The following is a 115343-nucleotide window of genomic DNA, read 5'->3' as shown; positions in this document are numbered from 1 at the left end:
TATCTTACCAGTTGTCGCAGGAATCACAACGTTTATTCAGCAAAAGATGATGATGGCCGGAAATGCAAATCAAAATCCTCAAATGGCTATGATGCTTTGGGTTATGCCGATCATGATTGTCGTTTTTGCAATCAATTTTCCAGCCGCTTTATCTCTTTATTGGGTAGTGGGAAATCTATTTATGATTATTCAAACCTACTTCATTAAAGGGCCAGACTTAAAACAAGCGAATATTGAAGGGGTTAAAAAATGAACGAAATCACAATTACGGCCCAGACGATTGAAGCTGCTGTTCAAGAAGCATTAGATGCTTTAGAAGTAGAGCGAAATCAAACAAATGTAGAAATAATTGAACCAGGCAAAAAAGGATTTTTAGGAATCTTTAAGGGAAAACCCGCAGTTGTAAAAGTTACAAAAATAGTTGACCCTGTAGAGGAAGCGGTTCATTTTATTACAAATGTTAGCCGTGAAATGGGAATTTCGATTCATACGAACGTCAAAAAAACCTCGAGAAACTGCATAATTGAGATTAGTAGCGATTCAGCGGGAATGCTGATTGGAAAACATGGACAAACCCTCAATGCGCTCCAGCTTCTCACACAACTGGTAGCTAATCGATACAGTCAGCAATTTTTAAATGTTGTATTAAACCCAGAAGGCTACCGAGAAAAACGAAAAGAAATGGTCGAAAAACTGGCATTAAAAATAGCGAATCAGGCGATTAAAACGAATCGATCTGTTCAACTAGAACCAATGCCTTCGCATGAAAGAAAAATGATTCACCAAGTGTTAGCTAAAAATTCTTTAGTTGAGACACACTCTATCGGAAAAGAACCGAAAAGAAGTATTTTGGTTCAGCCCGTCGGAAAAAAGCACTAGCAAAATGCGCTAGTGCTTTTTTATGTTTACTTTTATCAAGCTAGCGTTCAAAAAATCAAGTTACATACGTTGTTATTCACATGTGGATAAGTTAAAATAGTACATACTGCCTGTTTTTCTTGCTGTGCATAACAGAAGAACGTTAGAGATGTTCCAAATCGGTGAATTGTGGTATTCTATTTATTTGGTTCATACAAATTACGGGCCTTAAAATAGATGTTTTTGTTCGTGTAAAATTGTTAACGATGATAGTATATAACATCGTTTAAAATAAAAGGTTTATAAAATGAAATGAGGTGAAGTTGGTGCTAGATTTTGATACAATTGCGGCCATTTCTACACCAATGGGAGAGGGAGCTATTGCCATCGTCCGCCTGAGTGGTGAAGAAGCCATTACGATTGCAGATCGTATCTTTAAAAGCGTTTCGAACAAACGATTAACAGACGTAGCTTCTCATACTATTCACTACGGTCATATCGTAGATCCCAAGACAGAGCAAGTCGTCGAAGAAGTGATGCTTTCCATTATGAAAGGTCCCAAGACATTTACTAGAGAAGACATTATTGAAATTAACTGTCACGGAGGAATTGTATCCGTTAATCGTGTGCTGCAGTTAGTTATTGCAAATGGTGCCCGTTTAGCTGAGCCGGGTGAGTTTACAAAACGAGCATTTTTAAATGGTCGAGTAGACTTGTCACAAGCAGAAGCTGTAATGGATTTAATTCGTGCCAAAACAGATAAAGCGATGAATATGGCGATTGGCCAAATGGAAGGGCGTTTGTCCAAGCTAGTACGTCATTTACGGCAGGAAATTCTCGAAACACTTGCCCATGTAGAAGTAAACATTGACTACCCAGAATATGACGATGTAGAGGAAATGACTCACCAAGTATTGATCGAAAAAGCTTCGAATGTACGCCAAGAAATTGATAAGCTTCTTCAAACCTCTCATCAAGGAAAAATTTTAAGAGAAGGATTAGCTACGGTTATTATTGGACGTCCTAATGTAGGGAAATCTTCTCTTCTAAATAGTTTAGTGCAAGATGCAAAGGCCATTGTCACAGACATTCCTGGAACGACGCGAGATGTAATCGAAGAGTACGTCAATGTGCGAGGAGTTCCTCTGCGATTAGTTGATACAGCTGGAATTCGTGAAACAGAAGATATTGTAGAACGAATTGGTGTGGAACGCTCCCGTCAGTATTTGAAAGAAGCAGATTTAATTTTGCTTGTGTTGAATTTTAATGAAGAACTAACGGACGAAGATAAAAAGCTATTTGAAGCTGTAAAAGGCATGGACGTTATCGTGATTGTGAATAAAACAGATCTTGAGCAAAAAATTACTCTAGAGGAAGTGCAGCAATTTGCTGGTGATCATCCAGTAGTGACGACTTCGCTCCTTCAAGAACAAGGAGTAGATCAGCTTGAAGAAGCAATCGCAGCTCTTTTCTTTGGAGGAACAATTGAATCTCAAGATTTAACATATTTATCTAATACGAGACATATTGCGCTTTTAACGCAAGCAAGAGGAGCTATCGATGAGGCCATCACAGGCATTGAAAGTGGTGTTCCAATCGATATCGTCCAAATTGATTTAACAAGAACGTGGGAACTATTAGGTGAAATTATTGGTGATGCTGTTCACGAAAGCTTAATTGATCAGTTGTTCTCTCAATTCTGTTTAGGAAAATAGATTATTAAAGGAGGCTACTATTATGCAATATGAAGGTGGACAATATGATGTTATTGTCATTGGAGCAGGTCATGCAGGTTGTGAAGCGGCACTTGCTTCTGCGCGTATGGGTGCTAAAACGTTAACGTTGACCATCAACTTAGACATGGTGGCATTTATGCCCTGCAACCCTTCTGTAGGCGGTCCTGCAAAAGGTATTGTCGTACGTGAAATTGATGCTCTTGGCGGAGAAATGGGTAGAAATATCGATAAAACTCATATTCAAATGAGAATGTTAAACACAGGAAAAGGTCCAGCTGTTCGAGCACTTAGAGCTCAAGCGGATAAATTTGCTTATCAGCATGAAATGAAAAAAACGTTAGAAAATGAAGAAAATCTAACGCTTATGCAAGGTATGGTAGAACAATTAATCGTAGAAGACGGTGTATGTACGGGCGTTGTCACTCAAACGGGAGCTGTATATAAAGCTAAAACAGTTGTTATTACGACAGGGACATTTTTACGCGGGGAAATTATTTTAGGTGAACTAAAATATTCAAGCGGTCCTAATAATCAACAACCGGCTATTAAGCTTTCTGAACACTTAGAGGAGTTAGGGCTGGACATGGTCCGTTTTAAAACAGGAACTCCACCTCGTGTTAATAGCTCAACTATTGATTACAGCAAAACGGAGATTCAGCCTGGGGATGATGTGCCTCGTGCTTTCTCATACGAAACAACACAGTACATTACAGATCAACTGCCTTGCTGGTTAACATATACAAGTGAACAAACTCATCAAATTATTGATGACAACCTTCACTTATCTCCTATGTATTCTGGGATGATCAAAGGTACTGGACCACGCTACTGTCCATCTATTGAAGATAAGGTTGTGCGCTTTAATGATAAACCGCGCCACCAAATTTTCTTAGAGCCAGAAGGACGAAATACGCAAGAAGTATATGTTCAAGGACTATCAACAAGCCTTCCTGAGCACGTACAGCGTCAAATGCTTGCGACAATTCCTGGTCTTGAAAAAGTCCAAATGATGCGTGCGGGCTATGCTATTGAATATGATGCAATTGTTCCGACTCAGTTATGGCCAACGCTTGAAACGAAGAAAATTAAAAATCTTTATACGGCTGGACAAATTAACGGAACATCTGGTTATGAAGAAGCTGCAGGCCAAGGTCTTCTTGCTGGAATTAACGCGGGAAGAAGAGCGCTGGAACAAGAAGAAGTCATCTTAGGACGTTCTGATGCTTACATCGGTGTATTGGTGGATGATTTAGTAACAAAAGGAACAAATGAACCGTATCGTCTGCTAACGTCTCGTGCAGAATATCGTTTATTGCTTCGTCATGATAACGCTGATTTACGCCTTACTGAAATTGGTCGTGAACTAGGATTAATCAGCGATGAGCGCTATGCAAAATTTGAACAGAAGAAAGCGGAAATCGAGCAAGAGAAGAAACGTCTTTTCTCCTTTATTATTAAGCCGAATGAAGCTGTTCAACAACTGATTAAAGAAGCTGGCGGCAGCGAATTAAAAGATGGCATTCGTGCGACAGATTTACTTCGCCGTCCTGAAATGACATATACTCATATTCATCAATTAGCACCAGCTGATGAGACGGTAGATCCTGAAGTAGCTGAACAAGTAGAAATTCAGGTGAAATACGAAGGATATATTCAGAAATCACTTCAGCAAGTTGAACGCTTGAAGAAGTTAGAAAACAAAAAGATTCCTGATTATATCGATTATGATGCAATTAACGGTTTAGCTACAGAAGCACGTCAAAAATTAAACCAAGTGCGTCCACTAACGGTAGCGCAAGCATCACGTATTTCTGGAGTCAACCCAGCTGATATTTCGATCTTGCTTGTTTATATTGAACAAGGGCGCATCGCTAAAGTATCAAATGATTAAAACTCTTAGGCGCGAAGAAAGGGAAACTCAATGAATATTCAACAGTTTCAACAGCTATTAGAGGAAAAGGGAATTTCTCTTTCTTCTAAACAGCTGAATCAATTTGAAAAGTATTATCAAGTTTTAGTGGAATGGAACGAAAAAATGAATTTAACTGCTATCACTGATCACGGTGAAGTGTATGAAAAGCATTTTTACGATTCTATTTCAGCTGCTTTTTTTCAAGACTTTACAGAAATTGAATCCATGTGTGATGTAGGTGCAGGAGCAGGATTTCCAAGTATTCCGATCAAAATTTGTTTCCCGCATTTGCATGTAACAATTGTTGATTCGTTACAAAAGCGTATTACGTTTTTAACGCATCTTGTAAATGAGCTTGAACTAGACAATGTCACACTATGTCATGATCGAGCTGAAACATTTGGTAAAAAAGAAACGATTCGCGAGTCATTCGATCTTGTAACGGCAAGAGCCGTGGCGCGTATCTCGGTTCTTAATGAATTTTGCTTACCGCTTGTTAAAGAACGAGGACGCTTTTTAGCAATGAAAGGTGCTTCTGCCCCTGAGGAATTAAAAAATGGAGAAAAATCATTCCAAGTATTAGGTGGAAAAGTGAAGTCGATTGAACATTTCCAATTGCCTTTGGAGCAAAGTGAACGTTACATTATTTTAATAGACAAAATCAAGAAAACGCCTAAAAAATATCCTAGAAAACCTGGTACCCCAGTTAAGCTTCCACTAGAGTAGGTATTAAATAGATAGAGAAGAGAATGTTTCATATGAAACATTTTCTTCTCTATATTTTCTGTTTAGAAAGCAGGATATGATTAAAAAACATCGAATTAGTTTAAGGCGGGATTTTCCTGAAGGTGGTGTGGGACTATGAAATCTGCTTTTTCACGTTTTTTTAATTTAAAAGAAAAAGATGAGGATATTCATGTAGAGATTGAAACTGTCCAAGATGAAAATGTCGAAAAAGTTTTAAGAGATGAAGTAAAACAAATTAGGGTTTCAAGTATTATTCCGAATCGTTATCAGCCGCGTACTGTGTTTAATGAAGCAAAAATTGAAGAGCTAGCTCTTACTATTCATACACACGGTATTATTCAACCTATTGTGGTTCGACCGACTGAGGGCGAAGAATACGAATTAATTGCTGGAGAACGCCGGTGGAGAGCTGTACAAAGCTTAGGATGGGATACGGTTCCTGCAATTGTGAAACATTTTAACGATACAGAAACGGCCTCTGTGGCTTTAATAGAAAACTTACAACGTGAAGAGCTAACGGCTGTCGAAGAAGCACTAGCCTACGCAAAGTTAATTGAGTTACATAATCTTACCCAAGAGGCATTAGCTCAACGTTTAGGAAAAGGCCAATCCACAATTGCAAACAAGCTTCGTTTGTTAAAGCTTCCTGCTGAAATACAAGAAGCAATCAAACAAAAATTGATTACAGAGCGACATGCAAGAGCGCTCATTCCCCTCAAAAATCAAGAAAAACAACTTCAAGTATTAGCTGAGATTATTGAAAAACAATTAAATGTAAAACAAACGGAAGATCGAGTAGTTAAATTGTTAGAAACGCAGGTTAAAAAGCCAAAAGCTAAAAGAAAAGCGTTTAGTAAAGATACGCGTATTGCAATGAATACAATTCGTCAATCCTTGACAATGGTTAGTGACAGCGGTATTTCATTAAACACGGAAGAAGAAGAGTTTGATGAATATTTTCAGTTTACTATTAAGATTCCGAAAAAATAAAGAAATAGCCCTCATCTTTTTTTGATGAGGCTTTTTTATCAAAGTTTTTCGTCAGAAAATTCAATGAATAATTAAACTGTCTGGACAAATGGGATGGAAATGAAAGTAGGTGACAACATGGGGAAAATTGTGGCAGTTGCGAATCAAAAAGGCGGAGTTGGAAAAACAACAACCGCTGTTAATTTAGGAGCTTGTTTAGCTGAACAAGGAAAAAAGGTTCTACTTGTAGACGGAGATCCACAGGGTAACGCTACGAGTGGAGTTGGCATAGATAAAGCAGATGTAGATGAATGTATTTACAATGTAGTAGTGGAAGATATGGAAGCCAAAAACGTTGTGCGTTCAACAGCCGTCGAAAATTTATCAATCATTCCCGCGACCATTCAATTAGCTGGTGCAGAAATTGAATTAGTGTCGACTATTTCACGTGAAGTTCGACTTAAGAGAGCTTTAGAAACGGTGAAAGATCACTTTGATTATGTTATTATTGATTGTCCCCCTTCTCTTGGTTTACTGACATTAAATGCTTTAACGGCAGCTGATTCTGTTTTAATACCTGTACAGTGTGAATATTATGCGCTTGAAGGATTAAGTCAACTGCTAAATACCGTTAGATTAGTCCAAAAACATTTGAATAATCAACTGCGTATCGAAGGTGTATTGTTGACTATGCTTGACGCACGCACAAATTTAGGACTGCAGGTAACAGCAGAAGTGAAGAAGTACTTTCAGGATCGCGTTTATCAAACGATTATTCCTCGAAATGTTCGTTTGAGCGAAGCACCTAGTCATGGTGAACCAATTATCTTATATGATGCAAGATCTAGAGGGGCCGCAGTTTATACGGAACTTGCAAAGGAAGTGATTTATAATGGCGAAAGGATTAGGGAAAGGAATTAATGCCTTATTTTCAGGCTTAGATGCACAGGCTGATGATTCAATTCAGGAAGTTGCTATTCACGAACTCAGACCCAACCCCTATCAACCACGTAAAACGTTTAATAAAGAAGCAATTAATGAGTTAAAGCAATCCATTTTACATCATGGCATCTTACAGCCTATTGTAGCTCGCAAAAGCATTAAAGGCTATGAAATCTTAGCGGGTGAAAGACGATTTAGAGCTGCTAAAGAAGCCGACCTTGCTACTGTTCCTGTCATTATAAAAGACTTTTCAGAAAAGCAAATGATGGAACTAGCTTTGTTGGAGAATTTACAGCGTGAAGATTTGACGCCAATTGAAGAAGCAACCGCTTATCAATTGCTTATGGATAAGCTCGATATGACACAGGAGCAACTTGCTACACGACTGGGAAAAAGCCGACCTCATATTGCTAACTATGTTCGCCTCTTGCAGTTGCCTGAGGAAATTCAAACCCTCATTTCTACTAATGAATTGTCTATGGGCCACGGGCGTACGCTAGTCGGTTTGAAAAATAAAGCTCTTCTACCTAAAGTCGTTGAAAAAATACGCAAGGAACAATTGAATGTTAGACAGCTAGAGGCTTATATTGCCCACTTAAATAAAGCCGTTCCACGTGAAACATCAAAAACTAAAAAAGATAAAGATTTATTTATAAAACAAAGTGAAACACAGCTTCGTGAGCGTTTTGGTACCTCTGTTCACATTACACAAAGCAAGAAAAAAGGAAAAATTGAAATCGAATTTTTCTCTAAAGAAGATTTAAACCGTCTTCTTGAATTATTTAACGATCTTTCTCAGAATAACAAATCTTCTGTATAAAAAAGGTTGTCCTAGTTTTAGGACAACCTTTTTTATTGTTTATAATGTCTTACAGGTTGGTAAACCGAAGAATTATTAAACTCTTTCTCTCGTTCGTTGTGCGCAGTCTCAATACTTTTCGCAATTAAATCGGCAATGCACATAACGAGGTGAAGCCTCGTATTTTGCAAGACGAAAAACTCCATAAATCCGCTCACGTTGACAACCCCTGTTATATGAATATCCCCGACTGGCGGCAATTCTTTATTAACTCCTGCTCCTGGTTTAACGGGTCCTATTCCAAGTGATGCAGAGCCTACGCTTTTCATACGACCTAAACAAGCATCAATTCCAATAATAAAAGGATTCGGGAAAAGCTTTTGAATATGTTTTAACGTTTCTTTCAAATTAACAGCATGAACAGGCTCTTCTAACGTTCCAAAAATGTGAAAAGATGAAACTTTTTTTTCATTCAGTTTCGTTCCGACTAATGGACCCAATGAGTCCCCAGTTGAACGGTCCGTTCCAATACATACAAAAACAATTGGTCTGTCTTTCTGTGCTGGAAGTAAAGATAGTAACTGTGTACTCAGCTTCTTTGTAGCAGATTCTTCATCATGAAATACGCGGGTTGAATGTTGTGTCTTCTCAAAGAAGGGAGATTTTAAATTCATAGGGTCCACTCCTTATACATAATAGTAACAGTATACGAAGATTTTGAAGATTCTATACATATATTTCATGGATTGGGGGAAAATCGATGTGGAGAGCAGGATGTAAATGGATATTCTTAATTATGGGAACCATGATAGGCGCTGGGTATGCTTCAGGGAGAGAGCTATGGCAGTTTTTTGGCGAAGAAAGCGGACTTGCTATTTTTCTATTTTCTATTATTTTTGCGATTTCTTGCAATGTGATTATGCAAATCAGCTATCGCTACCGAACCAATCAATTTTACCCAGTGCTAATTGAATTAATAGGAAAGAGATGGGCTGCAGCCTATGATGTTTTAATCGTTTTTTATTTGTTTACGACGACGGTGATTATGATCGCGGGCGGCGGGGCGACATTGGAAATGTGGCATGTTCCTTATTGGTGGGGAATTGGCGCTCTTAGTGCGTTTATCGTCTTTGTTTTTTCAAGAGGATTAAATGGGCTTCTTTCTATCAATTCTTTCGTTATGCCAATCTTAATGATTGGACTAGCTGGCGTCCTTCTTACATTTGTTTTACGTCATCCTGGAGTAACTGATTGGCATCTTCAGCATAATTGGCCTGCTGCGTTTACCTTTACGGCTTTAAATATTCTTCCTCTTGTCGCGGTATTATCTACAATTGGAAAGGAAATTAAAAGCAAAAAAGAGATTTATATTGCAAGTGTTGGCAGTGGCTTTTTATTAGGGGGGCTCTCCTTTATTTATAATGAATCGCTTATTCAAGTTTCAGGCCTTCTTTCTTCCTATGAAATTCCATTATTCGCTATTCTTAAAGACTTTCCTTATACGATGCTGTTTTTAATGAGCATTGTTTTGCTCATTGCAATTTATACAACAGCCGTATCGGGAATCTTAGGACTGACCGCGCGTTTTCATACTGAAAAGGTGCAATCTCTTTGGAAAATGGCAGCCTGCTGGCTACTTTTAATGATTCCCTTTACAAAGTTAGGTTTTTCTACTTTGATTGCCGTTTTGTATCCAATGTATGGAATCGTCAATTTATTTTTAGTAACAGCCGTTCTATTATATCCATTTCGAAATCGCTACAAAAGTTCGTAGAAACTTGCTACAATAGATTAAAACTTTCTCGTATGTAGAGTATGTTACGATAGGAGCTACACGTAGTATGAATTCGTTGACGTCAGTTTTTAAGAACGTATTTGAGCCGTTTTTTCAAGAAGAAACGTGGGCACACATTGGAGAAGGCTTCATAAAAATTCTGTTGATTCTGCTTATTTCCATGTTTTTAATTCGAATTGGAAAGCAAGCGTTAAATAAATTTGTAGAGGTTCGCACAAATAGCCCTCTGCGTATTTCTGAGCGACGAGAAGCTACCATGGTCCGTTTGCTTCAGAATGTTTTTTCTTATGTTATTTATTTCGTTGCCGGAGTTATGATTTTAGAAACATTATCGGTAGATGTTCGAGGATTGCTAGCGGGGGCTGGAATCGTAGGGCTCGCGGTAGGGTTTGGTGCTCAAAACTTAGTGAAAGACATCATCACGGGATTTTTTATTATCTTTGAAGATCAGTTCTCCGTTGGCGATTATGTTCGAGTAGGAACATTTGAGGGAACTGTAGAAGAAATTGGGTTGCGAACAACAAAGATTAAGAGTTGGACAGGCGAAATTAATATTTTGCCCAATGGCAGTATTGTGGAGGTCACTAATTTTTCGTTACATAACAGCGTAGCTTTTGTTGATGTAAGCATTTCTTATGAAGAAAACATACAAAAAGCAGAACAAGTGATTTTAGAGCTCTTAGAAGAATTGCCAAGCCGCTATGAAGATATGGTTAAAACGCCTGAATTGCTGGGGGTTCAAAATATCCATGCAACTGAAGTCACAATGAGGATTACAAGCGAAGTAAAACCAATGAGGCATTTCCATATTTCTCGTATGATTCGTAAAGAAGTGCGTACAAGGCTAAATGAACATGGCATTGAAGTTCCATTTCCTCGTATGGTTATGTATAATCGTACAGAAGAAGCACAGCATTCGTCGACGTTGAAAGGGAAATAAGGGGGAGAGAGCTGATGACGGAAAAAGAATTTGGTTTAAATGACGTTGTGGAAATGAAAAAACCTCATCCTTGCGGTACAAATGAATGGAAAATCATTCGAATGGGAATGGATATCCGCATTAAATGTGAAGGCTGCGGCCACAGCGTAATGATTCCACGACGTGATTTTGCACGTAAAATGAAAAAAATTCTTGTAAAGCATGAGGAATAACCTCATGCATTTTCTATGTTTATGCCTTATACTGTAAGGTGGGACAAAATGAAGTATCTTAACATGATGCGACTAAAGGTTCTTTATTAAACTTGTATTTCAAAAGTTGACTCACTATAATTGTGACAGGTTAACTTGTTTCGGATATATAAAGAGGAGTGAATAAATATATGGCTTTAACAGCTGGAATTGTTGGTCTTCCGAACGTTGGAAAATCAACATTATTTAATGCAATTACACAAGCGGGCGCAGAATCTGCGAACTATCCTTTCTGTACGATTGATCCTAACGTGGGTATTGTAGAAGTACCTGATCATCGTCTTCAAAAACTTACAGAGCTTGTAAAACCTAAAAAAACAATTCCAACAGCATTTGAATTCACAGATATCGCTGGAATCGTAAAAGGTGCTAGTAAAGGTGAAGGTCTTGGAAACAAATTCTTATCTCATATTCGAGAAGTAGATGCAATTTGTCACGTTGTACGTTGTTTTGAAGATGAAAACATCACGCACGTTTCAGGAAAAGTAGACCCTATTTCAGATATTGAAACAATTAATTTAGAATTAATTTTAGCGGATTTAGAAACGGTAGAGAAGCGTATCGGCCGTGTTCAAAAAATGGCTAAACAAAAAGATAAAGAAGCAATGTATGAATACGAAATTCTAGAGAAACTAAAGAATGCATTTGAAAGTGATCAGCCAGCTCGTGCTGTATCATTTACAGAAGAACAAATGAAGTTAGTAAAACAATTTCACTTGCTAACGATCAAACCTATTCTTTATGTAGCAAACGTTGCTGAAGATGAAGTAGCCGATGCATCTACTAACGAATATGTAGCAAAAGTGCGCGATTATGCGGCAAGTGAAGGTGCAGAAGTAATCGTTGTTTGCGCACGCATTGAATCTGAAATTGCTGAACTTGAAGGAGAAGAAAAAGCAATGTTCCTTGAAGAACTAGGCATTGAACAGTCAGGTCTAGATCAGCTTGTACGTGCAGCGTACGATTTACTTGGATTAGCTACGTACTTTACAGCTGGTGAGCAAGAAGTACGGGCGTGGACGTTTACACAAGGTATGAAAGCTCCTGAGTGTGCAGGTATTATTCATACAGATTTTGAACGCGGATTTATTCGTGCAGAAACGGTATCATATGAAGACTTATTAGCTGCCAAAACAATGGGAGCAGCTCGTGAAGCCGGAAAAGTACGTTTAGAAGGAAAAGAATACATCGTAAAAGACGGAGACGTTATGCATTTCCGCTTTAACGTATAAGATTAAAAGCCGAAAGAAAATATTTTCTTTCGGCTTTTGTCGTATGTGAAAATATTAGCGTATATTTACGAAACAGGCGGCAATGCGTATTGCTTTGCCTATGGTAGTGTGCTATAATTTTAATTCGTGAGTAATATTTTATTGCTCCTTGCCCGTTTCGGGCCGTTAGACCAAAAGGAGGTGACAGTGATGAGAAAGTATGAAGTAATGTACATCATCCGTCCAAGCATTGATGACGAAGCAAAGAAAGCATTAGTTGAGCGCTTCAACGGCGTATTAACTGATAATGGTGCTGAAATCGCAAATGTTAAAGAATGGGGTAAACGTCGTTTAGCATACGAAATCAATGATTTCCGTGACGGTTACTACATGATTCTTGACGTGGCGGCTACTTCAGAAGCAGTTTCTGAATTTGATCGTCTTGCGAAAATCAACGAAGACATTATCCGTCATATCGTTGTTAAACAAGAAGCATAATTAAACGTTTAAATAAATTGGGTTTTATTTCCTTAAGGAGTGGTTCTGATGATGAATCGCGTAATTCTCGTAGGACGCTTAACCAAAGATCCTGAATTACGTTATACCCCGAGTGGAGCAGCGGTTGCAACATTCACTTTAGCGGTAAACCGCACATTTACAAATCAGCAAGGTGAACGTGAAGCTGACTTCATCAACTGTGTTGTATGGCGTCGTCAGGCTGAAAATGCAGCCAATTTCCTTAAAAAAGGAAGTTTAGCTGGTGTTGATGGTCGACTACAATCTCGCAGTTACGAAGGACAAGACGGTCGTCGTGTATACGTAACGGAAGTTGTAGCGGAAAGTGTGCAATTTTTAGAGCCGAAAAGTGGCGGTGGGGATACGCAACGCAGTAACTTTGCTAACACTGGAGGATCTGGACAAGGCTCTCCATTTGGAGATAATCAGAACCGTAACTCAGGTAATCAAGGTTATACTCGCGTTGATGATGATCCATTTGCAAATAATGGCGAGACAATTGACATTTCTGATGACGATTTACCGTTTTAATTCGCAGTAGATTATCCGGAGTATAAAATTTTATAGAAACTTTTAAGCGGAAGGAGGCGTATCAAAATGGCAGGTGGACGTAAAGGTGGACGCAACAGACGTCGTAAAGTTTGTTTCTTCACAGCAAACGGCATCACTCACATCGATTACAAAGATGTAGATATGCTTAAAAAATTCGTTTCAGAGCGTGGTAAAATTTTACCTCGTCGTGTAACTGGAACAAGCGCTAAATACCAACGTAAATTAACGATCGCTATCAAACGCGCTCGTCAAATGGCATTATTACCATATGTTTCTGGTGAATAATGAACGGTATAAAAAGAGGCAGTAAGGATTCCCTTACTGCCTCTTTTTACATTACATAGGTACTCTTTTGCCAAATAGTTGCTTCTTACTAACTGAATCGATAAAATAAATAATAGTCTATATCAACGAGGTGAAGTTGTGAAAGGAATTCGATATATTACAGAAGGAGCAGCTCTTTTAGCGCTGTTTGTGGCGCTGATGTTAGCGTCTCTCTATATACCTCTTTTGGGAGTGATTTTGGCTTTCGTATTAGGTGTACCCTTTATCGTTTTTACTATGAGGCATGGGTTTGGAAAAGCTGTTCTCTTTTTTATCGTAGCTGTTTTATTGACTATTTTGTTTGGAACGTTAAAAGCATTGCCTATTACCTTTATATTTGGGATAGGAGGAACAATGATAGGTGTGCTTTATGCTAAAAAGCAGTCAAGATATATTACTTTATTAGGAGGTACCATTGCCTTCGCATTTGGATTTTTATTATGGTTTGTCTTAACTATCTCATTATTACATATAAATCTATCGGCAGATCAATGGGCCACTACGGTGAATGAGTCTATCGATCGAAGTATAAAGTTATCGGAAAGCTTAGGTCAGAGTGTAAGTCAGCAGCAAATTGAAAGAACAAAAGACTCTATTTCCATGTTAAAATATATAATTCCAACATTTTTAGTAGTCGTAAGTGCAGTGTTTTCACTAATTACTCAGGTTATAGCTGCACCCATATTAAAACGGTTAGGTCATGAAGTTGAAAAATTCCCCCCTATTCGTGCATTAAAATTACCTAAAAGTGTTCTTTGGTATTATTTAATCGCATTGATACTGACTTTTCCTATGTTTAATTTTGAACAAGGATCTTTCATGTATATTGTAATTTTAAATATGCTTGCATTGTTGCAAATGCTAGTCGTGTTACAAGGAATTTCTTTTATTTTCTATTTCTCATATCAAAAAGGGTATGCTAAAGCAATTCCAATTGTTGTAACAATTTTAGCATTAATTATTCCAATTATCCTTCAAATTGTGCGCATCTTAGGTATAATTGATTTAGGATTTAATTTAAGAAAACAATTAGACACAAAAAAGTAGATATTGTGGAACTTAAAAAAGTAGGAGCTGAAATGGATGCCTGTCTTTACAAAAAAGAACGTCATTCGCTATCCATTTTACTCATTGTATAGTATAGCTCTGATTTTAGTAGGTATCGTGACCTATCATAATTGGATCATAGGAATGATAGGCTTTATATTACTATTAGCCTGTCTTTTTCTATACATGAGAATGGAGCGAATGCTGTCCGATGAGTTTGAAACCTATATTTCAATGCTGTCTCATCGGCTGAAAAAAGTAGGCGAAGAGGCATTAATGGAAATGCCGATTGGGATTATGTTGTTTAATGATGAATATCAAATTGAATGGACCAATCCTTTTCTAGCATCTTGTCTGGGTGAAGACACACTAGTGGGAAGATCATTATACGATGTAGCCGAAAGCATTATTCCACTGATCAAACAAGAAGTGGAAACAGAAGTTGTCACATTGCATGATCGGAAATTCAAAGTGGTGATTAAACGAGACGAGCGCTTACTGTACTTCTTTGATATTACAGAGCAAATAGAAATCGAAAAATTGTATGAAGAAGAACGAACAAGTTTAGGAATTATCTTCTTAGATAATTATGATGAACTAACGCAAGGAATGGATGATCAAGTTAAAAGTAACTTGAATAGCCAAGTAACCTCAATGTTAAATAATTGGGCTCAAGAATACGGTATTTTTATTAAACGTACGTCTTCTGAAAAGTTTATTGCGATTATGAATGAACAAATCTTAATTCATTTAGAGCGAAGTAAATTTTCTATCTTAGACCAAGTTCGAGAAGAGACGTCTAAACAAAATATACCGCTTACATTGAGTATCGGTATTGGGGCTGGTGCGGCTGATTTACCCGAACTGGGTGCTTTGGCTCAATCTAGCTTGGATTTGGCCTTAGGTCGTGGTGGAGACCAAGTAGCGATTAAACAGCCGAATGGAAAAGTGAAATTCTTTGGGGGTAAGACAAACCCAATGGAAAAACGGACGCGCGTACGTGCAAGGGTTATTTCTCACGCGTTAAAAGAGCTCATTACAGAGAGTGGAAAAGTGATTATCATGGGTCATAAGTATCCGGATATGGATGCTGTAGGAGCTGCTATTGGGATACTAAAAGTAGCCCAAGTAAATCAGAAAGACGGTTTTATTGTATTAGATCCTGATCATATCGACACAGGTGTTCAGCGAATGCTGGAAGAGATTAAAAAGAAAGAAGGCCTGTGGGAACGATTTATTACGCCTGAAGAAGCCTTAAATCTTGTGAGTGATGATACTCTTTTAGTAGTAGTAGATACGCATAAGCCGTCCCTGGTTATTGAAGAAAGGTTATTAAATCGTATTGAAAATGTCGTGGTCATTGATCATCATAGACGAGGAGAAGACTTTATCGAAGATCCTCTTCTTGTCTATATGGAGCCATATGCTTCCTCGACAGCAGAACTCGTTACTGAGCTTCTTGAATACCAGCCAAAACGATTTAAAATTGATATGCTAGAAGCAACAGCACTTTTAGCCGGTATTATTGTCGATACAAAAAGCTTTACATTACGCACGGGATCTCGTACGTTTGATGCAGCGTCCTTTTTACGTTCTCAAGGCGCAGATACGGTTCTTGTTCAAAAGTTTTTAAAAGAAGATATCACGCAATATGTACAGCGAGCACGCTTTATTGAACATGCAGAGATTTATACAGCAGGTATTGCCATTTCACGAGCTGAACCAAACAAAATGTATGATCAAGTGTTAATTGCGCAAGCTGCAGATACGCTGCTTTCAATCAGCGGAGTGGTTGCTTCGTTTGTTATTTCTAAGCGACGGGATAATCTAATTGGCATTAGTGCTAGATCGCTGGGAGATATCAATGTACAAGTTATTATGGAAAGTCTCCAAGGCGGAGGCCACTTAACGAATGCTGCTACTCAGCTTCAAGACATTAGTTTGGATGAAGCTGAAGAACGGCTTAAACAAGCAATTGATGAGTACTTAGATGGAGGTAAAAAATCATGAAAGTAATTTTCTTAAAAGATGTAAAAGGAAAAGGCAAAAAAGGTGAAGTGAAAAATGTTTCAGACGGTTATGCACATAACTTCTTATTAAAAAATGGTTATGCTGTTGAAGCTACAGGCGGTAATGTGAAAGTATTAGAAGCACAAAAAAATAGAGAGCAAAAAGATGCAGCTGCAGAACTTCAAGCAAACAAAGAGTTAAAAGCAACTCTTGAAGAACTAACAGTTGAATTAACAGCAAAATCTGGTGAAGGTGGCCGTTTATTCGGTTCTATCACAAGCAAACAAATTGCTGAAGAATTAAAGAAAAAGCACAAAATTAAAGTAGATAAGCGTAAAATTGAATTAAATGATGCAATTCGCGCATTAGGCTACACAAATGTACCGGTTAAATTACACCCGGAAGTAACGGCTACGGTAAAGGTACACGTGACTGAACAAAAATAAACGTAAGATTGAGAAATAAGTAAATAATATAAAGGGTTGGCGCGGACTTGTATTTGTTCGCGCCAACATTTATGATGAAAGAAAATACTGAAAGAATATAAGAGGGGCATAGAAATATGAGTGATCTTTTTGCTGATCGTCTTCCGCCTCAGAATATTGAAGCAGAGCAAGCGCTATTAGGGGCCATTTTCTTAGAGCCTTCTTCTTTAACCTTAGCATCTGAACTGCTAATACCTGAAGATTTTTACCGGGCATCGCACCAGAAAATCTTTACATGTATGCTGAAACTTTCTGACCAAGGTGAACCGGTTGATTTGGTAACGGTAACGTCTGAATTAGCTGACCAAAAAATCCTAGAAGAAGTTGGCGGCGTATCGTATTTAAGTGATTTAGCTAACTCTGTTCCAACGGCTGCAAACGTAGAGTATTACGGTAAAATCGTAGAAGAAAAGTCGATTTTACGCCGTTTAATTCGTACTGCAACGCATATTGCTTCAGAAGGATATGCAAGGGAAGACGAAGTGGAAGTTTTATTAAATGAAGCGGAAAAAAACATTTTAGAAGTAGCACAGCGTAAAAACAGCGGTGTGTTTCAAAATATCAAAGATGTACTTGTACAAACGTACGATGATATCGAAGTTCTTCACAATCGAAAAGGTGACATTACAGGTATCCCAACCGGGTTTAGTGATTTAGATAGAATGACAGCAGGGTTCCAGCGAAATGATTTAATCATTGTAGCGGCTCGACCATCTGTAGGTAAAACGGCTTTTGCCTTAAATATTGCGCAAAACGTTGCAACGAAAACGGATGAGAACGTAGCCATCTTCAGTTTAGAGATGGGTGCTCAGCAGCTTGTTATGAGGATGCTGTGTGCGGAAGGAAATATTGATGCACAAAGGCTGCGTACAGGTTCGCTTACAGCTGATGACTGGGGAAAGCTCACTATGGCAATGGGATCTTTGTCCAATGCAGGGATTTATATTGATGATACACCGGGTATTCGTGTAGGTGAAATTCGTTCTAAGTGTCGTCGCTTGAAACAAGAAGGCGGGCTTGGGATGATTTTAATTGACTACTTACAGCTCATTCAAGGAAATGGACGAAGCGGAGAAAACCGACAGCAGGAAGTATCTGAAATTTCTCGTGCGTTAAAAGCTTTAGCTCGTGAATTAGAAGTTCCTGTTATCGCCTTATCACAGCTTTCCCGTGGAGTAGAGCAAAGACAAGATAAGCGACCAATGATGTCTGATATCCGTGAATCCGGAAGTATTGAGCAGGATGCCGATATCGTAGCTTTCTTATATCGTGAAGACTATTATGAAAAAGATACAGAAAATCAAAATATTATCGAGATTATTATAGCCAAGCAGCGTAACGGTCCAGTTGGAACCGTACAGCTTGCCTTTGTAAAAGAGTACAATAAATTCGTTAATCTCGAGCGGCGCTTTGATGACGCAGGAGTGCCGCCTGGTGCATAAAACCTCTCAATATGAGAGGTTTTATTTTATTGTTATCGCATTCGTTCCGCAAAATACGATATATTTGTAATAACTTTTGTTAAATCGTTCGGATTTAATTGACTTTAGCGTGATAAATTGATACACTTATCCATGGTTAAATTATGTCGTAGTGAGCTGTTGCTTACTAAGCGGAGGTGCTTAAGATATGTCTTCAGTCGTTGTAGTAGGAACACAATGGGGAGATGAAGGAAAAGGGAAGATTACAGACTTCCTATCAGAAAATGCAGAAGTGATTGCACGTTACCAAGGTGGGAACAATGCAGGTCATACAATTAAGTTTAATGGTGAAACTTATAAGTTACATTTAATTCCTTCAGGTATTTTTTATAATGACAAAACATGTGTAATTGGAAACGGTATGGTTGTCGATCCAAAAGCGCTTGTTCAAGAATTAAAATACTTACATGATCGCGGTGTAACAACAGAAAACTTACGTATTAGTAACCGAGCTCATGTGATTCTTCCGTATCATTTAAAATTAGATGAAGTTGAAGAAGAACGTAAAGGTGAAAATAAGATTGGTACAACGAAAAAAGGTATTGGACCAGCTTATATGGATAAAGCAGCACGTGTTGGTATTCGAATTGCCGATTTACTAGACCGTGAAGTATTTGAAGCAAAATTAACACAAAACTTAGCTGAAAAGAATCGCCTTCTTGAAAAAATGTATGAAGTAGAAGGCTTTACATTAGAAGAAATTTTAGATGAGTACTATGAGTATGGTCAACAAGTTGCAAAATATGTTGTTGACACATCAGTAGTATTAAATGATGCGTTAGACGAAGGACGTCGTGTACTATTTGAAGGCGCACAAGGTGTTATGTTAGATATCGACCAAGGAACATATCCATTTGTTACATCTTCAAACCCAGTAGCGGGTGGAGTAACAATTGGTTCTGGTGTAGGTCCATCTAAAATCAAACACGTTGTAGGTGTATCAAAAGCGTATACAACTCGTGTTGGTGACGGTCCTTTCCCAACTGAATTAACAAACGAAATCGGTGATCAAATCCGTGAAGTAGGACGTGAATATGGTACAACAACTGGTCGTCCTCGCCGTGTAGGTTGGTTCGACAGTGTAGTTGTACGCCATGCTCGTCGCGTTAGCGGAATCACAGATTTATCTTTAAACTCAATTGATGTATTAACGGGAATTGAGACATTAAAGATTTGTGTAGCTTACCGTTATAAAGGGGAAGTTATAGAAGAATTCCCTGCTAGCTTAAAAACACTTGCAGAATGCGAACCTGTATATGAAGAGCTTCCAGGTTGGACAGAAGATATTACGGGTGTGAAAACATTAGATGAGTTACCTGATAACGCTCGCCACTACTTAGAGCGAGTGTCTCAATTAACAGGTATTCCTTTATCTATTTTCTCTGTAGGTCCAGATCGCACACAAACAAATGTATTACGTGGTGTATATAGCTAAATAAAAAAGGTTAGCTCCTCGTGAGCTAACCTTTTTTATTTATAATTGGTGCTTTGTTAACAAGATTTTTAAAAAAAGCTCAATAATAAAAAGAAAGTTTTAAAAAAACTATTGCATTCATATGAAATATCATGTTATTATAATAAGCGTCGCTAAGAGATATAACATGAGCCATTAGCTCAGTTGGTAGAGCATCTGACTTTTAATCAGAGGGTCGAAGGTTCGAGTCCTTCATGGCTCACTTTTGTTACAACGTGGCCCGTTGGTCAAGCGGTTAAGACACCGCCCTTTCACGGCGGTAACACGGGTTCGAATCCCGTACGGGTCATTTTTAATATTTTTAATACATAGCATATAGACTGAGGTCCCGTGGTGTAGCGGTTAACATGCCTGCCTGTCACGCAGGAGATCGCGGGTTCGATTCCCGTCGGGACCGCCATTTTGGCTCGGTAGCTCAGTTGGTAGAGCAAAGGACTGAAAATCCTTGTGTCGGCGGTTCGATTCCGTCCCGAGCCATCAAAAAGCATGACTTTATTTAAAGTCATGCTTTTTTCTTTTATTTACATTTAAAAGAAAACGTTATTTGCTTTGTATCTCTTTTGTGGTAATATATTACTTTTGTATTTAGAGATGGTTGAAAATCATATATCTTCATGTATAGTAGAGGATGAACTTGTGACGTTTCAAGGGTTATCAAGTATAATAAAACTACGGTATTCAAACAGTATGAATACTATCTTTTATATTTTGCTTCAACTAATAAAGGAGAACGATGATCATGGATAAACGTATTTTAGTCGTAGATGACGAAAAGCCGATTGCAGATATTTTAAAATTTAATTTGCAAAAAGAAGGTTACGAAGTATTTTGTGCTTATGATGGCGTAGAAGCACTTGAAAAAGTGGAAGAAGTACAGCCTGAAATGATTTTATTAGATATTATGCTTCCTCAGAAAGATGGAATGGAAGTTTGCCGAGAAGTACGCAAAAAATATGATATGCCAATTATCATGTTAACAGCAAAAGACTCTGAAATTGACAAAGTTTTAGGTCTAGAATTAGGTGCAGATGATTATGTAACTAAGCCGTTTAGTACGCGTGAATTATTAGCACGTGTAAAAGCTAATTTGCGTAGACATCAGCAGGTAGCTGCTCCAACGGAAGAAAGCGAAACGAATGAAATTACAATTGGAGCACTTGTTATTCACCCAGATGCTTATATCGTGTCTAAGCGCGGAGAAACGATTGAACTGACTCACCGTGAATTTGAGCTGCTGCATTATTTAGCGAAGCACATTGGACAAGTCATGACGCGTGAACACTTGCTTCAAACTGTATGGGGTTATGACTATTTTGGTGATGTGCGTACGGTAGATGTAACAGTTCGAAGATTACGTGAAAAAATTGAAGATAATCCAAGCCATCCAATGTGGATTGTAACAAGACGTGGAGTAGGCTATTATTTACGCAGCCCAGAGCAGGAGTAATTTTAGATGAAGAAAGTAAGGCTCCTGCAATCTATTCATTTAAAGTTTGTATTGATTTATGTGCTGCTCATTTTAATTGCGATGCAAATTATTGGGGTCTATTTTGCACGACAATTAGAAAAAGAATTAGTTAACAACTTTCGAACGTCTCTTCAAGAGCGGACAGACTTGCTGACGTATAACATTGGACAAGAAATGGTGAAAAATCGTGATGATGATTCGCCCACTCTTGAGGAAGACTTAAAGACTATTTTACGAGATTTTGCTTCAAGACCCAATTTAGCTTCAAATGATATGAATGACATCTCTGAAGTAAGAGTCATTGACCAAAATAGAAGAATCATTGCTACATCGAACTCAAATCCTCAACAGATCATAGGTAAAAAGACTAATGATTTAGCGATTACAAATGCGTTGTTAGCAGGAACGAACTCTGATAATGTATTTGTTGATCAAAGCGGACAGCGAATCAGAGTTATGATACAGCCTATTCGTTTACAGGATAAAGTAGGTGCCAGTCAATCAAATTCAACTAATAAAAATGGAAAAGTTCAGTCTAGCGAAGAAATCTTAGGTGCTATTTACTTAACAGCTTCCATGGAGCCTGTTTACGATCAAATGAGTAATATCAATCAGATCTTTAAGGCAGGTACGGTGATTGCTCTTTTTATTACAGCTATTTTAGGCGTGTTTTTAGCTCAGACGATTACTCGTCCAATGTCTGAAATGAGAAAACAAGCACTTGAGATGGCCAAAGGGAATTTTACGAGAAAAGCTAAGGTATACGGGTATGATGAAATTGGTCAGCTAGCTCTCACATTCAACAACTTAACAAGAAAGCTTCAAGAAGCACAGGCAACTACAGAAGGGGAGCGCCGTAAGCTTAGTTCGGTATTAGCTCATATGACGGACGGCGTTATTGCTACGGATCGAAAGGGAAGAGTAATTTTAATTAATGATCCAGCTGCAGCTATGCTAAATGTTTCACGTGAAACGGTTTTGTCTGATCCAGTTGTTTCCCTATTAGATCTTGAAGAAACGCATACGTTTGAAAGCTTGCTCGCTAATCAAGAGTCATTAATTTTGGACTTTAGTACAAAATCAGATCCCTTTATTTTAAGAGCTACCATTTCCGCTATTCAAAAAGAGACCGGTTTTATTAACGGGATTATCATTGTCTTGCATGATATTACAGAGCAGGAGAAAATTGATCAAGATCGCCGAGAATTTGTAGCCAATGTTTCACATGAATTGCGTACGCCGTTAACAACGATGCGCAGTTATTTAGATGCGCTTGCAGAAGGAGCATGGCAAGATAAGGACTTAGCTCCAACATTTTTAAATGTAACGCAAACGGAAACAGAACGAATGATTCGTCTCGTTAACGACTTGCTTCAATTATCTAAGCTAGATAGCCAAGACTACCGATTTAGTCGTGACCCAATCAATTTTGTGAAGTTCTATCATTACATCATTGATCGCTTTGAAATGACAATTGAACAAGGTATTTCGTTCGTGCGCGACTTGCCAAATGAAGCAATCTATGCCGCTATCGATCAAGATAAAATTACACAAGTATTAGATAACATTATTTCTAATGCAATAAAATATTCACCTGAAGGCGGAACCATTACATTTTCAATTGCTCAGCATACGCATGAAATTGTTGTGAGCATTAAAGACCAAGGTATGGGAATTCCAAAATCAAATTTAGCTAAAATTTTCGAACGCTTCTATCGTGTAGATAAAGCACGAACGCGTAAATTAGGCGGAACAGGATTAGGGCTTGCTATTGCCAAGGAAATTATTGAAGCACATGATGGACGTATTTGGGCAGATAGTCAGGAAGGAAAAGGAACAACGATTTACTTTACTCTTCCGATTGAAAGTGAGAATGATGACGAATGGGAATGAGATATGAACATATCAAAACGGCCATCTTAGTTGTTCTCGTCGCTTCCAGTTTAATTATGACGTATCATATATGGACGTATCAGCCTTCTTATAAGGTCATTTCAAAAAATCAACATTTGCAGGAAGTTGAAGTGAGTTCAAAAAGTAAAATAGAAGATCATATTCTTCCAACAGAAGTTCTCTATCATCGAAACGATAATCACTACATGTCTCACGACGAAGATGATGTAAACAAATGGGTAAATGAAATGAAAAAGTGGAAATTTTCGAATGTGACGGACGTTTCGGATGCTATTTCTCCTGATGGATTTTTAAATTATGTCCATGGAAGTAATTCTATTGAAGTGTTGTATCCAGACGCGCTACCTTTGAAAACATTTCAACAGCTTTTTTCATTTTCTCAAACGTCTTTGCCTAATCAAACATTTGACCGTGTACTCATTAAAATTAAGCGTACACCTTCCTTTTTCGTAAGCGTGTATCTTGTGAATTATGAGCAAAAAAAGATTTATTCGGTTACAGTCAAGAATTTGGCCAAAGATGATATCAAAGAATTAGAAGATAAAATGAAACGTACGTATGCCCCGAGCTTTGTATATAAAGAAAACAAAAATCGGTATATCTTCCTTCCAGAAAACAATATCACGATGAATAGTGAAGTCTACTATACGAGCATGAGGCATTTAGATATTGAAAAATATAAAGAAGCGCTTTTTAACAACCCAGACTATGCACGGAAAGAAACGTCTACAAACCGAGATGTCTACACCGAAGGTACAAAAGTGATTAATGTTAATACGAAGACAGATGTGATGGAATATGTGAATCTTGTAAATTCTACGACCGAGGTAATGGAAGATTATAATTTAATAAATCGCAGCTTTAGCTTCGTTAATGACCACGGCGGCTGGACGGAATCTAATTACAGGTTCAACAGCTGGAATCGTATTACAAAAGAAATTAGCTATCGTTATTATAAAGATAACTATCCCGTGTACAGCAATCAGGGAATGACTGAAATATATCAGAGATGGGGAAATGCGGAGATTTTAAATTACCGTCGTCCTCTTTATCGTTTTGTAAGAGTACAGGATTCCAGTGTAGAAAAGCTGCAGTCATCTCAAAAAGTGATTCAATTAATTGAAAAACACCAAAACTTTGACCCGAATCTGTTAAAAGATATTTCAATAGGCTATCAGCTAGAAGAAGTCTCACAGCAGCCAAAAACCGGTGAAAAGACGGTTGAGTTTAATTCTAACTCTGTCAAACTCGTTCCTTCTTGGTTCTATTATTATAATAGCAAGTGGTATCGAATTGCACCGCCGACCGAAGGAGGCGATAACGATGGATTGGAATAGAACAAAAACCATCTTTATTTTCACTTTCTTGATTCTTAATATTTACTTAGGCTATCAGATTTTTAAAACTCATCAAGAAGATCAGTACTCTCTATTTGTAGAGTCGAGCGTTGAAGAACAATTAACGAGTGAAGGCATTGAATATAAACATTTACCTGTAGATGTGAAGGAAGCTTCGTCGTTAAATGCTAAAAGCAAACTGTTTAAAGATGAAGATTTAAAAAAGCTTAAAGAACAAAAAGCAACGCTGCTTGAGGAAAAAACAATTCGAAGCGCATTAGACAAACCTTTTTCAGTACCTGAAAAAAGTCCCGAAGCAAAGCTAAGTCAATTTCTAAAACGGTATGTGATCTCAGGTAAGGATTATGAGCTATGGAATGTTAACAAAGAGAAAAAAACAGTTACATTCTTTCAAAAATATAAGAAGCATAAAATCTTTGATAATGAAAATGGCATGATTGTTGCTCACTTAAATGACAAAGATGAAATTATTTCTTATGAACAAACGATGCTGGGTTCTGTGAAAACGTTGGATGATGAGCAGGATGTTTTAACGCCTTTAAAAGCATTGGAAAATTTGTTTTTGAAGGGTGAATTGAAAAAGAAAGATTCTGTAACAAAAGTAGAGTTTGGGTACTATACGTTTGATCTGCCGTTATTAAATTCTCAAGTTTTAGCACCAACTTGGCATGTTATTGTAAATGGAGACACGAGTTATTTTGTCAATGCCTTTGAAGGGCAGATTATTAAAAAAGGAAATAAATAAGTATTTGGAGTGAGATAAATGAGCCTGCATTTCAGCGTGCTAGCGAGTGGGAGCACAGGAAATGCGATTTTAGTAAGTGATGGAGAACATTCCTTACTAGTTGATGCAGGGCTGAGCGGAAAACAAATGGAAGCTCTATTTCAACAAGTAAATCGCAATATCCCGGATTTATCAGGAATTTTAGTGACTCATGAACATAGTGACCATATTAAAGGACTAGGTGTTCTGGCACGTAAATATAAGCTCCCTATTTTCGCAAATGAAAAAACGTGGAACGCAATGGGTGGCTTGATCGGCAACATTGATACGGAACAGAAGTTTCACTTTGAAATTGGCCAAACGAAATCGTTTGGCCAATTGGAAGTGGAGTCTTTTGGCGTTTCGCATGATGCTGCAGAGCCTATGTTTTATGTCTTTCATCAAGGATCTAAAAAATTAACCCTTATTACGGATACCGGCTATGTAAGTGACCGCATGAAAGGTACGATTAAAAATAGCGATATGTACGTATTTGAAAGCAATCATGATGTTGAAATGCTGAGAATGGGGCGCTACCCTTGGAGCATTAAAAGACGAATTCTAAGCGACGTGGGACATGTATCAAATGAAGACGCGGCTCTTGCAATGGCAGATGTGATTGGAGATCAAACCAAACGCATTTACTTAGCGCATTTGAGTCAAGACAATAACATGAAGGAAATTGCCCGCATGTCTGTTGCGCAAGTGTTACAACAAAAAGACATCAATGTAGAGGACAATATTCTCCTATGTGATACAGACCCAAAAAGACCAACTGATATTGTTTATGTATAGTCTCTAGAAAGGAAGCGAAAAATAACTTCATTTAGTACGTGAATGCAGACATTCACGATGATAAATGAAGGGTTCGGTGATAGTGTGGAACATTATGATGAAGGCCAAGAGCCAAATAGTCGGCCGCCTAAACGCCGCAGAGGATATTTCGCTTCTGCTCTGATTGGAGCAATTATAGGTGCACTTATTGTACTGCTTCTTATGCCAGCCTTGGTGAGGAACGGGATTTTGCCAGATGGATGGATGACGGATGAAAATAGAGATGAACAAACGGGATCTACCATCCAAAAATCAGTATCTCTTGACGTCACTACGGCCGTCACAAAAGCTGTTTCTGAAGCCAATGCAGCAGTTGTAGGAGTTGTAAACATTCAGAACTCTGAAAGCTTTTGGAATGATGAACGAACTGATGCCGGAACGGGCTCAGGTGTTATTTACAAAAAGCAAGGCAACAAAGCTTATATTGTGACAAACTATCATGTCATTAAAGGCGCTAACGAAATTGAAGTGAGCTTCAGTAACGGTACAAGGGTATCGGCTAAAATTCTTGGCAGCGATGATTTAATGGACTTAGCAGTTCTTGAAATTGACGCAGGCCACGTGACAAAAGTGGCTACCTTCGGAAATTCTGATAAGCTTAAAGCTGGTGAACCAGTGATTGCTATCGGAAACCCGTTAGGCCTTCAATTTTCTGGCTCCGTTACACAAGGAGTTGTCTCAGGGGTTAACCGTGTCATTCCTCAAGATTTGAATGGCGATGGAAACCCTGATTGGCAATCAGAAGTTATTCAAACAGATGCCGCCATTAACCCTGGTAATAGCGGGGGTGCTCTTGTTAATATTGATGGTGAATTAATCGGTATTAATTCCATGAAAATTGCCCAAGAAGCAGTAGAAGGCATTGGTCTTGCCATTCCAATCAACATGGCTAGGCCCATTATTAATGACTTAGAACGATATGGTGAAGTCAGACGTCCGTATCTTGGAGTTAGTACACTATCATTAAGTGAGGTATCAGGGTATCATTTAAAAGAAACCCTTAAGTTACCGCATGATGTAGTAAACGGAGTTGCTGTTCTAAAAGTCGAGCCAGGTTCGCCAGCCGCTAAAGCCGGATTAAAGGAATATGATGTAATTGTTGAGTTAGATCACAGCAAAGTAAGGGACATTGCGACACTTCGCAAACACCTCTACATTGAAAAAGAAATTGGCGATAAAATGAACGTAACGTTCTATCGCGATGGCAAAAAGAAATCCACAGAAGTAAAATTAACGCGTCAAATGAAGTGAAAGAAAAGTTATCCACAGGGGATAAACTCCTGTGGTTTTTTAATGAAAAGAATAGAGAAAGGAAGATAAATACATGAAGATATATTGCTGTTTAGAACATACAGAACTAGCGCTGGATGTAATGGTAGATGAGATTGAGCTAGCGCCGGTTTTTGAAAAAATAGAAAATTCCACTGACAAAAAAAGCTGTGAATATTGTGACAATGAAGCTGTATATGTAGTAGGGAACTAATATTCTTATACAAAATGTGGATATAGCATGTGGATATGTGGATAATATCTGTGGATAAGAGATAGAAGAGAGGAGAATAGCCTGTGAATATCTCTATTATAACCATTGGGAAGCTAAAAGAAAAATACTTAAAACAAGGCATTCAAGAATATTTAAAGCGTTTATCAAGCTATGCAAAAGTAGAAATTATTGAGCTTGCAGATGAAAAAGCGCCAGAAAACTTAAGTGAATCTGAAATGGAACAGGTGAAACAAAAAGAAGGAGAGCGCATCTTAGCGAAAATCTCAGACGATACTCACGTAATCGCATTAGCTATTAACGGAAAACAAAAATCTTCCGAGGAACTCGCAAAAGAAATTGATTCATTAGCTACCTACGGAAAAAGCAAAATAGCGTTTGTCATTGGCGGGTCGCTTGGTTTAAGCAGCGAAGTAATGAAACGCTCAAACGCAGCCCTTTCTTTTTCAAAGATGACGTTTCCTCATCAGCTTATGCGCCTAGTATTAGTAGAACAGATTTACCGAGCTTTTCGTATTATTCGAAATGAACCTTATCATAAATAGAACGTGTGGATATTTTTTTATTAAAAGTTGAGGCAGAAGGAAATGTAAAACCTTCTGCCTCAGCTTTTATCATATGTGGATAAATAGCACACGTCTATAAAAAAGAACAAGAGATTCTTCTCTCCGATAAAATGTTAGAACAATTGAGTTTAAGCAAACGAGATCTTATTTAAGAAACAGAAAAACCTTCGTCTTCTTTCACTCCAGCTCTGTCTTTAAACTCATCAAGCAACGCACGCACTTCGTCAGTTGTTTCCGTGCTCATGAGTAGATTTCTTAATTCACTTGCACCGCGGAATCCGCGAACGTAAATTTTGAAAAAGCGTCGAAGCGGTTTGAAAGGGCGCGGCTCTAATTCTTCAGAATACTTATCATGAAGATCTAGCTGCAGGCGAAGAAGTTCTAATAGCTCTTCGCTTGTGTGCTCTTTCTTTTCTTTTTCAAACGCAAACGGATTATGGAAAATTCCGCGTCCAATCATGATTCCATCAACGCCGTACTTTTCAGCAAGTTCAAGACCTTTCTGGCGGTCAGGAATATCACCGTTAATTGTTAGTAGCGTATGAGGCGCAACTTCGTCACGAAGCTTCTTAATCTCCGGAATTAACTCCCAGTGCGCGTCAACATCGCTCATTTCTTTTTTCGTACGAAGGTGAATAGAAAGGTTCACGATATCCTGTTCTAAAATGTGCTTCAGCCAGTCGTACCACTCATCAACTTGCGTATAGCCAAGACGAGTCTTTACGCTTACTGGAAGCCCTCCAGCTTTGGCTGCCTGGATAATCTCAGCCGCAGTATCTGGACGGCGAATCAGACCAGAACCTTTTCCGTTTCCTGCAACGTTCTGTACAGGACAGCCCATATTAATATCAATTCCGCGAAAGCCCATTTCGGCCATGCCGATACTCATTTGACGGAAGTATTCAGGCTTGTCTCCCCAAATATGCGCAACGATTGGCTGTTCATCTTCTGTAAACGTCAATCGTCCTTTTACGCTATCTTTTCCTTTCGGGTGGCAGTAGCTTTCCGTATTCGTAAACTCTGTAAAAAATACGTCAGGTCGTGCTGCTTCGGTCACAACATGGCGAAAAACGACATCCGTCACAGCTTCCATCGGTGCCAAAATAAAAAACGGACGCGGCAACTCATGCCAAAAATTATCTTTCATCTTATATCTAAACCCTTTCTTTTAGGGAAAACATATTCCCAAAATTAAAAAGTGTAATTTCTTTTATCAGGTTGAATGCCAGTATAAACTTCAACCAATATATACTTTAATGGTATGGAACGAAAAGTGCAAGGGAACGAGTGGTTTTGTTTTGCTGGAAATACTTATTGAAACAAATTTTATATCTAGTATTAGTGGGGTATAAGCAATTAAAAGCGAGCCTGAAGGCATGTACCGGATACCTGCGAATAAATATCCTAAAGCATTTGGTTTGTGTTTAGGCACTTTCTCTAAGGATATTATAAAGTATTCACCATAATTATGATTACGATAAACGATTTTATAAATAACTTTTACTATATAATATATAAAAAACCACGTCTGTCACTGTACAACAGACGTGGCTTCATTACGTATTAATGCTTTTTGTAAGGAGCGCCGTCCTTAGAAGGTAGTCCAGAAATGTATCCTACACCACCTGTTTCTTGAATGCCAATGCTTTCTTTCATTGCATTAGCTAGCTCTTCTTTATCAACAGCGGTAATATTTTTGTCGCTGATGTCCTCGCCCGGGTGCTGATAGTTGCTTAGTACGTAGCGAGAGTTTTTAATGTTTTCTACTGCACGAAGTCCTGTTGCTTCTGCTCCCACTGGAACTGAAAGAATGCGCGATAGTTTTTTGGTTTTTACATTGTAAGCCCATACGAAGTTGTTTGTGTGCAGTGAGCTGTCTTCTCCGATAAAGAGTGTATTTAAGTCATTTGAATACGTAAGGTTATCAGGGTTGGCAATTTTATTTGGATCCGCTGTATTACCGTATGCATCTGCTTTTTCTAGGTCTTGTCCAATCAGTAGCCCTTCCATGCTTGCAGGAACGTAGCGACTGTTAATCTTGCCTTTTGCTTGGTCTTTTTGATGCGATCCTAAGTTCAGCTGGTAGGTCACACCAGACTCTAATCTTGGAAGCTGGATATCATCTTGGACAGCACCAGATTCTTTTAGCATGGCACTATTTTGGTAAGAAATAGCCATATACGCTTTTTTATCTTTTTTGTTAACCGTTAGTCCTTCCATCTTGTTGAATTCAGATGTTGCACCTAAAATTGCACCGTATCGGCGTGATTCTAAAAAGGCAGCTGCTTTTTCCATGCCAGGCTTTACTTTTAAATATTCAACTTTTTTACTTGCGGCGGTTTTGACTGCTTTAAATCCTTTTGTAGGCTGTTCAGCTGTTTCAAAAATATCACTAAATTTTGTGCCTTTGTCGATTATTGTTTTCACTTCACTGTCTGTTGCATGGCCAAGCTTAATCCAATGAAGTTCGCCTTTACCTCCATTGTTCGTACTCGTTTGTTTGAATTTTGCTGCATAAAGCGTTCCTGCTGAGAAGTCTTTCTCCTTATCTGCTACATACATAAACATCATGGTATTAGATCCATCATCGCCAAAAAGAGCGGTTTTATTATCTGGAAGTACCTGCATCATTTCGTGTGAAAAACGACCTGTGCTGTAATGTTTTACGACGGACGCATTGCCGCTTTCATCCACTGAAATTTCTGGAATCCAGCCATAGTAGTAAGGATTTGCTTTTGACGTGTCACTGAAATAAAGCTTAGCGAAGTTCGTGACGTCTTTATAAGAGCTAGATGAAGGGTCTTCAAAAGCACGTGCATCAGGCTCGTATTCTTCTGAACCAAGGTGAGTACCCCAATCTGTTGTAGAGCCATTACACGGCGTCCATAAACCATTCACATTAGAAAAATCAATTTTTTTAGCATGGTTGACGGTTAGTTTTCCTGTTTTATCATCTCGGTCAACTTGTGTAAGCGTCATTGAAGCAGGAAGACCGGAAATCACTTTTCCAGCATTATTAACGGATTCATATTCATAATGTGAAATAATATAAGACTTACCGTTGATGGTGATAAAGCTGTTTGAATCCGGTGCGTCTGATACGTACGGTGAGGGCTTATCAGGAACGCTTCGGTCAATAATTGGATCCCCGTTTGCATCGATCGGTGTACCTGCGGCGATTAATTCCCCTTTATTATCGACAATTTTATCTTTTGAAAGAAAGAGTTGATTATAGTTAAGCGGCGTTTCTTCAACGCTTCCATCTTTATACGTTACTTTTACAGATGCCTCTGTATACGTTTTAATCATATTTTCAATCGTAGTAGGTGCTTTCATTGGCTGAAACTCGACGCTTTTGATTTGTTTTGGATGTTGAACTGGATGATGCTCTGCTGCAAAAGCAGAAGCGGCGCTAGAAGCTAAAAGAGTGAGAGATAGTCCAAGAGATACTCGTTTTTTCATGGTTGATAACCTCCAAATTGTATTCATACACTTATTAAATCATTTGATTGTTGAGGAAATATAAAGAGAAGCGCTGGATTTGTTGAGCTGTCGTTAAGAACGTTGAACATTTACATGACAAGTTTAACTAGAAGTTATTCAGCTATCTTTCAGAATTTGTTCAGATAGCATTCAGCTGGGCTTCACAGTGAATTCATGTTCTGCTCTTACAATAAACACATAGCTAAAGGCGACAGGAAGCGCTTTGGCTCGTACAGCAAAAGTGAAAGGTATTTTAGCAGAAAAAAACGTTACTCCAATAGCGCTATTTTGATAAATGACCGCTGCTAAAAACTTTAGCTTGTGCTGTAAATACATTGGAAATTAGGCGGAGGTATAATCATGATTGGAAAAGTATTAGCAGGAAAAGCAGTAGTAGCAAAAGCGGTGGGAGGTGCCACAATTGGAACAGCTATCGCTCTTGGTTCAATGACAAGCGCATTTGCTTCAGACGGCCAGCACATTACTTCAACAAAAGCGTCGGCTCATACCGAAGCGGCAACATATACGCAAGCTCAAGCAAAAGCAATTGCCTTAAAGAACTGCGGAGGAACGGTTCAATCAGTTTCTTTTGAAAATAACGCCTATACGTTTTTAATTCACGGACAAGATAATCAAGACCATCACGTGAAAGTAAATGCACACAGCGGAAAAGTGGTAAAGGTTGAAAAACTATCTTTTTCTCGAAGTGAGGCACAAGCAGTAGCGTTGAAAAACTGTGGAGGAACGGTTAAGTCGGTAGGCTTCAACGATGGAGTATATACGTTCTTAATTCACGGAAAAGATAGCCGTGATCACCACGTAAAAGTGAATGCACAAAGTGGAAAAGTGATTCAAATTCAAAGCGCTGCATTTACAAAAGCACAGATTCAAACGATTGCATTAAAAAATTGCAGCGGAACGATTCAATCAAGTTCATATGCAAATGATGTATACACATTTTTGATCCACGGAAAAGACAACAAAGATCACCATGTGAAAGTAAACGCTGAAACTGGAAAAGTAATTAAAGTCGAAGCGGTAAAGTTTACACAAGAACAAGCTAAACAAGCTGCTCTTCAACAGCACAAAGGAACGGTTCAATCTGTTTCGTTCAGTGAACAAGCATACACGTTTGTGATCAAAGGAACAGACAATGTAAAACATACTGTAAAAATAAGCCCTCAAACAGGAAAAGTGTGCTGATTTGATAAAAAAGACGATTGCTTTACAGCAATCGTCTTTTTTTACGTTAAGGGCAATACAATTTCAAAAGCAGTTCCTACATTTAATTTGCTTTTTACACGTATTTTTCCCCTGTGCAGCTCTATAATAGATGCGCTGATGGCTAAACCTAAACCTGCTCCTCCGTATGCTCGAGAGCGTGAAGCATCAGCTTTGTAAAATCGCTCAAATAAATGAGCAAGGTGTTCTGGAGGAATGCCGTGACCGTTATCTTGTATTGTTAATGAAAGTTCTTTCTCATTTGCTTTTCCTATCACTTGAATAACTCCTGTAGTTGGATTTGTATGCTGTACTGCGTTGGAAAATAAGTTTAAAACAACTTGTTTAAATTGATCTTTGTTAATGTCTGATGGTAAAGGGCTTGGGAAGTCGAATAAAATTTTTCTGTTCCCGGCCAATAGCATTAATTGAGGTTTCATATCTAAAATCAATTCATCTACAAAACAGCACTCTTTTTGAAACGTCGGAAGTTGATCAAGCTGAGCAAGAAGCAGAAGATCCTGAATCAGTTTGCGCAGTCTTTTGGACTCCCCATACATGCTTTTTAATGCGTCGTTTAATTGGTCTGGATTACTGCTAGCCCCTCTTAGTAAAACTTCTAAAAAGCCATGAATGGATGTAAGCGGCGTTCGCAGTTCATGAGAAGCATCCGCCACAAAGCGCCGCATTTGTTCTTTGGCATCTGTTTCAGCTTTAAATGCTTCTTCAAGACGCTCAAGCATTTCGTTAATAGAAAGAGAAAGGCGATCCATTTCGATTTGTCCTTGATTAACAGGCAAGCGGTCATGTAAGCTTCCTGCATTAATATGCTCCACTTTTTTAGTAATAGTAAACAAAGGGATTAACGTCTGTTTTAAAACAGAAGAAAAAACAAAAAAAGCAATGGTCATTGCAGTAAGTGAAAGCATTAAAAAGATTATCATTTGTCTGATCAACAGGTCTCTTAGTGATTCTGTTGGAGTATTGATTTGAATAACTCCCTGGATTTCTCCGTCAAAGACAATTGGTTTTAAAACAATGACTTGCTCTTGATGACCATCGATTTTCTTTATGAGGCTCATCGTGTTGTCCGGCTGTTTGATGTTTTTCATTACTTGTTTATATGTAGATGCAGAAAGCTTAGGAAAGTAAGAATGATGTGGATCCTTAGCCAGCCGTAAAAATGTGCTTTTTTGATTGATAAAGGTAATATTAACACCCGGGAAATAAACCATGGGTCTTGATCTTTTTACATTCTGGCTTGTTTCAATATCATGTTTCCAGACATCATCGGGAATCAAGTGAATTTGGTCTTCGATGCTTTTAATTTTATTCGTGTAAATAAATTGCTTCATGAACACGTATTGAAACAAGCCTATCAGTATCAGTAAACTCAAAATAACAAGCAAACTTCTGAATAAGAGCTGAAGGCGAAGAGAGTTCAGATGAAAGAACCGTTTGTGCTTCATGAAATATCAATCCGGTATCCTACACCGCGAAGCGTTCGAATGACGGTTCGGCTATGGTCCTGTAATTTTTCTCTCAGTGATCGAATGTATACTTCTACAATGTTTTCTTCTCCTCCAAAATCATATCCCCACACTCGATCTAAAATGGTGGATTTACTTAGTACGAGACCGTGATTAATAACCAAGAATTTTAAGAGTGCATATTCAGTAGGGGATAAATCAAGTATGTGATTAAGGTATTTAATTTCTTTGCGGCGGTCATCAATTTTAAATGGACCGATTGATACTTCGTCTAATAAGTTGGGAAATTGATTGCGGATTCTAGCTTGAATGCGCGCAAGAAGTTCTTCAAAACTGAAAGGTTTGACCATATAATCATCTGCTCCAATAGTCAGCCCTTTTACTCGATCGTCTACTTGATCTTTTGCTGTTAGCATAATGACAGCTATATTCCCCATTTTCTTCAACAAGCGGCATACTTCAAATCCATCCATTCCTGGAAGCATAACATCTACAATAGCGATATGGGGCTTGAATTCTTTGGCTACATTAATTCCTTCAATTCCGTCTTGGGTAGCTTTAATATCAAATCCTTCATTCGTTAAACCCAAAGATAAAAACTGTAAAATAGTTGGTTCGTCATCTATAAGCAAGACTTTAATTCCTTTTAGTTGTTCCATCATGTTGAAAACTCCTTTGCTCCTCTACTTTCTATTATGCTTTTTTATCTGAAACAGCACTGAATAATAGCTGAAAGCAAGCTGAAAAATAGTAGCTATTCTTATATCTTCAGCTAACTTTAAGCTTCTATTCGTCTTATTCTCAGAAATCTTTTGCATAATGAACGGCGTACTAGATAAAACGCCATAAATTAGACGGAAAGTCTAATGGTGAAAAAGGAGGAAATTCAAGGATGATTAAATGGGCAAAAGTATTGTCTACATCTGCTTTAGGAACTGCAATTGCATTTAGCTCTATTACAACGAGTCACGCTGCAGAAATGAAGACAGCTAAAGCAGAAGCAACTGAACATGTGAGTATCTCGCAAGCTCAGGCAAAAGGTATTGCTCTACAAGATTGCAAAGGGACAGTTACGTCTACGGAATTTAAGCAGGAATCAAGTGTGTATGTAATTACAATTGTAACGAATAACCTGGAGCAAAGAATTGTAGAAGTAAGTGCGAGCACTGGAAAAGTAGTAAAGAAGCAAGAAGTGAAGTTATGGACACAAAATCAAGTGAAAGAATCTGTTTCTAAGCAGTATAAAGGCGCTATTCAATCTATTACCTTTAACAAAGAAACGCGTGAATATACGTTAACTGTAGTAGATGGCAAAGTAGAATATACGTTAACTGTAGATGGTCTAACGGGAAAAGTCATTCATGAGAATAAAAAAGAGCTGCAGCTAATGTCAGAGCAAAAAATAAAAGAAGCAATTGTTAAACAATATAGTGGTTACGTATATAGTCTAGAATTTAAAGAATCCGCTAGTCAGTATGTCGCAGTGATTCTTAAAAATAGCACTCAATATACAGTAACGTTAGATGCTTTCACAGGAAAAGTAGTTAATACTTCTCAGCAAGAAGTGAAGGTATTAACGAGACAAGATGCAAAAGATCTTGCATTGGCTACATATGCAGGTAAGGTGAAAATGGTAGAATATGATCAAAATGCAGCGATTTTCACAGTGAAAATAATCAAAGATAATACGGAATACACGGTTACAATCGATGCGGTTTCGGGTGAAATCACAAATGTAAAACAAGATAAGCTTCAACTGTTAACGGAGAACGCTGTAAAAGATCTTGCTTTAAAACATCAAGAAGGAAAAGTAGAGCATATTGAGCTTATAACAGAAAACTCAATAACTGTATACGTAGTAACCTTAGTTAGCGGAAGCAAGCAGCAGACGCTTAAGTTCGATGCTTATACGGGACAAGAGTGCTCATAATTTTTTATCTTAAAACATAAAACATACATTTCATTTTTCATTCATATCAAGCAGAGGGTGCTTCAAGGCATCCTCTGCTTTTCTATTTATAACTAGAAACGGGGCTGTTTATCTATGTTAAGATAAATGTAGATTATTGTTGTAAAATGGATAGAACTAGAATGAAATAAATTAAATAGATAGGGTGTACACATGAGAAAAGAAGTACAAGTTATAGCCAAAGAAACTTTTATTAAAAAAGTGAACAAGGGTTATCCACTCATTGAAAAAGATGCGCTTGTTGATGGTCATAAACTGCAAGAAGAAGGGGTTATTATTAACTTAGTTACTCCCAAGAATCAATTTTTAGCCAAAGGCTATTATGGAAAACAAAACAAAGGCTACGGATGGATTCTTACGAAGAAGAAAAGTGAGCAAATTGACGCGGCGTTTTTTGCTAGAAAAATTCAGCAAGCTATTTCATCTCGTCATGACTTTTATGCGTCTGAAGACACAACTGCTTTTCGCATATTTAATAGTGAAGGTGACGGAATCGGCGGCTTGATTATTGATTATTATGACGGATATTACGTCATGAGTTGGTATAGTGAAGGAATTTATCAATTTAAAGAATACGTCATTGAAGCCTTAAAGTCTGCGCCTAACTTTAAAGGGCTGTACCAGAAAAAACGTTTTAACGTAAAGGGGCAGTATATTGAAGAAGATGATTTTGTAGCAGGGGATAAAGGTGAATTCCCTTTAATTGTAAAAGAAAATGGTATTCGTTTTGCCGTTTACTTAAATGACGGAGCGATGGTGGGAGTCTTTTTAGATCAGCGAGACGTCCGTAAAACGATTCGAGATAAATATGCAAAAGGAAAGACCGTGCTAAATATGTTTTCGTATACAGGCGCATTTTCAGTGGCGGCCGCTCTTGGAGGAGCTGCGAAAACAACAAGTGTCGATTTAGCCAACCGCAGCTTGGCAAAAACAATTGAGCAATTTAGTGTAAATGGAATTGATCACGAAGCACAGGACATTATCGTAGAAGATGTTTTCAAGTATTTTAAATATGCGGTCAAGAAGAACATGACCTTCGATCTTGTGGTGCTAGATCCGCCAAGCTTTGCTAAGTCGAAAAAGCATACGTTTAGCGCGGCAAAAGACTACAAAGATTTATTAAAAGAAGCCATTGCGCTTACAAAGCCAAACGGTGTCATTGTAGCATCTACGAATGCAAGCAATTTTGATATGAAAAAATTCCATTCGTTTATTGAAAAAGCTTTTAATGAAAAAGGGGAACGGTACAAAATGATGGAGCAGTTCGCTCTTCCATCTGATTTTAAAACAATAAAAGAATTTAAGTCAGGTAATTATTTAAAAGTCGTGTTTATTCAAAAAATAAATCGCTAAATGCAAGGCTGCATGATGAACTCATGCAGTTTATTTATTTTTGATAAAATAACGATTACAAGCTATTTGAAGGGGACAAAATGAAGGTAGGAGATAAATATTGTCAATATATATGATAAAATAATAAAGGAATTATGCTCAATACTTCACAATTTTACAATATCATCCTTACGAAACGTATTTTTACAATTATTTTATTTTAAATGGGATAAGTATTGGGTACGAAGTAGAAAGAGCATACTACTACTATTATTAAAAAACATGAAAGGAGAAAGATTATGGCTGAAATAACAAAAAAGCCTGCCGGCGAAGTGAAATTTATTCCTTTATTAATTTGTCTGGCAATCGGACTTGTTTTATGGTTTATTACACCTCCGTCCGGACTTGATGTGAAGGCTTGGCACTTATTCGCTATTTTTGTGGCTACTATCGTAGGGCTTATCATTAAACCATTGCCATTAGGCAGTGTAGCTATTTTATCTTTAACCATTATTGTATTAACTAATACATTAACACTTGAACAATCGCTCAGCGGTTTTCAAAATACGACGATTTGGTTAATCGTTATTGCATTCTTTATTTCTAGAGGTTTTATTAAGACTGGTCTAGGAACAAGGGTTGCCTATATCTTCGTTCGTTTGTTCGGTAAAAAGACGTTGGGATTATCGTATTCTCTTATCGTAAGTGACTTGCTTTTATCACCTGCAATGCCGTCTAATACAGCACGAGCTGGAGGAATTATTCTTCCAATCATTCGTTCTTTATCCGAAACATATGGATCGAGAACTGGAGACGGTACGGAGCGCAGAGTCGGTGCTTTCTTAACAAAAGTATCGTTTCAAGGAGATATGATCACATCCGCTATGTTTGTAACAGCAATGGCGGCCAATCCTCTTGCTGTTAAAATGACGGAACAAATTACAGGAAAGACTATTTCATGGGTTGGCTGGGCAGCGGCTGCAATTGTACCTGGAATTATTAGTTTAATTGTTATTCCGCTTGTTATTTATAAGCTGTATCCGCCAGAATTAAAAGAAACACCGGAAGCATCTGAAATTGCAGTAAAAAAATTAAATGAGATGGGTCCGCTAAAGAAAGAAGAATGGTACATGATTGGCGTATTTTTACTCCTTCTTGTGCTGTGGATTTTTGGCGCTAATTTAAATATTAATGCAACAACAACTGCTTTTATTGGTCTATGTACGCTGCTTTTAACGCAAGTACTAAGCTGGTCGGACATCAAAAAAGAACAGGGAGCATGGGATACATTAGTTTGGTTTGCTGTGTTGGTTATGATGGCAACCTTCTTAAATGATCTAGGCATGATTCCTTGGTTCAGTGATCTGATGAAAGGCACTGTTAGTCATATGTCTTGGATGACGGCGTTGATTGTACTAGCTGTTGCGTATTTTTATTCTCACTACTTTTTTGCGAGTAATACGGCTCACGTCAGCGCTATGTACGCAGCATTTTTATCTGTCATCGTGGCCGCTGGTGCGCCTCCGTTACTGTCAGCATTAATTTTAGCGTTCTTTAGCAATTTATTTGGCTGTTTAACTCACTACGGCAGTGGACCGGCACCGGTGTTCTTCGGTAGTGGATATGTAACGCAGCAAAAATGGTGGTCGCTCGGCTTTTTAATTTCAATTATTCATATTATCATTTGGATTGGAATTGGCGGCTTGTGGTGGAAACTGCTCGGTCTATGGTAAAAAAAACAGTGGCGCAGGCCACTGTTTTTTTTATGCTTCAGCCCAAACGGATACAGAGCCGCCATTTACAGGAAACTGTCCGTAGCCATCTTCTTCAATCACAACTTGATCTTCTCGGTTGTTTGTGAAGTCGATCCACGTTTGTCCACTTCGGTGTTCGCCGACGAACATTCTCTTTTCGCCATCTTCGCCGTTTGACATCACCACAGCGCATCCAGACTTCTCAAATTCCTCTACACCATGCCTTACCCATCCAATGGTATTCGGGTGATCAAAATAATCGTCTTGCTGACCGTATGCTTTGTCATAGCGTACATGCAAGAGAGCGGAAATATCTTTTTCTTTTCCCTCAATAGGGTGCTCTCCGCCTATCCCAAAATAGTCTCCGTAAAACACACAAGGATAGCCGTCTTCACGAAGTAAAATTAGAGCGTAAGCACTTTGTTTGAACCAATCTTCTACCCAAGATTCTAAAGATTCATTTGGCTGAGAGTCATGGTTATCTACAAATGTGACAACATTCAAAGGGTGAGTCTTGACTAATGTATCATTAAAAATTGTGGTTAAATCAAAATCTCTTCCTTGCTGAGAGGCTTCATGCAGTTTATAGTGCAGCGATACGTCAAACAAATCAATTTGATAATCAATCACGTCTAGGAATTCCTGACAGGCTGTTAACTCTGGATTCCAAAACTCTCCCACAAAATAAAATGGCTTTTCTTGAGAAGAGGACAATTCGTGGGCAAACTCTTTAATAAAATCGTGGTTAATATGTTTAATGGCGTCTAATCGATAACCGTCGCACTGCAGGGTGTCTGCTAACCATTTTCCCCATTTGATCATTTCTTCTCGAACTTCAGGGTGATCGTAATCAATATTCGCAAACATTAAATAATCGTAGTTGCCAAACTCTTGATCGACATTTTCGTTCCAGCTTTTGTTTTCCCCGGCAATACGAAAAACGCCTTCTTTTCCATTTTTATCATCGTAATCAGTGCCGTTAAAATGATTAAAGTTCCATTTGAAAGAAGAATATTGATCGCCGCGCCCTTCAAATGTAAACTTTGTCCACCCTTCAATTTCAAAAGGTTCAGAAATTTCTTCTGTTCGGTTCATGGGATCCACTTCAATGACGTGGAACGTTTCTTTTTCATCTGCTGCAGCTTTATGATTCATCACAATATCCACATAGACATTAATTCCGTGATTATGACAGGCATCAATCGCATCATGCAGCTCTTGCTTGGTTCCATACTTTGTACGAACGGTCCCTTTTTGATCAAATTCGCCAAGATCGTATAAGTCGTAAACGCCGTAGCCATTATCCTCTGATGAAACACCTTTTGTAACAGGGGGAATCCACACGGAATCAATTCCTTGTTCTTTTAGTTGAGGAGCGAGCTCTTTGAGGCGTTGCCAATGCTCGCCATCAGCTGGCACATGCCATTCGAAAAATTGCATAATTGTATGATTCCGTTCCAAGTTAAATCATCCTCCTTTTAAATAAAAAGATATAATCGCTCACGGATAGTTCTTTAGAATCAAATGAGGAATTGATTATATTTTTTCTTTTAACGTTCCTGTTATCCCTATTCTTTAAACCTTTTTCAACATATGAAGCTTAAGAAAATCTTAAAATTTTTTCTTCTTTTTTCTTAAAAAATGCAGTTTACAGTAAAACCCATAGACGAAATGACCCATGACATACTTTTGAAAGGAGAGTGAGAAATCAATGGACGAATATGCGATTCTAGTTGTAAACGAGGAGCGGTTTGAACGTTTTAAAAGTGGGGATACCTCGAGGTAAACCAAAGACTCTAGACTTGGTTTAGCTATTGCTAAGTCAATTATTGATTTGCACGGAGGAAAACTGAATATTGAAATTGACGGAGATTTATTTAAAGTAACGATTACTCTTTAATGTGAGTGAATATAAACAGCATATCTAGTAAAAAAAGAGAAGCAACCTCATTATGCTGGTTGCTTCTCTTTTTTTAGCGTTCGTAATTTTATTCCGCAACCGCAAAGTGTACTGTGCTTTAGTACTTTTATTTCTCTATCACACTGATTACATCTTATTTTTTGTCCAATCATTTCTTCATCCCTTCCTCTTTTTACAAGAATTTAAATAAGTATCCATAAAATATGGATACTTATTTAGTGATAAAATGTTAAACTAATTGATAATAAATGAAAATCTAAAATGAGAAAAATACCTTTATTTTCTCATTTGTAAAACTGATCTCTTTATTTTACTTGCTGCGGAACAGATAATCCTAAACCGTCTGCAACGCGTGTTCCATACTCTGGATCCGCTTTGTAGAAGTGCTGAATTTGACGCAGTTTAATCTCTTCTTTTTCTACAGGCTTCATAGCTTCAACGATGTTTGCAACTAGTCGTGTACGCTCGTCTTCGCTTAGAAGGCGGTATAAGTCACCTGCTTGCGTGTAATGGTCGTTATGATCATATGCAACACTATCGGCAACGCCTGAAACAGGGTATGCCGCTTGTTTGTTTTCATGAGATTCTGTCGGACCACCAAAGCTGTTTGGCTCGTAGTAAACAGAACGGCCGCCGTTATCGTCAAAGCGCATTTGACCATCACGCTGATAGTTATTTACTTCATTGCGCGGACGGTTAATCGGTAGCGCTTGGTGGTTAGCACCCACGCGGTAGCGATGTGCATCGCTGTATGCGAATAGTCGACCTTGCAGCATTTTATCAGGTGATACGTCAATTCCTGGTACAAGCGTTCCAGGTGAGAATGTAGCTTGCTCCACTTCGGCAAAATAATTTTCTGGATTGCGGTCCAAGACCATGCGACCTACTTCAATTAACGGGTAGTCTTTTTGTGACCAAACCTTTGTTACGTCAAACGGATCAAAGCGATACGTATCAGCGTCTTCTAATGGCATAATCTGAACGTACAGCTTCCATGAAGGGAAATCGCCTTTTTCAATGGCATTAAATAAATCTTCAGTATGATAATCTGGATTTTCACCAGCTAGCTTTGCAGCTACGTCTGGAGACAGATTTTTTACGCCTTGCTCTGTTTTAAAGTGATATTTTACCCAAACGCCATCTCCTTCGGCATTAACCCATTTAAATGTGTGGCTGCCAAATCCATGCATATGGCGTAAAGTTGCCGGGATACCGCGGTCAGACATTAAAATAGAAACTTGATGCAAAGATTCAGGAGATAAAGACCAGAAATCCCAAACGGCCGTCGGGTTTTTTAAATGTGTGCGTGGATCGCGTTTTTGTGTATGAATAAAGTCAGGAAATTTAATCGCATCTCGGATGAAAAATACAGGTGTATTATTTCCGACTAAGTCGTAGTTTCCTTCTTCTGTATAAAATTTAACAGCAAACCCGCGAGGGTCGCGAACGGTATCTGCTGAGCCATTTTCACCAGCTACTGTTGAAAAGCGAACAAATAGAGGCGTTCGTTTTCCTACTTCAGAAAGGAAAGCTGCTTTTGTATAGGCTGAAACATCATTTGTCACTTCAAAATAGCCGTGGGCACCGGCGCCTTTTGCGTGTACGACGCGTTCGGGAACACGCTCTCGGTTAAAATGGGCTAATTTCTCTAAAAGGTGAACATCTTGAATTAAAGTAGGTCCGCGTGAACCAGCGGTCATTGAATTTTGATTATCTCCAACCGGAGCTCCCCAACTAGTCGTTAGGTTATTCTTGTTTGTTGTCATCTTAGAACCACCTCTTATTTGAATTTTATTATGTTAGAAATAATAATAACATTTTTAAATAAAAAATCAATACTAAATTATAATTATTATAATTTGAAATGTTGATTTTGAGATGTAGCCAATGGGGTATATAGCATATGAAGTGTACGAACTATTTTAAAAATTTTCTGTATAGTATATTTAGTTTAATAATAAAAATGCCTGGTGTGCAATTATTTTGACCGGCTATTACCATATCAAAAACACGCTTGCTTATATAAGCAAGCGTGTTCGTTTTATATATTTTGTGTTAAGTTTGCTTTCGCTGCCAGCTCAGCCTGAGGCGTGCGCCAAAGCTGTGTCCATTTTTGAATCGCGGCTATCATAATAATGAGGCCGAGTATAAGCATGATGATTGAAAGAGTCGCATTTAATATGCTGTAACCTGCCGCAGCTTCATTTAAATACACATTCTTAACCATCCAATAACCCGCGTAGTTAACCGTCACGTAAAGGTAGGCTAATGGAATAAGGCAAGTAAGCATATAGGAACGTTTATCTGCAATTCTAAGAATGACGGTTGCTCCAATAATTAAACCAATAGAGGCCATTAACTGATTCGATACGCCGAACAGCGCCCAAACGGAGCCAATATCTCCTGAGAACAATAAGTACCCCCACATAAAACAGGCTAGGGCGCTTGCAAAAATGGACCCGGGAAGCCAGTCTACTCGCTTCAAAGGCTTATAAAATTCACCGAAAAAGTCTTGAATTAAATAGCGGGAAACGCGTGTGCCAGCGTCGATAGCAGTTAAAATAAACACTGCTTCAAACATAATGACGAACTGGAAAAAATAAGAAGACAGGTGGCTGAACCAAGGAATTTCCGTGAAGATATACGTCATGCCTACAGCCAGTGTAACAGCGCCGCCTGTACGGCCTTCCAAGTTTAGACCAATCTCTTGGCTAAGCTGAGGAAGAGCTGTCACGTTCATACCGAGCGTTTTAAACACTTCAGGTGTAGAGTTGATTGCAAAGTAGTCTCCAGGATGTAAAGCTGTTGCGGCAATTAATGCCATAATTCCTACCAAGCATTCGACTAACATCGCCCCGAAGCCTACAACTTTAATGTCACTCCAGCGGTCAAGCATCTTAGGGGTTGTCCCTGAACCAACAAATGCATGGAAGCCGGAAATAGCACCGCAGGCGATCGTAATGGAAATGAACGGCCACACAGGTCCTGCTAAAATAGGGCCGCCTCCGTGAATAAATTCAGTAACTGCAGGAAATGGAATTGCTGGATTTACGAAAAACACGCCTACAATCAGCGCGATAAAGACACCAATTTTCATAAAGCTGCTTAAATAATCTCGAGGTGCTAAAAGCAGCCAAACGGGCAAGGCCGCTGCGAAAAATGCATAAACGGGAAGAATAATTGAAAGTGTTTTAATATCTAGCGTTAAAAAATCTCCTAAAGCTGTTCCTTGAATATAAGGACCGCTAAATACGGCGATTAAAATTAAAATGAAGCCGACGGTAGAAGCCGCTTTTAAATTACCGGTTTTTTTGTGGTAAATACCTACCCCCATTGCAATCGGAATCGTAATTCCAACAGCGAATGTACCCCAAGGATTTTTCTCAAGTGCGTGTAACACGACCATAGATAAACCGGCCATTGTGATGGTAATGATAAAAAGCATAGCTAAACCTGTACAAAAACCAGCGACGGGTCCTAGCTCTTTTTTAGCCACTTCTGAAAGCGACTGGCCTTTTTGGCGCATAGATGCAAATAACACAACTGCATCGTGAACGGCTCCTCCGATTACAGCTCCGATTAAAAGCCAGAGCAGTCCGGGCAAATAGCCAAACTGAGCTGCTAAGATAGGTCCAACAAGCGGACCAGCAGCTGCAATAGCTGCAAAGTGATGACCAAATGTTACCCATCGGTTGGTTGGCACATAATCTTTTCCATCTTCAAGCTCATGTGCTGGCGTTTTTTGCGCATCGTTTAGTTTCAAGACCTTAACAGCCATGAATGTTCCATAAAGCCGATACGCAATCATTAAAATACAGATAGATCCAATAACAATGGTAACCGCATTCATTACAAATCCCCCTATCCCTTAGTTGTCTGATGTTTGTACTACTACACAACGTTATGTAATTGTGTGTTCCCCTTACAACTTTCATTATAAAAGAAGAAAGCGCTTTTATCACCAGTTTTTCCCTTAATTATTTAAAAAATTAGAAAGTTCAAATTCCCTTTGAAAAACTATAAGACTTTTCGCATAATCTCTGCTATAATTTTTAAAAAAATTAGTACGCATTTAGGTGTTTTTAGTTAGGGAGATGAAAAGAGTGAACCATCGTCAAGAGTTACAAAATAGCAAGCGTATTGTAGTCAAAGTAGGGACATCTACGTTGACCTATGATAATGGAGATATTAACTTAGCACGCATTGAAAAACTAGCGCGTGTTTTATCTGATTTAATGAATGCAGGAAAAGAAGTTGTGCTTGTTACATCAGGTGCTGTTCAAGTAGGAGTAAAAAAACTAAAGTTAAAAGAAAAGCCAACTTCTATTCGAGACAAACAAGCAGCGGCCTCTGTCGGGCAATGTGAGCTTATGCATATCTATAGTAAATTCTTTGGTGAGTACAGCCACATCGTTGGTCAAGTACTGTTAACGAAAGATGTAATCGAAGATGAACATGTGCGCAATAACGTTGTGAACACGTTTGAAAAATTAATTGAAGACAAAGTAATTCCTATTGTGAATGAAAACGATACAGTTGCAATCGATGAGATTGAAAACATCGTACGTTTTGGAGATAACGATAATTTATCCGCCATTGTTTCAGTTTTGATTCACGCAGATTTACTTGTTATTTTATCTGATATTGACGGTTTCTTTGATTCAGATCCCACAAAAAACCTTAACTCTAAATTAATGAAAGTAATAGATGGGATCACACCGGAGCTTGAGAATTTTGCTGGAGATAGTGGAACTGACGTTGGAACAGGCGGAATGGTCACAAAGCTTACCGCTGCTAAAACAGCTACAAGTGCAGGCGTGAGCTTAATCCTAGCAAATGGTAAAGAACCAAGTATTTTGCGAGATATTATTGAAGGCCAAGAAATTGGAACGTTATTCTTAAAACAAGCTGAAGGAGTAATGAAATGAGTGAATTGCAGCTTAAAGGAAAGCAGGGAAAAGAAGCCTCTTATTTCTTAGGAAATGTAACGAGCGAACAAAAACAGCAGGCACTTTATAAAATGGCGGCTGCTTTATTGAGTCAGCAAGAAGCGATTTTAAAAGCAAATAAATTAGACGTAGAAAAAGCCGTTCAAAAAGGCACGTCAAAAGCTATGTTGGATCGCCTATCTTTAAATGAAGAGCGGATTCACGGAATGGCAGACGGCCTGCGCCAAGTAGCTGCGCTTTCCGATCCAGTAGGAGAAGTGCTGTCTATGGCGAAGCGACCAAATGGCTTACAAATTGGGCAGCAGCGTGTACCTATTGGTGTCATAGGAATTATTTATGAAGCGCGTCCAAACGTTACGTGTGATGCAGCAGGCTTATGCTTAAAAGCAGGAAATGCAGTTATTTTGCGCGGAGGCAGCGAGGCGTTTTATTCGAATCAAGCGATTGTTTCTGTATTATCTCAAGCTGCGGCAAGTGCAGGATTGCCTGAGCATAGCGTACAGCTTATTGAAGATACGTCGAGAGAAACAGCACTGGAGTTAATGAAATTAAATGAATATATCGATGTATTAATTCCTCGAGGCGGTGCTGGTTTAATTGAAGCGGTGGTAAAAAATGCAACGGTTCCCGTTATTGAGACAGGAACTGGGAACTGCCACATTTATGTTGATGAAGCATATGACGGTGACATGGCGGCCAATATCGTCATTAATGCAAAAACATCTCGTCCAGCGGTGTGTAACTCAGCCGAAAAGCTGATTATTCATGAACGAGCGGCTCATGAATTTTTGCCGATTATTGTTCAAGCGCTACGAGAGAAAGATGTAGAAGTACGCGGTGATGAACGTGCGCTAACAATCGTTCCAGATCTTGTTCCAGCAGGGGATGAGGATTGGAAGAAAGAATACTTGGATTTCATCATGGCGGTTAAAATCGTAGATGATATCGATGAAGCGATTTCCCATATTAATGTTCATAGTTCACATCACTCTGAAGCGATTGTAACAACAAATTATGCTCATGCTCAGCGTTTTTTACAGCGCGTTAATTCAGCCGCTGTTTATGTGAATGCTTCAACGAGGTTTACGGACGGAGAAGAGTTTGGTTTCGGGGCAGAAATCGGAATCAGTACACAAAAGCTTCATGCGCGTGGACCGATGGGATTAAAGGAATTAACAACGCTAAAATATATTATTTACGGAGATGGACAAATTCGATAAAAAAGAAGCCTGAGGCATATGCCCAGGCTTCTCTTATTTCCATATATGTTCAATTTCTTCAAGTGACTTTCCTTTTGTTTCCGGAACCCACTTCCATATAAACAAAAATGAAGCAATACACATAATCATAAAGAATAAAAATGTGAAAGATCCTCCAGCTTTGTTCCAAAGGATAGGGAAAAACTGAGATACAAACCAATTAGCTATCCACAAGAAAAACGTAGAAATAGACATTGCATAGCCTCTCGCGTGATTAGGAAAAATTTCCGAAATCACAACCCATACAACCGGTCCCATAGAAATATTAAAAAGAAATAAATAAAAAACAATAAGTAAACTAGTAGTCAACCCTTCAGTACCCTGAGAATGAAATCCAAAGGAAACGAGAAGCTGCGTAACGGCCATACCAGCTGTGCCAATAAGCAATAAAGCTTTGCGGCCAATCCGGTCGATAAGCCACATGGAACAAAGAACGCCTAAAAAGGCAGCTACACCAATCATAGACGTAACAAGGAGCGATAAATCTCCTCTAGCTCCAGCTGCTTCAAAAACTTGTGGGGCGTAATAAATAATGGCATTAATTCCGACAAGCTGTTGAAAGGCTGCAAGTAGAATACCAATAAGCAGCGCTTTTCGAAGACCAGCCTCTTTAAAAAGCGAAAGAGAAGCCGGTTGATTTTCTTTTAACGATTGCTCAATATGATACAGCTCTTGGTGTGCAATCTGTGTACCATTGATTTTAATTAAAATGTCCATAGCTTCTAAAGTGCGGTTTGCTTTTACCAGCCACCTCGGACTTTCAGGAACAGTAGAAAGGATAAGAAGAAATAAAAGAGCTGGAATGCCAGAAGCGCCGATAATGTAGCGCCATCCCGTGGAATTCTGCCAAGCGTCTTCCCCAATAGATAAAATGTAGTCATTTACAAAATAGACAGAAACAATCCCAACAGCAACAGCAAATTGATAAAGAGAGCCTAAGCGGCCGCGCATGTGCCGAGGGGCTATTTCAGAAATATAGGTAATCGAAAGAACAGAAGCCATACCAATGCCTAGTCCTCCAATAATTCGAGAAATAATCACAAAAGAGATGGAGGAAGATAGCGCTTGCATAATTGCGGACACGATAAATAAAGAAGCTGCTAAAAGTAAGATGCTTTTTCTACCGAATCGATCACTCAGTTTCCCTGAAGCAAGTACCCCAACGGCACCACCGAGCAGCAGACTAGATACAACAAAACCTACCATCGTTGGACTAAGATTAAAATGTACTTCCATCAACCCAATAGCTCCTGAAATGACGGCTGTGTCATAGCCGTAAAGTAACCCTCCAAAAGCAGCTGCACATGAAATGAAAATCACGAAAAATAGATTTCCTTTTTGCTCCTTATACTCGTCAGAAGTTACTTTTACTATCCCCATATAAATTCCTCCTTTGAATCACGGTCATTATTTTAATAAAAAAACGTTATACGTAAAACGTTTTCATAAAAGATGTTTTTATGTTAAACTAAAAATTGTAAATAATCAAACTATTTTTTAACTTTTATATGAATTATGTACGTTTTGTTATCAATCAATAGGGAAGAAAAAATAGGGGGGAAGAGAAATATGGCATTTATGCAATGTGATTTTTTTTCAGAAGTATTGCAAATAAGTACTTCAATGAACGTTTTGATACCGCAGCAAACAAAATGTCAAATTGGTTTAAAAACCAATACAAGAAGTGAGAAACACCCTACGCTCTATTTATTACACGGTCTTTCTGATGATCATACGATATGGATGAGAAGGACTTCGGTTGAACGCTACGCATCAGAATTAGGACTTGCAGTTGTAATGCCAAATGTAGATCGTAGCTTTTATAGAGATATGGCTTATGGAAAAAAGTATTGGACGTTTGTAACAGAAGAACTTCCTCAATTGGCTAGATCATTCTTTCCATTATCGGAAAAAAGAGAAGATAATTTTGTAGCTGGCCTTTCTATGGGAGGGTACGGCGCTTTAAAATGGGCGTTTCGCAAACCACATCAATTTTCTGCAGCTGCCAGTTTATCAGGAGTGATGGACGTTGAAGGGCTTGGAGGGCGAGGAGAAGTTCAGTTCTTAGATTATCCTTTGATTTTTGGCATGCCGCCTGTTATTAGACCTGAAGATGATCTTTTCTGGCTGCTTGAAAATCGCCGGCGCTATGGAGAAGTGACTCCGCGTATTTATCAATGCTGTGGAACGGAAGATTTTTTATATCAGGAAAATAAACGTTTTTCCGAGCGATGTAAGCAAGAGCCTATTTGTTTTACATATGAAGAAGGAAAAGGAAGTCACGACTGGGCATATTGGGATCAAAAAATTCAAGATGTGTTAAAGTGGCTGTTTAGTGAAAAGTAGGGAAGGTAGTTTTCGGTGGTTCCGGCTTCTAGTAGTATAATAAAGAAAAATGTTTACTTGGTCGATAGACTAAAAGAAAATAGGAGTCGGTACGAATGGGGAGAAAAAAAGTCACGATTACAGAAGTAGCAAAAGAAGCGGGAGTTTCATTAGCTACGGTATCAAGAATCTTCAATAATAAAGACGGTAAAATTAAAATCAGTGAAAAAACTAAACAAAAAGTACTAAAAGCAGCAGCTCATTTAGGGTATCAGACGAATCCATTTGCGGCAGCTCTGCGGGCCCAAAAAACAGGGATTATCGGGATATTAATTAGAGATTTAAAAGATCCGTTTCTAATTGAACTATTAAAAAAGGTACAGCAACAAGTCCAAAGTCGAGGGATGGATGTTCTTATTGGACACACGGATTACGAAGAAACAACGGCTGAGCGTCAATTAAATGTTATGATGAACCATTGGTTTGATGGGGTCATTTTATTAGACTATGTAGCTGCTCAGCATCCGTTTGTAGACGTATTAAAACAATATCAAACGCCTTACGTTTCTCTTACAGGAGACGCCTCTTCTGCACTTTGGCCGATTGTACATGTAGATGATGCGGTGGGAATGCAATTAGCTGTTGCTCACTTAACGGACCTTGGTCATAAGAATATAGGGTTCGTTGGAAAAGCTGTAAGCGGAGTCGAACACCGTCTGTCTCTTTTTTATCAGTATGTACCGTCAGCAAACGCAAAGTTTGTGAAAGAAGATATGAATAACTCAGATGAACTATATCAGTTTATAAATAAGCTAGCTCATCATCCAGAGCCTCCAACTGCGCTTATTTGTGCTACGGATTACATTGCTCTGAAAGTGATACACTGTGCGTGGCAAAATGGGCTTCACGTTCCAGCAGATTTGTCTGTTATAGGGTTTGATGATATTACAGAAGCTAGTGAAGCGCATCCTCCACTAACAACTATCCGTCAACCGATGGAAAAAATGGCTGAAAAAGCAGTAAACCTCTTACTTCAGCAAATTCAGGATCAGCAAGAAATAGATCAGATGCAGTATAAAATGGCACCTGTATTAGTAGAGCGCGAGACCACAAAACGTATGAATTGATAAGGAATGTATATACTATTCCTGAAAGTGTGAGACAAAAAGTCCACACTTTTTTGCATTAACCATTGCGTCCACTTCCCTCTTTCTTATACACTGTATGCTGTAGGGGAAAAAACCAAGCTTTAATATGTTTGGAGCGATTTGATGACACAACAAAAATTAGATAAATATGAAATTATGGACGTTAGCTTACTAGCAGGTAAAATTATGTTAGAAAGCGGAGCAGAAACGTATCGAGTAGAAGACACAATGATGCGGATTGCAGCGTCTTACGGTATAAAAAAATCCCACAGCTATGTGACGCCAACAGGGATTATGTTTTCACTTGAAACGAAAGAACCGACGAAAACGAAGTTAATTCGTATTTCGGAACGAACGACAGATTTAAAAAAAGTAACCATGGTAAATAGCGTCTCAAGAACAATCAGTCAAGGACACATCTCCTTGGAGGAAGCGTATGAAATGCTACAAGAAATTGAAGCAACGAACGTAGCTTTTCCACTATGGGTTCAACTTGCAGCTGCATCCATTTCTAGCGGATGCTTTTTAATCATGTTTCAAGGTTTATGGTCGGACTTTATTCCAGCTATGTTTTCAGGAGGTCTCGGATTTTTAACCGTGGTGTATTTCCACCGTCTTATTCCGATTCGCTTTTTTGCTGAGTTTACCGCTTCGTTAGTTATTGGACTTTTATCAGCTCTTTTAGTTGCTTCAGGACTAGGCACGCAAATTGATAAAATTATTATTGGATCCGTTATGCCTCTCGTTCCTGGCTTATCCATTACCAATGCAGTGCGAGATTTAATGGCAGGACATTTACTGTCTGGATTATCAAAAGGAGCAGAAGCGTTTCTGACGGCATTCGCTATCGGTGCAGGTATTGCCATTGTATTTACGCTTCTATAGAAGGGAGGCATCATATGCATATCGTAGAGCAGATAATTACAAGTTTTATTGCTTCAGCAGCATTTGGGATCATTTTTAATGTTCCACGTGAATCATTATTAAAAAGTGGCTTTGTCGGAATGATTGGCTGGCTCATTTACTATTTGCTAACGTTCTATGGCGTAGATGAAATTCCAAGCACAGTTGCATCGGCCTTCTTTATTGCTATTATTAGTCAAATTTACGCAAAAATTTACCGAACGCCGATCATTATTTTCACCGTAGCAGGTATTATTCCGCTAGTTCCAGGAGGAACAGCATACGATGCCATGCGTAACTTTGTAGAAAATAACTATAATGAAGCGATTAGTCTTGCAGCGAAAGCTTTTATGATTTCAGGTTCAATTGCCATTGGTATTGTGTTTTCTGAAGTCATCAACCAAATCATTCGTCAATCTAAATTAAATGCCAAAGCAAAATATCGACCGTAGAGAAGCAAGCTCAAATCAGAGCGTGCTTTTTTTATGAAAAAAATAAAGAGATCCTTCACTTTTTTGTCACAAGAAAGTCACGTTTTAGTCTAAAAACGTTCAAAAAATGTACGTGCACAGCTAAAAAAATAGACTATACTATGTAGATAGAAAGAGAGATATTACATATGTATGTGAAACATTGAGCATATATCTCGAATTATTATGCTCAATGTTTCACAATGTAAGTAAAAGATGCTCAGAAATAAGCAAAGTATCTATGGAAATGATGAATGTTCTTATATATGAGAGGAGAAAGAAGATGGATACAGTTATACTATCACGTATTCAATTTGCATCAACGACGCTGTTTCATTTTATCTTTGTACCGCTATCTATCGGTCTTGTCTTTTTAGTAGCGATCATGGAAACGATGTACGTAGTAAAAAAAGATGAACAGTATAAAAAAATGGCAAAGTTTTGGGGGCACTTATTCCTGATTAACTTTGCTGTCGGAGTCGTAACAGGTATTTTACAAGAATTTCAGTTTGGCATGAACTGGTCAGAGTACTCACGGTTTGTAGGAGATGTATTCGGTGCGCCGCTTGCTATTGAAGCACTGCTCGCGTTTTTTATGGAGTCCACTTTCCTCGGACTGTGGATTTTCGGGTGGGATCGTTTGCCTAAATGGCTGCACTGTCTATGTATTTGGCTTGTTAGTCTAGGTACTATTTTTTCAGCGTTCTTTATTTTAACGGCTAATTCTTTTATGCAGCATCCGGTTGGAATGGAGCTGAATAATGGACGTTTAGAAATGAATGACTTCTTTAAATTGTTAACAAACGGTCAGCTGTGGGTTGAATTCCCTCATACCATTTTAGGTTCGTTTGCAACAGGCGCCTTTTTTATCACGGGTGTCAGTGCCATTATGCTCTTGAAGAAAAAACATGTGGCTTTTGCCAAAAAATCATTTCAAGTTGCCATTATTGTAGGGTTAGTTTCAGGTGTAGGAATTGCGTTATCTGGTCATGAACAGGCTGGATACTTAGTTAAAACACAGCCGATGAAAATGGCCGCAAGTGAAGGATTATGGGAAAACAGCGGGAGTCCAGGCGCTTGGACGGTAACAGCAAATATTCACCCCGATGAAAAGAAAAATACGAGTGAAATCAAAATACCTTATTTATTAAGCTTCTTATCATACGGGAAATTTTCAGGTTCCGTTCCTGGGATGAACCAGCTGCAGGAGCAGTACACGGCGAAATATGGAGCAGGAAATTATATTCCACCCGTTCGGACAACATTTTGGAGTTTCCGCATTATGGCTGGTCTAGGTGGGGTATTATGTGCATTAGGTATTTGGGGCACGTACTTGCTTTCTCGTAAAAAACTTCAAGAAAGCAAACTATTTTTACGTATTATGACGATTGCCATTGCCTTTCCGTTCCTTGGAAGCTCAGCAGGTTGGATTATGACAGAGATTGGCCGTCAGCCTTGGGTTGTATTTGGCTATATGAAAACGGAAGATGCCGTGTCTCCTGGTGTAACAGCAGGTGAATTGCTGTTTTCTATTATCTCGTTTTCGTTCTTTTATTTAATTTTAGCTGTGATTATGGTGTTCTTGTTCGTTAAAGAAATTAAAAAAGGTCCAGATCACGATCACGAAGCACATACAAAAGTAGTATCAACTGATCCGTTTACAAAGGAGGGATACAATGTTTTCTCTTAATGAATTCTGGTATTTACTAGTATCCATTCTGTTTGTTGGTTTTATCTTTTTAGAAGGCTTTGATTTTGGGATTGGCATGGTGTCTCGTTTTTTAGGAAGAAACGACTTAGAGCGACGAGCTTTTATTAATACAATTGGTCCTTTTTGGGATGCAAATGAAGTTTGGCTAATTTCAGCAATCGGTGCTATGTTTGCCGCTTTTCCAAACTGGTATGCAACGCTATTAAGCGGGTCATATGTTCTTTTTGTTCTTCTTTTGCTTTCGCTTATTGGCCGCGGTGTAGCATTTGAATTTCGAGGGAAAGTTGAAAAACAAGCGTGGAAAAATGCATGGGATTGGGTTATCTTCTTTGGAAGTCTTTTTCCACCGCTCATTTTTGGTATCTTATTTTCAGCGCTAATGAAAGGACTGCCTGTTGAGCGCAACATGCAAATGAATGCCGGCTTTTCCGATATTGTTAATCTATATACCATCACAGGCGGCGTTACGTTAACAATGCTTTGCTTATGGCACGGACTTATTTTTGCGACGATCCGTACGATGGACGATATTAGAGATCGTTCACGGAAAGTCGCTATGAAGCTTTTGCCTATAAATGCCTTATTACTTCTTATCTTTTCAGGCATGACGTTTTTTGAAACAGATTTATTCAGTAATCATAGCCGCTTGATGCTATATACATTTTTCATCGGTATTTTCGTGTATTTACTAGCAGGATTTTTCCTTACACGTAAAAAAGACGGATGGGCATTTGCTATGTCTGGCTTAATTTTGATTTTATCAATTTCCTCTATATTTGCAGGATTGTTTCCAAACGTTTTGGTTAGTTCAATCAATGAAAGCTATAGTTTAACGATTCATAATGCAGCATCAGGGAATTATTCCTTAAAGATTATGTCTTACGCTGCTATTGCGTTACTGCCTTTTGTGTTAGGTTATCAAATTTGGAGCTACTACGTTTTCAGAAAGCGTGTAGATCATAAGGAGCATATGGAGTATTAATGGGTAGAAATTTAATGGTTTACAACGGAATAAAAATGGTTCTTGCCATGTTAATAGGGCTTATTACTATTCAAAGTGTAGCCATTATTTTTCAAGCTAAGTGGCTCGCCGAAGTAATTACCGCTCTTTTTCATGGTGAAAGTTTAACTTCGCAGACAAAAGCAATCGGATTGTTTTTGTCTGCCTTTATGGTTCGTCAGATCATAGGTTTTATAGTGAAAAAAACGTCATATCAATTTGGAGTCAAAACGACTCAGGAACTGCGTTTGATAGTCATGAAAAGCATTTTTGCATTAGGACCGCGTTTTACCAAAGATGAAGGAACAGGAAACTTGGTGACGCTCATCACCACAGGCCTACAGAAGCTTCGCGCTTATCTCGAGCTGTTTTTGCCTAAACTGGCCGCCATTAGCGTTACACCTTGGCTAGTGCTTGCTTTCGTTTGGTATCATGATCGGCTTTCAGGCATTATTTTACTTGTGACCATGCCAATTTTAATTTTATTTATGATTTTGCTCGGACTGGCTGCACAAAAAAAAATAGATAGCCAATGGGAGACATATCACGTGTTGTCGAACCACTTTGTAGATTCGCTTCGAGGGTTAGAAACTTTAACATTTCTCGGGAAAAGTAAGGAGCATGCTGAAACGATTGAAAGAGTCAGTGACCGTTATCGAAAAGCGACAATGGGAACGCTCCGAATTGCTTTTTTATCTACGTTTGCTTTAGATTTCTTTACGATGTTATCTGTAGCCATCGTAGCTGTTATGCTTGGTTTGCGGCTGGTGAATGGTTCGATGACATTAGAGCCTGCACTTATGATTTTATTGCTGGCGCCTGAATACTTCCTGCCGATACGAGAAGTCGGAAATGATTACCATGCAACATTAGACGGAAAAGAATCCGGAGATGCATTACTTAAGATTGTGAAGCAGGCTGAAAAAACGCCGACTAAAAAAGAAGATGTTCCTAGTTGGACTGAAAGCAGTGAACTTCAATTAAGGCATATCACCGTCAAATATGACGAAGAGCATCCACCTTCCCTTGAAGATGTGTCACTGCATGTTAAAGGAATGAAGAAAATTGGAATCATCGGAAAAAGCGGCGCTGGAAAATCGACGCTTATTGATATACTAAGCGGCTTTGTGCAATCTACAGAAGGCTCTGCTGAAGTAAACGGCGTGCCAATTGATTTACGCTCAGATGCTTGGCAAAAGCAGATTACGTATATCCCTCAGCATCCATTTATTTTTAATGGAACAGTAAAAGAAAATATTGAATTTTATCAAGATAGAGGCGGCTCATATGATTATGAAGATGCTTTAACGAAAGCAGGGCTTTTATCTATGATTCAACAGATGTCTGAGAAGGAAAATGAAATGATCGGAGATGGAGGACGGCAGCTTAGCGGCGGCCAAGCTCAAAGAATTGCTCTAGCAAGGGCATTTCTAAGCGACCGCCCTATTATTATGCTTGATGAACCAACGGCACAAGTCGATATTGAAACGGAATATGAATTAAAGCAAGATATTTTAACGATGTTCCAAGAGAAGTTATTTATTTTAGCTACACACCGTCTGCATTGGATGAAAGACATGGATCTCATTGTTGTAATAGAGGACGGAAAAGTTGCAGAAATCGGTAATCATCAAGAACTGATTCGAAAAAAAGGAGCTTACTATCAATTTTTACATGAAGAGGAGGAGATATGATGAAATATAAAAGTTGGATATGGCCCTACTTTAAAACATATAAATATCGTATCTTTTCTATTTTATTACTAAGCATGTTAACGATTGGTTCTGCTTGCGCGTTAATGTTCACGTCAGGTTATTTGATTTCAGCTTCTTCCTTACGGCCAGAAACGATTTTATTGGTGTATGTTCCAATTGTACTTGTGCGTACATTTGGTTTAAGCCGAGCCGCTTTCCGTTATGCGGAGCGTCTTGTCAGTCACGATTTTATTCTTCGTATTTTAGCTAAAATGCGTACACGTCTTTATCATTTGATTGAACCGTTAATTGCTACATCTCGCTATCAAACAGGAGATGTTTTAGGAGTTCTCGCGGAAGATATTGAAAGTTTACAAGACTTATTCTTGCGTACCATTCTTCCAACAATTTCAGCTGTTATTTTATACGTTATTTCGATTGTAGCTTTAGGATTCTTTAGCCTAAAGTTTGCATGTTTGATTGCCATCTATTTAATTTTATTAGTAGTAGTGATGCCGCTTTTTTCCCTTTGGCATATGAAGGCAGCCAATCAGCGATATAAATCAAGCAAAGCACAGTTATATGCCAAGGTCACAGACGGCTTTTTAGGAGTGGCTGATTGGGTGTTAAGCGGTCAGCAGCAGTCATTTTTTCATTCGTATAACAAAACAGAAAATGAGTTAGACGGCATGGATCGTAAGCTTAAACTATGGACGTATTATCGAGAATTGTTTGGACAACTTGTTGTAGCAGGTTTAATTGTCACAATGATTTGGTTTGGGGCTTCTCTTTTTGCAGATAAAGAGCTTGCAGGTGTGTTTATTGCTGCTTTTATTTTAGTAGTATTTCCTTTATCTGAAGCGCTGCTGCCAGTATCTAATGCAGTAGAAAAGATTCCTCAGTTTGAAGAATCATTAAATAGAGTACAGGCAATGGAAAAGAACTGGGAAGATGTGAACGAAAAGAAAAAACATACTCTTTCTCTACCTTATAAAGGTTCATGGAATTCGGTTAGATTAAAAGTTGAGCATGTAAGCTTTCGCTATAGTAATGAGGAGGAGTCAGTAATTCATGATCTTTCATTTCAAGTCGAGCAAGGGAAAAAAATTGCGATTCTTGGCAAGAGTGGAGCTGGAAAATCGACTCTATTAAAGTTGCTGCAAGGCTCCTTAGTACCTACAGAAGGTACAGTTCAGCTAAACGGTCAGTCTGTTGCTGAAGTTCGTGAAGATGTACCAAAACTCATCTCTGTATTAAATCAAAATCCTTATTTATTTAATACAAGCGTAGCCAACAATTTATTACTAGCTAATGAAGAGGCCACAAAAGAAGAAGTAATTGAGGCCATGAAGCAAGTGAATATGCACTCCCTTGTGGAAGGTTTGCACCAAGGATATCAAACGCCGATGCTCGAAACAGGTCAGCGCTTCTCGGGAGGAGAACGTCAGCGGATTGCGTTAGCACGTGTTCTGCTTCAGCATACGCCAATTGTTATGCTAGATGAGCCAACTGCAGGGTTGGATGCTATCACTGAAAAGCGTCTGTTATCCACTATCTTTGAAACTCTTCAAGACAAAACCCTAATTTGGGTTACGCATAATTTAGTTGGGATGGAAAAAATGGATGAAATCTTATTTTTCCAAGATGGTAAGATAGCCATTCGAGGAACGCATGACGAATTACTTGCGACGAACAGTCACTATCAAAAGCTATATGAATTGGATCATCCGGCAAAAAGCCTTTAGCAGAAGCTAAAGGCTTTTTATTATTTGATAATAAAGTGAAATTCGACAAACACGAGTAAAATATGTGTCGAATGAAAGAAAGAAAGCAGTTTGGATTCAAAGAAAAGAGTATGCGTTTAGCATTTTTGAAAAAGTGGTAAAACAAGGTAGTGTTTGTTTCTTCCTGTATAACATCGGTTTATTTTAGGGAAAATATATACACATTATGCGAACGAGAGAAGGAAGATACAATGGAACCTATGCTTATACATATCACGCTCGTAGTGGGACTAGGAGTTCTATCTCAGTGGCTGGCTTGGAGATTTAAGTTACCAGCAATTGTCGTGATGTCAATTATCGGACTACTAACAGGCCCTATTTTAGGTTTAATTGATCCTAAAGCACAATTTGCTCAGCTTTTTGATCCTTTTGTATCGATTGCTGTAGCTGTTATTTTATTTGAAGGCAGCTTGAATTTAGACATGAGAGAGGTAAGGGGAATCGAAAAGCCCGTGTTTCGCATTGTGACGCTCGGAGCCATGCTAGCTTGGATTTTAGGCTCTTTAGCTGCTCATTATATAGCGGATTTATCATGGGCGGTGGCAATTGTTATCGGAGGGCTTTTTATTGTGACGGGTCCAACCGTGATTTTACCTCTTTTACGACAAGCTAAATTAAAACCAAAACCAGCAGCGATTTTAAAATGGGAAGGTATTATTGTTGATCCATTTGGTGCACTGCTGGCCGTTTTTTCGTTTGAAATTGTTCAATTTTTAGTGCTGAGAGAAGTGAGTGGAAAAACAATTCTCTTTTTCTTTGCAGCCTCTATTATTGCTGTTTTAATAGGGTGGCTTCTTGGCCGCGGAATAGGATGGATGTTTCAAAAGGGTCATATTCCAGAGTATTTAAAATCTCCGGTCGTATTTATTGTCGTTATTGCCTGCTTTACGGTAGCTGATGAAATTAAGCATGAAACAGGTCTTCTAGCAGTAACAGCGATGGGGATTACGCTTGCTAATATGCATATTTCATCTATTAGTGATATGCGACATTTTAAAGAAAACATTTCGGTTCTATTGACTTCTACTATTTTTATCATGTTAACGGCTGGACTGACGATGAAGACCATTACTGAAATTTTTCATTGGAATATTATTTTGTTTGTTTTACTTATGCTGTTTATTGTCAGACCTGTCTCCATCTTTTTATCAACGGTAGGGACAGATTTATCTATAAAAGAAAAAATACTGATTGGCTGGATTGCCCCGCGCGGAATTGTAGCGTTAACGGTCTCGAGCTACTTTGCGAAAGTACTAATTGATGAAGGATTTAAAGATGCTTCCATCCTAACAACTCTGACATTTGCTTTAGTGTTTGCTACGGTTTGTGCACACGGTTTTTCCCTTTCATGGCTAGCTAAGAAGCTTGATTTATCAATTGGAGAAGAACCTGGTATTTTGCTTGTAGGAAGCAATGATTTTACGGTTGCCTTTGCTTCCAAGTTAAAACAGCTGGGCTATCCAGTATTAGTTGCTGATTCTTCGTGGGAGCGTTTAAGAGTTGCGCGCAGAGCGGAAGTAGGTATGTATCACGGAGAAGTTCTAGCTGAGCAAACGGAATATCATCTAGATTTAACTCCTTATGAATACGTGATTGCTGCAACTGAGTTAGATGCATATAATGCGCTTGTTTGTACTGCTTTTCTTCAAGATATGGGGCGGAACAATGTTTTTCAATTGAGCATTCGTGACCGAGAAGATTCAAGAGAAGACGTCGATGAAATTATGCACACAGTAAGAGGACGCATGCTCTTTAAGAAAGGAATTACGTGGGAGTTTCTGCATCATAAAATGGAGCACGGATATACGATTTACAATACAAAAATTACGGATGAATATACGTATGAAACATATCTTGAGGAGAAAAGCGATGATTCTCTTTTACTAGCAGTGAGCAAGCAAGGAAAGGCATTGAGTTTTTTTGCTCATGATCAAGAAATAAACGTTAATGCGGGTGATACGGTATTAAGCCTTCAGCCATTAAAAAGATAAAAAAACAGGCCTTCAATGGCCTGTTTTTTATGCTTGTTTTTGTTTAAAATGAATGACGAACAGATAAGCAGCAGCTGCTGCAAAATAGATGGTAACGGCTGGTGCGGTGAAGACATGCCCAGCTACAAAAGCAATTCCAAGAGCTAATACAATTGCTGTACTATACATCATAAAGCTTTCATCCAGAAGCTGTGATGGGTCTTTAAATAATCGAACCAACACGGTTAAACCAACTACTAGAAGTGGAAGAACCCATAGTAAAAATCCGATGATACCTAAAGAGAAAAACAAATCATAAAAATCCATTTCAATCATCTTTGGCGGAAGCTGCTTGGTATAGTCACCAGAAAAGCCCATACCTATCATTTTTCGTGCAATAGGTGCTTTTGCATACTCTTCCTTATGATGAGCTAAAAATTGCTCACGGCTGCTTAGAATCAGATTTTGAATATCTTTGTCATCTAAATTTGATTCCTTTTGTTTTTTCTTTTTAGCAGGCTTTTCTTTTTCTTTCTTTTCCGGCTTTTCTTTCTCTGTTTTCTCTTTTTTAGCTTCTAACATATCGATGTGCGTATATGTGTTTTTATAAGCTGGAGAAATCGGAGTAGTTGCTCCGGTTACAATTAAAAGCAGAATTGAGATTACTAAGTTGGCTTTAATTAAGCTGCGTTTATTCGTAAATAATTTTGCAAATAAGACAACTGTTGCTACAACTAAAGAAAGAATAACGGCACCTAAGCCTACTTTCGTTCCAAGCATGATGGATGAAACGGCTAATAAGATAAAAGGAATCCAGTAATAAGCTTTTGAAAACGAACGTACTTTATCTAAAGCTAAAAGCAGTGTCAGAGGAAGCAAAATAGCAATGGTTGCCCCTAGCTCATTCGCTGCATAAAACCAGCCTTTGAATCCGATTTTATTATACTGATAACTCTCTAGTGCTGTACCTGTTAGCATTGTACCGATAAAAACAATACTGATGATGAGTGAAGCAGTCAATAAGTTTTTGCTCAGTATTCTTTTTACATCCACAGACGATCGATAATGTGAAAACATCACAATCATTCCAAGTAAGGTAACGTTCATATAAACAACCTTATTGAAAAATTTAATTTCTTGCCCAATATAATAAGGATCTTTCCATTGATGATTTAAGTAGATATTGAGTCCAAGAAAGAGTGCAAAAGCAATAAGGTAGATAATCGAATATCTAGCCCATTTTGACTGTTTGGCAAACACTAAAAGTAGGACACCTGCAAAAATCATATATAGAAAGCGAATAACAACCCCAATTGAGAGACCACTATCCATGTTCAAAACCATGTACGTCGTTAGCATATCAATAATTGGCTGAATTGAAATAAAACCAACGAACAGAAAAAATAACCAGTATGTGTTCTTCATATAGTACTCTCCTGTTTTACGTGAATTAACGTTTTCTTTTAACTAAAAGCATAACACCTTCTACTCTGCATAATAGCGTCGACATTAAGTATACTAAACCACCTGCAATACAGACAATACCAAATCGTAAGATAACATGTAATGAATTCAAAAATGCGATGTCCTTTAAGAAGAACATGACGATAGCAACAGGTACGGAAGCTAAAAGAATTTTTCCTGTTTCTTTCACTAGATATCCGTAATGGAAGTGATTGATTTGTTTTGCCAGCATAACGAATACGATGGCCGTGTAGAAAAAGGCAACCACTGACATGGAAAGTGCTAATCCTTGGTATCCCATAAATTTAGTGAAAATCATGTTAAAGATGATATTTAACACAATAGATAATAAGCCTGCTCTCATAATAAGATAACCTTTTTGAAGAGAATAAAATCCTTTTGCAAGAACAGCTTGCAGCGAATAGAAAAACACCGAACCTAGGTAATAATAAGATACATCCGTTGTTTTTAACGTTGAATGTGCGTCAAATGCACCGCGCTGATAAGCAATCATTACAATGTCTTTCATATAAAAGATCATAATAACAATCGTCGGAATTAGCAGCATCAGCATAAACGTAATCCCTTTTTCAATTCCTGATTTAAAGCGTTCTTCATCTTTTTCAGAAATGGCTCTTGCAATCAGCGGATAAATAATGGTTGCGACCGTAACCCCGAATATTGCCTGGGGAATACTTACAAGTCTGAAGGCGTAATTTAAGTATGAAATAACACCTTCACCAAAGGAGCCAGCAAAGAAGAAGTTTACAGTTAAATTAATTTGACCGACCATAATGGTCACACCAACAGGGATGAATACTTTATAAAAAGCCACCACTTCATCACGGTCAATTTTTTGCTTCCATAACAGCAGATGCTGCGGTTTAAAATAGACAACTTTAATTAAGAAAGAAGCAATTGTTCCTATAAAATAGCCAAGAGCAATTGCATAGCCGCCCATAATTGAATGTAATAGGATTGTACTTAAAATCGTAAATAGTACGACAACCGTTTGAGAAAACACGGAGAAAGAATATTGACTTCGTGCATCAAATACACCTTCGTATACGGCATTCACTCCAACTAGTGAAAGAGATAAGAAGTACATAACGCCCGTATAAATTCCTAGTTCAATTGCTGCTTTGGAAAAATTAGAATACGAAGCGGGAAAGTAAAAGAAAGCGGCAATTGATCCGAGAACCGAAATAATGAAACAAATAAGAAAGGTTGATTTAACAATATTAGTCAAATGAACCTTTCCTTTATTTTCTTTTTCATAACGTAAATAACTAGGAATAAACGCATCCTTCATCCCCGTTAACATAAATAAAATAAAAGCGTTTGGAATGATCATTGCTGCGTTGTATGAATCGACGATATAACTTGTACCGAAATAGTTAGCAATAACTAAATCACGAATCATACTAGAAAATTTCAAAAATAATGTTGATATGAGCAGTAAAATGCTCGCGAATTTTAAGTTTTTCATGCGAAACTCCTACCTTTTCAAGTTATCTCATCAACTATTAGCAATAAAGAAGCATCCGACAATTAGAAGAATACAGCCGATAACTTGTTTTGTTGTAACTTTTTCTTTAATTAGAAAGTAACCGAATGTTAATGTCCAAATATACGTAATAGACGTGAGCGGAAATACAATAGAATAAGGTAACAGCGTTAAAACATACACGTTAAGCAGAGCTGCCGTCCCGTAAAAAAGGCCGCCACCCACAAAGCAAATAAGCGCTAGCTTTATCTTTTTTTCATTTAAATACGTAGAAATATACTTGAAAAAGACAGCTCCAACTGAACCTAAAAGGGTCATAATAATTAAAAGCGGGATACTATTCATCTTGGCCACCTACTAAAATTACACCTACGATAATAATAAGAGTACCGACCAGCTTCATAGGGCTAATGGTTTCATTTAATAGAAAGAAACCAAGAGCAATGCTGATTACGTATCCTAGGCTTAAAAATGGATGAAGTAAGGAAACTCTTTCAAATTTAAAAGCGGCAATCATAAAAACCGCTCCTAATCCATAAAGAAAAAAACCAATAATTAAATTTAAGTTAAATGAAGCTTCGGACAACTTCCAAAAAAGTTGTCCAACAGCTGTAAACAGGGAAGCCACGATAATGAGTGTGATTCCTAGCTTTTTGTTGTAATTGCTCTCCATCAGGAGGTCACATCCCTTTCTTTCTGATCAAATCGGACAAAAGGAAGACCAATAAAGAAGAAAGACACAAATACGCTTGCTAATAAATATCGAAAATCTTGAGCCGGCAATGCCGCAAGAACAGAAAGCGTGTTAAGAGCCCAAGGAATGACGATAATAAGTGACGTAATTCCTCTTCGAATCACTAGCATTAATGAAAATAATAAAATGACACAGTGATAAAAAGCTGGTTTCCATAAGAATGTAAAAACAGGGTGCTTAAAAATAGCTAAGTAAGCATTGGCAGTATGCGTAATAAACGGCTCGATTACTTTATTTTTAAGACCTAAATCATTCCCGTAATAAATGTTGGTTACATACGTATCTGTGTAGCCATCTTTAAAAGGATTGATTTGCCATACTAAAGCCGTTTGTTTGAGAAAGCCTTCCGTTGCTAGATAAGGATTTTTGATGACAATGCTAGCATAATTCTTAAAATAAAGACCTAGATCATTAAAAATAAACTCGCGGTCGTAGTATTTCCAAGTGAATTTAATAGGATCGCTTTTATATGGATTGTACTTTTCTTTCCACAATTCAATAGGAAGCACTTTATTAAAATATTCGCGCTCTTCTCTTGACATCTCCCCATCATTTGAAATGATGTTTGCGATTTGTTGAGTTGGGATAGACAAAGCTTCATTTGGATCCGAAGGCTGTACATCAAGCCAAGTGAACACAGGGCCTGTAACAATCTTTTGTAAAATAAAGACGACTAAGAAAATCGTGACAAGAGGTTTCCAATTTTTTCTGAATAAGACGATCATTAAAAGGAAAGTCAAAACAAATACAGGAAAACCATTATGTCTAAAGAAAGCTACTCCAAATGCGGAAAGTAAAAGTAAGAAAAAGCCTGCTTTACTTTTAATCCAAGCACCTTCTGATAAATAGATTTTTGCAATATTCACCGTAAAAAACAGCAGAAAAGCACTGTATAAAATATCTTTCCAAATAATAATTGAAAAGATTAAAAAGCTTGGAATAATGACAATAATAGCTGTTAAAAGTCCAATCATAACAGGGTGTGCTTTGCGTTTAATGAAAAAGTCAAACGTATAGGCGTATATGCTTACTACAACAACAATTTGCGTGAATGCTACAATTCCTGGGTTATCCCATATTTTTGTCAGCAGCATAATCAGCCACGTAATCATAATAGGATGCCAATCGTTAAATTCTCCGTTATGTGCCTGTCTCCACTGTGCTAATGAATCGGGAGTCATGGCCGCTGGGAAAAAGGCGAACCAGTAATATAGACTAACAGCTAAAATAAGAATCGTAACAATTCCTAGGTAACGCTTTGGGTGTGCAAATTTATAGTGAAAATCGTTTATCTGTTTGATAGCGCTGAGTACAGCGGCCGTCAGCAGCATTGCCAATAAAGTACGGCTGATGGCATACAAAACGAGTGAAAAAATAGTTGAGCTCGTCATATGTAAGTTATCTAAAAGCGAAAACTGTACGATAAACGAAAAAACAATCAGCAATAGCCATTCTAGCGGTTTAAATGAAGCATAAGCTCTATTTTTATAAATAAAAATAGAGCTTATGATGGTAAATACAAGTGCAGCAAAAAGGGAAAGATATTGAACACCGTCTGGATTACCAATACTTAAACCGATAAGAATAATTAAAGCTGTTACTGTAAGCAGCAAAATACTTTTTTTATTCTTCATCATTGTTATTCTCCTACTTGTTCAATCTGTTCAATTTTTTTATTTAGTTCTAATTCATATTGCTTGCGATTTAATGAAGCGATTGTATCTAGAATTAATCCACAGACGAAAGATAAAACACCTAACACCATCAATCCAGTTGCTAAGATAGATGAAGGTACTTTAGTAATAAAGCCTGTATCAAAAAATTCATAAAGTACCGGAGCACCAACAGCTAATCCTGCGACAATAAATAACACTGTCCAAATGGAGAAGAACTGAAGCGGCTTGTACTCTTTAAATAACGTAAAAATCATTCGTAACACTTTAAATCCATCAGAGAACGTATTAAGTTTCGATTCGCTGCCTTCAGGTCGATCGCGATAATCGATCGCGATTTCTTTTAGGCGGAAGCGTTTATCTAACGCGTGAAGACTCATTTCTGTTTCAATTTCAAATCCCGGGCTCATCACAGGTATTGATTTTACAAATAATTTATCGTATGCACGATAACCTGTCATGATATCTTTAATGTTGCTTTTGTAAAGGCCGTTAATTAAAGAACGTACTAAGTTGTTACCAAAATTATGGAAAGCACGTTTGTTTTCTTCGAGATACGTTCCGTTTGATAAACGATCTCCAATGACCATGTTAGCTTCTCGATTTCTAATAGGCTCAATTAATTGATGAACAAATTCTGCAGGATACGTATCATCCCCATCTACCATGACATAACAATCTGCATCAATTTCTTGAAACATCGAACGTACAACGTTTCCTTTTCCTTGCTTGAATTCTTTTTTGACGATTGCCCCGTGTTCAAGTGCAATTTCACTTGTGCGATCTTTTGAATTGTTATCGTACACATAAATATCTGCACTAGGCAGTTCGCGTTTGAAATCGTCAATTACTTTTCCAATTGTTACTTCCTCGTTATAACAAGGAATTAAAACTGCGACTTTCATTTTTCCACCTCATCAAAAAAAATTGTTGGGAGTTGTTCAGCAATTACATCTACTGTGTAGCGGTTTGCTGTTTGTAACGCCTGTTGAGACATTTGCTGTTTCACATCTTCAGGAAGATTAATAAAAGCCTGTAGCTGTGAAGCTAGTTCGTCTACATTTTTAGGCTCAAAGAATAGACCATTCTTTCCGTCTATAATGTAATCTTTTAGACCACCAATCTGACTCCCAATTACGGGTGCTCCGCAAGCCATAGCTTCGAGGCCGACTAAGCCCAAACTTTCTCCTTTTCTTACGGTCGGAAACACGAATGCTTCAATCGCATTATATACGTAAGCAAGAGAGGACTGAGGAAGGAGAGGGAAATGGATGACTTTTTCCTCTAGGCCCAGAGTCTTGATCATTTCCTTAAATGCAGCTTCGTCTTTTCCGCTTCCAACATATAGGTATTTGTAAGAAGTGGGCATTTGTTGTTCAGCTTTTGCAATTGCTTGCAGGTAGTATTCCCATCCTTTACCCACATCAATGCGGCTTACACATCCAAGATAACGGATAGTAGAGTCCAAGTTTAGTTCTTGATAAGCTTTGCTTTTATCTGCATAAGGGTGAAACAGATCTTTATTCACTCCTCCGCTTGGAAAAATATAGATTGGATTATGAACCTTATATTTCTCTTCAACGAGCCCTTTATAATAAGGAGAAGGAGTAATAATTTTAGTGGAATGTTGCAATAAGTCATTTACTCTAGGCTGATACTTTTCCTGTGAAGGTACTTCAGGTACAACGTCTGAACCATGCACGTTTGTCACAATCTTCACATTCTTCTTTAGCTTTTTAAGAATCAGCAGCGGAAGAGCATTATGAGATGCATAATGTACGTAAAGGTAGTCGTAGTTTTTTGTCAAGCCCGTCAAGACAACATTAGCATAATGAGAAGCATAGCTAAAAAGCTTGCTTAATTTGCTTGTCTTTTTTTGCATGACAATTTTATCAACTTGAATACCATGTTGAACTAAAATTTTTTCAGTGTTTTGAACAAATACACCATAGCTTGGGAATTGTTCCGAAGGATACATATTTGAAATCAACAAAATTTTCATGATTGTTTCACACCTATTTTTCTTTATTAGTTTATGATAATGACAACGGGTGTTCATTTAAATAGAGCTTACATGTATCATCTTACTATTAAGTTGAGCGATTTCATCGATAAACATGCAAAAATGGGTTGCATATCGCCAACATCACAATATTATAGCACACCTACTTTTTAAAATGCGAAAGTTTATCGGACACTTCTAAAACGATAGATAAAGCAGTAAAGAAGATGATTTTCACATCATCATAATCACACGAAAAAAAGCGAACGCTATTCGTTCGCTTTATGTCACTTATTTCACTTCAACGCTTACCCCAAAATGGTCGGAAACAACGGGATAATGTATGCCGTTAAAAACCACAGTTGATGACTGAATATCCTGCGCATGACTCGATAGAATTAGATCAAGGCGCAGTGCCCGTTCATTATCATCCCATCCAGCAATGTTACCTTTAACTGTAATACCGCTGTCTTTTTTGTTCGATAGAGTATACGTATCATAGAGGCCTTGGCTCAACAGGTAGTCGTAACCTTCATTTCGTCTATGAGCGTCATTATTAAAGTCTCCGAGTAGGAAAAATGGGTTATCTTTGTGTACATGAGCTAGCAGCGTATCAACTTGCTGCTTGAACGGCTCTTCCTCGTCATCCCACCAGCCAAGATGACAAGAATAAAACGTAAGGAGTTCTTTTTCATATTCGATTGTTGCTCCAACAATTCTTCTCGTTTTCCAATAGTCAATATTTGACGTTTGGGAAACAAAAAATGAATGCTCCTCAATAATCGGGTGTTTCGTTAAAATGGCAATTCCTTCTTCATACACTTCATAGCCTATATGAGATAAATCCCATACCAATTGATAGTCTTCACCTTGCTTACCCAGCTCTTTTGCTAAAAGCCAAGCGTAATTATCGCTACGAATGTAGTCATATACATAAGGTGCGTCTACTTTTTGGCTTACTTCCTGTAAAGCAATGACATCATATTTTTCTTTTTTAATTACTTCAGCTAGACAAGATAACTTGTCTAGCTGATTTTCCTCTTGCCAAGAGTGGCAATTTAACGTTAATAGCTTCATTATGTTAAGCTCCTAACAAATCTTGAATGTCGGATTTCAAAACATCCGCTTTAGGTCCATAAATAGCTTGTACCCCTTTATCTTTCAAGATTAAACCAAGGGCTCCATTTTGTTTCCACTCACTTTCTCCTGCAACGGCATGTATATCTTTTACCGTTACACGTAAGCGAGTCATACAAGCATCAACGTCTTCAATATTGTTTTCTCCGCCAAGCAGTCCAATAATGACTGGGGCAAGCGAATCATTTTTCACCTGCTTGCTGCTTGTTGCAGTTGTTTCTTCATCGATATAGTTTCCGTTACGTCCCGGCGTTGGGAAGTTAAAACGTTTGATTAAGAAGTTTGCCACTCCAAAATTTAAGCCAAAGAATACAAGGCAGGCGATGACAAAGTTCATTAAGTCAGCCCATAGTCCGGCTTTGATAATCATTGGTGTACGTGTTAATAGTTCAATTACACCAAATGAGTGTACTCGAACATGAACAATATCAACAATGGCAAAAGCCAGTCCCGTCATAATGGCGTATACGACGTATAGAAGAGGTGCCGCGAACATGAACATAAATTCAATCGGTTCTGTTACGCCTGTTAAGAAAACAGCTAGTCCAGCTGAAAAGAACATTGAACGATATTTCGAACGTTTGTCAGGATCTACGTTACGATACATTGCTAAAGCGATTCCAATTAATGACGCACAAGATAAAATCATCTGTCCTACTTTAAATCGTGCAGGTGTAACGTCATGTAAGAGCTGTTTGTAGCTGTCCATATCTCCTGCAGCGCGGAAATTATTTAAATCTGCAATCCAAGCGAGCCATAAAGGGTCTTGACCAGCAACAGTGGAACCTGCTCCAGAACCCGTTAAAATTTTGTACGTACCACCTAGCTCCGTGTAGTTCATAGGAACTGTCAGCATATGATGAAGACCAAATGGAAGAAGCAGGCGCTCTAATGCTCCGAAAATAAATGGTGCTAGAATAGGAGCTGTGTCTCTAGATGTTGCAATCCACTGTCCGAAGCTGTTTAATGAACCTTGGATAAACGGCCATACAATGGATAAAAGCAGTGCCGTTACAACTGAACCACCGATGACCACAAATGGTACGAAGCGCTTACCGTTAAAAAACGAAAGGGCTTCAGGCAATTTATCATAGTTGTAATATTTATTGAATAAATTCGCGCCTAAAAACCCAGCGATAATTCCTACGAACACTCCCATGTTAAGAGCGGGAGATCCTAAAATAGATGTGAAGTAGTCTTTTACAACTAATTCTTGTCCAAACAGTGATTGAACCGTTGCTTTTGAATCTGAGAGCATTTCTGCTTTAACTCCGAAAATGGCTCCTGTAATTCGATTAATAAGAATGAATGCAATGAGTGCAGCAAATGCACCGCCAGCACGTTCTTTTGCCCAAGATCCCCCGATGGCAACAGCGAACAAGATGTGAAGATTTGTAATGATACCCCAACCTATATCTTCCATCACGCGTGCAATTGTTTGTACAGCAGTGATGTCTCCCCCAGTCATTGCAACTAGCTTTCCAAGTGAAATCATAATACCAGCTGCGGGCATAACCGCTACTACTACTAATAAAGCCTTACCAAATTTCTGCCAAAAATCAAATGAAAAGAACTTTTTCATAGTTTTTCCCCTTCCCCTATGTATGGGTTTTCATTTTATTTTTTTGATAAACTATATTTCCAAGATAGTGCAACCGTTTGCATAACCCTATTGTAATAAAAGGGCTTTCATAATGCAAGACTGTAATTTCTCTTTTTTTGAAAAATTTATTCATGAATCATAAATGATGAAAAAATTTTTATGATAAAGTGAACAATATCAACGGTATTTTAACATGATGGAATGTAATAAAAGCATTCAAATAATGGCATAAAGACAAGTACAGAGGAGGATAATATGAAAAAAGAAGAGCTACAAGCGATTATTTTTGATTTAGACGGTGTTATTGCAGATACGGTACATTTATATTATAAAGCAAATAAAAAAGTAGCAGATCAACTTAACGTTTCATTTTCTGAAGAACTGAATCAGCAGCTGCAGGGAATCAGCCGAGTGAAAACTGTAGAGCTCATTGCTGCACAAGGCAACGTACGTCTCACAGTGGAAAAAAAAGAACAGCTTGCTGATGAAAAGAATAAGCATTATCAAGCATTAATAAAGGAAATGACAAAGAATGACTTACTTCCAGGAATACAATTGTTGTTAGAGGATTGTAAAAAACAAGGTATTAAAACGGCGATTGCTTCTTCTAGTTCAAATGCAAATACTGTAGTGGATGCGTTAGGAATACGTCCTTTTTTTGATTGCATTGTGGATGTGAGAAAAATAAAGAAGGGAAAACCACATCCAGAAATATTTTTGACAGCTGCCGATCAATTAAAAGTAACACCCTATGCATGTGTGGCCATAGAAGATGGAGAGGCGGGCATAAAAGCTATTAATCAAACAGATATGGTTTCTATCGGCGTTGGTAAGCATCTGAAGGAAGAGGATATGAATTTTCACGTATATTCAACAGCTGATTTGCATTTAAAGACGATCAAAGAGGTTTTCGAAAAAGCAAGAAAAGGAACAGATTATAACAGAGCGTATACAAAAAATTAGTAAATCTTTTACATGCAAGTAGCAAAGCGCAAAAAAACATATGCTAGAATAAAATAAGAGAGCAAAGATACATAGGAAGGGGTACATCATGATTAAATGTATTGCGATCGATATGGATGGAACTTTAGTAAATAGTGAACAAGTTGTAAGTAAAGAAAATGCCCAAGCGATTAAGACAGCTCAAAAGGCAGGGGTGGAAGTTGTTATTGCTACGGGACGTTCTTATGAAGAGGCCCGTTATGTTTTAGAAGAAGCAGGACTTCATACATATTTAATTTGTGCAAACGGAGCAGAGCTTCGGAATCCACAAGGGGAAAAACAATATTCAGTAGGCATGACGATGGAATCTATTCGCGAAGTAGAAAATATTTTTAAGAAGTTTCAGTTGTACTTTGAAGTCTATACAAGTGAAGGTACGTATTCAAATGACTATGAAAAAGCTTTGTCGGTATTAATGGATATTTATTTAAGCGCTAGCTTAAAAGATAATTATGAAAAATCGTTAGAAGCGGCAAAAGAGCGTTTCAATAGCGGCAGAGTAAAGCTTATTGAAGAGTATGAAGCGTTGTTTCAAGATCCAAACAAGGACATTTATAAGCTGCTTGCTTTCTCTTTTGACGAAGAAAAGTTAGAACAGGCAAAAATAGAACTTGTGAAGTTAGATTCGATTGCAGTCAGTGCATCTGGTAAAGAAAATATTGAAATAAATGATGAAAATGCTCAAAAAGGAATTGCAGTTACATCATTTGTTCAAGAGCGCCATATTTCTTTAGAAGAAACGATGGCCATTGGAGACAATTATAACGACGTATCGATGTTTCAGCGAGTTGGACGTGCTGTAGCGATGGGGAATGCCCCTCAAGAAATTAAAGAATTTGCCCATATCGTAACAGGAACAAATGACGAGCACGGCGTAGCTCAAGCTATTTTAAATGCGCTTGAAACAGTTAAACAATAAGCAAACTAAAAAGCATGCCTTTAGGCATGCTTTTTAGTTTGTTACTTTCTCCTTGTTACGACGGTATGCACCGTGGTTTGTTGGTCCAACATATTGATTTAAAGCAAACGAATGACGAATTGCTTCTGTAATAAATTCTTTTGCTGTATAAATAGCTTGTTTGACGTCACTGCCTTTTGCCAATTCAGCGGCAATCGCAGCTGAGTATGTGCATCCAGCACCGTGCGTAAATGTCGTTTCAATACGTTCAGACTCTAAGATCTCAAACGTCTTTCCATCATAAAGCAAATCGATTGCTTTTTCATGCGCCAATTTACTTCCGCCTTTAATCAATACATATTCGGCACCAAGGTCAAAAATTTTGACGGCTGCTTCTTTCATTTTATCCACCGTTTTGATAGGACCAAGTCCGCTTAATTGACTAGCTTCAAATAAGTTAGGCGTTACGACTGTTGCTTTTGGAACTAGTACATCACGCAAGCTGACAGTTGTTTCGGGGTGAAGCGCTTCGTCCTCTCCCTTACATACCATCACAGGATCTACTACGACATTTTTTAAACCATATTCTTCAATTGTTTTTGCGGCTAGCTCAATAATTTCCACTGAGCCAAGCATACCTGTTTTTAGAGCTTGTACGCCTACGCCTTTTACAATTGTTTTCAACTGCTGTTCAACAGTTGAAACTTCTTGTGGAAATACGTTATGAGACCAGCTGTTATCGGGATCCATTGTTACAATTGTTGTTAAAGCTGTCATTCCGTAAACACCTAGTTCTTGGAATGTTTTTAAATCTGCTTGAATGCCAGCTCCGCCGCTGCTGTCAGAACCCGCAATGGTTAATGCTTTATTCATTGTCATAAAAAATCCTCCCGTATTTTAAGTTCATAGAGAAAATAGAGTAAAACTTCCACCGGTCGGTTTTTAGCTGCCCAATGTGTTTTAGATAAATTTCTTCCATTCACTTTTTCTTTTATTTTATCGCTTTTAATGTAGATATTCAATTTCTAAAAACTGTATGAATCCTAAGTGTATACTTTTGTCTTAGCCTCTTTTAACTTATGGCACAAGCACTCTTTCTTTTCATGAATAAAATAAAGAGAAACTTAAGAAAGGGTGATTCACATAAAAAAACATTCTAATCATGACAGTTATAAAGACGATTCGTATTCTTTCAATAAATCACAACCTCGCAAAAAAAACCACAAAGATTATTATATGAATTCAAATTTAACAAACAATCACTTCCGAACTGTTAAGGCAGGCACTTTAAATGTTTGTATAATTGTATTACCAGGAGCTAAAGTTGGTAGAAACTCCACAGATAATCAGTCTATAGTTCCCAATCGTGTAAAAAGAGACATAGCGGCTGCTAATAAAATATGGAAACAATATGAGAAAAACCGATTAATCCAAGGTGTTACATTTACTATTACACGTTCAGTTGTTTTTTTGGAAAACATCAGTGGCATTGTTAGTAATGCGGAAAATTTTCCAATTGGAGGGTCTAGTCATCTTACAATGGTACAAGCAATGCTTAAAACTGGCCGAAAAGTTTGTCAAAATGCTGATGTGTATGTATTTTACATGAATGGAAATAGATTTGGGCCTGTTAATTTTGATTATTCATCTACTCTCGCTGTAACTTATAATTCTTTTCCGCTTATTATTATGACAAATGCAAGTACAGATGAGTATCTTCTCGCACATGAATTGGGTCATTTTATGTTTATTACGAATCGTTTTAACGAGACGGATGATCCAGAACCTTTTCATGAACTAGATGGAAATCATAATAGAACGCCTAGTAACCTTATGTTTCCTACTCCTGAATTCTGGCCAATAGTACCGGAGATTACCAGTGAACAGATACACAAAGCTTTAAATAGTCGTGTTTTTTATAGCTAATTGTTGTTCATGCAAAATAAAAACGCCCTTAACAGCGGGTTAAGGACGTTTTTCACTATTTATTAGATAGAAGCTAATTCTTTTTCAAGAGCTACGTCTACTGACACATAATCATAACCTAAATCATGTGCAACTGCTTCGTACGTAATGGCTCCGTTTGCAACGTTCACTCCTAATTTTAACGCTTCGTTTTGAGCGATTGCTTTGTGAACACCTTTAGAAGCAATTTGAAGTGCGTAAGGTACGGTTACGTTTGTTAAAGCAATTGTTGATGTGCGAGGAACTGCTCCCGGCATGTTTGCAACTGCATAGTGTACAACCCCGTGCTTTTCATAAGTCGGCTGATCGTGTGTTGTAATGTGGTCGATTGTTTCAACGATACCACCTTGGTCGATTGCTACGTCAACAATAACAGAACCTGGCTTCATTGTTTTTACCATTTCTTCTGTTACTAGTTTTGGAGCTTTTGCACCTGGGATTAATACTGCGCCAATCACTAAATCTGACTCTGCTACTGCATCCGCAATATTGTAAGGATTTGACACTAGCGTATTGATTTGGTTGCCAAAGATATCGTCTAATTGACGTAGGCGTTCAGGACTTAAATCAATAATTGTTACATCAGCACCGAGACCGATTGCGATTTTTGCAGCATTTGTACCAACACCGCCGCCTCCGATAATCGTTACTTTTCCGCGGCTAACTCCAGGAACACCCGCTAATAAAATTCCTTTTCCACCATTTGATTTTTGAAGGAATTGAGCACCGATTTGAGCAGCCATACGTCCTGCTACTTCACTCATAGGTGTTAATAGAGGCAATGTACGATTTACTGCTACTGTTTCATAAGCAATGGCTGTTACGCCGCTATCTTTTAATGCTTTTGCTAGTGCTGGTTCAGCTGCTAAGTGAAGGTATGTGAATAAGATAAGACCTGGTCTAAAATAGCCGTATTCACTTGCTAGTGGTTCTTTTACTTTCATAACCATTTCAGCTTGTGCCCAAACGTCAGCTGCTGTCTCAACAATTTCAGCTCCAGCTTTTACATAATCTTCGTTTGTGAAGTTACTTCCAATACCCGCTTCATTTTCAATTAATACACGATGACCTGTACCAACAAATGATGCTACGCCTGCTGGTGTAATCGCTACTCGGTTTTCGTTGTTTTTGATTTCTTTTGGTACGCCAATAATCATGATTAATTTCCCCCTTGGTCGTTTGTGTACCTTTAGTATAAAGAAAGTTTTATGAAATTTCTTTGTCTAGAAAGAAGAATTGAAGAAGTGGTTTTTGTTTAAACACACAAATGTAAACGCTTACTTATTAGAATTTTTAATTTTTATGTAAGGATATCTAACATAATAAGGGAATAAAAAGAGCTATTCATTTATTTTTTAATAAACGAATAGCTCAATGTTAAAAGAAGTTACATTATCTGTTATTTTTTATATTTCATTAACTTAATATCAATATAAAGAGTCATTTTTTGATTAACGTCCTTTAAGTTAATATCACCAATCTCTGAAATTCGCTTTAATCGATAGCTAAGTGTATTCATATGCACATTTAATTCTTTTGCTGCTTCGTTAATGTTATTATCATTATTTAAAAATACTTCGAGAGTCTCCACCAAGTTACTATTATGACGAAGATCGTAATCAGTTAGCTTCTTTAAAGAATGGTTTTCAAATTGATCTTGCACGCGCTTCTCTAAAATAACATCAAGAAATTGATAAATACCTAATTCCTGATAGTTAATAATCTCTTTCGTTTCTTCTGGAAACTTACTTTTCATATCTAATACGTTCAAGGCTTCTTTATAACTTTTTTCGATATGATCGTGCGATGAATAAATACTGCTGCAGCTGGCTTTAATTTGAGTAACATCAAAGCGTTCATACATGTTGCCTCTAAAATAGTCTGCAAAATCTCGCTGTTCATCAAGAGGGTTTTCAACCGCATCCAAAGAAAGCAGTAAGATTAAGTCATTGCAATCAATCGTATAAAGAACGATTTTCAAGCGATGCATCGTTTTTAGCATATACGAGATTTGACGTTCAGCTTCAGGCGTAATATCTTCTTGGAAGCGGAAGATAGCAATGGAAAACGTTGATGGAGCTGTAATTTGAGCTTCATAAAACGCTTCTGAAATTTCCTGGCGAGACTTAATGTGACCAGTTAATAATTTCCAGAAGAATTCCTGTGAACGTTCCTCTCGTTTATACTTTCGAATTTGAAGCTGTAGCAATTTATTTTTTAATACATTCGCAGCTTTTTTTAATAGCTCTACTTCTTCGTTGCCTAAGGCTTTCTCAATTTCAACAGCCCAGATGAATCCTAGAACTTCTTCATTTTTCCAGATGGAAATAGCTATACGATCTCCAAGTCCAATTTCATTTATATTTTTCACACGCACAGGTTCATTTGTCTCAAGCAGTTTAGGAATAATGCCTTCTTTCCATAAGTTGTTGATGACTTTTTCCGGAACTCTTCTTCCAATAATCGTGGCAATACGCGCCTGGTCCGTTCTTTCGTCATGGGTGCTATAAGCTAATAAGCGATGATTAGCATCTTCAATGGTAATAGGACAGTTCAATACTTCGCTAATGCGATCAGCGAATTCTTCAAGCGTATCAAAATTTTCCTTGAACGGATCTTTGATTGGTTTCGTCATATATAAAATCCCTCTTCATAAAACAAAATAAGTACTAGTACAGCTTTTTTAGCTGCAATAAATATAGTAAAACGGTAACAACCGTGTTGATCATTAATTCATTGAAATGATTAACTGCTTAATATTTTAACAAAAGTAATTGTTTAAGAAAATGTTAAAATGCGTCTAAAGGTAGTTAAGAATGTACGGATGATTAGTAACTGCGTTCATTTCGCTTATTTTATCGAAATTTTCTTCAAAATAATCAATGTTCGGTGAGCATGATTCTTTTCAAATGTGTATAATAAAACGTATGATTATGGTTATATCAAACTTGAATCTGTAACTTTCTTTATGATATGTTCAGTTACGATTAGGTTGACCAATTCATATTACACATGAAGGGAAGAATTTAACATGGCAAAACAACAAATCGGTGTTATCGGTTTAGCGGTTATGGGGAAAAACTTGGCGCTAAACATTGAGAGCAGAGGCTATTCTGTTTCAGTTTATAACCGCTCTCCTGAAAAGACAGAAGAGTTCCTAAAAACAGAAGCAGAAGGTAAAAATTTTGCAGGTACATACAGTGTGGAAGAGTTTATTAATTCTCTTGAAAAACCGCGTAAAATTTTATTGATGGTTAAAGCTGGTGCTGCTACAGATGCAACAATTGATTCGTTAAAACCATACTTAGAAAAAGGCGACATTTTAATCGATGGCGGAAATACATTCTTCCAGGATACAATTCGTCGTAACAAAGAGCTAGAAGAATTAGGTATCCATTTCATCGGTACAGGCGTATCCGGCGGAGAAGAAGGGGCATTAAAAGGACCTTCAATCATGCCTGGCGGACAAAAAGAAGCATATGAACTTGTAAAACCAATCTTAACAGCTATTTCAGCGAAAGTTGAAGGCGATGATTGCTGCACATACATTGGACCAAATGGTGCAGGTCACTACGTAAAAATGGTTCATAACGGCATCGAGTACGGCGATATGCAGTTAATTTGTGAAGCATACTTCATTATGAAAAACGTATTAGGTTTAGAAACAGATGAACTACATGAAGTATTTGCTGAATGGAATAAAGGCGAGCTAGATAGCTACTTAATTGAAATCACAGCTGATATCTTTACGAAAAAAGATGAAGAAACAGGTAAAGCACTTGTAGACGTTATTTTAGACACTGCAGGTCAAAAGGGTACAGGTAAATGGACAAGCCAAAGTGCGCTTGATTTAGGTGTACCACTACCAATCATTACGGAATCTGTATTTGCGCGCTTTATTTCAGCTATGAAAGAAGAACGTGTAAAAGCAAGCAAAGTATTGAGCGGTCCAAATGCAGCTGCATTTGAAGGTGATAAAACCGAATTAGTAGAAGCAATCCGTAAAGCATTGTACATGAGTAAAATTTGTTCATATGCGCAAGGGTTTGCTCAAATGAAAGCAGCTTCTGAAGAATATGACTGGAATTTACAGTACGGTGATATTGCAATGATCTTCCGTGGTGGTTGTATCATCCGTGCACAATTCTTACAAAAAATTAAAGAAGCTTACGATCGCGATGCAGATCTAACAAACTTATTATTAGACCCATACTTCAAGGATATCGTAGAAGGCTATCAGTCGGCTCTTCGTGAAGTTATTTCAATTGCGGTTAAACAAGGTATTCCTGTACCAAGTTTCTCAAGTGCATTAGCTTACTATGACAGCTACCGTACAGAAACGTTACCAGCGAACCTTTTACAAGCGCAACGTGACTACTTCGGAGCTCACACATATCAACGTGTTGATAAAGAGGGCGTATTCCATACTGAGTGGTTAAAATAAAAAACAAGAAAAGCAGCTGTATACTACAGCTGCTTTTTTTATTTACTCTTTAGGTGAGAAGTTGTCTTCGCCGACTGGCCACCAGTGAAAACCGTCTTCAGCAAGCAATGCATCTGATTCTTTTGGTCCCATTGAACCTGATTCGTAGTTCGGGAAGTTTTGTGCTTTTGTGCTTTCCCATGCTTCTGAAATGGTATCAACAAACTTCCAAGAAAGGGCTACTTCATCCCAGTGAGTAAAGTTCGTTGCATCTCCAAGCATGCAATCATAAATAAGGCGCTCATAAGCTTCCGGTGTATTCATTTTATCTCCACAGTTATTGCAATAGTTCAAGTTAATTGGTGTGGACGATGTTGAACCCGGCGTTTTACGCGCGTTTAAGTGAAGCGTAATGCCTTCTTCCGGTTGAATATGAATGACAAGCAGGTTTGGGTGAATTTCTTTATCTTTATTGAAGTACAGGTTCATTGGTAAGTCTTTGAACTGTACAACAATTGTCGTTGCTTTTTCTTTCATGCGTTTACCTGTACGGATATAAATTGGTACGCCAGCCCATCTGAAGTTATCAATCATAAGCTTACCAGATACAAATGTAGCGGTATTAGACTCAGGATCAACCGAGTTTCCTTCGCGATAGCCGATCACTTCTTCTCCTTCAAGTACACCTTTGCCGTATTGGCCTCGTACAAAATAATCATCTACTTCATCTACTGATAAAGAGCGAAGAGCACGCAATACTTTTACTTTTTCACTGCGAATTTCTTCCGGTGTTAATTTAATTGGCGGTTCCATTGCAAGCAGGGCCACCATTTGAAGCATATGGTTTTGTACCATATCTCGAAGGGCACCTGAAGATTCATAGTAACGGCCACGGTCTTCTACACCAAGCGTCTCGCTAGACGTAATTTGGATGTTTGAAATGTATTGGTTGTTCCACATCGGTTCAAATAGAGCATTTGCAAAACGGATAACTTCGATATTTTGCACCATTTCTTTACCGAGGTAGTGGTCGATACGATAAATTTGATCTTCCTTAAATGCATGGCGAATTTGTTCATTTAGTTCTTTAGCAGAAGGATAATCATGGCCAAACGGCTTTTCAATGACTAGGCGACTCCAACCGTCTGTTTGTGTTAAACCTTCATTTTTTAAATTCGAAGCAATTGTTCCGAAAAATTCAGGTGCCATTGCTAGATAGAAAATACGATTTCCAGGCACGTTGTATTGCTCATCAAGGCTTTCTGTTAGGCTTTTTAATTCTTGATAAGAAGCGACATCTGTTACGTCAAACGGTTGGTAATAAAAATGTGAAGCAAACTTTTCAATGTCAGCGTCACTGTTTTTGAAACTGCTCACTGATTTTTTTACATTTTCGCGTAATTCGTCGTTAGTCCAAGGTCTTCTTGCGACACCAACAACAGCGAAATCTTCCGATAGTTTGTTCGCTTTATATAAGCGGAAAATAGAGGGGAATAACTTACGTTTTGCTAAATCACCTGTAGCGCCAAAAATTACGATAATGGATTTTGGTTGTACATTTGTCATTACTTCTAGGACCTCACTTTGTCGTAGTTACGTTCAATTTTTTTCCGCTTTAACAGACAACACTTAAATGAAATCTGGGGATTCATTGCCCGTTAAACTCGGCCTTTATAAACAAACGAATGATTGCTTGTTTACCTTTTCCTTTATGTATAGAACTACTAATAAATTGTAACGATTTTAAAGGGTTAACGCAAATAGATTAAAACAATTTGTAGTTATTATTCCATGTTTTTAACAAGTTTAAAAGTATTTTGTTTCGAATACGGAGAAAAAGCTACCGTTATTTTAACAGTAGCTTTTCTCATTTATTTATATTGATACAGGGAACCGATAGATTTTTTTGTTGAAAATGGCAAGTCAGGGCTATCGGCGATGATAAAAATAGGACAGTGCATTAAAAGTGGATGTTTTTCGAAAAAAGAAGCATCAGCGTAATAGATGGACGATAGAATAACAGGGAGCTGTTCTAAAAAGTGAAGGTAGCGTGTAATGGTTCCATCTGTTGATGTATGTGCACCGATATAATAATACACAGTAAGGGAATAAAAACCTTTATCAAAGACGAAGGATGCTAAATATTCGTTCCGCTCTTTTTGCATATGATCGTAGGCAAATTCAATGCCGATTTGAATGGAAGGAACAGAAGTGTGTTGACCTGGGAAAACGGTGTATTTTCTTGGTATCATCGGTTCAACGGGTGTAACACCCAGGCTGTAGGTTACGTCTATTTGGTGGGGATTGCTGATGATCATATGGAATCCCTCCTTTAATATAAAAATACACTCTTTATAAGTGTATACAAAGTTTCATTGAACATGACAATATTAAAATATGCCCAGGCTCTCAGCATATTTAAAGCAGGCAACGTTTGAGCAGGGGGCAGAGTTTACGATAAAATAACAAAAAAGATTATTATGAGGTGATAAGCAATGAGTATTTTAAAAAATGACTGGGCTCCTTTATTAGAAGAAGAATTTCAAAAAGACTATTACATACAGCTTCGAGAATTCTTAGTGGATGAATATAATCACCACACCATTTACCCTGATAAATATGATATTTTTAATGCTTTACACTATACGGATTATAAAAATGTAAAAGTGGTCATATTGGGACAAGATCCTTATCATGGACCAAATCAAGCGCATGGACTGAGCTTCTCTGTTCAACCAGGAGTAAAAACACCGCCTTCTTTAGTGAATATTTACAAAGAGCTGAAAAATGAAATGGATTATCACATTCCGAATAACGGTTATTTAGTCAAATGGGCAGAACAAGGCGTTCTTTTGCTTAACACTGTTTTAACGGTTAGAAGAGGAGAAGCGAACTCTCACAAAGGAAAAGGGTGGGAGCAGCTGACGGACCGTATTATTGAATTAGTGGCACAAAAAGAGGAGCCAGTTGTGTTTTTGCTGTGGGGCAAGCATGCACAAGCTAAAAAAGAGCTTATTCACCATTCGCACCATTTAATTTTGGAAAGCCCGCACCCTAGCCCATTTTCGGCTAATCGAGGCTTTTTTGGCAATAATCACTTTCAACGAGCAAATGAGTTTTTGCTCCAATACGGACGTCAATCCATTGATTGGCAAATTGACGATGTGTAAAAGTGAGCATTTCATGAAGATTAGCTTCAGACATAGCCTCCTATTTCATCTTTTGATAAAATAGCTGTATAAAGTCATATTGAATGTAAGATGAGGTGTCTACATGGATATAAAAATGGCGCAGCTCCTTGATAAAATTAGTGCAGAAGTACAAAAAGCAAAGCACCATTCGAATAGTGCGAACGTTCGAGATCAATTGGTTGCCATAAAAGCACTGTGTGAGCTTGCATTAGATCAAAATGGAGAGGTTTCAGTATCGAAACCTGTCTCGGTTTCAAAGCCTGTTGTAATGTCTTCACCGGAAATGATGCAATCTCCTGAGATTATGCAGCAACAGATTATTCAGTCATCCAAACCTAATTTTGAGGGAACGAAATTGAAATCAGATGATGCAAATGGCGATAGTCTGTTTGATTTCTAAAGTGAGGAGAAAAACATGAAACTATTTTTAATAATCGGTGCAATCAATGCGATGTTAGCGGTTGCTCTTGGTGCTTTTGGAGCACACGGGTTAGAAGGGAAAATTTCAGAGAAGTATTTAGAGGTATGGAAAACGGGAGTGCAGTACCAAATGTTCCATGCAATGGGGCTGTTTGTCATTGCGTTTCTATTAAGCAAATTTCCTCAATCTTCTCTGTTAACAGCTTCGGGCTGGATTATGTTCGCGGGGATTGTGCTGTTTTCAGGCAGTCTCTATGTATTAAGTACGTCCGGTATTAAAGTTCTCGGCGCGATTACTCCGCTAGGTGGAGTTGCGTTTATTGTGGCTTGGATTTTAATTGTTGTTGCAGCTGTAAAATGGCTATAAAAAAACCCCTGAAAAGGGGTTTTTTTAACGCGGAGAATAATTGCTCAACTGCTGGCCTCCACCGCTAAACGGATAATTATATTTGATTGGACCCTCAAAAGTGATGTAATCGAGATAAACCATAAGCAGTAAATAACGAGTGCCAGTTTGTGGATCACTTAAAATGATATGATCGCGTCCGGCTGCTTCAATTTCCCCTCTAAAGACTTTCGCGTTCCACTGCGTATTATTTTCAAACGTCATATATACAGTCGCTATTTTTCCTCGATTTAAACGTAAAATATTTTCAATATATGATTCTTCAATGGGCAGTTGATTTGGGTCTTGCGGAGCACCACTGCCTCCAGAAGAGGTAGGGGGCGGACCTCCTTGGCTTTGCCCTTGCCCTTGAACCTGCTGGCCGCCTGGCTGGGGCTGCTGCGGCTGAGGCATATAATAAGGGTAGTTTGGACTTATATACGGATTTTGCATATATTGCTGTTGCGGTTGATTAGACTTTGGTTTTTTCATAGGAACCTCCTTCAAACAAAAAGAAATTAGTAAACTCCTGGACAATCAGCTTGAGTTGGTGCAAAGAAACAGTGAGATTTAAATCGTCCTGTGTTATTTTGGTTATACCATTGAGCAGGACAGTCGCCGCTGGGCTTGAAAAACCACAGTGAGTTTTCCGCGGGGTTAAAACGTTCCCCTCTTAATACACGTCGTGCAAGTGTAATTTCAGACTGGCGGGCACGCTGATAAAAGTAGCCTTTTTGAGTTGCTTCAAATCCGCCTGGGTTTTGAAACACCATCTGACGAATGGTTCTTATATTTCTAAAATCTAAACAGGGAGCTTTAGCGCGGTTCACGCCTACATTTCCTACCAGTAACATCCCTTGTTTTCCTTCACTTTCAGCTTCAGCTCGAATGAGTCTGGCTAGGAGCTTAACATCTTCTTCGTTGTGTGCAACGACTGCCATTATCCCACCTCGCTTACTTGTGACACTGTTGTATATATATGGTCCTGTAAGTGCGAATATGCCATGGCTAGAAAATAAAAAACCTGTTTCCACTTGGAAACAGGTTTTTTAGATAAAGCTCATTGATATTTATTGCTCTAGGCGTTACAAAAGCGATGAGCGCTTTTGCGGCTTAGTTTAAACGTGTAAAAAACGTGCAATAGCTTCTTCTTTTAATAAATTTCCGACAAAGAAGCTGCCAAATTCCCCGTAGCGAGCACTTACTTCGTCAAAACGCATTTCGTATACTAATTTTTTAAATTGAAGTACGTCATCTGCAAAAAGAGTAACGCCCCACTCATAATCATCAAAACCAACAGAACCCGTAATGATTTGCTTTACTTTTCCAGCGTATTGACGTCCAATCATTCCATGACTGCGCATTAAGCTGCGGCGTTCTTCCATAGGAAGCATGTACCAATTGTCATTTCCTTGACGACGTTTATCCATTGGATAAAAGCAAACATGACTAGCTTTTGGTAAAGTTGGATATAGTCTAGCTTGGATTTGAGGATTTTCATAAGGATCCTCCCCAGCAGGTAAGTAGTTGCTTAACTCAACTACTGATACGTATGAATAAGTAGGAATGGTAAACTCAGCAAGCTTTGTTTTATTAAATTCTGTTTCAATTTCATTTAGTTCTTCCATAGTAGGACGAACAAGCATTAGCATAAAGTCTGCTTTTTGGCCGACAATTGTATATAAAGCATGGCTGCCTTGCTTCTCAGCTTCAGTTCCTTTCCATTTCTCAATCAAACTTAAAAATTCATGGATGGCCGCTTGGCGATCGTCGCTTGATAACTGCTTCCAAGCGCCCCAATCGATTGAACGGAAATCATGAAGTGCATACCAACCGTCTAATGTTTGTGCTGCTTCTGCCATTTCGTTTCACTCCTATTGTCCGATTATGATAAATTCCAATTCTACTATATCATAGTTTGTCCGAAGAACTGGAATGAAAAACCTGTGATTTTGTGACTAAACTTTAAACAATTGTCGCAAAGTAAAAACAGGTTTTATTTTAGGTGTTAGCGGAAAATTAAGAATTAAAAGACTTTTTTGTAATCATGGATTCTTGAAGGACATGCCTTTGATTTTTAAAAAAAGTGGAGTATCCTATTATGAGAAAAGTTTTTTACATATCGAGGAGGATTTACTTTGAGTGATTTATTTACAGGTTTAAAACAAAAAGTATCAGCTAGCGATGTATCAATCGTATTCCCAGAGGGATTAGATGAGCGCGTATTAGGTGCTGTTTCTCGTTTAGCTGCCGACAATATCTTAAAGCCTATCGTTGTTGGAAACAAAGACGCTGTAGCATCAAAAGCAGCAGAACTAAACGTAAAATTAGACGGTGTTGAGGTTTTAGATCCTCAAAGCTACTCTGAATTTGATGAAATGGTAGCAGCATTTGTTGAGCGTCGTAAAGGTAAGGTAACAGAAGAAGATGCTCGCAAAATTTTATTAGATGAAAATTATTTTGGCACAATGCTTGTTCATATGAACAAAGCGGACGGTCTTGTAAGCGGAGCCGCTCATTCTACAGCAGACACAGTGCGACCTGCTCTACAAATTATCAAAACAAGACAAGGTGTTAAGAAAACATCTGGCGTATTTATCATGGTTCGTGGCGATCAAAAATACGTATTTGCTGACTGTGCAATCAATATTTCACCTGATAGCCAAGATTTAGCTGAAATTGCTATCGAAAGTGCTCGTACAGCTGAAATGTTCGATATTGATCCTCGTGTTGCTATGCTAAGCTTCTCAACAAAAGGATCAGCAAAATCTCCGGAGACAGAAAAAGTAGCAAACGCAGTAGAAATTGCAAAAGAATTAGCACCAAGCGTAACATTAGACGGCGAATTTCAATTCGACGCAGCATTTGTTCCTTCTGTAGCTGAAAAGAAAGCACCAGGTTCAGTGATTAAAGGAGATGCAAATGTATTTGTATTCCCAAGCCTTGAAGCAGGTAACATTGGTTACAAAATTGCACAGCGCCTAGGAAACTTCGAAGCAGTAGGTCCAATCTTACAAGGTCTAAACAAACCAGTAAACGATCTATCTCGCGGTTGTAACGAAGAAGATGTGTACAAGCTTGCTTTAATCACAGCAGCTCAAGCATTGTAATAAAAAAACTCCGTCCTAGGGCGGAGTTTTTTTATTCGGCTAATGAACCTAATGCTTTTTCGTTGCGGTCATACATGCGCTGCAGCTGCGTCTCAAACAGCTCTTGTTCAGTAGCATTTAAAGGCATATTTACAAGAGAAGAGCTCATACTATTCAGTGTTTGCAATAAAAGCAGCATGACATCAGATACAGTTAACTCAATCTGTAATAGTTCAGATAGAGAAGCCATTGTGTGAGGCTCGATATCTGGGTATGAAAATTTAGTTTCCGTGTTTTGGAGACCTTTTTTGTAAAACTCTTGAATGAGAGAAGCACGCTTAGAACCGCTTCCTTTAACGCATAAGTAAATTTGTACAGCCACTCCGCCGCGAACGCGTCGCTGTGAAATGCCTGCAAACTTTTGATTGCGAATGCTTAAATCGAAGCTGCCGGGACAATAAGAGCCTACGATTTCCTTCGCTTCAATTGCTGTCCCGTAAGATGCAAACATGACCTTAATCAAATCAAACATGGCTTCATATCCACGATCAATATCAATTCCTTTTTCTGCATCAGGAAAAATTAAAGAAATGTTTAGAACATCCTGATCAAGTACGACAGCGAGGCCGCCTGAATTGCGGACGATTGTTTTATATCCTTGTTCATGTAAATAAGCTGCACCTTCAGCTAAATGAGGGAGCTTTGTATCTTGGATGCCTAATACAATCGTATCGTGATGCACCCATGAGCGCATGACAGCTGGAGATTCACCTCTTCCAACGGTTGTACAAAGCGTGTCATCGATGGCAAAAGAATGACGGGCATCAAAATGAGGACCTAGACTGGATTGATCAATAATACGCCAAGCGGGCTGTGCTAAAAGCTTTAAACTATTCTGCTGCATATCTCAAACCCCTTTATAAACAGTAAACGAACATATTATAGCATAAAGGCGTCGTGTCATTGGCTGTAAAATAGAAAAAGAAGAAAGAAGAGCCAAGTTTGACATCCCTCTTTCTTCGTTCATGTAGCTTATTCAGCCATTTTCTCAAGATTTCCGTTACGATCCATTTTAAATGTAGTAGAAGAACGTTCTTCTTCATCGAATAGAGCTAACTTTCGCGCACGGTTCATGATTTGCATTAATGTTTCATAGTCTTCTTGAATAGTAGTAGCATTTGCCTCGAGATGTTTGATTTGTTTTTCCAACTCTGTGTTTTTCTTAGCTAATTCTGTATTTTCTTGCATCAAGCGTTTGTTTTCGCTTTGCAATGCCTGTAAATTGCTCGCTTGATTTGGCATTGTTTGCAAAAAGCGAATAACGTCAGCCATTGAAAGCTCTTCACTGCTGCTTTTTTCTACTTGTGTTTCAGATAAGCTATATGTTGCTGTAGGTGCAGACATCATTTGTTCCACATGCTCTACAGATGCTGGTGGCGTATATAATAATTTCTTTTTGCCTTGCTCTTGTCCAAGTGCACGCATGCGCTGTTTTCGCTGTTTTTTGGCTAGCTGAAGTGCTTTTTCATACTGATGGCGTACCACAGCATTCCATCTGAATCCACATGCTGCTGAAGTGCGATTTAATTCATCTCCAACTTCTTCAAACGCATTCAGCTGCGTACTTCCTTCGCGGACATGGCGCAATACTGTTTCAGCTAATAATAAGTCGTTTTCTTCTGTCCAAGCATCTTGTCTATCTTTCACTTTGTTCACTCCTCTATTTTCCATGACTCATAGTAATCATGTTTTGTAGTATCATCATGTACAAAAAATCCATACTTTATACCATTTCTTCTAGGAGTATGATAGATTTTGCTTCCTTCTTTAACTTGCATCGGACTTCAAATAGGGGTAAAATACCCCTTAGACAAAATGATGAACCAATTTTGAAAGGATTGTGTCAACATGGCAAATGAATTTAGAATTTGTGATGATTGTCAGGCAACAAACGTCAAAACGTTGTTACCTCGACTTAAAAAAATAGATGAACAAGCTGAAGTACAAATCGGCTGCCAGTCTTACTGTGGACCCGGACGTAAAAAGTCATTTGCATTTGTAAACAACCGTCCTGTAGCAGCGCCAACAGAGGATGAATTAATCGAGAAGATTGAGAAAAAAGTAAAAAAATAGATAGTGAAACAATAAATAGCTGCTTTTCTGCTACTTATTTGTCGAACGAGCTTCTTACAAACAGAATCGCCTTGTTTGTTAGGTAAATCACCTTGGTTGCTTGACAAGGTGATTTTTTATTCTGAATAGGAAAATAGGAAGTAAGTGTCGAAAAATTATAGCAACAACAAAGTGAAGATAGAGAGGTATGTAAATGACATATCCTAATGAAAAACTCAGTGAAGAAAAAGTATTTAAAGATCCTGTTCACCGCTATATCCATGTAAGAGATCGTGTTATTTGGGAGCTAATTGGGACAGCCGAATTTCAAAGGCTGCGTCGTATTAGACAGCTAGGAACGACATACTTAACGTTTCATGGGGCTGAGCACAGCCGTTTTAGTCATTCCTTAGGTGTTTATGAAATTGTGCGCCGTATTATTGATGACGGTTTTCAAGGACGCCCTGAATGGAATGAAGATGAGCGTCTTCTTTGTCTTTGTGCTGCTTTACTGCACGATTTAGGTCACGGTCCGTTTTCACATTCGTTTGAGAAGGTTTTCCACTTAGACCATGAAGAATTTACACAAGCCATTATCGTAGGTGACACAGAGGTAAATCAAGTGTTAACGAAAGTAGGAAAGGATTTTCCTAAAAAAGTGGCTGAAGTAATTGCGAAAACATATGAAAATAAGCTTGTCGTTAGTTTGATTTCCAGTCAAATTGATGCAGATCGCATGGATTATTTGCAGCGTGATGCGTATTACACAGGAGTAAGCTACGGTCATTTTGATATGGAGCGAATTCTGCGTGTTATGCGCCCTCGGGAAGACCAAGCCGTGATTAAACACAGCGGTATGCATGCGGTTGAAGATTATATTATGAGCCGCTATCAAATGTACTGGCAAGTGTATTTTCATCCTGTTACGAGAAGTGCTGAAGTGATTTTGACAAAAATTTTACATCGTGCAAAAGAGCTCCATCATCATTACTATGAGTTTAAGCAGGAGCCAACTCATTTTTATTCGATTTTTGAAGAAGAAATATCGCTAAAAGAGTATTTGAAATTAGATGAATCTGTTATTTTATTTTATTTTCAAGCGTGGGAAGAAGAAGAGGATGAAATTTTATCTGATCTATGCCGAAGATTTATGAATCGTCAGCTTTTTAAATACATTGAGTTTAATCCGAATTCACAAATGAAGATGTGGATGGAGCTTACAACATTATTTAAAAAAGCGGGCATTAATCCAGATTATTATTTAGTCGTCGATTCTTCAAGCGACTTACCATACGATTTTTATCGACCGGGTGAAGAGGAAGAGCGTTTGCCGATTCATCTGTTGATGCCAAATAATGAAGTGCGTGAATTATCACGTCAGTCGGAGATTGTTGAAGCAATTTCAGGGAAAAAGAGAACCGATCATAAATTATATTTTCCACAAGATCTCATTGATCAATTGTCGTCTAAGCGAAAAGTTAAAGATCAGATTATAAACTTACTAAAAGGAGATCAGAGTTAAATAGTATAGGAGTTGAAGGGGCTGTGTTAAACGATCACGCAAAGATTGTGAAAGTATTTTCCGCGGCGGGAGAAGTTGTTGGCAGAAAAAAATTACAAAAGATGATATTTATCGGAAAAAAGCTGAAGTTTCCTTTTTATGAAAAGTATAATTTTCACTTTTTTGGACCTTATTCTGAGGAATTAACGCTTCGAATTGAAGAGCTGTGTAACTTAGGCTTTTTAAGTGAAGTTAAAGAGAAAAAAGGCGGGTATATGCAGTATCGCTACGTATTAACAGAAGCGGGGGAAGGATTTCTAAGCCACTATGACTTAGAACTTCCTCACTTGCAGGAATGTATGAAGGATATGAACGAACAAAGCTCGAAATTTTTGGAGCTTGTCTCTACGATTTTATATTTCGATAATTTACCGAAAGAAGAAGTAAAAGAAAAAGTGTTTACGTTAAAGCGTAAGCAAAACTATACAGAAGAAGACATTTCAGAAGCATACAAATATATTGAAAAACTTCAGGCAACGCTGTCTGTCCATTAAAAAAATGCCATAGGTTCATTCCTATGGCATCTTTTTTATGTAGGCGTTATTGATCGCTCATGCGTTTGCCCGCTACAGCGTAATGGTTTTTAGACATTTCTTCGATGATAATGGATACTTTTTCAGGTGCTGCACCTGTTGTTTCAACAACAGCATCCGTTACTTTTTCAACAAGAGCTCTTTTTTGATCATCTGTACGGCCCTCAAGCATTTTAACAGTTACAACTGGCATAATGTGTACACTCCTTTTTGATCATTATATGATTAGTGTACCCGTTTTCTGAATAAAATGACAGTATGAGATAGTGATGGAGGCCATAATCTGTAGTATACTTTTATAATAACATCGATATAAAAAAACAGGTATGCCTAAAGGAAGCACATCGCTGGTCTTTGAGAACTTTTAGGGCATATTTGAAGAAACCTTGTATCTTTCTTACCGCAAAAAAAGATTCATCTAGTAGATGTGATAGGTAGAAATTATTTTAAAATAAAGGAGATAAAGAGTGGAACATTTTTTAGCTTTTTCATTGCAAGACCTTCCTTACGTGGTAATGACGCTTATTGTTGCATTCACGCTGCATGAGTTCGCACATGCGTATGTAGCTTATTTATTTGGAGACCACACGGCTAAAAAGCAAGGAAGGCTAACGCTTTCTCCCCTGGCTCATTTAGATCCATTTGGAACGCTTTTGTTAATCATCGCAGGTTTTGGGTGGGCGAAGCCGGTTCCTGTTAATCGCTATTTCTTTAAAAAGCCACGTTTAGCTGGTATTCTAGTATCGATAGCGGGACCGTTTAGCAATTTGGTGCTGGCATTTATCGGCTTGCTTATTTATTATTTGATGAATAACGCCGCAGTGGACAATGATGCGCTTTATCGTTTTGTTACATTATTTATTCAAATAAACCTAACGCTAGGTGTATTTAACTTGTTGCCTTTTCCGCCTTTAGACGGCTACCGCGTGATTGAAGATCTCGTTCCGCCGTCCACGCGAGCCAAAATGACGCAGTATGAGTCTTGGGGCATTTTTGTATTTTTGATTCTTGTGATTACACCTCTGGATCGAATTGTGATCTGGCCGCTTCTAAACGGAGCAGCAATGTTTGTTATGAATATCTTTCAGCAGATATTAGCACCACTGATTTAATGAATAGAGGAGGCTTACTATGACTCAGTCAAAAAAGAAAAGTATAGGATTTAATATCATAAAAGACGATTCAACCGACGGCCACGGCGGTTACGGGGTTGGAGCGTTAAGTTTAGAAAACATTTCACCAGTTTTTGTTTGTCCGAGCGATGAAGAAGTATTTGTGGATATCGGTGCGATGCATGCAAGAAGTGTAGTGGAAAAAGGAATTAAGTTCTTACCGAATAAAGACGAGGTGCCAAACGGCAAGTTATATTGGCTTGTGTGGGTAACAATTGATCGCAAGCAAGAAGGTCCTTACTACGCAGGTATGACAGCATGTGAAATGACCGTTGATCGTGAAATACGCCGCGGCTATAAGTCACTTCCTGAACATGTAAACAAAATGGATAAATCCTTAAAACGACGCATTATGGTGGAAGAAATGGATAGCAAGTCTAAGGATTTGCTTCGTGAGTTTTTGAAGTCTCATAATGAAGAAATTTGGACGTTATCTAATGATGACTTAAAAGAAGCGCTTCAAACATCGTAATGCTAAAAAAGCTTAAGGCCTTGGCCTTAAGCTTTTTTTAATCAAACCATTTGGGTAACCAGTGAAACTTTTTATCTTCTTTTTCACGCTCTTTTTTCTTCGTTTTTGCTGCATGATCGATGTGGTCAGTACAATATGTTTTTGGCTGTGTTCCAGTTAAATAATAAGCTTTATATTGAACAGGGCATGATTTGGATGCTAACTTTCCATTTTGAGGATTAATGTTTACGCTCATTAATCCGTTTGGTGCTTTAAACTTTTCTTTTTTCTTCCCTTTTAAAGCATCTTCCATAAATAATGCCCACATTTTTTTTGCGTATCCTTTTTCAGCTACATCATCCATTGTCCTTCCTTGATCATATCCAACCCAAACGCCTGAAACGAGCTGAGGAGAGTAGCCAATCATCCAGCTATCCGTAGAGGTTGTGCCGGATTTTCCCGCGTAAGGGCGAGATACATATTTAGAAATAGGCTTTCCAGTGACGGTTGTATAGCCATTTAGCTTTTGATTAAACATGCCTGTCATTAAATGGGTAGTAAGAAAAGCATAGCGCTTATCAATGACTTGTTTCTGTTCGGAAGGAGCTTGATAAACAACTTCTCCGTCATGGGTTTCAATTCGTTTAATAAATGTTGGACGAATTTCTTTTCCGCCATTAGCAAAGATGCCGTACGCATTAACCATATCAATGACTTTGACAGGCGAAGTTCCAAGAGCTAAAGATGGAACTTTCTTTAAAGGTGATGATATTCCAAGTGTTTTAGCAGTTTCAATCAAGCGGTTTTCCCCAATGAACAAATGCGTTTTTACGGCATAAATATTATCTGAAAGTGCGATGGCTTGAGCCATTGTAATAGGAGCATCTGCATAATAATTGTGATAGTTACTAGGCGTGTATGTCGAAACGCCATCTTCCAATTTGAACGTCGTTTCTTCACTTTTCATTGGAGTAGATTCAGTAAAACCATCTTTTAACGCTGCATAGTATAAAAATGGCTTCATCGTTGAGCCAGGCTGTCTTATTGCTTGAGTCGCGCGATTAAACGGGCTCTTTTCATAATCTCTTCCACCAATAAGAGCTTTCACTTGTCCATTTTTAGGATTCATCGCAACAAATGCACTTTGTACGTCTGAAGAGCTGCTGATAACATCCTTCATTTTTTCTTCTGCCGTTCGCTGCATCTTTTCATCCAGCGTTGTATAAACGCGAAGTCCATTTGTGTAAATCATGGTTTCATCAATGCCTAAATCTTGCTTTAATTCTGCTAGCGCTGCATCCATAAAGTAAGAAGCATCTTCTTTATTAGGATCTTTTTCGGCAGGCTTTGCGAATGCTAGAGGTGTTACAAGCGCTTTTGTTGCTTGCTTGGCTGTAATAATTCCATCCTCTTTCATAAGAGATAAAATGATATTTTGTCGTTTTTTTGCATTTTCTTGATGAATAAGAGGAGAGTAGTAGCTAGGGCCTTTTGGAATACCTGCTAACATACTCGCTTCACTTAACGTCAAATTTTTGGCGTGCTTATCAAAATACAGCCTAGCTGCAGCTTCAATTCCATAAGCTCCATGACCGTAGTAAATCGTATTCATGTAGCCTTCTAGAATTTGGTCTTTACTATAATTCATTTCTAACCGAATCGTATACAGAGCTTCTTGAAGCTTTCTAGTCCACGTTTTGTCGTGCTCTAAAAACAAGTTTCGTGCATACTGCTGAGTAATGGTACTCGCACCCTGTACTTTTCCCATAGCTTTTATATCAGCTACAACTGCTCCGGCGATTCGATGCATATCAAAGCCGTGATGCTCATAGAAGCGCTTATCTTCAACGGCTAAAGTCGCATCTTTTACGTAAGGTGAAATTTGATTAAGTGAAACCCAGTAGCGCTTTTGTCCATTGTGAACTTCATCAAGAACTTTACCGTTTGCTGAGTAGAAAACAGCTGTTTGAGAAACGTTTAGCGGAGGGGGGCCAGCGATTTTGGCGTAGAGAAAGATGCTTATGTAGGCAAACAATAATAAAGCCCCCGCTAATATACCAAGGACGAGAAGAATTCGGAAGATGCGTCTTGCCTTTTTTAAATGTTCGGTTAATACCGTTTCCATTTCTATTCACCACCAATATGTGTCACTATGCACCGTACATGTTGTTTTCAACACAACAAAATTCTATTAAAAGAGCGATGCAAGTAGATTCTAAAGCTTGTATCTATCATCAGTATGAAATAGAAAAGGTGGTTTTAAACCTCCATTGCTAAAAATTTTACTTGCTTTTTTGCTGAATTCATCTATACTTTTTTCATGTTTGTATAAATTATGTTAGGGTAATCTATGCATAGGTTAATTCTCAAAATAGAAGGGAAGAGTTTGAAATGGAATTATGGTTCACAGAAAAGCAAACAAAGAACTTTGGTATTACAGCTAAAATTAATCGCACTTTACATACAGAGCAAACGGAGTTTCAAAAATTAGACATGGTTGAAACAGAAGAGTTTGGTAACATGCTCCTACTTGACGGTATGGTAATGACAACAGAAAAAGATGAGTTCGTTTATCATGAAATGGTTGCGCACGTACCGTTATTTACGCATCCAAATCCAGAAAACGTACTAGTTGTAGGTGGAGGAGACGGAGGCGTAATCCGTGAAATCTTAAAACACCCAAGCGTAAAAAAAGCGACGTTAGTTGATATCGATGGAAAAGTTATTGAGTACTCAAAAAAATTCTTACCTTCAATTGCGGGCAAACTAGAAGATCCTCGTGTTGATGTACAAGTAGATGACGGATTTATGCACATCGCTAAAAGCGAAAACGAATACGATGTCATTTTAGTGGATTCAACAGAGCCAGTAGGTCCAGCTGTAAATTTATTTACAAAAGGATTCTATGCAGGTATCTCAAAAGCACTTAAAGAAGATGGTATCTTTGTTGCTCAATCGGACAACCCTTGGTTTACGCCAGAACTTATCTCAAATGTTCAGCGTGATGTAAGAGAAATCTTCCCGATTACACGTCTATACGTAGCAAATATTCCAACGTACCCAAGCGGTTTATGGACATTTACAATGGGGTCAAAGAAACATGATCCATTAGAAGTAAGCGAAGATCGTTTCTTCGATATTGATACAAAGTATTACACAAAAGAATTGCACAAAGCCGCATTTGCTTTACCTAAATTTGTGCAAGATCTTATTAAATAAGTTATCACATACAAGTGAGATGCCAGAGGTTTAAGGCTGGCATCTTTTCTATGAATAATGAAGGAGGAACAAAATATGCGTTTTGATGAAGCTTATTCAGGTAATGTATTTATCGGCAGTCACCCTGTTTTTGAAGAAAGTGAAGCGGTTCTTTATGGAATGCCAATGGACTGGACAGTTAGCTATCGTCCAGGTTCACGATTTGGCCCAACTCGTATTCGTGAAGTATCAATTGGATTAGAAGAATACAGCCCGTATTTAGATCGAGAGCTAGAGGAAGTAAAATATTTTGATGCAGGAGATATTCCACTTCCATTTGGGAATCCTCAGCGCAGCTTAAATATGATTGAAGAGTATATCGACCAGCTTTTAGCAGCAGACAAGTTCCCATTAGGCATGGGCGGAGAGCATTTGGTTTCTTGGCCTGTTATGAAAGCTATGTATAAAAAATACCCGGATTTGGCCATTATCCATATGGATGCTCATACAGACCTTCGTGAAGAGTATGAAGGAGAACCACTTTCTCATTCCACTCCGATTCGTAAAGTTGCAGAACTAATCGGACCGGAGAATGTTTATTCATTTGGTATTCGTTCAGGAATGAAAGAAGAATTTCAATGGGCAAAAGAAAGCGGCATGCATATTTCAAAATTTGAAGTTCTAGAGCCGTTAAAAGAGATTCTACCAACACTTGCAGGTCGTCCTGTTTATGTAACAATTGATATCGATGTATTAGATCCAGCGCACGCTCCTGGTACAGGAACAGTAGATGCAGGCGGTATCACGTCAAAAGAGCTTTTAGCTTCTATTCACGCAATTGCTAAATCAGATCTTCGCATTGTCGGGGGAGATTTAGTAGAAGTAGCTCCAATTTATGATCCGTCTGAACAAACAGCTAATACAGCAAGCAAGCTTATTCGCGAAATGATCTTAGGCTGGGTACAAAAGAAATAAATAAAGTAAAAGGCGGCCGCTGTGGCTGCCTTTTTTATTTGGAATATGTGAATGCGTCACGTCCTGTAAAAAGGTGAATTCTCGGCGTACCTATCATATTTCCTTTGAAGTATTATTGAATTCTTTCTTTAGAATGTTTATACTATTTAAGTTATAACGTATTCATTTTAATAAGGAAGTGTCTTTTGTGAGTAACGCTTCAGAAGTCAAGAAACCCATTGAAGTTAAAATTGTGACGGATATCCGCGATGGTCACCGAAAAGAGACAACATCGGTAAATGCAAAAGGTATGTATTATGAAAAAGGATCGAAAATTTATCTTACATACACAGAGCGCCAAGAGGAAATCGGAGATATTAGAACAATGGTGAAAATTAGCGAAGATGAAGTATCAATTAATCGAACCGGTGCTGTTCAAATGAAGCAATCGTTTCGTAAAAAGGTACAGATCGAAGGAACTTATATAAGCCCTTATGGACGTATGGATTTACTAACATTCGCTCATAACATTGAATATAAACAAATGACTCAAAAGGGTCGATTATTTTTAACGTATGATCTAGAAGTACAGGGTCAGCCTACCGGGAAATATGCGTTAACCATTACATTCAAGGAGGAGAAAAAATGAACATCGTCGAACAAGTGCAGCAAAAATTAAAAGCTGAAATTCAAGATGCTGTGGTCAAAGCAGGACTTGCTGAAAAAGCAGAACTTCCAGAAGTTCTATTAGAAACCCCAAAAGATAAAACACATGGTGATTATTCTACCAATATGGCTATGCAGCTAGCTCGTATTGCCAAAAAAGCACCGCGTGTTATCGCTGAAGAGCTTGTAGCAAACTTCGATAAATCAAAAGCATCTATCGAGAAAATTGACATTGCAGGCCCTGGATTCATCAACTTTTATATGAATAACTCTTATTTAACAGAGCTTATCCCAACGATTGTAAAAGCTGGTGAAGCGTACGGTCAAACAAACGTAGGGAACGGACAAAAAGTACAGGTTGAGTTTGTTTCAGCTAATCCGACAGGGGATTTACATTTAGGACATGCCCGCGGTGCTGCAGTTGGAGACTCATTATGTAATGTTCTTGAAAAAGCAGGTTACGATGTGTCACGTGAATATTATATCAATGATGCTGGTAACCAAATTAATAACCTGGCTTATTCAGTAGAAGCACGCTACATGCAGGCTCTTGGTTTAGAGAAAGAAATGCCTGCAGACGGCTATCATGGTGCTGACATTATAAACATCGGAAAAGAGCTAGCAAAAGAGCACGGAGACAAGTATGCAAATGCTTCTGAAGAAGAGCGTTTTGAATTCTTCCGTCAATACGGGTTAGATTATGAGTTAGCTAAATTAAAGCGTGATCTTGAACAGTTCCGTGTGAAATTTGACGTATGGTATTCTGAAACGTCTCTTTATAAAAATGATAAAATCTCAATTGCACTTGAAACGCTGAAAAAACAAGGCCATGTATATGAAGAAGAAGGTGCTACGTGGTTCCGTTCTACGACATTTGGTGATGATAAAGACCGTGTGTTAATTAAAAATGACGGTTCATTTACGTACTTAACACCAGATATTGCGTATCACCAAGACAAAATTCAACGCGGATTTGATAAGCTAATTAACATTTGGGGAGCCGACCACCATGGATATATTCCTCGTATGAAAGCGGCGATTCAAGCGCTTGGTTATGAAAAAGATACGCTGGAAGTAGAAATTATTCAAATGGTTCAACTGTATCAAAATGGCGAAAAAATGAAGATGAGCAAACGTACAGGTAAAGCAGTAACAATGCGTGATCTAGTAGAAGAGGTAGGCCTTGATGCAACTCGCTACTTCTTTGCGATGAGAAGTGCGGATACACATTTAGACTTTGATTTAGATTTAGCTGTTTCTCAATCTAATGAAAATCCTGTATACTACGCGCAATATGCTCATGCCCGTATTTGCAGTATTCTTCGTCAAGGTGAAGAGATGGGGATTCAATCAACATCTGGCGCTGACCTTTCATTAATTAGTGCAGAAAAAGAAATGGAACTGCTGAAGAAAATCGGAGAGTTCCCTCAGGCCGTAGCGGAAGCAGCAACAAAACGTATTCCCCACCGCATTACGAACTATGTATTTGATCTTGCTTCTACGTTCCATAGCTTCTATAATGCAGAAAAAGTATTAGACAGCGATAATGTAGAAACAAGTAAAGCACGTATTGAACTAGTGAAAGCTGTTCAAGTAACGCTTCAAAACTCCTTAAAACTAATTGGTGTTTCAGCACCTGAAAAAATGTAACAAAAAAAGAGCCTCTTGGCTCTTTTTTTATTTAAAAAACAAGCGTGGCGCCTCCCGTACGCTTTACTCCTCTCATTGATGCTAAATCTTCCACTAATTTTAGCATCGCTTTATCTTTTAACTTTGCTTCAATCATTACGTCAAAATCTTGTCCGATATCTTTAGCTATTTGCAAAAAAGGTGCGATAAAATCAGTTGAGACATAATCAGAGTGACTTCTAAATTCTTTTTCAGATTTAGGAGAAGAGATATGTACTTTTGGTTTTAACCCGATATGTTTCCACGTGTCAAAGATACGAGGGAGCAATAATTCAAGAGGTTCTTCTCCTTCATTTGCTTTGTGGTGGTGATAATCAAAAAGGAGAGGGACTTTCTCTTTTTCGCATACAGCTAATGTTTCTTCAGTTGTATATGTTTTATCATCATTTTCAAGAGTCATGCGCTTTTTAATGACAGGTGGCAGCGTTTGAATGTTTTCATGAAATCGACCGATCGCTTTTTCTTTATTGCCATAGGCTCCTCCTACATGAATATTAATAAGGGCTTGATCGGCTACTCCCATCGCTTCAAGCATTCTATAGTGATAATCCATATCTTTTACCGCATTGTCTGTAATATGTTTTTTATCACTTGTAAATAATGTGAACTGATTGGGATGAAAACTCACGCGCAGCTGATGATTCCGAATCAATTCTCCTATCTCTGACCAATCGTCTTGGAACGCATCAATGTAATTCCAATCTACTTCAGGATGAGTCGCTAAAGGGACAAGAGAAGATGATAATCGATACAGCATAATTTCATGAGCAATATTAAAATGTAAAGCGCGCTTAGTATGATTCAAATTTTGTTTTGTGACGTGATGAAGCTTATCCAGTCTCTCGTCTTTTTTTATTTTTTTCCATCTAGTAAACGTGAGGGTTTTAGCAGGTGAGCAGTCCCAAAGCGACAGGGCATGTGATACATAGCCAAATCTAATTTTCATGATAAATCTTCCTCTTTTCGTTCATTAAAGTAACGGAGAAATAAAGGTTGCAAATCCTTGCTTTAATTTTTCACTCCATGTTCGGTTTTTGACATCTTCTAAAGACAAAACCGGGCATTCCCCCATACAAGCTTTAAAGCTGTTCTTTACCTCTTCAATATATGTGGCATCATAGATTAAACAGTTGATTTCAGCGTTTAAGAACAAGCTTCTTTTATCAAAATTAGCCGTTCCTACATCGCAGATAACATTGTCTGCAATTAATACTTTTGCGTGGTAAAAACCGTAATAATATTGATAAATCATACAGCCTGCTTGAAGTAATGTAGGAAGATAGGCAAACGCAGCATGATGAACAAGCGGTTGATCTGCACGCATTGGAATTAAAATATGAACTTGTACTCCCCGTGCACGAGCTTGCAATAAAGCATTCATCAAAGGTTCACTTGGAATAAAATAAGGAGTACCTATGTACAATTCCCTATTGGCTTGGTTGATAATCGATAAAAAGCTTTCTTCAAGTGAAAAACCTTCAGTCGACTGTAGCTGAATAACATAGTCTCCTTCAGAGGTTGGTGGAAAGTATCTTTCCATTTTACGCAGGTCTAAGCCGGTAGCAGCATACCAGTCGCTCAACAGCTGCATTTGAAGATCTTGGATACCTTCACCTTCCATACGCAGGTGGTAATCTTTCCACACCCCAAGCTTGGCGTCGAGTCCTAAATATTCTCTTCCGATATTAAAACCGCCAATGTAGCCCACTTTCCCATCAATAACGGCCATTTTACGGTGATTGCGTGCGTTGAGTGTATAAAACAAATAAGGCCACCGTAGCGTTCGACTGTAAGCAAAATGAACACCTTGTTTTTTTAAGAATGCAATTTTGTTTTTCTTGATTTTATAGCTTCCCACACGGTCTACCAATAACCGGACTTCAATATTTTGCTGTGCTTTTTGGACTAGTAAATCTAAAAAATCTTGGCTAACTTCATCATTTTGTACGATGTAAAACGATAAATGGATAAATGAAGAGGCATTTTCTATTTCGTGAAATAAATCTTTATACAAGACATTCCCGTCTGCGAACAAAAAAAGAGAAGCACTGCGCTTTGGAAATGTATTTTCAGCCTGAGAAAATACTTTCTTTCCAACGCCAAGGTCAATTGCAAGCCAAGCAATAAAAATAATAAAAAGTAAAATTACAACCATGCCGCTCATCATGTCACCTCTTTTCCCGATGTAAATACATTTTATGTTGTTCTTAGTGTCACCTTGTTTAAATAGAATATGAACAAAAGAAAGAAAAGATATTGACTGAATGCTCATTCATTATATACAATGAAAACAGATATATTATCAGAAAATTTAGTCGTCAGGAGGAAAGAAAGGTAACAAATTATTCAAGGAGGGGACGAGATGACAGGGTTGCTGTGGGTGAATTTTCTCTTTTTTATTATTGTAACCGCTTACGCTGTTTCTTTGTTTGTATATTTAATTCGCACACGCATTGAGTATATTCAATTAGGAAAAAAAGTTGAATTTGATCAGCGGTTAAAAGAAAGGCTGCAAAAAATTTGGGTGAACGTGTTTGGACAAAAGAAGCTGTTAAAAGATAAAAAAAGTGGAATTATGCACGTCATGTTTTTTTATGGGTTTATTTTAGTTCAGTTCGGCGCGTTAGACTTCATTATAAAAGGTTTGCTTCCAGGTAAACATTTGCCGCTTGGACCTTTATATCCCGGCTTTACATTTTTTCAAGAAATTGTGACGTTTTTGATTTTAGTAGCAGTTGTCTGGGCTTTTCACCGCCGCTACGTAGAAAAGCTTGTGCGTTTAAAAAGAGGGTTTAAATCTGGTTTAGTACTGATTTTTATTGGAGCACTTATGCTGTCAGTGCTGGTTGGAAACGCTATGTCAATCATCTGGCATAATCATGAACCAGCATTGACAGAACCGATTGCGTCATCTATTGCCATCTTGTTTAAGGGAATCAATGATGTTGCCGCTATTTCCATTTTTTATGTTTCATGGTGGATTCACTTAGCCGTGTTATTGACGTTTTTAGTATATGTTCCTCAATCAAAACATGCTCATTTACTGGCTGGACCGGCTAACGTATTTTTTAACCGTGTTTCTAAGCCAGGTAAGCTTGAAAAGATTGATTTTGAAGATGAGACGCAGGAGACGTTTGGAGTTGGAAAGATTGAAGAATTTACACAGCATCAGCTTATTGATTTATATGCCTGTGTAGAATGCGGTCGATGTACGAATATGTGTCCGGCAACGGGTACAGGGAAAATTTTATCTCCAATGGATTTAATTTTAAAGATGCGCGATCACTTAACAGAAAAAGGAGCGGTTGTGACATCTAAGGCACCTTGGGTTCCTACGTATGCATTCTCCAAAACAAAAGGGAATCAGCTGGCGATGATGGCGGCCAGCCAAGGCGGAGCAGAGGCTGCAGCAACAGCAGAATATAATCCAGCTTTAATCGGAGATGTCATTACAGAAGAAGAAATTTGGGCATGTACAACGTGCCGAAACTGTGAAGATCAATGTCCAGTAATGAACGAGCATGTAGATAAGATCATAGATTTACGACGTTTTTTAGTATTAACTGAAGGAAAGATGGACGCGGATGCTCAGCGTGCCATGACGAATATTGAACGTCAAGGAAACCCTTGGGGATTAAATCGAAAAGAGCGTGAAGAATGGCGGCATGTAAGAGAAGATGTTCACATTCCGACTGTTAAAGAAGTAAGTAAAGCCGGTGAAACGTTTGAGTATTTGTTCTGGGTAGGTTCGATGGGATCTTATGATAACCGCAGCCAAAAAATCGCTCTATCGTTTGCAAAGCTTCTCAATGAAGCGGGTGTTTCATTTGCGATTTTAGGAAATAAAGAAAAAAATTCTGGTGATACGCCGCGCAGGTTGGGCAATGAATTTTTATTCCAAGAGTTAGCTTCTAAAAATATCGCTGAATTTGAAAAAAATGAAATCAAAAAAATTGTTACGATTGATCCACATGCTTACAATATCTTCAAAAATGAATATCCAGATTTCGGTTTTGAAGGAGAAGTGTATCATCACACAGAATTATTAGCTATGTTAGTGAAAGAAGGTAAGCTGTCACCAAAACACGCGGTTAATGAAAAAATTACCTTCCATGATTCCTGTTATTTAGGAAGATATAACGAAGTATACAGTCCACCAAGAGAAATTTTGAAAGCGATTCCAGGTGTTCGTTTGATTGAAATGGATCGCAACCGTGAAAATGGTATGTGCTGTGGAGCAGGAGGAGGGTTAATGTGGACGGAAGAAACGACCGGCCAGCGCATTAATGTAGCGCGCACGGAACAAGCCTTAGCCGTTAACCCAAGCATTATCAGTTCAGGTTGCCCGTACTGCTTAACGATGCTAAGTGACGGAACAAAAGCAAAAGAAGTAGAAGAACAGGTTCATACGTATGACGTAGCAGAACTGCTTGAAAAGTCAATTTATGGTGACGTGCAAGAACAGGTTTCATAAAGGAAAAGTAGAGATGGTCTTCATCTCTACTTTTTACAGAAAGGAAATTGAGCAAGCGTTCAATCGGGAAGGACAAAGATTAGGAAAAAGAGGAGGAAACAATAGTGGGGAAAACAGTTATTGTGAGTGCAGTTCGAACACCTTTTGGAAAATTAGGTGGCAGCGTAAGTGGACTAAAAGCGGCAGAACTAGGCGGGAAAGCGATTCAAGCAGCATCAAAGGGACGTACAGAAATTGATTCCGTTATTATGGGGTGCGTACTGCAAGGGGGCCAAGGACAACTGCCTTCTAGGCAAGCCATGCATTATGCAGGTTTACCGTGGCAAGTAGAGACGGAAACCATTAATAAAGTTTGTGCATCGGGCATGCGCAGCATTACAACTGCTGATCAGCTGATTCGATTAGGAGAAGCAAAAACAATCATTGCAGGTGGAATGGAATCGATGAGTAACGCACCGTATCTTCTTCCAAAAGCAAGGTGGGGATTCCGTATGGGAGATAGTGTTGTGACGGATTTGATGGTTCATGACGGATTGACATGCAGCTTTACAGGAGTTCAAATGGGTACGTATGGAAATGAAATAGCTTCTGAAATGAATATTTCCCGAGAAAAGCAGGATGAATGGGCCCTTCGCAGTCATCAATTAGCGGTGGAGTCAGAAGAGAAAGGGATATGGACTGCAGAAAGAATTTCAGTTGATATTCCGTCTAAAAAAGGAACGATAACGGTTCAAAAAGATGAAGGACCAAGAAAAGATACGTCGTTAGAAAAACTCTCGTCTCTTCGGCCTGTATTTGGTCACAGCGGAACTATTACAGCAGGAAATGCACCTAGCGTGAATGATGGAGCAGCTGCGCTCATGCTAATGGATGAAGATGTAGCAAAAGCAAATGGCTATGAGCCGTTGGCTACGATTGTAAACCATACTTCTCTTGCGATGGAGCCAAGGGAATTTCCGAAAACGCCTGGGTTTGCTATTAACAAGCTACTGCAAAAAACAAATAAAACAGCAGACGATATTGCGCTGTTTGAAATCAATGAAGCTTTTTCAGCAGTAGCGTTGATGAGTATGGAGATTGCGGGACTTCCGGCTGAAAAAGTAAATGTGAACGGGGGGGCAGTAGCACTTGGACATCCAATTGGAGCAAGCGGTGCCCGTATTGTTGTAACGCTCATTCATGAATTAAGACGACGAGGCGGCGGCCTGGGCATTGCTTCTATTTGCAGCGGCGGCGGCCAAGGTGATGCCATCATGGTAGAAGTGTAAAAGGGGGATACCAACTTGAATATTGAAACAGTTATGGTTATTGGAGCAGGTCAGATGGGAGCAGGAATTGCACAAGTATTTGCTGCGAGCGGATATCAAGTTTCTTTGTATGACGTTGATCAAAAAAATACACAAAAAGGAATAGAAGGTATTGATAAACGTCTGAAAAAGCAGGTGGAAAAAGGTTCTCTCTCAGCTAAGGAATATGAAGAAATTATGGAGCGCCTTCACCTGGCAAATGAAATAACAGCAGCACAAAAAGCAGATTTAATTGTCGAAGCGGTTGTGGAAAAGATGGAAGTCAAACAAGCCATTTTTGCGGAGTTGGATTCGTTAGCCCCGAGTCATACTGTTTTAGCAACCAACACGTCTTCGCTTCCTATTACTGAAATTGCAGCTGTGACCACTCGACCTGAAAAAGTAATTGGCATGCACTTTATGAATCCTGTTCCGGTGATGAAACTCGTTGAAATTATTAGAGGGCTGGCTACTACCGATGAAGTGTATCAAGCAGTCTATGAAACAACGAAAAAATTAAATAAAACCCCGGTGGAAGTTCATGATTTTCCAGGGTTTGTTTCAAATCGAATTTTAATGCCAATGATTAACGAAGCTGTGTTTACGCTCTATGAAGGTGTAGCAAACGAAGAGGATATTGATCAAGTGATGAAACTAGGAATGAACCATCCAATGGGACCTTTGACATTAGCAGATTTCATCGGCCTCGATACATGTTTATTTATTATGGAAACGCTTCATAAAGGGTTTGGTGATGACAAATATCGTCCTTGTCCATTGCTTAGGAAATATGTAAAGGCAGGGTGGCTTGGTCGAAAAACAGGAAAAGGATTTTTTACGTACGAAACATAAAGGAGTGGCGAAATGATCTTTTTTACGTCTGAACAACACATGATTAAAAAGATGGTAGCTGATTTTAGTGAAAAAGAAGTCGCTGCGGCTGTGCCAAACATGGAAAAGGGTGAATTTCCTCGAGGTTTATTAAAGCAGATGGCTGATCTTGGCCTGATGGGCATTCCCGTTCCTCAAGCATACGGAGGGGGCGGACTGGACTTTGTGTCGTACATGATTGCCATCCACGAAATATCAAAAGTAAGTCCAGCCCTCGGCGTCATTTTGTCTGTTCATACTTCTGTAGGTACGAATCCTATTGTCGTATTTGGGACGGAAGATCAAAAACAAAAATATGTAAAAAAACTGGCGACAGGTGAATATTTAGGTGCTTTTTGTTTAACAGAACCTAGTGCAGGGTCTGATGCTGCAAGCTTAAAAACAAAGGCAGAACGAAAAGGAGACCACTATCTTTTAAATGGCTCAAAGCTTTTCATTACAAACGGCGGAGAAGCGGATACGTATATTGTATTTGCTAAAACGAACCCCGAACGCAGGTCGAGAGGGATGAGCGCTTTTATCGTTGAAAAGACGATGGAGGGATTTTCAGTAGGAAAAGATGAACATAAGATGGGTCTTCACGGTTCTCGAACGGTTCAACTGCACTTTGAAAATATGCAGGTACCTGTAGAAAATCGTCTCGGAGAAGAAGGTGAAGGCTTTCGAATTGCGATGGCTAATTTAAATGCCGGAAGAATTGGTATTGCTGCTCAGGCGGTAGGGATTGCTGAAGGTGCGTTAACGGCAGCTAAAAACTATGCAAATGAACGATATCAATTCGGAAAACCGATTTTATCTCAGCAGGGTATTGCCTTTAAGCTGGCTGATATGGAAACGGCCGTTGAATCAGCGAAGCTTTTAATGTATAGAGCCGCTTTTTTATATGAGCAAAAACTTCCTTGTAAAAAAGAAGCCTCAATGGCGAAATTATTTGCTTCCCAAACAGCGATGAATGTAGCAATCGATGCGATTCAAGTTTTGGGAGGTTATGGTTATATGAAAGATTATCCAGTAGAGAGGTATTTTCGCGATGCCAAAGTATGCGAAATCTACGAAGGTACAAGCGAAATTCAGCGCATCGTCATTAGCAGTCAATTATAGGGGGAATAATCATGTTTTTTAAACTTTCAGAAGAACACGAAATGATTCGAAAAATGGTGCGGGACTTTGCCAAAAACGAAGTGGCTCCGACAGCTGCACAACGAGATGAAGAAGAACGTTTTGACAGAGGAATCTTTAAGCAAATGGCTGATCTAGGATTAACAGGTATTCCATGGCCGGAGCAATACGGAGGAATTGGCAGTGACTATCTAGCTTATTGCATTGCCGTTGAAGAACTGTCTAGAGTATGTGCATCGACAGGCGTTACTTTGTCGGCTCATACTTCTCTAGCCGGCTGGCCAATCTATACATTCGGAACAGAAGAACAAAAACAAAAATACCTGAAACCTATGGCAACGGGTGAGAAAATAGGTGCTTATGGATTAACCGAACCGAGTGCTGGATCAGACGCAGGAGGAATGAGAACGCTCGCCGTAAAGGACGGAGAAGATTATATTTTAAATGGCTCTAAAATCTTTATTACAAACGGCGGCGAAGCGGATATTTACGTTGTATTTGCTCGCATCGACCCCAATGAAAAACGCACGAGCGCTTTTATTATTGAAAAAGATATGCCGGGATTTTCAGTTGGTAAAAAAGAAAAGAAACTGGGCATTCGCTCTTCACCTACCACAGAAATTATTTTCGAGGACTGCCGTGTTCCAAAAGAAAATTTGCTAGGAAATGAAGGAGAAGGATTTAAAGTTGCGATGATGACACTAGATGGCGGCCGAAATGGCATTGCAGCGCAGGCTGTAGGAATTGCTCAAGGGGCGTTAGATGCGGCCGTAGCTTATGCCAAGGAACGTCAGCAATTTGGTAAGCCAATTATTTCTCAGCAAGGAATTGCTTTTAAGCTAGCCGACATGGCCACGAGTATAGAAGCTGCAAGACTGTTAACCTATCAAGCTGCTTGGCTGGAGTCCCAAGGGCTGCCATATGGCAAAGAATCAGCCATGTCAAAATTATATGCTGGGGATACAGCAATGAAAGTAACGACAGAAGCTGTTCAAGTATTTGGAGGATACGGTTATACAAAAGATTATCCAGTAGAACGTTTTATGAGAGATGCAAAAATCACGCAAATTTATGAAGGGACACAAGAGATTCAGCGTCTTGTCATTTCTAGGTATCTTGCTAAATAAAACACTTGTTGTAGGAGAGGTGAAAAAAATGAAAAAGAGAGAAGTTCTCACATCCATTAAAGATGAAAAGCTGATTGTAGAGCGTCGTAATCAAATGATTAAAGGGGCCGTCACGCTATTTAAGGAAAAAGGTTTTCACCGAACAACAACAAGGGAAATTGCCAAAGCCGCTGGGTTCAGCATTGGTACGCTTTACGAATATATTCAATCTAAAGAAGATGTTTTATATCTTGTATGTGACAATATTTACGATGAAGTGAGAGTGCGATTAGAAGAGATGGTAGTGGATCGTTATACAATCGCTGAGCTTCAACAAGCGATTCAGCACTATTTTAAAGTTGTGGATGAGCTTCAAGATGAAGTATTAGTCATGTACCAAGAAGCGAAATCGTTGTCTAAAGATGCGCTTCCATATGTATTAAAAAAAGAGCTAGATATGGTTGAAATGTTTAAGGTTATTATCGAAGGCTGCGTAGAAAACAATCAATTTGCACTTACGGATAAAGAAATTTCGCTGTTTGCTCATCATTTATTTGTTCAGGGTCAGATGTGGGCATTTCGCAGATGGTGGCTGCAAAAGCATTATTCATTAGAAGAATATACAAATATGCAGTTAGATTTTTTACTTAAAAATTTTTCATTTCAACAACTGTGTGAGGGGGAGACAGTTTGAATACAAGCAAAAGACCGCTTCGTTTTTTAACCGCTTCTAGCCTGTTTGACGGCCACGACGCGTCCATTAATATTATGAGACGAATTCTTCAAGCCAAGGGGGTAGAAGTCATTCACCTGGGGCATAACCGATCTGTTGAAGAAATTGTTAACGCTTCCATACAAGAGGATGTTCAGGGGATTGCCATTTCTTCTTATCAAGGCGGCCACGTAGAATATTTTAAGTATATGTACGATTTACTCCAAGAACAACAGGCTTCTCATATTAAAATTTATGGCGGAGGAGGAGGGGTAATTATTCCGAGTGAGATTCAAGAGCTTCATGATTACGGCATTTCTAAAATCTTTTCGCCGGAAGATGGACGAAAAATGGGTTTAGAAGGCATGATTCAATTTATGATCGATGATTGTTATTACACCAATCCCTCTGCACTGCCGAAGGATCGAACCTTAACGCCGGCTAATGACCGTTTAATTGCCCAGCTTATTACATGCGCTGAAAATGAGGCCTATGAATACACAAAAGAGCATGCAGCCGCTCTTGAAGAAATCCGAGAAAGTGTAATCGAAAGCGAGACGGATCAAAAAATACCGGTTATTGGAATCACAGGAACAGGAGGAGCGGGGAAAAGTTCGCTTACGGATGAATTAGTAAGGAGGTTTATTGAACATATTCCAGATATTCATGTAGCTGTCTTATCCGTTGATCCAACTAAACAAAAAACCGGAGGAGCGCTTCTTGGGGATCGAATTCGCATGAACATCGCAGCGTCTCCTCGTGTGTATATGAGAAGTTTGGCCACACGTTCATCTGGACATGAGCTATCGGTGGCCATTCGAGATGGAATTGCCGTCGTGAAAAAAGCGGGTTTCGACATTATCATTGTCGAAACAAGCGGCATCGGGCAAGCTGATGCTCAAGTTAAAGATATTGCAAACGTCTCTCTTTATGTAATGACAAGCGAATTTGGCGCGCCGTCGCAGTTAGAAAAGATTGAAATGATTGATTACGCAGACTTTATTGTAATCAATAAATTTGAAAAAAAAGGTTCCGAAGACGCAAAAAAACAAGTGCAGCGTCAATATCAGCGCAATCATCAGCTGTTTGAAAATAATCTCTCTACTATGCCAATTTACGGAACAATTGCGAGTCAGTTCAACGACGGGGGAACAAATATTTTATTTGAAGATCTTGTAAATCATCTGCATCAAACATGCCGTACGTCTTGGCACGTAGAAAAATCATCAGAGCGCGTAAGTGAAAAGAAATATACCATCATTCCTAATGATCAACAGCAATATTTACAGGAGATTGTAAATAGCGTTCGTTCTTATCACCGCAATACGGATGTTCAAGTGCAAACAGCGCGTAAATTTTATCAGCTAGAGGGTGCTCTGGAGGAAGTGGAAACAGAAACGGCCAAGCAAGAGCTCACTCAGCTAAAGGAGAAATATCAAAAACAGCTAACGGCTGAATCGATTGAAAAGCTGGAAAACTGGCCTAAATTAAAAAGTCAGTATGGGCAAGAAGAACTTATTACAAAGATAAGAAATAAAGAAATTAAAACCTCTCTGCAAGTTGATACCCTATCAGGACTGCGTATTCCGCGCGTGGCCCTTCCAAAAGTTGAAGAATACGGGGAAGTTCTTCGTTTTCTTTATAAAGAAAACGTGCCGGGTGCGTTTCCTTATACAGCAGGTGTTTTTCCGTTTAAACGAAAAGGAGAAGATCCTAAGCGCCAATTCGCAGGCGAAGGAACACCAGAACGAACAAATCGCCGCTTTCACTATTTGTCAAAAGATGATGAGGCTAAGCGTTTAAGTACAGCGTTTGATTCTGTAACGCTTTATGGAGAAAATCCGGATCCAAGGCCGGATATCTTCGGGAAAATTGGCGAAAGCGGCGTAAATGTCTGTACGCTTGATGATATGAAACTCTTGTATAAGGGATTTGATCTTTGCCATCCGTCGACTTCCGTTTCGATGACGATCAATGGGCCGGCTCCAATATTACTAGCTATGTTTATGAATACAGCTATCAGTCAGCAGGTGGAAAAGAAGGAAGAGGAGCTGAAGCGTCCTTTAACAGAAGAGGAATACGAGGACGTAAAATCAGGTACGTTGAAACAAGTGAGAGGAACCGTTCAAGCGGATATATTAAAAGAAGACCAAGGGCAAAATACGTGTATTTTTTCCACAGAATTTGCATTAAAAATGATGGGAGATATTCAGCAGTACTTTATTGACGAGAAAGTGCGCAACTATTATTCTGTTTCTATTTCAGGCTATCATATTGCTGAAGCAGGAGCCAATCCAATTTCTCAGCTCGCGTTTACATTAGCCAACGGTTTTACGTACGTGGAATATTACTTGAGCCGAGGCATGCACATTGATGATTTTGCTCCTAATTTATCTTTTTTCTTTAGTAATGGACTTGACCCTGAATACACGGTTATCGGACGTGTAGCGAGAAGAATCTGGGCAATTGTGATGCGTGATAAATACGGCGCGAATGAACGCAGTCAAAAGCTTAAGTATCATATTCAAACATCCGGCCGATCGCTTCATGCACAGGAAATTAATTTTAATGATATACGTACGACGCTGCAAGCCTTAATGGCTCTTCATGACAACTGCAACTCTCTTCATACCAATGCGTATGATGAAGCAATTACAACACCGACAGAGGAATCTGTACGAAGAGCGATGGCCATTCAATTAATCATTACAAAAGAGCATGGATTAACTAAAAACGAAAATCCACTACAGGGCTCTTTTATTATTGATGAACTAACAGACTTGGTAGAAGAAGCGGTCTTGGCTGAGTTCCAACGCTTAAATGATCGAGGCGGCGTTTTAGGTGCGATGGAAATGCAGTATCAGCGAGGTAAGATTCAAGATGAATCGATGGAATATGAGATGCAAAAACATACGGGAGCTTTACCTATTATAGGAGTAAATACGTATATTAATCCAAATGAAGAGGAAAATTCCTCAGTTGATGACATGCAGTTAGCCCGCGCATCAAAAGAAGAAAAAAATCATCAAATTAATCAGCTTCAGAAGTTTCAACAGCAGCATGAAGAAAAAAGAGAAGATGCGCTGAAAAGGTTAAAGAAAGCTGCAACAGAAGGAGAGAACATTTTTAAAGAGTTAATGGAGACCGTTAAAGTAGCCAGCTTAGGAGAAATTACGCGAGCTTTATATGAATGCGGTGGGCAATATCGCCGAAATATGTAATAATGTATCGTTAGTATATAGTGATATATTAAAAGCCGAGATGACCGTTTGTTGGTCATCTCGGCTTTTATAGACCTAACCCTAGCGGAGTCAGAATAACTGATGGTGAATTCCTTTTGGTTAAAGGATGCTGTTGGCGTATTAAGTAGAATGTATTATAGTGATAAAATGTCTGTTTTTTCGTTGTTTTATGCGAAATTCTCGAGAATTTTAGAAACGAGGCTAGCATAAATGTATTGAATTTGTTTATAATGAATGGTATGTATTTATTCGTTTCCATCATTTACACATATGATGAATTGATTTAATAGATTTTCGATATACATAGCCATAGAAAGGATGTGCCAGATTTGAGTTTAGCACAGTACTCAAAAACGGATTTAAAAGAAATGTCGATGATTGAGATTGCTTATGCGCTTCTAGAAGAAAAAACAGATCGTCAAGCAATGTCATTCCAAGAAATTATTGCTGAAATTAAAGCAGCAGCTGAAATGTCAGATCAAGAATTAAAAACGAGATTAGCTCAGTTTTATACAGATATTAATATTGATGGTCGCTTTTTAACAGTAGGGGACAACCACTGGGGTCTTCGTGGATGGTATCCTTTTGACCAAGCTGAAGAAGAAGTTATTCCGGTTGCAAAACCTAAAAAGAAAAAAGCGAAAAAAGCTGTTGTTGAAGAAGTTGAAGATTTTGATGATTTAGAAGAAGATTTGGATTATGAAGATGTTGATGATCTAGACGAAGAAGAAGATTTTGAAGACATTGACGAGCTAGAAGAAGATGAAGATGATCTTGCAGAAGACGATTTTGACGATTTAGAAGATGATCTAGACGATGATGAGGAAGACGAAGAAGAAGATTATGAGGACGAAAAAGAAAAATAATCCTTCTTGACTTTTTCAAGCGAAGTAGGTAGAATCTTTTTTGGGCTCTTTAAACAAGCATTTAAAAAGTTTTTATTTAAAATAGACTATTGCTCCCAATCCAGTTTTGGTATTGGGAGCAATTTTTTTATTTTATCTATCCATGTTTTACACCCCGATATGTTCTTATAAATCCTTGATAGAAACTTTCTTTTGGTTCTTGAACGTTTCACATTCATAAGGTTTCTTATAATTTCGCATGCACAATGAATGAATTGTGATTGTTTATGTGAAAACTTTTAATATTGTACAGTTCAAATTATTTAGAGGGGGAAGTATAGATGACAAAGTATATTTTCGTAACAGGCGGTGTTGTATCATCTCTAGGAAAAGGGATTACAGCAGCTTCTTTAGGCCGTTTATTAAAAAACCGTGGGTTGAACGTAACGATTCAAAAGTTTGATCCATACATTAACGTAGACCCAGGAACAATGAGTCCATACCAACACGGTGAGGTATTCGTAACGGATGACGGCGCGGAAACAGACTTAGACTTAGGTCACTATGAGCGTTTTATCGATATCAACTTAAATCGCTACAGCAACGTAACAACAGGTAAAGTATATTCAACAGTATTGAAAAAAGAGCGTCGCGGTGATTATTTAGGCGGAACAGTTCAGGTTATTCCGCACATCACAAATGAAATTAAAGAACGCGTTTTCCGTGCAGGTAAAGAAACAAATGCGGACGTTGTTATTACTGAAATCGGCGGAACGGTAGGAGATATTGAATCACTTCCTTTCCTAGAAGCTATTCGTCAAATCAAAAGCGATATTGGCCGTGACAACGTTATGTATATCCACTGTACACTTGTGCCATATTTAAAAGCTGCTGGTGAAATGAAAACAAAACCGACACAGCATAGTGTAAAAGAATTACGTAGCTTAGGTATTCAGCCAAATGTTATCGTTGTTCGTACGGAAATGCCAATTTCTGAAGATATGAAAGACAAGTTAGCTTTATTCTGCGACATTGATCCAAAAGCGGTTATTGAGTGTGCAGACGCTGAAACATTATATGAAATTCCACTATCTCTACAAGAGCAGCACCTAGATCAAATCACATGCGATCACTTGAAATTAGATTGCAAAGAAGCAGAAATGACTGAGTGGAAAGCACTGGTTGAGAAAGTAAAAGGACTTTCAAATACGACAAAAATTGCATTGGTTGGTAAGTATGTAGAGCTTCAAGATGCTTATATTTCTGTCGTAGAAGCAATGAAACATGCTGGATATGCATTCGATGCAGATGTAAACATCAAGTGGGTAAATTCTGAATTTGTAACAAAAGAAAATGTTCAAGATTTACTTGGCGATGTAGACGGTATCTTAGTTCCAGGTGGATTTGGTGATCGTGGAATTGAAGGTAAAATTGTAGCAACACAATATGCACGTGAGCAAAAGGTTCCATTCTTAGGTATTTGCTTAGGTATGCAGCTGGCATCAGTTGAGTTTGCACGTAATGTATTAGGATTAGAAGGCGCACATTCAGCGGAAATTGCACCTGAAACAAATTATCCAATTATCGACTTATTACCAGAACAAAAAGACGTAGAGGACCTAGGCGGTACACTGCGTTTAGGACTATACCCTTGTAAATTGTCTGAAGATACGCTTGCATATGAAGCATATCAAGATGAAGTGGTATATGAGCGTCATCGTCACCGCTATGAATTTAATAACGAATACCGTCAACAAATGGAAGAGAAAGGTTTTATCTTCTCTGGTACAAGCCCAGACGGCCGTTTAATTGAAATTGTAGAGCTAAAAGATCACCCATGGTTCTTGGCTTCACAATTCCACCCAGAGTTCACATCTCGTCCAACAAGACCGCAACCATTGTTCAGAGAATTTATTCGCGCATCAATGGAGTCAAGCCAAAACAAATAAGTGAAATAAAAAACACGCTGTCTTTAGACAGCGTGTTTTTTATTCATATTCTTCTACGATTTCTTTTAATGTGAAAGTTAAACCGTAGTACGCGTATAAAGCGACCATCATTGCTGGAAAACCAAATCTTGAGCCGTCTTCTCCAGGAATAAGCGGCTTTAACAATTTTGTATCAATATGAGCATCTGCGAGTGCTGTTAAAGAAGGTTCGGCTATCTCTTTAGGAACAGCAGCAATGCTAACAAATGGAATATCCTGTTTCTTTAAACGTTCAGCTATTTCCACTGCTTTATTATCTGTTGAAAATCGAGAGATAAGCAGTACGCGATCAACGCTAGTCAGCTGATCTAATTCATGTAAAGGCAAAGCTTTTGCCTGACTTAAAGGTTCCGCACTGCTTAGTGCTTCAAGCGTAATGGCGTGCATTTCTTCTACACCATAAATATAGATAAATCCTTCTCCGACAGAGGCCTGTGCTAAAATACGCGCGGCATCTTCAAATTGGAATTCTTCTTGTTCTTCAATTCGTTTAAAAAAACCTGAAAGTTGAGTTGTGAAAATTTTAAGCATAGAATCTCCCTTCGATTTAAGCGGCTAAAGCCGTCTATCTACACATTATAACGAAAAAAGCTATCTGTATTCTATCTTGAAATGAGCTACAATGAAAGTAAAGTGCAATGAAGTTAGATGGATGACAAAAAAAGCTATGTTTTGTAACAATTTCTCTAATAAGCAGGGATTTTTGTTTTAAAGGCGAAATACATATGTTAGTTTTGTCTGTAGAAGAGGAATATAAAAGGTGGGATTATATTGGCAGAGAAAATTTTAATTGTTGATGATCAGTATGGTATACGTATTTTATTAACGGAAGTGCTACAAAAAGAAGGCTATACGACATTTCAAGCGGCGAACGGCTTCCAGGCGATTGATATTACAAAAGAGCAAGCACCGGATCTTGTCTTATTAGATATGAAAATTCCAGGAATGGATGGAATTGAAATTTTAAAAAGGTTAAAGCAGCACGATGAAACGAT

General features: G+C 38.3%; 103 protein-coding genes, 4 tRNA genes and 1 pseudogene (2 of these 108 only partly in view). 75 read left to right on the top strand and 33 right to left on the bottom strand.

Going from position 1 to position 115343, the window contains the following annotated elements; genetic code table 11:
- The 8 genes from spoIIIJ to JNUCC25_RS26495 form a co-directional block, all read left to right on the top strand.
- Positions 1-253: the final stretch of a YidC family membrane integrase SpoIIIJ gene (spoIIIJ, locus tag JNUCC25_RS26530; protein ID WP_013059928.1), read on the top strand. The gene continues 512 nt to the left of window position 1, outside the view; only the last 253 of its 765 coding nucleotides appear in the window; its start codon lies off the left edge, out of view; its stop codon occupies positions 251-253.
- A complete protein-coding gene (gene jag, locus JNUCC25_RS26525; RefSeq protein ID WP_013059927.1) occupies positions 250-879 on the top strand; it encodes an RNA-binding cell elongation regulator Jag/EloR in 630 nt (209 codons plus the stop codon). The genes spoIIIJ and jag overlap by 4 nt, the downstream gene beginning before the upstream one ends.
- Positions 880-1184: 305 nt before the next feature.
- Positions 1185-2573: a tRNA uridine-5-carboxymethylaminomethyl(34) synthesis GTPase MnmE gene (mnmE, locus tag JNUCC25_RS26520; protein WP_078082248.1), complete on the top strand. Its 1389-nt coding sequence runs from the start codon at positions 1185-1187 to the stop codon at positions 2571-2573.
- A gap of 22 nt (positions 2574-2595) precedes the next feature.
- Complete coding sequence (gene mnmG / locus JNUCC25_RS26515) at positions 2596-4485, top strand: tRNA uridine-5-carboxymethylaminomethyl(34) synthesis enzyme MnmG (protein WP_013059925.1); 1890 nt, start codon at positions 2596-2598, stop codon at positions 4483-4485.
- A 30-nt stretch (positions 4486-4515) separates the two neighbouring features.
- On the top strand, positions 4516-5232 hold the full coding sequence (rsmG, locus tag JNUCC25_RS26510) for a 16S rRNA (guanine(527)-N(7))-methyltransferase RsmG (protein WP_029319514.1): 717 nt from the start codon (positions 4516-4518) through the stop codon (positions 5230-5232).
- A 135-nt stretch (positions 5233-5367) separates the two neighbouring features.
- Positions 5368-6243 (top strand): nucleoid occlusion protein, encoded by an 876-nt coding sequence (gene noc, locus JNUCC25_RS26505; RefSeq protein ID WP_078082246.1) that lies wholly within the window; start codon positions 5368-5370, stop codon positions 6241-6243.
- 117 nt (positions 6244-6360) lie between these two features.
- A complete protein-coding gene (locus JNUCC25_RS26500) occupies positions 6361-7143 on the top strand; it encodes a ParA family protein (protein WP_013059922.1) in 783 nt (260 codons plus the stop codon).
- Positions 7115-7984 (top strand): ParB/RepB/Spo0J family partition protein, encoded by an 870-nt coding sequence (locus tag JNUCC25_RS26495; protein ID WP_064472208.1) that lies wholly within the window; start codon positions 7115-7117, stop codon positions 7982-7984. Before JNUCC25_RS26500 ends, JNUCC25_RS26495 begins: the two co-directional genes overlap by 29 nt.
- A 32-nt stretch (positions 7985-8016) precedes the next feature.
- On the opposite strand, the gene yyaC is transcribed toward JNUCC25_RS26495, so the two are convergent.
- Positions 8017-8637, bottom strand: a complete 621-nt coding sequence (gene yyaC / locus JNUCC25_RS26490; protein ID WP_013059920.1) for a spore protease YyaC — start codon at positions 8635-8637, stop codon at positions 8017-8019.
- Positions 8638-8723: 86 nt separating this feature from the next.
- On the opposite strand from yyaC, the gene JNUCC25_RS26485 reads away from it, so the two are divergent.
- From JNUCC25_RS26485 to rlmH, 24 genes are all read left to right on the top strand, one after another.
- Positions 8724-9737 (top strand): YkvI family membrane protein, encoded by a 1014-nt coding sequence (locus tag JNUCC25_RS26485; RefSeq protein WP_454222640.1) that lies wholly within the window; start codon positions 8724-8726, stop codon positions 9735-9737.
- 67 nt (positions 9738-9804) lie between these two features.
- Complete coding sequence (locus JNUCC25_RS26480; RefSeq protein ID WP_029319512.1) at positions 9805-10698, top strand: mechanosensitive ion channel family protein; 894 nt, start codon at positions 9805-9807, stop codon at positions 10696-10698.
- Between the two features lie 14 nt (positions 10699-10712).
- Positions 10713-10910 carry a DUF951 domain-containing protein gene (locus JNUCC25_RS26475; protein ID WP_013059917.1) on the top strand — a complete coding sequence of 66 codons (198 nt, stop codon included), beginning with the start codon at positions 10713-10715 and terminating at the stop codon, positions 10908-10910.
- 170 nt (positions 10911-11080) lie between these two features.
- Entirely contained in the window at positions 11081-12181 is a 1101-nt protein-coding gene (ychF, locus tag JNUCC25_RS26470) for a redox-regulated ATPase YchF (protein ID WP_064472206.1), read from the top strand.
- 189 nt (positions 12182-12370) lie between these two features.
- The gene (gene rpsF, locus JNUCC25_RS26465) at positions 12371-12658 is read left to right on the top strand and encodes a 30S ribosomal protein S6 (RefSeq protein WP_013059915.1); all 288 of its coding nucleotides are present in this window, start codon (positions 12371-12373) and stop codon (positions 12656-12658) included.
- Between the two features lie 48 nt (positions 12659-12706).
- Positions 12707-13207 carry a single-stranded DNA-binding protein gene (ssb, locus tag JNUCC25_RS26460; protein ID WP_013059914.1) on the top strand — a complete coding sequence of 167 codons (501 nt, stop codon included), beginning with the start codon at positions 12707-12709 and terminating at the stop codon, positions 13205-13207.
- A gap of 66 nt (positions 13208-13273) precedes the next feature.
- On the top strand, positions 13274-13513 hold the full coding sequence (rpsR, locus tag JNUCC25_RS26455) for a 30S ribosomal protein S18 (protein ID WP_013059913.1): 240 nt from the start codon (positions 13274-13276) through the stop codon (positions 13511-13513).
- A gap of 138 nt (positions 13514-13651) precedes the next feature.
- Positions 13652-14599 (top strand): YybS family protein, encoded by a 948-nt coding sequence (locus tag JNUCC25_RS26450; protein ID WP_078082245.1) that lies wholly within the window; start codon positions 13652-13654, stop codon positions 14597-14599.
- A gap of 36 nt (positions 14600-14635) precedes the next feature.
- Positions 14636-16609 carry a DHH family phosphoesterase gene (locus tag JNUCC25_RS26445; protein WP_013059911.1) on the top strand — a complete coding sequence of 658 codons (1974 nt, stop codon included), beginning with the start codon at positions 14636-14638 and terminating at the stop codon, positions 16607-16609.
- Entirely contained in the window at positions 16606-17055 is a 450-nt protein-coding gene (rplI, locus tag JNUCC25_RS26440) for a 50S ribosomal protein L9 (protein WP_013059910.1), read from the top strand. The genes JNUCC25_RS26445 and rplI overlap by 4 nt, the downstream gene beginning before the upstream one ends.
- Positions 17056-17171: 116 nt before the next feature.
- Complete coding sequence (dnaB, locus tag JNUCC25_RS26435; RefSeq protein ID WP_013059909.1) at positions 17172-18536, top strand: replicative DNA helicase; 1365 nt, start codon at positions 17172-17174, stop codon at positions 18534-18536.
- 187 nt (positions 18537-18723) lie between these two features.
- On the top strand, positions 18724-20010 hold the full coding sequence (locus tag JNUCC25_RS26430; protein ID WP_029319489.1) for an adenylosuccinate synthase: 1287 nt from the start codon (positions 18724-18726) through the stop codon (positions 20008-20010).
- A gap of 168 nt (positions 20011-20178) precedes the next feature.
- Positions 20179-20251, top strand: a tRNA-Lys gene (locus JNUCC25_RS26425).
- A gap of 15 nt (positions 20252-20266) precedes the next feature.
- Positions 20267-20338, top strand: a tRNA-Glu gene (locus tag JNUCC25_RS26420).
- A 35-nt stretch (positions 20339-20373) separates the two neighbouring features.
- Positions 20374-20449, top strand: a tRNA-Asp gene (locus JNUCC25_RS26415).
- A 4-nt stretch (positions 20450-20453) separates the two neighbouring features.
- Positions 20454-20526 (top strand) — tRNA-Phe (locus JNUCC25_RS26410).
- A 262-nt stretch (positions 20527-20788) separates the two neighbouring features.
- The gene (gene yycF, locus JNUCC25_RS26405) at positions 20789-21496 is read left to right on the top strand and encodes a response regulator YycF (protein ID WP_013059907.1); all 708 of its coding nucleotides are present in this window, start codon (positions 20789-20791) and stop codon (positions 21494-21496) included.
- 6 nt (positions 21497-21502) lie between these two features.
- Positions 21503-23410 carry a cell wall metabolism sensor histidine kinase WalK gene (gene walK, locus JNUCC25_RS26400; protein WP_454222637.1) on the top strand — a complete coding sequence of 636 codons (1908 nt, stop codon included), beginning with the start codon at positions 21503-21505 and terminating at the stop codon, positions 23408-23410.
- The gene (locus tag JNUCC25_RS26395; RefSeq protein WP_028409756.1) at positions 23401-24768 is read left to right on the top strand and encodes a YycH family regulatory protein; all 1368 of its coding nucleotides are present in this window, start codon (positions 23401-23403) and stop codon (positions 24766-24768) included. Before walK ends, JNUCC25_RS26395 begins: the two co-directional genes overlap by 10 nt.
- Positions 24755-25534, top strand: coding sequence for a two-component system regulatory protein YycI (locus JNUCC25_RS26390; RefSeq protein WP_029319486.1), 780 nt, complete (start codon positions 24755-24757; stop codon positions 25532-25534). Before JNUCC25_RS26395 ends, JNUCC25_RS26390 begins: the two co-directional genes overlap by 14 nt.
- 18 nt (positions 25535-25552) lie before the next feature.
- The gene (locus JNUCC25_RS26385; RefSeq protein ID WP_029319484.1) at positions 25553-26347 is read left to right on the top strand and encodes an MBL fold metallo-hydrolase; all 795 of its coding nucleotides are present in this window, start codon (positions 25553-25555) and stop codon (positions 26345-26347) included.
- Between the two features lie 57 nt (positions 26348-26404).
- The gene (locus JNUCC25_RS26380) at positions 26405-27637 is read left to right on the top strand and encodes a S1C family serine protease (RefSeq protein WP_013059902.1); all 1233 of its coding nucleotides are present in this window, start codon (positions 26405-26407) and stop codon (positions 27635-27637) included.
- Between the two features lie 73 nt (positions 27638-27710).
- On the top strand, positions 27711-27869 hold the full coding sequence (locus JNUCC25_RS26375) for a CxxH/CxxC protein (RefSeq protein ID WP_013059901.1): 159 nt from the start codon (positions 27711-27713) through the stop codon (positions 27867-27869).
- A gap of 83 nt (positions 27870-27952) precedes the next feature.
- Positions 27953-28432: a 23S rRNA (pseudouridine(1915)-N(3))-methyltransferase RlmH gene (gene rlmH / locus JNUCC25_RS26370; RefSeq protein ID WP_013085547.1), complete on the top strand. Its 480-nt coding sequence runs from the start codon at positions 27953-27955 to the stop codon at positions 28430-28432.
- A gap of 169 nt (positions 28433-28601) precedes the next feature.
- On the opposite strand, the gene JNUCC25_RS26365 is transcribed toward rlmH, so the two are convergent.
- Both JNUCC25_RS26365 and JNUCC25_RS26360 read right to left on the bottom strand, forming a co-directional pair.
- A complete protein-coding gene (locus JNUCC25_RS26365) occupies positions 28602-29600 on the bottom strand; it encodes a tRNA dihydrouridine synthase (protein WP_029319482.1) in 999 nt (332 codons plus the stop codon).
- Positions 29601-30016: 416 nt separating this feature from the next.
- A complete protein-coding gene (locus tag JNUCC25_RS26360; RefSeq protein WP_029319481.1) occupies positions 30017-31915 on the bottom strand; it encodes a PhoX family protein in 1899 nt (632 codons plus the stop codon).
- A gap of 381 nt (positions 31916-32296) precedes the next feature.
- Between JNUCC25_RS26360 and JNUCC25_RS26355 the strand changes: the two genes are divergently transcribed.
- Entirely contained in the window at positions 32297-33139 is an 843-nt protein-coding gene (locus tag JNUCC25_RS26355) for a PepSY domain-containing protein (RefSeq protein ID WP_013059897.1), read from the top strand.
- A gap of 41 nt (positions 33140-33180) precedes the next feature.
- On the opposite strand, the gene JNUCC25_RS26350 is transcribed toward JNUCC25_RS26355, so the two are convergent.
- The gene (locus tag JNUCC25_RS26350; protein ID WP_255286016.1) at positions 33181-34554 is read right to left on the bottom strand and encodes a sensor histidine kinase; all 1374 of its coding nucleotides are present in this window, start codon (positions 34552-34554) and stop codon (positions 33181-33183) included.
- 68 nt (positions 34555-34622) lie between these two features.
- Entirely contained in the window at positions 34623-35306 is a 684-nt protein-coding gene (locus JNUCC25_RS26345) for a response regulator transcription factor (protein WP_029319479.1), read from the bottom strand.
- A gap of 233 nt (positions 35307-35539) precedes the next feature.
- Here JNUCC25_RS26345 and JNUCC25_RS26340 point away from each other — a divergent pair, with 233 nt between their 5' ends.
- The 3 genes from JNUCC25_RS26340 to JNUCC25_RS26330 all read left to right on the top strand — a co-directional run bounded on the left by JNUCC25_RS26340 (position 35540) and on the right by JNUCC25_RS26330 (position 39681).
- Positions 35540-36577, top strand: a complete 1038-nt coding sequence (locus JNUCC25_RS26340; RefSeq protein WP_029319478.1) for a PepSY domain-containing protein — start codon at positions 35540-35542, stop codon at positions 36575-36577.
- Between the two features lie 192 nt (positions 36578-36769).
- The gene (locus JNUCC25_RS26335; protein ID WP_029319477.1) at positions 36770-37969 is read left to right on the top strand and encodes a class I SAM-dependent rRNA methyltransferase; all 1200 of its coding nucleotides are present in this window, start codon (positions 36770-36772) and stop codon (positions 37967-37969) included.
- Between the two features lie 278 nt (positions 37970-38247).
- Positions 38248-39681, top strand: coding sequence for an anion permease (locus tag JNUCC25_RS26330; protein ID WP_029319476.1), 1434 nt, complete (start codon positions 38248-38250; stop codon positions 39679-39681).
- 30 nt (positions 39682-39711) lie between these two features.
- Here JNUCC25_RS26330 and JNUCC25_RS26325 read toward each other — a convergent pair whose 3' ends face one another.
- Positions 39712-41163 (bottom strand): alpha-amylase, encoded by a 1452-nt coding sequence (locus JNUCC25_RS26325; RefSeq protein ID WP_029319475.1) that lies wholly within the window; start codon positions 41161-41163, stop codon positions 39712-39714.
- A gap of 283 nt (positions 41164-41446) precedes the next feature.
- Here JNUCC25_RS26325 and JNUCC25_RS26320 point away from each other — a divergent pair.
- Positions 41447-41602 (top strand): annotated as a pseudogene (locus JNUCC25_RS26320) (ATP-binding protein); the annotation flags it as partial.
- A 326-nt stretch (positions 41603-41928) separates the two neighbouring features.
- Here the strand turns inward: JNUCC25_RS26320 and katA are convergent.
- Complete coding sequence (gene katA, locus JNUCC25_RS26315) at positions 41929-43389, bottom strand: catalase KatA (RefSeq protein WP_029319474.1); 1461 nt, start codon at positions 43387-43389, stop codon at positions 41929-41931.
- Between the two features lie 275 nt (positions 43390-43664).
- Positions 43665-45473 (bottom strand): carbon starvation protein CstA, encoded by a 1809-nt coding sequence (gene cstA, locus JNUCC25_RS26310; RefSeq protein WP_029319473.1) that lies wholly within the window; start codon positions 45471-45473, stop codon positions 43665-43667.
- Between the two features lie 244 nt (positions 45474-45717).
- Here cstA and proB point away from each other — a divergent pair, with 244 nt between their 5' ends.
- Both proB and JNUCC25_RS26300 read left to right on the top strand, forming a co-directional pair.
- Positions 45718-46551 carry a glutamate 5-kinase gene (gene proB, locus JNUCC25_RS26305; RefSeq protein ID WP_035438596.1) on the top strand — a complete coding sequence of 278 codons (834 nt, stop codon included), beginning with the start codon at positions 45718-45720 and terminating at the stop codon, positions 46549-46551.
- Positions 46548-47792 (top strand): glutamate-5-semialdehyde dehydrogenase, encoded by a 1245-nt coding sequence (locus JNUCC25_RS26300; protein WP_029319471.1) that lies wholly within the window; start codon positions 46548-46550, stop codon positions 47790-47792. The genes proB and JNUCC25_RS26300 overlap by 4 nt, the downstream gene beginning before the upstream one ends.
- Before the next feature lie 33 nt (positions 47793-47825).
- On the opposite strand, the gene JNUCC25_RS26295 is transcribed toward JNUCC25_RS26300, so the two are convergent.
- Positions 47826-49211 carry a sugar porter family MFS transporter gene (locus JNUCC25_RS26295; protein ID WP_029319469.1) on the bottom strand — a complete coding sequence of 462 codons (1386 nt, stop codon included), beginning with the start codon at positions 49209-49211 and terminating at the stop codon, positions 47826-47828.
- 189 nt (positions 49212-49400) lie between these two features.
- On the opposite strand from JNUCC25_RS26295, the gene JNUCC25_RS26290 reads away from it, so the two are divergent.
- The 9 genes from JNUCC25_RS26290 to JNUCC25_RS26250 all read left to right on the top strand — a co-directional run bounded on the left by JNUCC25_RS26290 (position 49401) and on the right by JNUCC25_RS26250 (position 60857).
- Positions 49401-50177 (top strand): alpha/beta hydrolase, encoded by a 777-nt coding sequence (locus JNUCC25_RS26290; RefSeq protein ID WP_029319467.1) that lies wholly within the window; start codon positions 49401-49403, stop codon positions 50175-50177.
- Positions 50178-50272: 95 nt separating this feature from the next.
- Complete coding sequence (locus tag JNUCC25_RS26285) at positions 50273-51283, top strand: LacI family DNA-binding transcriptional regulator (RefSeq protein ID WP_029319465.1); 1011 nt, start codon at positions 50273-50275, stop codon at positions 51281-51283.
- 144 nt (positions 51284-51427) lie between these two features.
- Positions 51428-52189 (top strand): threonine/serine exporter family protein, encoded by a 762-nt coding sequence (locus JNUCC25_RS26280; protein WP_029319463.1) that lies wholly within the window; start codon positions 51428-51430, stop codon positions 52187-52189.
- 14 nt (positions 52190-52203) lie between these two features.
- The gene (locus JNUCC25_RS26275) at positions 52204-52659 is read left to right on the top strand and encodes a threonine/serine exporter family protein (protein WP_013059882.1); all 456 of its coding nucleotides are present in this window, start codon (positions 52204-52206) and stop codon (positions 52657-52659) included.
- Positions 52660-52960: 301 nt separating this feature from the next.
- Positions 52961-54367 (top strand): cytochrome ubiquinol oxidase subunit I, encoded by a 1407-nt coding sequence (locus JNUCC25_RS26270; protein ID WP_029319462.1) that lies wholly within the window; start codon positions 52961-52963, stop codon positions 54365-54367.
- Positions 54354-55370: a cytochrome d ubiquinol oxidase subunit II gene (gene cydB / locus JNUCC25_RS26265; RefSeq protein ID WP_029319460.1), complete on the top strand. Its 1017-nt coding sequence runs from the start codon at positions 54354-54356 to the stop codon at positions 55368-55370. Before JNUCC25_RS26270 ends, cydB begins: the two co-directional genes overlap by 14 nt.
- Positions 55370-57082, top strand: a complete 1713-nt coding sequence (gene cydD, locus JNUCC25_RS26260) for a thiol reductant ABC exporter subunit CydD (protein ID WP_029319458.1) — start codon at positions 55370-55372, stop codon at positions 57080-57082. The genes cydB and cydD overlap by 1 nt, the downstream gene beginning before the upstream one ends.
- Positions 57082-58827: a thiol reductant ABC exporter subunit CydC gene (gene cydC / locus JNUCC25_RS26255; RefSeq protein WP_064472203.1), complete on the top strand. Its 1746-nt coding sequence runs from the start codon at positions 57082-57084 to the stop codon at positions 58825-58827. Before cydD ends, cydC begins: the two co-directional genes overlap by 1 nt.
- A 230-nt stretch (positions 58828-59057) precedes the next feature.
- A complete protein-coding gene (locus JNUCC25_RS26250; RefSeq protein WP_029319453.1) occupies positions 59058-60857 on the top strand; it encodes a cation:proton antiporter in 1800 nt (599 codons plus the stop codon).
- A 27-nt stretch (positions 60858-60884) separates the two neighbouring features.
- Here the strand turns inward: JNUCC25_RS26250 and JNUCC25_RS26245 are convergent, their stop codons facing one another.
- The 9 genes from JNUCC25_RS26245 to JNUCC25_RS26205 form a co-directional block, all read right to left on the bottom strand.
- A complete protein-coding gene (locus JNUCC25_RS26245) occupies positions 60885-62261 on the bottom strand; it encodes an O-antigen ligase family protein (protein WP_029319451.1) in 1377 nt (458 codons plus the stop codon).
- Between the two features lie 25 nt (positions 62262-62286).
- Complete coding sequence (gene murJ / locus JNUCC25_RS26240; protein WP_013059875.1) at positions 62287-63789, bottom strand: murein biosynthesis integral membrane protein MurJ; 1503 nt, start codon at positions 63787-63789, stop codon at positions 62287-62289.
- Positions 63790-63819: 30 nt separating this feature from the next.
- Positions 63820-64152, bottom strand: coding sequence for an EamA family transporter (locus JNUCC25_RS26235; protein ID WP_013059874.1), 333 nt, complete (start codon positions 64150-64152; stop codon positions 63820-63822).
- Positions 64145-64480, bottom strand: a complete 336-nt coding sequence (locus JNUCC25_RS26230) for an EamA family transporter (protein ID WP_013059873.1) — start codon at positions 64478-64480, stop codon at positions 64145-64147. The genes JNUCC25_RS26235 and JNUCC25_RS26230 overlap by 8 nt, the downstream gene beginning before the upstream one ends.
- On the bottom strand, positions 64480-66198 hold the full coding sequence (locus JNUCC25_RS26225; RefSeq protein WP_013059872.1) for a DUF6020 family protein: 1719 nt from the start codon (positions 66196-66198) through the stop codon (positions 64480-64482). The genes JNUCC25_RS26230 and JNUCC25_RS26225 overlap by 1 nt, the downstream gene beginning before the upstream one ends.
- A 2-nt stretch (positions 66199-66200) precedes the next feature.
- Positions 66201-67139, bottom strand: coding sequence for a glycosyltransferase family 2 protein (locus JNUCC25_RS26220; protein WP_013059871.1), 939 nt, complete (start codon positions 67137-67139; stop codon positions 66201-66203).
- Positions 67136-68236 carry a glycosyltransferase family 4 protein gene (locus tag JNUCC25_RS26215; RefSeq protein WP_029319447.1) on the bottom strand — a complete coding sequence of 367 codons (1101 nt, stop codon included), beginning with the start codon at positions 68234-68236 and terminating at the stop codon, positions 67136-67138. Before JNUCC25_RS26215 ends, JNUCC25_RS26220 begins: the two co-directional genes overlap by 4 nt.
- Positions 68237-68527: 291 nt before the next feature.
- Positions 68528-69313: an endonuclease/exonuclease/phosphatase family protein gene (locus tag JNUCC25_RS26210; RefSeq protein WP_013059869.1), complete on the bottom strand. Its 786-nt coding sequence runs from the start codon at positions 69311-69313 to the stop codon at positions 68528-68530.
- Between the two features lie 4 nt (positions 69314-69317).
- Positions 69318-70955 carry a PTS transporter subunit IIBC gene (locus tag JNUCC25_RS26205; protein ID WP_025752447.1) on the bottom strand — a complete coding sequence of 546 codons (1638 nt, stop codon included), beginning with the start codon at positions 70953-70955 and terminating at the stop codon, positions 69318-69320.
- 276 nt (positions 70956-71231) lie between these two features.
- Here JNUCC25_RS26205 and pgmB point away from each other — a divergent pair, with 276 nt between their 5' ends.
- A complete protein-coding gene (gene pgmB, locus JNUCC25_RS26200; protein WP_029319445.1) occupies positions 71232-71939 on the top strand; it encodes a beta-phosphoglucomutase in 708 nt (235 codons plus the stop codon).
- A gap of 88 nt (positions 71940-72027) precedes the next feature.
- Positions 72028-72897 carry a Cof-type HAD-IIB family hydrolase gene (locus tag JNUCC25_RS26195; RefSeq protein WP_013059866.1) on the top strand — a complete coding sequence of 290 codons (870 nt, stop codon included), beginning with the start codon at positions 72028-72030 and terminating at the stop codon, positions 72895-72897.
- Positions 72898-72930: 33 nt separating this feature from the next.
- Here the strand turns inward: JNUCC25_RS26195 and pdxK are convergent, their stop codons facing one another.
- A complete protein-coding gene (gene pdxK, locus JNUCC25_RS26190) occupies positions 72931-73755 on the bottom strand; it encodes a pyridoxine/pyridoxal/pyridoxamine kinase (RefSeq protein ID WP_013085513.1) in 825 nt (274 codons plus the stop codon).
- A 357-nt stretch (positions 73756-74112) separates the two neighbouring features.
- Here pdxK and JNUCC25_RS26185 point away from each other — a divergent pair, with 357 nt between their 5' ends.
- The gene (locus JNUCC25_RS26185; RefSeq protein WP_223269013.1) at positions 74113-74802 is read left to right on the top strand and encodes a hypothetical protein; all 690 of its coding nucleotides are present in this window, start codon (positions 74113-74115) and stop codon (positions 74800-74802) included.
- A 62-nt stretch (positions 74803-74864) separates the two neighbouring features.
- Here the strand turns inward: JNUCC25_RS26185 and ald are convergent, their stop codons facing one another.
- Together ald and JNUCC25_RS26175 are read right to left on the bottom strand one after the other, a co-directional pair.
- On the bottom strand, positions 74865-75998 hold the full coding sequence (gene ald, locus JNUCC25_RS26180; RefSeq protein ID WP_013059863.1) for an alanine dehydrogenase: 1134 nt from the start codon (positions 75996-75998) through the stop codon (positions 74865-74867).
- Between the two features lie 242 nt (positions 75999-76240).
- Positions 76241-77476, bottom strand: coding sequence for a PucR family transcriptional regulator (locus JNUCC25_RS26175; protein ID WP_013059862.1), 1236 nt, complete (start codon positions 77474-77476; stop codon positions 76241-76243).
- 396 nt (positions 77477-77872) lie between these two features.
- Between JNUCC25_RS26175 and gndA the strand changes: the two genes are divergently transcribed.
- Complete coding sequence (gene gndA / locus JNUCC25_RS26170; RefSeq protein WP_013059861.1) at positions 77873-79285, top strand: NADP-dependent phosphogluconate dehydrogenase; 1413 nt, start codon at positions 77873-77875, stop codon at positions 79283-79285.
- Between the two features lie 42 nt (positions 79286-79327).
- Here the strand turns inward: gndA and zwf are convergent, their stop codons facing one another.
- Together zwf and JNUCC25_RS26160 are read right to left on the bottom strand one after the other, a co-directional pair.
- Entirely contained in the window at positions 79328-80830 is a 1503-nt protein-coding gene (gene zwf, locus JNUCC25_RS26165; protein WP_029319439.1) for a glucose-6-phosphate dehydrogenase, read from the bottom strand.
- Between the two features lie 305 nt (positions 80831-81135).
- Positions 81136-81582 carry a staygreen family protein gene (locus tag JNUCC25_RS26160; RefSeq protein ID WP_013059859.1) on the bottom strand — a complete coding sequence of 149 codons (447 nt, stop codon included), beginning with the start codon at positions 81580-81582 and terminating at the stop codon, positions 81136-81138.
- A 177-nt stretch (positions 81583-81759) separates the two neighbouring features.
- Between JNUCC25_RS26160 and JNUCC25_RS26155 the strand changes: the two genes are divergently transcribed.
- The 3 genes from JNUCC25_RS26155 (at position 81760) to JNUCC25_RS26145 (ending at position 83242) form a co-directional block, all read left to right on the top strand.
- Positions 81760-82434 (top strand): uracil-DNA glycosylase, encoded by a 675-nt coding sequence (locus tag JNUCC25_RS26155; RefSeq protein ID WP_057275270.1) that lies wholly within the window; start codon positions 81760-81762, stop codon positions 82432-82434.
- 103 nt (positions 82435-82537) lie between these two features.
- Positions 82538-82855 (top strand): YwdI family protein, encoded by a 318-nt coding sequence (locus JNUCC25_RS26150; RefSeq protein WP_029319435.1) that lies wholly within the window; start codon positions 82538-82540, stop codon positions 82853-82855.
- 15 nt (positions 82856-82870) lie between these two features.
- Positions 82871-83242 carry a DUF423 domain-containing protein gene (locus JNUCC25_RS26145; protein ID WP_013059856.1) on the top strand — a complete coding sequence of 124 codons (372 nt, stop codon included), beginning with the start codon at positions 82871-82873 and terminating at the stop codon, positions 83240-83242.
- Positions 83243-83266: 24 nt separating this feature from the next.
- Here JNUCC25_RS26145 and gerQ read toward each other — a convergent pair whose 3' ends face one another.
- The 3 genes from gerQ to hemQ all read right to left on the bottom strand — a co-directional run bounded on the left by gerQ (position 83267) and on the right by hemQ (position 85122).
- Positions 83267-83752, bottom strand: a complete 486-nt coding sequence (gene gerQ / locus JNUCC25_RS26140; protein WP_454222626.1) for a spore coat protein GerQ — start codon at positions 83750-83752, stop codon at positions 83267-83269.
- Positions 83753-83778: 26 nt separating this feature from the next.
- Complete coding sequence (locus JNUCC25_RS26135; protein WP_016765947.1) at positions 83779-84201, bottom strand: cell wall hydrolase; 423 nt, start codon at positions 84199-84201, stop codon at positions 83779-83781.
- Positions 84202-84378: 177 nt separating this feature from the next.
- Positions 84379-85122, bottom strand: coding sequence for a hydrogen peroxide-dependent heme synthase (gene hemQ / locus JNUCC25_RS26130; protein WP_140456572.1), 744 nt, complete (start codon positions 85120-85122; stop codon positions 84379-84381).
- Between the two features lie 276 nt (positions 85123-85398).
- On the opposite strand from hemQ, the gene pta reads away from it, so the two are divergent.
- The gene (gene pta, locus JNUCC25_RS26125; RefSeq protein WP_029319430.1) at positions 85399-86370 is read left to right on the top strand and encodes a phosphate acetyltransferase; all 972 of its coding nucleotides are present in this window, start codon (positions 85399-85401) and stop codon (positions 86368-86370) included.
- A gap of 31 nt (positions 86371-86401) precedes the next feature.
- On the opposite strand, the gene JNUCC25_RS26120 is transcribed toward pta, so the two are convergent.
- Together JNUCC25_RS26120 and JNUCC25_RS26115 are read right to left on the bottom strand one after the other, a co-directional pair.
- Positions 86402-87253, bottom strand: coding sequence for a lipoate--protein ligase family protein (locus JNUCC25_RS26120; protein ID WP_013059852.1), 852 nt, complete (start codon positions 87251-87253; stop codon positions 86402-86404).
- A gap of 128 nt (positions 87254-87381) precedes the next feature.
- Entirely contained in the window at positions 87382-88056 is a 675-nt protein-coding gene (locus JNUCC25_RS26115; protein WP_029319426.1) for an RsfA family transcriptional regulator, read from the bottom strand.
- Positions 88057-88257: 201 nt separating this feature from the next.
- On the opposite strand from JNUCC25_RS26115, the gene JNUCC25_RS26110 reads away from it, so the two are divergent.
- From JNUCC25_RS26110 to JNUCC25_RS26100, 3 genes are all read left to right on the top strand, one after another.
- Positions 88258-88482 (top strand): DUF1450 domain-containing protein, encoded by a 225-nt coding sequence (locus tag JNUCC25_RS26110; RefSeq protein WP_013059850.1) that lies wholly within the window; start codon positions 88258-88260, stop codon positions 88480-88482.
- 193 nt (positions 88483-88675) lie between these two features.
- Positions 88676-89983: an HD domain-containing protein gene (locus JNUCC25_RS26105; protein WP_013059849.1), complete on the top strand. Its 1308-nt coding sequence runs from the start codon at positions 88676-88678 to the stop codon at positions 89981-89983.
- A 23-nt stretch (positions 89984-90006) separates the two neighbouring features.
- A complete protein-coding gene (locus JNUCC25_RS26100; RefSeq protein ID WP_029319424.1) occupies positions 90007-90516 on the top strand; it encodes a YwgA family protein in 510 nt (169 codons plus the stop codon).
- A gap of 46 nt (positions 90517-90562) precedes the next feature.
- Here the strand turns inward: JNUCC25_RS26100 and JNUCC25_RS26095 are convergent, their stop codons facing one another.
- Positions 90563-90748, bottom strand: a complete 186-nt coding sequence (locus JNUCC25_RS26095) for a 2-hydroxymuconate tautomerase (protein ID WP_013059847.1) — start codon at positions 90746-90748, stop codon at positions 90563-90565.
- A gap of 274 nt (positions 90749-91022) precedes the next feature.
- Between JNUCC25_RS26095 and JNUCC25_RS26090 the strand changes: the two genes are divergently transcribed.
- Together JNUCC25_RS26090 and JNUCC25_RS26085 are read left to right on the top strand one after the other, a co-directional pair.
- A complete protein-coding gene (locus JNUCC25_RS26090) occupies positions 91023-91667 on the top strand; it encodes a site-2 protease family protein (protein WP_013059846.1) in 645 nt (214 codons plus the stop codon).
- Positions 91668-91686: 19 nt separating this feature from the next.
- Complete coding sequence (locus JNUCC25_RS26085) at positions 91687-92199, top strand: YwhD family protein (protein ID WP_013059845.1); 513 nt, start codon at positions 91687-91689, stop codon at positions 92197-92199.
- A gap of 37 nt (positions 92200-92236) precedes the next feature.
- Here the strand turns inward: JNUCC25_RS26085 and JNUCC25_RS26080 are convergent, their stop codons facing one another.
- Positions 92237-94303 (bottom strand): transglycosylase domain-containing protein, encoded by a 2067-nt coding sequence (locus JNUCC25_RS26080; RefSeq protein ID WP_013059844.1) that lies wholly within the window; start codon positions 94301-94303, stop codon positions 92237-92239.
- A 266-nt stretch (positions 94304-94569) separates the two neighbouring features.
- Between JNUCC25_RS26080 and speE the strand changes: the two genes are divergently transcribed.
- From speE to argS, 4 genes are all read left to right on the top strand, one after another.
- Positions 94570-95397: a spermidine synthase gene (gene speE, locus JNUCC25_RS26075; RefSeq protein ID WP_013059843.1), complete on the top strand. Its 828-nt coding sequence runs from the start codon at positions 94570-94572 to the stop codon at positions 95395-95397.
- Positions 95398-95472: 75 nt separating this feature from the next.
- Positions 95473-96351 (top strand): agmatinase, encoded by an 879-nt coding sequence (gene speB / locus JNUCC25_RS26070; protein WP_029319422.1) that lies wholly within the window; start codon positions 95473-95475, stop codon positions 96349-96351.
- Between the two features lie 187 nt (positions 96352-96538).
- The gene (locus tag JNUCC25_RS26065) at positions 96539-96979 is read left to right on the top strand and encodes a DUF1934 domain-containing protein (protein ID WP_014457736.1); all 441 of its coding nucleotides are present in this window, start codon (positions 96539-96541) and stop codon (positions 96977-96979) included.
- On the top strand, positions 96976-98646 hold the full coding sequence (gene argS / locus JNUCC25_RS26060; protein WP_025601750.1) for an arginine--tRNA ligase: 1671 nt from the start codon (positions 96976-96978) through the stop codon (positions 98644-98646). Before JNUCC25_RS26065 ends, argS begins: the two co-directional genes overlap by 4 nt.
- A gap of 31 nt (positions 98647-98677) precedes the next feature.
- On the opposite strand, the gene uvsE is transcribed toward argS, so the two are convergent.
- Positions 98678-99631 carry a UV DNA damage repair endonuclease UvsE gene (gene uvsE, locus JNUCC25_RS26055; protein ID WP_140456571.1) on the bottom strand — a complete coding sequence of 318 codons (954 nt, stop codon included), beginning with the start codon at positions 99629-99631 and terminating at the stop codon, positions 98678-98680.
- A 24-nt stretch (positions 99632-99655) separates the two neighbouring features.
- Positions 99656-100849: a cardiolipin synthase gene (gene cls / locus JNUCC25_RS26050; protein ID WP_049815259.1), complete on the bottom strand. Its 1194-nt coding sequence runs from the start codon at positions 100847-100849 to the stop codon at positions 99656-99658.
- A 198-nt stretch (positions 100850-101047) separates the two neighbouring features.
- On the opposite strand from cls, the gene JNUCC25_RS26045 reads away from it, so the two are divergent.
- The 9 genes from JNUCC25_RS26045 to JNUCC25_RS26005 all read left to right on the top strand — a co-directional run bounded on the left by JNUCC25_RS26045 (position 101048) and on the right by JNUCC25_RS26005 (position 114309).
- Positions 101048-103159: a (Fe-S)-binding protein gene (locus tag JNUCC25_RS26045; RefSeq protein ID WP_029319419.1), complete on the top strand. Its 2112-nt coding sequence runs from the start codon at positions 101048-101050 to the stop codon at positions 103157-103159.
- A gap of 104 nt (positions 103160-103263) precedes the next feature.
- On the top strand, positions 103264-104427 hold the full coding sequence (locus tag JNUCC25_RS26040) for an acetyl-CoA C-acetyltransferase (protein ID WP_013059836.1): 1164 nt from the start codon (positions 103264-103266) through the stop codon (positions 104425-104427).
- 15 nt (positions 104428-104442) lie between these two features.
- Positions 104443-105297 carry a 3-hydroxybutyryl-CoA dehydrogenase gene (locus tag JNUCC25_RS26035; protein ID WP_025601784.1) on the top strand — a complete coding sequence of 285 codons (855 nt, stop codon included), beginning with the start codon at positions 104443-104445 and terminating at the stop codon, positions 105295-105297.
- Positions 105298-105309: 12 nt separating this feature from the next.
- Positions 105310-106437 (top strand): acyl-CoA dehydrogenase, encoded by a 1128-nt coding sequence (locus JNUCC25_RS26030; protein ID WP_029319416.1) that lies wholly within the window; start codon positions 105310-105312, stop codon positions 106435-106437.
- An 11-nt stretch (positions 106438-106448) separates the two neighbouring features.
- Entirely contained in the window at positions 106449-107582 is a 1134-nt protein-coding gene (locus JNUCC25_RS26025; protein WP_025601786.1) for an acyl-CoA dehydrogenase, read from the top strand.
- Positions 107583-107610: 28 nt separating this feature from the next.
- Entirely contained in the window at positions 107611-108255 is a 645-nt protein-coding gene (locus JNUCC25_RS26020; protein ID WP_013059832.1) for a TetR/AcrR family transcriptional regulator, read from the top strand.
- Positions 108252-111494: a fused isobutyryl-CoA mutase/GTPase IcmF gene (gene icmF / locus JNUCC25_RS26015; RefSeq protein WP_029319413.1), complete on the top strand. Its 3243-nt coding sequence runs from the start codon at positions 108252-108254 to the stop codon at positions 111492-111494. The genes JNUCC25_RS26020 and icmF overlap by 4 nt, the downstream gene beginning before the upstream one ends.
- Before the next feature lie 350 nt (positions 111495-111844).
- Positions 111845-112381 (top strand): DNA-directed RNA polymerase subunit delta, encoded by a 537-nt coding sequence (gene rpoE, locus JNUCC25_RS26010; protein WP_013059830.1) that lies wholly within the window; start codon positions 111845-111847, stop codon positions 112379-112381.
- Positions 112382-112701: 320 nt separating this feature from the next.
- Positions 112702-114309 (top strand): CTP synthase, encoded by a 1608-nt coding sequence (locus JNUCC25_RS26005; protein WP_013059829.1) that lies wholly within the window; start codon positions 112702-112704, stop codon positions 114307-114309.
- 39 nt (positions 114310-114348) lie between these two features.
- Here JNUCC25_RS26005 and JNUCC25_RS26000 read toward each other — a convergent pair whose 3' ends face one another.
- Positions 114349-114879: a DUF2529 family protein gene (locus JNUCC25_RS26000; RefSeq protein ID WP_029319411.1), complete on the bottom strand. Its 531-nt coding sequence runs from the start codon at positions 114877-114879 to the stop codon at positions 114349-114351.
- Between the two features lie 237 nt (positions 114880-115116).
- Between JNUCC25_RS26000 and JNUCC25_RS25995 the strand changes: the two genes are divergently transcribed.
- Positions 115117-115343: the 5' portion of a response regulator gene (locus JNUCC25_RS25995; RefSeq protein ID WP_087944205.1), read on the top strand. 148 nt of this gene lie beyond the right edge of the window; 227 of the gene's 375 nt are visible here — the first part of the coding sequence; its start codon is at positions 115117-115119; its stop codon lies off the right edge, out of view.

It is taken from the genome of Priestia sp. JNUCC 25 (assembly GCF_053667915.1).
The sequence above is the reverse complement of the archived record's forward strand: the minus strand, read 5'-3'. Positions and strand labels throughout refer to the sequence as shown.

Bases quoted from the DNA above. Each gene is read 5' to 3' on its own strand.
- JNUCC25_RS26395 (WP_028409756.1), top strand. From the start codon at position 23,401: ATGGGAATGAGATATGAACATATCAAAACGGCCATCTTAGTTGTTCTC.
- JNUCC25_RS26385 (WP_029319484.1), top strand. From the start codon at position 25,553: ATGAGCCTGCATTTCAGCGTGCTAGCGAGTGGGAGCACAGGAAATGCG.
- yyaC (WP_013059920.1), bottom strand. From the start codon at position 8,637: ATGAATTTAAAATCTCCCTTCTTTGAGAAGACACAACATTCAACCCGC.
- JNUCC25_RS26160 (WP_013059859.1), bottom strand. From the start codon at position 81,582: ATGATCATCAGCAATCCCCACCAAATAGACGTAACCTACAGCCTGGGT.
- JNUCC25_RS26430 (WP_029319489.1), top strand. From the start codon at position 18,724: ATGTCTTCAGTCGTTGTAGTAGGAACACAATGGGGAGATGAAGGAAAA.
- JNUCC25_RS26495 (WP_064472208.1), top strand. From the start codon at position 7,115: ATGGCGAAAGGATTAGGGAAAGGAATTAATGCCTTATTTTCAGGCTTA.
- JNUCC25_RS26295 (WP_029319469.1), bottom strand. From the start codon at position 49,211: ATGGGGATAGTAAAAGTAACTTCTGACGAGTATAAGGAGCAAAAAGGA.
- JNUCC25_RS26485 (WP_454222640.1), top strand. From the start codon at position 8,724: ATGTGGAGAGCAGGATGTAAATGGATATTCTTAATTATGGGAACCATG.
- mnmG (WP_013059925.1), top strand. From the start codon at position 2,596: ATGCAATATGAAGGTGGACAATATGATGTTATTGTCATTGGAGCAGGT.
- JNUCC25_RS26345 (WP_029319479.1), bottom strand. From the start codon at position 35,306: ATGGAACAACTAAAAGGAATTAAAGTCTTGCTTATAGATGACGAACCA.
- gerQ (WP_454222626.1), bottom strand. From the start codon at position 83,752: ATGAAAAAACCAAAGTCTAATCAACCGCAACAGCAATATATGCAAAAT.
- JNUCC25_RS26150 (WP_029319435.1), top strand. From the start codon at position 82,538: ATGGATATAAAAATGGCGCAGCTCCTTGATAAAATTAGTGCAGAAGTA.
- argS (WP_025601750.1), top strand. From the start codon at position 96,976: ATGAACATCGTCGAACAAGTGCAGCAAAAATTAAAAGCTGAAATTCAA.
- JNUCC25_RS26080 (WP_013059844.1), bottom strand. From the start codon at position 94,303: ATGGAAACGGTATTAACCGAACATTTAAAAAAGGCAAGACGCATCTTC.
- JNUCC25_RS26135 (WP_016765947.1), bottom strand. From the start codon at position 84,201: ATGGCAGTCGTTGCACACAACGAAGAAGATGTTAAGCTCCTAGCCAGA.
- rpsF (WP_013059915.1), top strand. From the start codon at position 12,371: ATGAGAAAGTATGAAGTAATGTACATCATCCGTCCAAGCATTGATGAC.
- JNUCC25_RS26355 (WP_013059897.1), top strand. From the start codon at position 32,297: ATGATTGGAAAAGTATTAGCAGGAAAAGCAGTAGTAGCAAAAGCGGTG.
- JNUCC25_RS26500 (WP_013059922.1), top strand. From the start codon at position 6,361: ATGGGGAAAATTGTGGCAGTTGCGAATCAAAAAGGCGGAGTTGGAAAA.
- cydD (WP_029319458.1), top strand. From the start codon at position 55,370: ATGGGTAGAAATTTAATGGTTTACAACGGAATAAAAATGGTTCTTGCC.
- JNUCC25_RS26005 (WP_013059829.1), top strand. From the start codon at position 112,702: ATGACAAAGTATATTTTCGTAACAGGCGGTGTTGTATCATCTCTAGGA.
- JNUCC25_RS26335 (WP_029319477.1), top strand. From the start codon at position 36,770: ATGAGAAAAGAAGTACAAGTTATAGCCAAAGAAACTTTTATTAAAAAA.
- cydC (WP_064472203.1), top strand. From the start codon at position 57,082: ATGAAATATAAAAGTTGGATATGGCCCTACTTTAAAACATATAAATAT.
- JNUCC25_RS26365 (WP_029319482.1), bottom strand. From the start codon at position 29,600: ATGAAAGATAATTTTTGGCATGAGTTGCCGCGTCCGTTTTTTATTTTG.
- pgmB (WP_029319445.1), top strand. From the start codon at position 71,232: ATGAAAAAAGAAGAGCTACAAGCGATTATTTTTGATTTAGACGGTGTT.
- JNUCC25_RS26220 (WP_013059871.1), bottom strand. From the start codon at position 67,139: ATGAAAGTCGCAGTTTTAATTCCTTGTTATAACGAGGAAGTAACAATT.
- JNUCC25_RS26230 (WP_013059873.1), bottom strand. From the start codon at position 64,480: ATGGAGAGCAATTACAACAAAAAGCTAGGAATCACACTCATTATCGTG.
- rsmG (WP_029319514.1), top strand. From the start codon at position 4,516: ATGAATATTCAACAGTTTCAACAGCTATTAGAGGAAAAGGGAATTTCT.
- yycF (WP_013059907.1), top strand. From the start codon at position 20,789: ATGGATAAACGTATTTTAGTCGTAGATGACGAAAAGCCGATTGCAGAT.
- JNUCC25_RS26155 (WP_057275270.1), top strand. From the start codon at position 81,760: ATGAGTATTTTAAAAAATGACTGGGCTCCTTTATTAGAAGAAGAATTT.
- JNUCC25_RS26235 (WP_013059874.1), bottom strand. From the start codon at position 64,152: ATGAATAGTATCCCGCTTTTAATTATTATGACCCTTTTAGGTTCAGTT.
- JNUCC25_RS26215 (WP_029319447.1), bottom strand. From the start codon at position 68,236: ATGAAAATTTTGTTGATTTCAAATATGTATCCTTCGGAACAATTCCCA.
- JNUCC25_RS26360 (WP_029319481.1), bottom strand. From the start codon at position 31,915: ATGAAAAAACGAGTATCTCTTGGACTATCTCTCACTCTTTTAGCTTCT.
- gndA (WP_013059861.1), top strand. From the start codon at position 77,873: ATGGCAAAACAACAAATCGGTGTTATCGGTTTAGCGGTTATGGGGAAA.
- ychF (WP_064472206.1), top strand. From the start codon at position 11,081: ATGGCTTTAACAGCTGGAATTGTTGGTCTTCCGAACGTTGGAAAATCA.
- murJ (WP_013059875.1), bottom strand. From the start codon at position 63,789: ATGAAAAACTTAAAATTCGCGAGCATTTTACTGCTCATATCAACATTA.
- cstA (WP_029319473.1), bottom strand. From the start codon at position 45,473: ATGAATGCGGTTACCATTGTTATTGGATCTATCTGTATTTTAATGATT.
- JNUCC25_RS26145 (WP_013059856.1), top strand. From the start codon at position 82,871: ATGAAACTATTTTTAATAATCGGTGCAATCAATGCGATGTTAGCGGTT.
- cls (WP_049815259.1), bottom strand. From the start codon at position 100,849: ATGAGCGGCATGGTTGTAATTTTACTTTTTATTATTTTTATTGCTTGG.
- JNUCC25_RS26185 (WP_223269013.1), top strand. From the start codon at position 74,113: ATGAATTCAAATTTAACAAACAATCACTTCCGAACTGTTAAGGCAGGC.
- JNUCC25_RS26030 (WP_029319416.1), top strand. From the start codon at position 105,310: ATGATCTTTTTTACGTCTGAACAACACATGATTAAAAAGATGGTAGCT.
- JNUCC25_RS26120 (WP_013059852.1), bottom strand. From the start codon at position 87,253: ATGCAGCAGAATAGTTTAAAGCTTTTAGCACAGCCCGCTTGGCGTATT.
- rplI (WP_013059910.1), top strand. From the start codon at position 16,606: ATGAAAGTAATTTTCTTAAAAGATGTAAAAGGAAAAGGCAAAAAAGGT.
- JNUCC25_RS26340 (WP_029319478.1), top strand. From the start codon at position 35,540: ATGATTAAATGGGCAAAAGTATTGTCTACATCTGCTTTAGGAACTGCA.
- JNUCC25_RS26205 (WP_025752447.1), bottom strand. From the start codon at position 70,955: ATGAAAAAGTTCTTTTCATTTGATTTTTGGCAGAAATTTGGTAAGGCT.
- hemQ (WP_140456572.1), bottom strand. From the start codon at position 85,122: ATGGCAGAAGCAGCACAAACATTAGACGGTTGGTATGCACTTCATGAT.
- JNUCC25_RS26300 (WP_029319471.1), top strand. From the start codon at position 46,548: ATGAGTGAATTGCAGCTTAAAGGAAAGCAGGGAAAAGAAGCCTCTTAT.
- JNUCC25_RS26250 (WP_029319453.1), top strand. From the start codon at position 59,058: ATGGAACCTATGCTTATACATATCACGCTCGTAGTGGGACTAGGAGTT.
- JNUCC25_RS26110 (WP_013059850.1), top strand. From the start codon at position 88,258: ATGGCAAATGAATTTAGAATTTGTGATGATTGTCAGGCAACAAACGTC.
- jag (WP_013059927.1), top strand. From the start codon at position 250: ATGAACGAAATCACAATTACGGCCCAGACGATTGAAGCTGCTGTTCAA.
- JNUCC25_RS26085 (WP_013059845.1), top strand. From the start codon at position 91,687: ATGACTCAGTCAAAAAAGAAAAGTATAGGATTTAATATCATAAAAGAC.
- JNUCC25_RS26390 (WP_029319486.1), top strand. From the start codon at position 24,755: ATGGATTGGAATAGAACAAAAACCATCTTTATTTTCACTTTCTTGATT.
- JNUCC25_RS26285 (WP_029319465.1), top strand. From the start codon at position 50,273: ATGGGGAGAAAAAAAGTCACGATTACAGAAGTAGCAAAAGAAGCGGGA.
- cydB (WP_029319460.1), top strand. From the start codon at position 54,354: ATGTTTTCTCTTAATGAATTCTGGTATTTACTAGTATCCATTCTGTTT.
- zwf (WP_029319439.1), bottom strand. From the start codon at position 80,830: ATGACAAATGTACAACCAAAATCCATTATCGTAATTTTTGGCGCTACA.
- JNUCC25_RS26095 (WP_013059847.1), bottom strand. From the start codon at position 90,748: ATGCCAGTTGTAACTGTTAAAATGCTTGAGGGCCGTACAGATGATCAA.
- uvsE (WP_140456571.1), bottom strand. From the start codon at position 99,631: ATGAAAATTAGATTTGGCTATGTATCACATGCCCTGTCGCTTTGGGAC.
- speE (WP_013059843.1), top strand. From the start codon at position 94,570: ATGGAATTATGGTTCACAGAAAAGCAAACAAAGAACTTTGGTATTACA.
- rpsR (WP_013059913.1), top strand. From the start codon at position 13,274: ATGGCAGGTGGACGTAAAGGTGGACGCAACAGACGTCGTAAAGTTTGT.
- ssb (WP_013059914.1), top strand. From the start codon at position 12,707: ATGATGAATCGCGTAATTCTCGTAGGACGCTTAACCAAAGATCCTGAA.
- JNUCC25_RS26195 (WP_013059866.1), top strand. From the start codon at position 72,028: ATGATTAAATGTATTGCGATCGATATGGATGGAACTTTAGTAAATAGT.
- katA (WP_029319474.1), bottom strand. From the start codon at position 43,389: ATGACAACAAACAAGAATAACCTAACGACTAGTTGGGGAGCTCCGGTT.
- JNUCC25_RS26105 (WP_013059849.1), top strand. From the start codon at position 88,676: ATGACATATCCTAATGAAAAACTCAGTGAAGAAAAAGTATTTAAAGAT.
- JNUCC25_RS26380 (WP_013059902.1), top strand. From the start codon at position 26,405: ATGATAAATGAAGGGTTCGGTGATAGTGTGGAACATTATGATGAAGGC.
- JNUCC25_RS26275 (WP_013059882.1), top strand. From the start codon at position 52,204: ATGCATATCGTAGAGCAGATAATTACAAGTTTTATTGCTTCAGCAGCA.
- JNUCC25_RS26020 (WP_013059832.1), top strand. From the start codon at position 107,611: ATGAAAAAGAGAGAAGTTCTCACATCCATTAAAGATGAAAAGCTGATT.
- JNUCC25_RS26330 (WP_029319476.1), top strand. From the start codon at position 38,248: ATGGCTGAAATAACAAAAAAGCCTGCCGGCGAAGTGAAATTTATTCCT.
- JNUCC25_RS26475 (WP_013059917.1), top strand. From the start codon at position 10,713: ATGACGGAAAAAGAATTTGGTTTAAATGACGTTGTGGAAATGAAAAAA.
- JNUCC25_RS26000 (WP_029319411.1), bottom strand. From the start codon at position 114,879: ATGCTTAAAATTTTCACAACTCAACTTTCAGGTTTTTTTAAACGAATT.
- ald (WP_013059863.1), bottom strand. From the start codon at position 75,998: ATGATTATTGGCGTACCAAAAGAAATCAAAAACAACGAAAACCGAGTA.
- JNUCC25_RS26270 (WP_029319462.1), top strand. From the start codon at position 52,961: ATGGATACAGTTATACTATCACGTATTCAATTTGCATCAACGACGCTG.
- JNUCC25_RS26175 (WP_013059862.1), bottom strand. From the start codon at position 77,476: ATGACGAAACCAATCAAAGATCCGTTCAAGGAAAATTTTGATACGCTT.
- walK (WP_454222637.1), top strand. From the start codon at position 21,503: ATGAAGAAAGTAAGGCTCCTGCAATCTATTCATTTAAAGTTTGTATTG.
- JNUCC25_RS26045 (WP_029319419.1), top strand. From the start codon at position 101,048: ATGACAGGGTTGCTGTGGGTGAATTTTCTCTTTTTTATTATTGTAACC.
- JNUCC25_RS26225 (WP_013059872.1), bottom strand. From the start codon at position 66,198: ATGATGAAGAATAAAAAAAGTATTTTGCTGCTTACAGTAACAGCTTTA.
- noc (WP_078082246.1), top strand. From the start codon at position 5,368: ATGAAATCTGCTTTTTCACGTTTTTTTAATTTAAAAGAAAAAGATGAG.
- pdxK (WP_013085513.1), bottom strand. From the start codon at position 73,755: ATGACAATGAATAAAGCATTAACCATTGCGGGTTCTGACAGCAGCGGC.
- proB (WP_035438596.1), top strand. From the start codon at position 45,718: ATGAAAAGAGTGAACCATCGTCAAGAGTTACAAAATAGCAAGCGTATT.
- JNUCC25_RS26290 (WP_029319467.1), top strand. From the start codon at position 49,401: ATGGCATTTATGCAATGTGATTTTTTTTCAGAAGTATTGCAAATAAGT.
- JNUCC25_RS26480 (WP_029319512.1), top strand. From the start codon at position 9,805: ATGAATTCGTTGACGTCAGTTTTTAAGAACGTATTTGAGCCGTTTTTT.
- JNUCC25_RS26025 (WP_025601786.1), top strand. From the start codon at position 106,449: ATGTTTTTTAAACTTTCAGAAGAACACGAAATGATTCGAAAAATGGTG.
- JNUCC25_RS26375 (WP_013059901.1), top strand. From the start codon at position 27,711: ATGAAGATATATTGCTGTTTAGAACATACAGAACTAGCGCTGGATGTA.
- speB (WP_029319422.1), top strand. From the start codon at position 95,473: ATGCGTTTTGATGAAGCTTATTCAGGTAATGTATTTATCGGCAGTCAC.
- JNUCC25_RS26245 (WP_029319451.1), bottom strand. From the start codon at position 62,261: ATGAAGAACACATACTGGTTATTTTTTCTGTTCGTTGGTTTTATTTCA.
- JNUCC25_RS26210 (WP_013059869.1), bottom strand. From the start codon at position 69,313: ATGAAGCTATTAACGTTAAATTGCCACTCTTGGCAAGAGGAAAATCAG.
- dnaB (WP_013059909.1), top strand. From the start codon at position 17,172: ATGAGTGATCTTTTTGCTGATCGTCTTCCGCCTCAGAATATTGAAGCA.
- JNUCC25_RS26280 (WP_029319463.1), top strand. From the start codon at position 51,428: ATGACACAACAAAAATTAGATAAATATGAAATTATGGACGTTAGCTTA.
- JNUCC25_RS26445 (WP_013059911.1), top strand. From the start codon at position 14,636: ATGCCTGTCTTTACAAAAAAGAACGTCATTCGCTATCCATTTTACTCA.